Annotated in this window: 104 protein-coding genes, 2 pseudogenes and 1 riboswitch (2 of these 107 cut by a window edge); of the genes and pseudogenes, 60 read left to right on the forward strand and 46 right to left on the reverse strand. The window is 69.7% G+C overall.

From position 1 onward, the window contains the following. The 4 genes from macS to BR07_RS24775 form a co-directional block, all read left to right on the forward strand. Positions 1-131: the final stretch of a MacS family sensor histidine kinase gene (gene macS / locus BR07_RS0115140; RefSeq protein ID WP_027506173.1), read on the forward strand. Its footprint begins 1,027 nt before the window's first position; 131 of the gene's 1,158 nt are visible here — the last part of the coding sequence; the start codon falls outside the window, past its left edge; it ends in the stop codon at positions 129-131. After that, on the forward strand, positions 89-763 hold the full coding sequence (locus BR07_RS0115145) for a response regulator (RefSeq protein ID WP_027506351.1): 675 nt from the start codon (positions 89-91) through the stop codon (positions 761-763). The genes macS and BR07_RS0115145 overlap by 43 nt, the downstream gene beginning before the upstream one ends. A gap of 28 nt (positions 764-791) precedes the next feature. Then, the gene (locus BR07_RS0115150) at positions 792-1,448 is read left to right on the forward strand and encodes a DUF1707 SHOCT-like domain-containing protein (RefSeq protein WP_037186162.1); all 657 of its coding nucleotides are present in this window, start codon (positions 792-794) and stop codon (positions 1,446-1,448) included. A gap of 88 nt (positions 1,449-1,536) precedes the next feature. Next, complete coding sequence (locus tag BR07_RS24775) at positions 1,537-3,366, forward strand: DUF2339 domain-containing protein (RefSeq protein WP_051613438.1); 1,830 nt, start codon at positions 1,537-1,539, stop codon at positions 3,364-3,366. Here the strand turns inward: BR07_RS24775 and BR07_RS0115160 are convergent. From BR07_RS0115160 to trmB, 3 genes are read right to left on the reverse strand one after another with little or no spacing between them, the layout of a single operon-like run. After that, positions 3,326-6,412 (reverse strand): MMPL family transporter, encoded by a 3,087-nt coding sequence (locus BR07_RS0115160; RefSeq protein WP_027506175.1) that lies wholly within the window; start codon positions 6,410-6,412, stop codon positions 3,326-3,328. The genes BR07_RS24775 and BR07_RS0115160 overlap by 41 nt on opposite strands. Further along, complete coding sequence (locus BR07_RS0115165; RefSeq protein ID WP_027506176.1) at positions 6,413-7,105, reverse strand: NYN domain-containing protein; 693 nt, start codon at positions 7,103-7,105, stop codon at positions 6,413-6,415. Continuing rightward, positions 7,102-7,938, reverse strand: a complete 837-nt coding sequence (trmB, locus tag BR07_RS24780; protein ID WP_231476385.1) for a tRNA (guanosine(46)-N7)-methyltransferase TrmB — start codon at positions 7,936-7,938, stop codon at positions 7,102-7,104. Before trmB ends, BR07_RS0115165 begins: the two co-directional genes overlap by 4 nt. A 132-nt stretch (positions 7,939-8,070) precedes the next feature. Here trmB and BR07_RS27020 point away from each other — a divergent pair, with 132 nt between their 5' ends. The 4 genes from BR07_RS27020 (at position 8,071) to BR07_RS0115190 (ending at position 12,461) form a co-directional block, all read left to right on the forward strand. After that, the gene (locus tag BR07_RS27020) at positions 8,071-8,658 is read left to right on the forward strand and encodes a hypothetical protein (RefSeq protein WP_027506177.1); all 588 of its coding nucleotides are present in this window, start codon (positions 8,071-8,073) and stop codon (positions 8,656-8,658) included. Beyond that, complete coding sequence (locus BR07_RS0115180) at positions 8,655-10,034, forward strand: hypothetical protein (protein ID WP_027506178.1); 1,380 nt, start codon at positions 8,655-8,657, stop codon at positions 10,032-10,034. The genes BR07_RS27020 and BR07_RS0115180 overlap by 4 nt, the downstream gene beginning before the upstream one ends. Position 10,035: 1 nt before the next feature. Continuing rightward, on the forward strand, positions 10,036-10,353 hold the full coding sequence (locus tag BR07_RS24785) for a DUF6802 family protein (protein WP_051613439.1): 318 nt from the start codon (positions 10,036-10,038) through the stop codon (positions 10,351-10,353). A gap of 278 nt (positions 10,354-10,631) precedes the next feature. Further along, a complete protein-coding gene (locus BR07_RS0115190; RefSeq protein WP_027506179.1) occupies positions 10,632-12,461 on the forward strand; it encodes a phosphoenolpyruvate carboxykinase (GTP) in 1,830 nt (609 codons plus the stop codon). Positions 12,462-12,503: 42 nt separating this feature from the next. Here BR07_RS0115190 and BR07_RS0115195 read toward each other — a convergent pair whose 3' ends face one another. Genes BR07_RS0115195 through BR07_RS0115205 form a run of 3 tightly spaced genes read right to left on the reverse strand, consistent with a single transcriptional unit; the run spans position 12,504 to position 15,118 of the window. Then, positions 12,504-13,424 (reverse strand): ROK family protein, encoded by a 921-nt coding sequence (locus BR07_RS0115195; protein ID WP_027506180.1) that lies wholly within the window; start codon positions 13,422-13,424, stop codon positions 12,504-12,506. A gap of 10 nt (positions 13,425-13,434) precedes the next feature. Further along, the gene (locus BR07_RS24790; RefSeq protein WP_051613440.1) at positions 13,435-14,244 is read right to left on the reverse strand and encodes a class I SAM-dependent methyltransferase; all 810 of its coding nucleotides are present in this window, start codon (positions 14,242-14,244) and stop codon (positions 13,435-13,437) included. A 55-nt stretch (positions 14,245-14,299) separates the two neighbouring features. Continuing rightward, complete coding sequence (locus BR07_RS0115205) at positions 14,300-15,118, reverse strand: class I SAM-dependent methyltransferase (protein WP_027506181.1); 819 nt, start codon at positions 15,116-15,118, stop codon at positions 14,300-14,302. A gap of 123 nt (positions 15,119-15,241) precedes the next feature. Here BR07_RS0115205 and BR07_RS0115210 point away from each other — a divergent pair, with 123 nt between their 5' ends. Further along, complete coding sequence (locus tag BR07_RS0115210; RefSeq protein ID WP_027506182.1) at positions 15,242-16,453, forward strand: glycosyltransferase family 4 protein; 1,212 nt, start codon at positions 15,242-15,244, stop codon at positions 16,451-16,453. A gap of 37 nt (positions 16,454-16,490) precedes the next feature. Here BR07_RS0115210 and BR07_RS24795 read toward each other — a convergent pair whose 3' ends face one another. After that, positions 16,491-18,212 carry a hypothetical protein gene (locus BR07_RS24795; RefSeq protein ID WP_051613441.1) on the reverse strand — a complete coding sequence of 574 codons (1,722 nt, stop codon included), beginning with the start codon at positions 18,210-18,212 and terminating at the stop codon, positions 16,491-16,493. A 6-nt stretch (positions 18,213-18,218) separates the two neighbouring features. On the opposite strand from BR07_RS24795, the gene BR07_RS24800 reads away from it, so the two are divergent. The 3 genes from BR07_RS24800 to BR07_RS0115230 are packed head-to-tail and all read left to right on the forward strand — an operon-like array spanning position 18,219 to position 21,444. Next, on the forward strand, positions 18,219-19,448 hold the full coding sequence (locus tag BR07_RS24800; RefSeq protein WP_037186087.1) for a polysaccharide biosynthesis protein: 1,230 nt from the start codon (positions 18,219-18,221) through the stop codon (positions 19,446-19,448). Then, entirely contained in the window at positions 19,445-20,407 is a 963-nt protein-coding gene (locus BR07_RS24805; RefSeq protein WP_027506183.1) for a fumarylacetoacetate hydrolase family protein, read from the forward strand. Before BR07_RS24800 ends, BR07_RS24805 begins: the two co-directional genes overlap by 4 nt. A gap of 59 nt (positions 20,408-20,466) precedes the next feature. Next, positions 20,467-21,444: an alcohol dehydrogenase catalytic domain-containing protein gene (locus BR07_RS0115230; RefSeq protein ID WP_027506184.1), complete on the forward strand. Its 978-nt coding sequence runs from the start codon at positions 20,467-20,469 to the stop codon at positions 21,442-21,444. Positions 21,445-21,461: 17 nt separating this feature from the next. Here the strand turns inward: BR07_RS0115230 and BR07_RS0115235 are convergent, their stop codons facing one another. Continuing rightward, entirely contained in the window at positions 21,462-22,589 is a 1,128-nt protein-coding gene (locus BR07_RS0115235) for a DUF3068 domain-containing protein (RefSeq protein WP_027506185.1), read from the reverse strand. 116 nt (positions 22,590-22,705) lie between these two features. Between BR07_RS0115235 and BR07_RS26655 the strand changes: the two are divergent. Continuing rightward, positions 22,706-23,794, forward strand: a pseudogene (locus BR07_RS26655) (acyltransferase family protein); the annotation flags it as partial. A 17-nt stretch (positions 23,795-23,811) separates the two neighbouring features. Here the strand turns inward: BR07_RS26655 and BR07_RS27865 are convergent. The 3 genes from BR07_RS27865 to BR07_RS0115255 form a co-directional block, all read right to left on the reverse strand. Next, positions 23,812-28,125, reverse strand: a complete 4,314-nt coding sequence (locus BR07_RS27865; RefSeq protein WP_027506187.1) for an alpha-(1->3)-arabinofuranosyltransferase — start codon at positions 28,123-28,125, stop codon at positions 23,812-23,814. Further along, positions 28,122-28,283 (reverse strand): DUF2613 domain-containing protein, encoded by a 162-nt coding sequence (locus BR07_RS26660; RefSeq protein WP_231476388.1) that lies wholly within the window; start codon positions 28,281-28,283, stop codon positions 28,122-28,124. Before BR07_RS26660 ends, BR07_RS27865 begins: the two co-directional genes overlap by 4 nt. Before the next feature lie 102 nt (positions 28,284-28,385). Then, positions 28,386-28,853: a universal stress protein gene (locus tag BR07_RS0115255; protein ID WP_027506188.1), complete on the reverse strand. Its 468-nt coding sequence runs from the start codon at positions 28,851-28,853 to the stop codon at positions 28,386-28,388. An 85-nt stretch (positions 28,854-28,938) separates the two neighbouring features. Here BR07_RS0115255 and BR07_RS0115260 point away from each other — a divergent pair, with 85 nt between their 5' ends. Beyond that, entirely contained in the window at positions 28,939-30,120 is a 1,182-nt protein-coding gene (locus BR07_RS0115260; RefSeq protein WP_027506189.1) for a glycoside hydrolase family 3 N-terminal domain-containing protein, read from the forward strand. 64 nt (positions 30,121-30,184) lie between these two features. Beyond that, the gene (locus BR07_RS0115265; protein ID WP_027506190.1) at positions 30,185-30,769 is read left to right on the forward strand and encodes a TetR/AcrR family transcriptional regulator; all 585 of its coding nucleotides are present in this window, start codon (positions 30,185-30,187) and stop codon (positions 30,767-30,769) included. Positions 30,770-30,814: 45 nt separating this feature from the next. Here BR07_RS0115265 and BR07_RS0115270 read toward each other — a convergent pair whose 3' ends face one another. Further along, a complete protein-coding gene (locus BR07_RS0115270; RefSeq protein ID WP_051613473.1) occupies positions 30,815-31,696 on the reverse strand; it encodes a MaoC/PaaZ C-terminal domain-containing protein in 882 nt (293 codons plus the stop codon). Between the two features lie 5 nt (positions 31,697-31,701). Next, positions 31,702-33,051 carry a 3-oxoacyl-ACP reductase gene (locus tag BR07_RS0115275; RefSeq protein WP_027506192.1) on the reverse strand — a complete coding sequence of 450 codons (1,350 nt, stop codon included), beginning with the start codon at positions 33,049-33,051 and terminating at the stop codon, positions 31,702-31,704. Between the two features lie 127 nt (positions 33,052-33,178). Here BR07_RS0115275 and BR07_RS0115280 point away from each other — a divergent pair, with 127 nt between their 5' ends. The 10 genes from BR07_RS0115280 (at position 33,179) to BR07_RS24820 (ending at position 45,858) form a co-directional block, all read left to right on the forward strand. After that, entirely contained in the window at positions 33,179-34,477 is a 1,299-nt protein-coding gene (locus BR07_RS0115280) for an acetyl-CoA C-acetyltransferase (protein WP_027506193.1), read from the forward strand. A gap of 281 nt (positions 34,478-34,758) precedes the next feature. After that, a complete protein-coding gene (locus BR07_RS24810; RefSeq protein WP_081821335.1) occupies positions 34,759-36,021 on the forward strand; it encodes a reverse transcriptase family protein in 1,263 nt (420 codons plus the stop codon). 200 nt (positions 36,022-36,221) lie between these two features. Further along, positions 36,222-37,961, forward strand: coding sequence for a VanW family protein (locus tag BR07_RS24815; RefSeq protein ID WP_051613443.1), 1,740 nt, complete (start codon positions 36,222-36,224; stop codon positions 37,959-37,961). A 108-nt stretch (positions 37,962-38,069) separates the two neighbouring features. Further along, on the forward strand, positions 38,070-38,573 hold the full coding sequence (locus BR07_RS0115295) for a flavin reductase family protein (protein WP_027506194.1): 504 nt from the start codon (positions 38,070-38,072) through the stop codon (positions 38,571-38,573). 171 nt (positions 38,574-38,744) lie between these two features. Then, positions 38,745-40,331 carry a carboxyl transferase domain-containing protein gene (locus BR07_RS0115300; RefSeq protein WP_037186186.1) on the forward strand — a complete coding sequence of 529 codons (1,587 nt, stop codon included), beginning with the start codon at positions 38,745-38,747 and terminating at the stop codon, positions 40,329-40,331. Positions 40,332-40,336: 5 nt separating this feature from the next. Further along, positions 40,337-42,331 carry an acetyl-CoA carboxylase biotin carboxylase subunit gene (locus tag BR07_RS0115305; protein WP_027506196.1) on the forward strand — a complete coding sequence of 665 codons (1,995 nt, stop codon included), beginning with the start codon at positions 40,337-40,339 and terminating at the stop codon, positions 42,329-42,331. Then, complete coding sequence (locus BR07_RS0115310; protein WP_027506197.1) at positions 42,328-43,497, forward strand: acyl-CoA dehydrogenase family protein; 1,170 nt, start codon at positions 42,328-42,330, stop codon at positions 43,495-43,497. The genes BR07_RS0115305 and BR07_RS0115310 overlap by 4 nt, the downstream gene beginning before the upstream one ends. Then, a complete protein-coding gene (locus tag BR07_RS0115315; protein ID WP_027506198.1) occupies positions 43,494-43,973 on the forward strand; it encodes a MaoC family dehydratase in 480 nt (159 codons plus the stop codon). Before BR07_RS0115310 ends, BR07_RS0115315 begins: the two co-directional genes overlap by 4 nt. A 20-nt stretch (positions 43,974-43,993) precedes the next feature. Further along, a complete protein-coding gene (locus tag BR07_RS0115320; RefSeq protein ID WP_037186190.1) occupies positions 43,994-44,770 on the forward strand; it encodes an HpcH/HpaI aldolase/citrate lyase family protein in 777 nt (258 codons plus the stop codon). Positions 44,771-44,982: 212 nt separating this feature from the next. After that, positions 44,983-45,858: a hypothetical protein gene (locus BR07_RS24820; protein WP_037186092.1), complete on the forward strand. Its 876-nt coding sequence runs from the start codon at positions 44,983-44,985 to the stop codon at positions 45,856-45,858. A 144-nt stretch (positions 45,859-46,002) separates the two neighbouring features. Here BR07_RS24820 and BR07_RS0115330 read toward each other — a convergent pair whose 3' ends face one another. The 4 genes from BR07_RS0115330 to BR07_RS0115345 form a co-directional block, all read right to left on the reverse strand. Further along, entirely contained in the window at positions 46,003-47,838 is a 1,836-nt protein-coding gene (locus tag BR07_RS0115330; RefSeq protein WP_027506200.1) for an acyl-CoA dehydrogenase, read from the reverse strand. Between the two features lie 125 nt (positions 47,839-47,963). Further along, entirely contained in the window at positions 47,964-48,566 is a 603-nt protein-coding gene (locus BR07_RS0115335; RefSeq protein WP_027506201.1) for a class I SAM-dependent methyltransferase, read from the reverse strand. After that, entirely contained in the window at positions 48,567-49,655 is a 1,089-nt protein-coding gene (locus BR07_RS0115340) for a CaiB/BaiF CoA transferase family protein (protein WP_027506202.1), read from the reverse strand. It lies immediately after the preceding gene. Positions 49,656-49,717: 62 nt separating this feature from the next. Next, positions 49,718-50,290, reverse strand: coding sequence for a DinB family protein (locus BR07_RS0115345; protein ID WP_027506203.1), 573 nt, complete (start codon positions 50,288-50,290; stop codon positions 49,718-49,720). On the opposite strand from BR07_RS0115345, the gene purT reads away from it, so the two are divergent. Further along, positions 50,289-51,518, forward strand: a complete 1,230-nt coding sequence (gene purT / locus BR07_RS0115350) for a formate-dependent phosphoribosylglycinamide formyltransferase (RefSeq protein WP_027506204.1) — start codon at positions 50,289-50,291, stop codon at positions 51,516-51,518. The two genes, BR07_RS0115345 and purT, sit on opposite strands and share 2 nt — an antisense overlap. Then, positions 51,515-51,997, forward strand: a complete 483-nt coding sequence (locus BR07_RS0115355; protein WP_027506205.1) for a DUF456 domain-containing protein — start codon at positions 51,515-51,517, stop codon at positions 51,995-51,997. The genes purT and BR07_RS0115355 overlap by 4 nt, the downstream gene beginning before the upstream one ends. On the opposite strand, the gene BR07_RS0115360 is transcribed toward BR07_RS0115355, so the two are convergent. Further along, positions 51,994-52,728 (reverse strand): amidohydrolase family protein, encoded by a 735-nt coding sequence (locus BR07_RS0115360; RefSeq protein WP_027506206.1) that lies wholly within the window; start codon positions 52,726-52,728, stop codon positions 51,994-51,996. The two genes, BR07_RS0115355 and BR07_RS0115360, sit on opposite strands and share 4 nt — an antisense overlap. Before the next feature lie 77 nt (positions 52,729-52,805). Between BR07_RS0115360 and BR07_RS0115365 the strand changes: the two genes are divergently transcribed. Beyond that, entirely contained in the window at positions 52,806-53,675 is an 870-nt protein-coding gene (locus BR07_RS0115365) for an SMP-30/gluconolactonase/LRE family protein (RefSeq protein WP_027506207.1), read from the forward strand. A gap of 54 nt (positions 53,676-53,729) precedes the next feature. Here BR07_RS0115365 and BR07_RS0115370 read toward each other — a convergent pair whose 3' ends face one another. Next, positions 53,730-55,109: an FAD-dependent oxidoreductase gene (locus tag BR07_RS0115370; protein ID WP_027506208.1), complete on the reverse strand. Its 1,380-nt coding sequence runs from the start codon at positions 55,107-55,109 to the stop codon at positions 53,730-53,732. A gap of 267 nt (positions 55,110-55,376) precedes the next feature. Between BR07_RS0115370 and BR07_RS0115375 the strand changes: the two genes are divergently transcribed. Together BR07_RS0115375 and BR07_RS26305 are read left to right on the forward strand one after the other, a co-directional pair. Then, complete coding sequence (locus BR07_RS0115375) at positions 55,377-56,456, forward strand: alkene reductase (RefSeq protein WP_268788549.1); 1,080 nt, start codon at positions 55,377-55,379, stop codon at positions 56,454-56,456. A 27-nt stretch (positions 56,457-56,483) separates the two neighbouring features. After that, positions 56,484-56,885, forward strand: a complete 402-nt coding sequence (locus BR07_RS26305; RefSeq protein ID WP_051613444.1) for an Rv0361 family membrane protein — start codon at positions 56,484-56,486, stop codon at positions 56,883-56,885. Positions 56,886-56,891: 6 nt separating this feature from the next. Here the strand turns inward: BR07_RS26305 and BR07_RS24830 are convergent, their stop codons facing one another. Next, positions 56,892-58,607 carry an MDR family MFS transporter gene (locus BR07_RS24830; protein WP_051613445.1) on the reverse strand — a complete coding sequence of 572 codons (1,716 nt, stop codon included), beginning with the start codon at positions 58,605-58,607 and terminating at the stop codon, positions 56,892-56,894. Positions 58,608-58,689: 82 nt separating this feature from the next. On the opposite strand from BR07_RS24830, the gene BR07_RS0115390 reads away from it, so the two are divergent. Further along, positions 58,690-59,100: a rhodanese-like domain-containing protein gene (locus tag BR07_RS0115390; protein WP_027506210.1), complete on the forward strand. Its 411-nt coding sequence runs from the start codon at positions 58,690-58,692 to the stop codon at positions 59,098-59,100. Continuing rightward, positions 59,100-60,305 (forward strand): O-succinylhomoserine sulfhydrylase, encoded by a 1,206-nt coding sequence (locus BR07_RS0115395; RefSeq protein ID WP_027506211.1) that lies wholly within the window; start codon positions 59,100-59,102, stop codon positions 60,303-60,305. Before BR07_RS0115390 ends, BR07_RS0115395 begins: the two co-directional genes overlap by 1 nt. A 72-nt stretch (positions 60,306-60,377) precedes the next feature. Here the strand turns inward: BR07_RS0115395 and BR07_RS0115400 are convergent, their stop codons facing one another. Together BR07_RS0115400 and BR07_RS24835 are read right to left on the reverse strand one after the other, a co-directional pair. Then, complete coding sequence (locus tag BR07_RS0115400) at positions 60,378-61,463, reverse strand: isochorismate synthase (RefSeq protein WP_027506212.1); 1,086 nt, start codon at positions 61,461-61,463, stop codon at positions 60,378-60,380. Continuing rightward, entirely contained in the window at positions 61,460-62,221 is a 762-nt protein-coding gene (locus tag BR07_RS24835) for an HAD-IIA family hydrolase (RefSeq protein ID WP_037186095.1), read from the reverse strand. The genes BR07_RS0115400 and BR07_RS24835 overlap by 4 nt, the downstream gene beginning before the upstream one ends. 163 nt (positions 62,222-62,384) lie before the next feature. Between BR07_RS24835 and BR07_RS0115410 the strand changes: the two genes are divergently transcribed. From BR07_RS0115410 to BR07_RS0115440, 7 genes are all read left to right on the forward strand, one after another. Next, positions 62,385-63,101, forward strand: a complete 717-nt coding sequence (locus tag BR07_RS0115410; RefSeq protein ID WP_231476389.1) for a GNAT family N-acetyltransferase — start codon at positions 62,385-62,387, stop codon at positions 63,099-63,101. Continuing rightward, a complete protein-coding gene (locus BR07_RS0115415) occupies positions 63,101-64,300 on the forward strand; it encodes a GNAT family N-acetyltransferase (protein ID WP_027506214.1) in 1,200 nt (399 codons plus the stop codon). The genes BR07_RS0115410 and BR07_RS0115415 overlap by 1 nt, the downstream gene beginning before the upstream one ends. Before the next feature lie 97 nt (positions 64,301-64,397). Beyond that, complete coding sequence (locus tag BR07_RS0115420; protein WP_027506215.1) at positions 64,398-65,309, forward strand: LLM class flavin-dependent oxidoreductase; 912 nt, start codon at positions 64,398-64,400, stop codon at positions 65,307-65,309. After that, the gene (locus BR07_RS0115425; RefSeq protein WP_027506216.1) at positions 65,306-66,616 is read left to right on the forward strand and encodes an LLM class flavin-dependent oxidoreductase; all 1,311 of its coding nucleotides are present in this window, start codon (positions 65,306-65,308) and stop codon (positions 66,614-66,616) included. The genes BR07_RS0115420 and BR07_RS0115425 overlap by 4 nt, the downstream gene beginning before the upstream one ends. After that, positions 66,613-67,740, forward strand: coding sequence for an LLM class flavin-dependent oxidoreductase (locus BR07_RS24840; RefSeq protein ID WP_037186097.1), 1,128 nt, complete (start codon positions 66,613-66,615; stop codon positions 67,738-67,740). The genes BR07_RS0115425 and BR07_RS24840 overlap by 4 nt, the downstream gene beginning before the upstream one ends. Next, complete coding sequence (locus BR07_RS0115435) at positions 67,737-68,531, forward strand: DUF1684 domain-containing protein (protein ID WP_027506217.1); 795 nt, start codon at positions 67,737-67,739, stop codon at positions 68,529-68,531. The genes BR07_RS24840 and BR07_RS0115435 overlap by 4 nt, the downstream gene beginning before the upstream one ends. Then, the gene (locus BR07_RS0115440) at positions 68,528-69,499 is read left to right on the forward strand and encodes an isopenicillin N synthase family dioxygenase (protein ID WP_027506218.1); all 972 of its coding nucleotides are present in this window, start codon (positions 68,528-68,530) and stop codon (positions 69,497-69,499) included. The genes BR07_RS0115435 and BR07_RS0115440 overlap by 4 nt, the downstream gene beginning before the upstream one ends. On the opposite strand, the gene BR07_RS0115445 is transcribed toward BR07_RS0115440, so the two are convergent. Together BR07_RS0115445 and BR07_RS0115450 are read right to left on the reverse strand one after the other, a co-directional pair. Next, positions 69,489-70,259, reverse strand: coding sequence for a 2-phosphosulfolactate phosphatase (locus BR07_RS0115445; RefSeq protein WP_027506219.1), 771 nt, complete (start codon positions 70,257-70,259; stop codon positions 69,489-69,491). The two genes, BR07_RS0115440 and BR07_RS0115445, sit on opposite strands and share 11 nt — an antisense overlap. Beyond that, positions 70,256-70,915, reverse strand: a complete 660-nt coding sequence (locus BR07_RS0115450) for a DUF998 domain-containing protein (RefSeq protein WP_051613446.1) — start codon at positions 70,913-70,915, stop codon at positions 70,256-70,258. The genes BR07_RS0115445 and BR07_RS0115450 overlap by 4 nt, the downstream gene beginning before the upstream one ends. Before the next feature lie 80 nt (positions 70,916-70,995). Here BR07_RS0115450 and BR07_RS24845 point away from each other — a divergent pair, with 80 nt between their 5' ends. Beyond that, positions 70,996-72,342 carry an HNH endonuclease gene (locus tag BR07_RS24845; protein WP_037186099.1) on the forward strand — a complete coding sequence of 449 codons (1,347 nt, stop codon included), beginning with the start codon at positions 70,996-70,998 and terminating at the stop codon, positions 72,340-72,342. Here the strand turns inward: BR07_RS24845 and BR07_RS0115460 are convergent. Next, positions 72,324-74,144 (reverse strand): FAD/NAD(P)-binding protein, encoded by a 1,821-nt coding sequence (locus BR07_RS0115460; RefSeq protein WP_027506221.1) that lies wholly within the window; start codon positions 74,142-74,144, stop codon positions 72,324-72,326. The genes BR07_RS24845 and BR07_RS0115460 overlap by 19 nt on opposite strands. Positions 74,145-74,399: 255 nt before the next feature. Between BR07_RS0115460 and fgd the strand changes: the two genes are divergently transcribed. Continuing rightward, positions 74,400-75,413 carry a glucose-6-phosphate dehydrogenase (coenzyme-F420) gene (fgd, locus tag BR07_RS0115470; RefSeq protein ID WP_027506222.1) on the forward strand — a complete coding sequence of 338 codons (1,014 nt, stop codon included), beginning with the start codon at positions 74,400-74,402 and terminating at the stop codon, positions 75,411-75,413. Here fgd and BR07_RS24850 read toward each other — a convergent pair. Together BR07_RS24850 and BR07_RS0115480 are read right to left on the reverse strand one after the other, a co-directional pair. Next, entirely contained in the window at positions 75,373-75,843 is a 471-nt protein-coding gene (locus BR07_RS24850) for a MarR family winged helix-turn-helix transcriptional regulator (RefSeq protein WP_081821339.1), read from the reverse strand. The two genes, fgd and BR07_RS24850, sit on opposite strands and share 41 nt — an antisense overlap. Continuing rightward, positions 75,836-77,242, reverse strand: a complete 1,407-nt coding sequence (locus tag BR07_RS0115480; protein ID WP_051613447.1) for a DHA2 family efflux MFS transporter permease subunit — start codon at positions 77,240-77,242, stop codon at positions 75,836-75,838. The genes BR07_RS24850 and BR07_RS0115480 overlap by 8 nt, the downstream gene beginning before the upstream one ends. A 159-nt stretch (positions 77,243-77,401) precedes the next feature. Here BR07_RS0115480 and pta point away from each other — a divergent pair, with 159 nt between their 5' ends. Further along, positions 77,402-79,519: a phosphate acetyltransferase gene (gene pta, locus BR07_RS0115485; protein WP_027506224.1), complete on the forward strand. Its 2,118-nt coding sequence runs from the start codon at positions 77,402-77,404 to the stop codon at positions 79,517-79,519. After that, complete coding sequence (locus BR07_RS0115490; protein WP_027506225.1) at positions 79,516-80,703, forward strand: acetate kinase; 1,188 nt, start codon at positions 79,516-79,518, stop codon at positions 80,701-80,703. The genes pta and BR07_RS0115490 overlap by 4 nt, the downstream gene beginning before the upstream one ends. Here BR07_RS0115490 and BR07_RS0115495 read toward each other — a convergent pair whose 3' ends face one another. From BR07_RS0115495 to BR07_RS0115505, 3 genes are read right to left on the reverse strand one after another with little or no spacing between them, the layout of a single operon-like run. After that, the gene (locus tag BR07_RS0115495; RefSeq protein ID WP_051613448.1) at positions 80,704-83,025 is read right to left on the reverse strand and encodes a serine/threonine-protein kinase; all 2,322 of its coding nucleotides are present in this window, start codon (positions 83,023-83,025) and stop codon (positions 80,704-80,706) included. Positions 83,026-83,027: 2 nt separating this feature from the next. Beyond that, positions 83,028-83,999 (reverse strand): glutamate ABC transporter substrate-binding protein, encoded by a 972-nt coding sequence (locus tag BR07_RS0115500; protein ID WP_027506227.1) that lies wholly within the window; start codon positions 83,997-83,999, stop codon positions 83,028-83,030. Continuing rightward, entirely contained in the window at positions 83,999-85,309 is a 1,311-nt protein-coding gene (locus BR07_RS0115505; protein WP_051613449.1) for a hypothetical protein, read from the reverse strand. Before BR07_RS0115505 ends, BR07_RS0115500 begins: the two co-directional genes overlap by 1 nt. A 118-nt stretch (positions 85,310-85,427) precedes the next feature. Between BR07_RS0115505 and BR07_RS0115510 the strand changes: the two genes are divergently transcribed. Then, complete coding sequence (locus BR07_RS0115510) at positions 85,428-86,120, forward strand: NUDIX hydrolase (protein WP_027506229.1); 693 nt, start codon at positions 85,428-85,430, stop codon at positions 86,118-86,120. Positions 86,121-86,123: 3 nt separating this feature from the next. Here BR07_RS0115510 and thiE read toward each other — a convergent pair whose 3' ends face one another. Beyond that, positions 86,124-86,807 (reverse strand): thiamine phosphate synthase, encoded by a 684-nt coding sequence (thiE, locus tag BR07_RS0115515; protein WP_027506230.1) that lies wholly within the window; start codon positions 86,805-86,807, stop codon positions 86,124-86,126. A 105-nt stretch (positions 86,808-86,912) separates the two neighbouring features. Further along, a riboswitch (TPP riboswitch) is annotated at positions 86,913-87,020 on the forward strand. Here thiE and thiO point away from each other — a divergent pair. The 7 genes from thiO to BR07_RS24855 all read left to right on the forward strand — a co-directional run bounded on the left by thiO (position 87,013) and on the right by BR07_RS24855 (position 93,328). Then, a complete protein-coding gene (thiO, locus tag BR07_RS0115520; protein ID WP_027506231.1) occupies positions 87,013-88,107 on the forward strand; it encodes a glycine oxidase ThiO in 1,095 nt (364 codons plus the stop codon). (Overlaps the previous riboswitch by 8 nt.) Before the next feature lie 9 nt (positions 88,108-88,116). Next, positions 88,117-88,323 (forward strand): sulfur carrier protein ThiS, encoded by a 207-nt coding sequence (gene thiS / locus BR07_RS0115525; protein WP_027506232.1) that lies wholly within the window; start codon positions 88,117-88,119, stop codon positions 88,321-88,323. After that, the gene (locus tag BR07_RS0115530) at positions 88,316-89,074 is read left to right on the forward strand and encodes a thiazole synthase (RefSeq protein WP_027506233.1); all 759 of its coding nucleotides are present in this window, start codon (positions 88,316-88,318) and stop codon (positions 89,072-89,074) included. The genes thiS and BR07_RS0115530 overlap by 8 nt, the downstream gene beginning before the upstream one ends. A 102-nt stretch (positions 89,075-89,176) precedes the next feature. Next, entirely contained in the window at positions 89,177-90,166 is a 990-nt protein-coding gene (locus BR07_RS0115535; RefSeq protein ID WP_037186208.1) for an ABC transporter ATP-binding protein, read from the forward strand. Next, positions 90,163-90,957 carry an ABC transporter permease gene (locus BR07_RS0115540; protein ID WP_027506235.1) on the forward strand — a complete coding sequence of 265 codons (795 nt, stop codon included), beginning with the start codon at positions 90,163-90,165 and terminating at the stop codon, positions 90,955-90,957. Before BR07_RS0115535 ends, BR07_RS0115540 begins: the two co-directional genes overlap by 4 nt. 25 nt (positions 90,958-90,982) lie before the next feature. Further along, positions 90,983-92,467, forward strand: coding sequence for a M28 family peptidase (locus BR07_RS0115545; protein WP_037186210.1), 1,485 nt, complete (start codon positions 90,983-90,985; stop codon positions 92,465-92,467). A 42-nt stretch (positions 92,468-92,509) separates the two neighbouring features. Continuing rightward, positions 92,510-93,328, forward strand: coding sequence for an adenylate/guanylate cyclase domain-containing protein (locus tag BR07_RS24855; protein ID WP_197027813.1), 819 nt, complete (start codon positions 92,510-92,512; stop codon positions 93,326-93,328). On the opposite strand, the gene thiD is transcribed toward BR07_RS24855, so the two are convergent. Further along, on the reverse strand, positions 93,290-94,144 hold the full coding sequence (gene thiD / locus BR07_RS0115555; RefSeq protein ID WP_027506237.1) for a bifunctional hydroxymethylpyrimidine kinase/phosphomethylpyrimidine kinase: 855 nt from the start codon (positions 94,142-94,144) through the stop codon (positions 93,290-93,292). The two genes, BR07_RS24855 and thiD, sit on opposite strands and share 39 nt — an antisense overlap. A 210-nt stretch (positions 94,145-94,354) precedes the next feature. Between thiD and BR07_RS0115560 the strand changes: the two genes are divergently transcribed. Together BR07_RS0115560 and BR07_RS24860 are read left to right on the forward strand one after the other, a co-directional pair. Beyond that, positions 94,355-94,681, forward strand: coding sequence for a GNAT family N-acetyltransferase (locus tag BR07_RS0115560; protein ID WP_027506238.1), 327 nt, complete (start codon positions 94,355-94,357; stop codon positions 94,679-94,681). 87 nt (positions 94,682-94,768) lie between these two features. Beyond that, positions 94,769-95,149 (forward strand): GNAT family N-acetyltransferase, encoded by a 381-nt coding sequence (locus BR07_RS24860; protein WP_051613451.1) that lies wholly within the window; start codon positions 94,769-94,771, stop codon positions 95,147-95,149. Here BR07_RS24860 and BR07_RS24865 read toward each other — a convergent pair. From BR07_RS24865 to BR07_RS0115580, 3 genes are read right to left on the reverse strand one after another with little or no spacing between them, the layout of a single operon-like run. Then, positions 95,056-95,889, reverse strand: coding sequence for an exodeoxyribonuclease III (locus BR07_RS24865; RefSeq protein ID WP_051613452.1), 834 nt, complete (start codon positions 95,887-95,889; stop codon positions 95,056-95,058). The genes BR07_RS24860 and BR07_RS24865 overlap by 94 nt on opposite strands. 11 nt (positions 95,890-95,900) lie before the next feature. Beyond that, positions 95,901-96,830, reverse strand: a complete 930-nt coding sequence (locus tag BR07_RS0115575; RefSeq protein ID WP_027506239.1) for an N-acetylglutamate synthase, CG3035 family — start codon at positions 96,828-96,830, stop codon at positions 95,901-95,903. Next, a complete protein-coding gene (locus BR07_RS0115580; RefSeq protein ID WP_027506240.1) occupies positions 96,827-97,423 on the reverse strand; it encodes a peptide deformylase in 597 nt (198 codons plus the stop codon). Before BR07_RS0115580 ends, BR07_RS0115575 begins: the two co-directional genes overlap by 4 nt. Before the next feature lie 271 nt (positions 97,424-97,694). Between BR07_RS0115580 and BR07_RS0115585 the strand changes: the two genes are divergently transcribed. The 4 genes from BR07_RS0115585 (at position 97,695) to BR07_RS0115600 (ending at position 100,544) form a co-directional block, all read left to right on the forward strand. Next, positions 97,695-98,003: a DUF3263 domain-containing protein gene (locus BR07_RS0115585; protein ID WP_027506241.1), complete on the forward strand. Its 309-nt coding sequence runs from the start codon at positions 97,695-97,697 to the stop codon at positions 98,001-98,003. Positions 98,004-98,131: 128 nt separating this feature from the next. Beyond that, positions 98,132-98,608, forward strand: a complete 477-nt coding sequence (locus BR07_RS0115590; protein WP_051613453.1) for a LytR C-terminal domain-containing protein — start codon at positions 98,132-98,134, stop codon at positions 98,606-98,608. 47 nt (positions 98,609-98,655) lie between these two features. Further along, the gene (gene sodC, locus BR07_RS0115595) at positions 98,656-99,387 is read left to right on the forward strand and encodes a superoxide dismutase[Cu-Zn] (protein ID WP_027506243.1); all 732 of its coding nucleotides are present in this window, start codon (positions 98,656-98,658) and stop codon (positions 99,385-99,387) included. A gap of 41 nt (positions 99,388-99,428) precedes the next feature. Continuing rightward, a complete protein-coding gene (locus tag BR07_RS0115600) occupies positions 99,429-100,544 on the forward strand; it encodes a glutamate--cysteine ligase (RefSeq protein ID WP_037186102.1) in 1,116 nt (371 codons plus the stop codon). A gap of 15 nt (positions 100,545-100,559) precedes the next feature. Here BR07_RS0115600 and mnhG read toward each other — a convergent pair whose 3' ends face one another. From mnhG to BR07_RS0115630, 6 genes and pseudogenes are all read right to left on the reverse strand, one after another. Continuing rightward, entirely contained in the window at positions 100,560-100,907 is a 348-nt protein-coding gene (gene mnhG / locus BR07_RS0115605) for a monovalent cation/H(+) antiporter subunit G (RefSeq protein ID WP_027506245.1), read from the reverse strand. 95 nt (positions 100,908-101,002) lie between these two features. After that, positions 101,003-101,254, reverse strand: a pseudogene (locus tag BR07_RS24870) (monovalent cation/H+ antiporter complex subunit F); the annotation flags it as partial. Next, a complete protein-coding gene (locus tag BR07_RS24875; RefSeq protein WP_231476390.1) occupies positions 101,251-101,916 on the reverse strand; it encodes a Na+/H+ antiporter subunit E in 666 nt (221 codons plus the stop codon). The pseudogene BR07_RS24870 and the gene BR07_RS24875, both read right to left, overlap by 4 nt. After that, on the reverse strand, positions 101,913-103,556 hold the full coding sequence (locus BR07_RS24880; RefSeq protein ID WP_037186104.1) for a Na+/H+ antiporter subunit D: 1,644 nt from the start codon (positions 103,554-103,556) through the stop codon (positions 101,913-101,915). Before BR07_RS24880 ends, BR07_RS24875 begins: the two co-directional genes overlap by 4 nt. Beyond that, positions 103,553-104,122, reverse strand: a complete 570-nt coding sequence (locus tag BR07_RS0115625) for a Na(+)/H(+) antiporter subunit C (RefSeq protein WP_027506246.1) — start codon at positions 104,120-104,122, stop codon at positions 103,553-103,555. Before BR07_RS0115625 ends, BR07_RS24880 begins: the two co-directional genes overlap by 4 nt. Continuing rightward, positions 104,119-106,944, reverse strand: a complete 2,826-nt coding sequence (locus BR07_RS0115630; RefSeq protein ID WP_027506247.1) for a Na+/H+ antiporter subunit A — start codon at positions 106,942-106,944, stop codon at positions 104,119-104,121. Before BR07_RS0115630 ends, BR07_RS0115625 begins: the two co-directional genes overlap by 4 nt. A gap of 135 nt (positions 106,945-107,079) precedes the next feature. Between BR07_RS0115630 and BR07_RS0115635 the strand changes: the two genes are divergently transcribed. Next, a complete protein-coding gene (locus BR07_RS0115635) occupies positions 107,080-107,490 on the forward strand; it encodes an NUDIX hydrolase (protein ID WP_027506248.1) in 411 nt (136 codons plus the stop codon). 11 nt (positions 107,491-107,501) lie between these two features. Here BR07_RS0115635 and BR07_RS24885 read toward each other — a convergent pair whose 3' ends face one another. Both BR07_RS24885 and BR07_RS26310 read right to left on the reverse strand, forming a co-directional pair. Continuing rightward, on the reverse strand, positions 107,502-108,914 hold the full coding sequence (locus tag BR07_RS24885; protein WP_027506249.1) for a hypothetical protein: 1,413 nt from the start codon (positions 108,912-108,914) through the stop codon (positions 107,502-107,504). After that, positions 108,911-110,161, reverse strand: coding sequence for a hypothetical protein (locus BR07_RS26310; protein WP_027506250.1), 1,251 nt, complete (start codon positions 110,159-110,161; stop codon positions 108,911-108,913). Before BR07_RS26310 ends, BR07_RS24885 begins: the two co-directional genes overlap by 4 nt. 67 nt (positions 110,162-110,228) lie before the next feature. Between BR07_RS26310 and BR07_RS0115650 the strand changes: the two genes are divergently transcribed. Continuing rightward, on the forward strand, positions 110,229-110,978 hold the full coding sequence (locus BR07_RS0115650; RefSeq protein WP_027506251.1) for an isocitrate lyase/PEP mutase family protein: 750 nt from the start codon (positions 110,229-110,231) through the stop codon (positions 110,976-110,978). Position 110,979: 1 nt separating this feature from the next. Here the strand turns inward: BR07_RS0115650 and BR07_RS0115655 are convergent, their stop codons facing one another. After that, positions 110,980-113,172: an AAA family ATPase gene (locus BR07_RS0115655; RefSeq protein ID WP_027506252.1), complete on the reverse strand. Its 2,193-nt coding sequence runs from the start codon at positions 113,170-113,172 to the stop codon at positions 110,980-110,982. Between the two features lie 75 nt (positions 113,173-113,247). On the opposite strand from BR07_RS0115655, the gene BR07_RS0115660 reads away from it, so the two are divergent. After that, on the forward strand, positions 113,248-113,958 hold the full coding sequence (locus tag BR07_RS0115660; protein WP_027506253.1) for a type 1 glutamine amidotransferase: 711 nt from the start codon (positions 113,248-113,250) through the stop codon (positions 113,956-113,958). Here the strand turns inward: BR07_RS0115660 and BR07_RS0115665 are convergent. Both BR07_RS0115665 and BR07_RS0115670 read right to left on the reverse strand, forming a co-directional pair. Next, a complete protein-coding gene (locus tag BR07_RS0115665) occupies positions 113,955-114,809 on the reverse strand; it encodes a CDP-alcohol phosphatidyltransferase family protein (protein ID WP_231476405.1) in 855 nt (284 codons plus the stop codon). The genes BR07_RS0115660 and BR07_RS0115665 overlap by 4 nt on opposite strands. 83 nt (positions 114,810-114,892) lie before the next feature. Next, positions 114,893-115,343, reverse strand: the 3' portion of a protein-coding gene (locus tag BR07_RS0115670) for a phosphatidylserine decarboxylase (RefSeq protein ID WP_027506255.1). 263 nt of this gene lie beyond the right edge of the window; the window shows 451 of its 714 coding nt (coding positions 264-714); its start codon lies off the right edge, out of view — the gene reads right to left on this strand; the stop codon is at positions 114,893-114,895.

A 115,343-nucleotide genomic window follows, 5' to 3' on the forward strand; every position in this document is an offset into this window, starting at 1 on the left:
GGCTCGGCGTCTCCGGCTCGATCGTGGGCCGGACGGCAGCCATCGGTGGGCGTGCGAGGGTGGACAGCAGGCCAGGAGAGGGAACGGAATGGGAACTGACGCTGCCACGGACAGCGCCGACGCCTCGGTGACGGTGATGGTAGTCGACGACCACCCGATGTGGCGTGACGGAGTGGCGCGGGACCTCGACGCGCGGGGCTTCCGTGTGGTGGCCACCGCCGACGGAGTCCGCTCGGCCACCGCGCGTGCGCGGGCGACGTCGCCGCAGGTGGTCGTCATGGACATGGACCTCGGAGACGGAACCGGAGCCGAGGGCACCGCGTCGGTGCTGGCGGTCTCGCCCGACAGTCGGGTACTGGTGCTCTCCGCGTCCGCCGAACGGGACGACGTGCTCGGCGCGGTCAAGGCTGGGGCGACCGGCTACCTCGTGAAGAGCGCCTCCATCGACGATCTGGTGTCCGCCGTACAGGCGACGAGTCGCGGCGATGCGGTGTTCACGCCCGGACTGGCCGGGCTGGTGCTCGGGGAGTACCGGCGCATGGCAGCCGCCCCCACGGCTGCGGAACCGCCTCCCGTGCTGACCGAGCGCGAGACGGAGGTGTTGCGCATGGTCGCGAAAGGGTTGAGCGCCAAGCAGATCGGCGTTCGGCTCGGTATCAGTCACCGCACAGTCGAGAACCACGTGCAGGCGACCCTGCGCAAGCTGCACCTCGCGAATCGTGTCGAACTCACCCGGTGGGCGCTCGAGCAGGGGCTGCAGTGACGGCGTCGTGTTCACTACTCTGGTCGCCATGACCGGAGACGGCACCGACCCCAGGAACATGCGCGTGAGCGACGCCGAACGAGAGCACGTGGGCGGCCTGCTCCAACGCGCCGTCGGACAGGGGATGCTGTCGCTCGGCGAGTTCACCGAGCGGATGGACTCGGTACTGGCGGCCAAGACGCGCGGTGAGCTCAACGCGGTGCTGGTCGACCTGCCGGGCATGACACTGCAGGGCGGCCCACCCCAGCAGGCCGGACCGCTCGCCGTGGTCCCGAGCGACGCGCTGACGTCGGCACCCGGACACCCGGCCACCGACGGTGCACCCGTGGACATCCGAGCCACGATGTCGACGGTCACCCGTTCCGGTACCTGGACCGCGCCGTCGGCCATCCGGGTCGCGTCGAAGATGGCCACGGTGACCCTCGACTTCAGTTCCGCGGTTCTGACCTCGCGCGAGGTGCGGATCGACGTGGACGACTACTGCAGCACCATCACCGTCGTGGTGCCCGAGGGTGCGTCGGTGGATCTCGACGGCGTCGACACCATGGGCGGCAGTGCGACCAACAAGGTGCGCAGCCGGCCTGTCGAAGGGGGACTGCACGTCGTCGTGCGCGGACGCATCCGCTTCGGATCCGTCACGGCCAAGCACCCGTTCGGGACGTCCATCAAGCGCATGTTCGGGTAGGAACTGCACCCTCGGCTGAGTAGAACGGCGTCGGACTCGAGTAGTTTCCCGTGTTCCCCCGGTCCGCCCCGGCCAGCACGATCGAGGTATGACCACTCCCTCGATAGATCCGCGACTCGTGCACGTGTTGTCCGGTGAGGTCGCCTCCCTGCAGCAGCATCTCGCCCGCGTCGGCCACGACCTGGGTCTCCTCCGACAGCAGCTCGACGGTCCGCCGATGCAGGCCCCGCTGCAGGCGCCCCCTCAGCAGCACCCCGTCTCGAGGCCACAGGTGCAGAGTCCTCCGGTGTCGACTCCCCCGGTACGGCCGATCCCGCGCCCGATGCCCACGCCTCCCCGTGACACCACCCCGTGGTGGCAACGCGACGGTGTCGTCAGTCGTGTGCTCGCCGCCGCGGGCGCTGCGGTGACCGTCATCGGTGTCGTGATGCTGGTGGTGCTCGCGGCGCAGTCGGGCTGGTTCGGGCCCGGTCCTCGTGTCGCCGCGGGTGCGCTGCTGTCCGGAGCGCTCGTCGCCGCCGCGCACCGTGTGGTCGCCCGACCCGGTGGCCGCGTCGGCGCCGTCGCACTCGCCGCGACGGGATTCGCCGGGCTGTATCTCGACCTCGCCGCCGTCACCGCGCTGTACGGGTGGGTGCATCCCGTCGTCGGGCTCGTGGTGGGACTCGGTGTCGCCGCGCTCGGAGTCGCGGTCGCACTGCGCTGGTCGTCGCAGTCACTCGCGGTGATGGTCGTGGCCGGCATCGCGACACTGGCACCCGTCGTCACGGGCGGCATCACGCCGGCACTCCTCGCATTCCTGGTGGTCGTGCAGATCGCCGCCTCGCCGGTCGACGTCCGCGAACAGTGGGTCTGGTTGCGCGTTGTCCGCACCGTCCCGGTCGTCGGAGCGGTGCTGCTCGCCGGGCTGCTCGCCCACGTGGAGACGGTCCCGACCGCCGATCTGCTGCCGCTGCTCGTCGTCGCGGGACTGTCCTTCGGCACTTCTGTCGTCGCCTGGTGGACCACCCTCGCCCACCGCGCCGTGGACCCGGCGTCGCTCGCCTCGATCGCGGCCACCGCCGCCGCGGTCCTCGTCACCGCGACGCTGTTCTCTCGCCCCGTCGCCGGCGGCGTCGACGCTGCGGTCGCGCTCGCCCTGGTGGCGATCCTGGTCGCTCGACGCGAGCTGGTCACCACGGTTCGTCTGGTGCTCACAGCGACGGCTTCGGTGGCGGTGGCGTCGGCGCTGGTGACGGGCACGGCCGATCAGGCCCGCATTCTCGCCCTGCTGCTGGTCGCCACCACGGCGCTTCTCGTCGGCGCCCGGGCCCGCTCGGGTGTGTCGGCCGCAGCCGGCGCGTTCTTCGCCCTCCTCGGAACCAGCGCACACTCGCAGATCACCTCGGTCGACTCGCTGAGCAGCCCCGTTCGCGCGCTCGACTCCGGCTGGGCCTCGGTGCCCGCGTCGGTCGCCATGATCGCGATGGCTGTGGCGGGAGTGCTCGCGGCACTGCGCACCATCGGGGACGCGACGCTCCGAACCCTCGCCGCCGGCCTGGCGGGAGTCGCCGGCCTCTTCGGTGCGACGGCGGTGTGCGTGATCACCGGCATCGAGATCGGCGGCCGCACCGGGTTCCTCGTCGGCCACGGCGCAGCGACCATCGTGTGGATGACCGTCGCCGTCGCACTGCTGATGCGTGGTCTGTCCGACGCCACCGGTGCCCGCGCGGTCCTCGCCGCAGGTCTCACCGTCGCGGCCTCGGCCATCGCCAAGCTGTTCCTGTTCGATCTCAGCGCACTCGGTGGACTGCCCCGCGCCGCAGCGTTCCTGGTGGTGGGAGTGATGCTGCTCGGTATCGGCACCCGCTACGCGAGGTCGTTCGCGGACCGCGCCGTCACTGCCGACGCTGGCGGGCCAGCAACTCGCTCACACTGATGGCACCGGACTGACCGTGGTGACGACCACCCGACTCGTCGTCCCCGTCCCGAGCCCGCCGGCGACCCGATGTGGTCGTCGGCGGTGTCTCGTCGGGCTCGGGGACCTCGGGCGTGGAGGGGTTGTGGGTCTCGGGCTCGGGTGCCGGCCGATCCTCGCGCTCGGGCATGCGCAGACCGGCGATCCAGGAATCGACCTCGGCGCTGGTGCGCGAGCCGTTCCCGTGGGGCCCTCCGTTCCCGTTGCTGTGACCGTTCCCGGTGCCGTTCCCGTTCCCGTTGCCGTTGGAGTGGCCGTTCCCGTTGCTGTCGCCGTTGCGGGGCCGATCGACATCGATGCCGTCGCCCGAGACCGAGCCGTACCGGAACGACGTGGTCTCGTGCCCGTTCGAGCCGTTCGAGCCGTTCGAGCCGTTCGAACGCTGAGCGACCGACGGCGCGCGGAGTTCGGCGAGCCAGCTCTCGATGGGGCGCGGGGCGGGTGCGCCGTTCCGCGGTGCCGGCTCGGCCGACGTCGGCTCGGGACCGGCCGTCGGACGACTCTGCTGATCGTCGGAGGCCCGGGCGGGTCGGGTCTCTGCCGGGCGGGCGACCCGAATCTCCTCCGCGGGCGCGGGCGCGGGTGCGACGGGAGGTGCCGTGGGTTCGACGGCGCGCGGTGCGACGGGCTCCGGCGCGGCGGGCTGCTGCACCGGGGGTTCCTGCACAGCGGGCTTCTGCACGCGCTCGGGAGCCGGACGCGGGGCGACGGGCCGGGGACGATCGGGTGCGACGCGCTCGGGCATTGCACGAGCGGCCGACGGGCCGCTCTGCATGACCCGCGGAATCGGCTGGGTGAGCGGTTCCCGCGTCCGCGCCGGGAGCGGTGCGGACCCGATCGCGACGAGCTCGGGGACATCGGTGGGCATCATCTCGGCGTCGAGGATCGGCTCGCCGAGCCCCAGCTTCTGCTGGATGCGCTTCATCCACTGCGGCGCCCACCAGCAGTCGTCGCCGAGCAGCTTCATCGTCGCCGGGACCAGGAACATGCGGATCAACGTCGCGTCGATGATGAGCGCGGCGATCATGCCGTAGGCGATGTACTTCATCATCACCAGCTCGGAGAAGGCGAAGGCGCCCGTGACGACGATGAGGATCAGTGCGGCCGCGGTGATGATGCGACCGGTGTGCGAGGTACCGACGCGAATGGCCTCGGTCGTACTGGCTCCGCGGGCTCGTGCCTCCACCATGCGGGAGAGCAGGAACACCTCGTAGTCCGTCGACAACCCGAAGATGATCGCGATGATCAGCACCAGGACCGGGGCCATGATCGGCCCGGGAGTGAAGTTCAGCAGACCCGCGCCGTTGCCGTCGACGAAGATGAACGTGAGGATGCCGAGCGTCGCGCCGAGGCCCAGCGTGGTCATCAGGATGGCCTTGAGGGGGAGCACCAGCGACCCGAACGTGAGGAACATCAGCAGCGTCGTGACCAGCACGACGAGCGTCGCCATGAGGGGTAGTCGGTCCACGAGCGCCGCGATCGAGTCCTGCTCGATGGCGGGCGTGCCGCCGACCGACAGGGTCACCCCGTCGGGAACGTCGATGGAGCGGATGTAGTCGATGGCCGGCGACGACACGTTGCGGTCGACCAGGCCCGCCTTGAGCACGGCGACACCGTTCTCGTTGCGCTCGATGGAGAACCGTTCGACGAGCCCGGGAGCGTTGGACGCCTCGCGCAGGACCGTGCCCAACTGCGGACCCTCCGCGTTCTCGAGCACGATCTTGAGCGGCTCGGTGCGGTAGGACGGGAAGTTCTCGTCGAACACGTTCTGGGCGACACGGGTGGGGTTGTCCGGCGGCAGGTACGTCTCGTTGATGCCGCCGAACTTGATGGCACCGACCGGCAGCGTGAGGATCAGCAGGCCCAGGACGATGGGCACGCACACCTTGAGCGGGTTCCGCATGACCCAGCGCGTGAGCTTGCCCCACGGCCCGGACTCGATCTCCTCGGTCGTCTTGGTCTTGCGCATGCTCTTCAGTCCGAGAGCGTCGATGCGCGGGCCGAGGATCGACAGGATCGCCGGGAGAATGGTGATGGCGGTCAGGGCCGCCAGCGCGACGGTGGCGATCGCACCGAACGCGACGGACTTGAGGAAGCCCTGCGGGAAGAGCAGCAGACCGCCGAGGCTCGCGACGATCATCGTCGCCGAGAAGACGACCGTGCGGCCCGCGGTCATGACGGAGCGTTGCACGGCCTGCTGTGTCGTGCGGCCGTCGGCCAGTTCCTCTCGGAACCGGCTGACGATGAACAGCGCGTAGTCGATGGCCAACCCGAGACCGATGAGCGAGACGACGGGCGCGACGAAGCTGTTGACCTCGACGAAATTGGTGAACAGCCGGACCATGCCGTTGGCCGCGACCACGGTGAGACCACCGATGATCAGTGGCAACGCCGCAGCCACGACGCCGCCGAACACGAAGAACAGGAGCACGCCCACCACGGGGATGGCGAGGATCTCCATGCGCTTGATGTCGCCGGCCATGGTGTCGTTCAGCGCGTTCGCGATGGGCTGGAGGCCGGCGAGCTGCACGTCGACGCCGTCGATGGCGAACGCGTCCTTCACGTCACGGAAGTTGTTGGTCAGTTCCGTGTCGTTCGCGCCGGCGATCGCGAACGTGGCGATCGCCTTCGTCTTGTCGGGCGAGGCCAGCGCGGGGAGCCGCTGCTGGAAGTAGTTGATGTTGATCTTCGAGATCTTGTCCGAGTGCGCCGCCATCATGGCGTCCTGACCAGCGGTGACGGTCTGCTGGAACGCCGGGTCGTCGACCGTCGATCCCTCGGGTGCGGTGTAGAGGGCGACGACGTCGCCGGTGCTGTCGCGACCGAAGGTGCCGTCCGCGGTGACGGCGGCGTGCACCGACTCCGAGTTCGGGTCGTCCCAGCCGCTCTGACTCAGGTGATCGTTGAGGCTGAGTCCGTACGCGGCGAGGCCCAGCAGGAACGCGACCATCACACCGATGACGGTGAACCGTGATCGGTGAACCAGATCTCCCCAGCGAGAAAACACTCAGGACACTCCTTGACGCCCGACGAGCAGGGCGGACAGCGGACGGAACGGCTGCAGCCAGGCGCCCTCGTCCGGAAGGGACTCGAGGCTGACCCGCGGCAGTGGTTCGCGGAACACACCGGGGATGTCCTCGAGATCCAGGAACTCGAGAGTCTCCGACGTGACGGCCCAACTGGCGTGTTCACGGAACCCGAGGATCTGAACGGGCACACCCGTTGCCGCGATGGCTTCGAGTGGGAGCCGGAAGGCCTGGCCGTCCGCGGACGCGACCACCACTCCCGCGAGACCGTGGTCCCGTGAGCGGAGCTCGATGTGATCGAGCATGTCGGAGTCGACGTCGCTGTCCTCGTCGATCTTCGGCTTGGCGAAGACCGCGAAGCCCACGTTACGCAAGGCCTCGACCCAGGGACGAACGACGTCGGCGCTGCCCTGGGCGATGTTCGTGAAGACGGTGGCCTCGGGTTCGAGGCTCGCGGTCTGGTGCGCGGAGAGCTGGGCGGTGCGGCCGAGCAGCCATCGGCCCAGCGCATCGAAGCGCGGGCGGTAGGCGGCGGTGGGTCGTCCGCCCAGGATGGCGCCGAGGCCCATGTCCAGATTGGGCGCATCCCAGACGAGCAGGACCTTCTTGGTATGGCGAGAATCACCGGCGCCGTCGAGCACGGCCGTGTCCGTGTTCTGTTCGTCCACGCTCATCGGAGTGGGTTCTCGCTCTCTCGTCGCGTGATCGTCGCCGCAGCGACGTCGGTCGCTCCGGTGGATGGCCTGCCCCAGACGAACTCGCTCGTCGGCCTGCCGACCTGCTGGGCCTTGCCCTCGAACTTCGTCACCGGACGGTCGACGGACAGGGAGGACCCCTCGACGGTACGTCGTTCGGCATCGAACGGCAGCCGCGTCAGAGCGGGCTCCGCGTCACCGACCTCCTCGATCCACTCCGCGTAGTCGGCGTGGTCGGTGGCGACGTGGAGAATGCCGCCGGGCTCGAGACGATCCGCCACCAGGGCGAATGTGGCGGCCTTCAGCAGTCGGCGCTTGTGGTGCCGGGCCTTGGGCCAGGGGTCGGGGAAGAAGACTCGGACGCCGGCGAGCGAACCGGGAGCGACCATGTTCTCGAGCACGTCGGCAGCGTCGCCCCGCAGAATGCGCAGGTTGGAGAGACCTTCTCGCTCGATCCCCTGGACCGTCTGCGCGATTCCCGGTCGGTAGACCTCGACGGCGACGAGGTTCACGTGCGGTTCGGCGGCCGCCATCGCGAGCGCGGCGGTGCCGGTCCCGGAGCCGATCTCGAGAACCACCGGGGCGGTCCGGCCGAACCACGACGCGGCGTCGAGCGGCTCGTCGGCCACCTCGCGGCCGATGCCGGGCCACATCCGGTCCCACGAGGCCTGCTGCGGTTCGGTGAGCGCGCCGCGTCGGGACCGGAAACTGGTCACCCGGGGATACAGCCGGGAACCGCCGGACCGGCTCTCGTCGGCACCGTCGGACAGGCCGTTCTCGGGCGCTGCGTCCACGGCACGGGGGTCGGTCATCCTGTCATTGTCTCCCATGGACGCATTTCGTGACAGCAGGGTCTCGACTTCAGGTCGAGACTCTGGCCTACCGACACCGGGATCGGCGTGTGAGAATCGCCCCGTCGCATCTGCAGAATCGGGGGATCACGGATGCCGGGGACCGAGTCGAGCGCGCTGCACCGCGCGGTGACCGAGCTGGAACGCAGCGTCGACGACGCCGCTCTGCGGGCGGTGATCGAGCGATGGCGTTCCCCGGTGCGTCTCGCCGTCGCGGGACGCCCCGGTGCGGGCAAGTCCCGCGTCGTCACGGCGCTGGTCCTTCCCGAGGCGGCCGAGGTGCACGGGGTGGACGCCCCCGACCTTCCTCCTCCCGTCCTGGACCACGACGTTCTCGCGCTCGTCGTCGCTCGGACCGTGAGCGCCGCGGACCTCGAGGTGGTGGCGGCACGGCCCGGCGGTGACACCCTCGTGGTCCTCGGGCGCACCGACCTCCCGATCGACGCGGACGCCGTCGCCGCGGTGCTGCCGGCCGGGATGCCCGTGATCGGCGTGGACGACGTCGACACGCTCACCCGTGCCTGGGCGACGGCGGTGTCGCGCGCGGCGAGGTGCCGCGACATCGCCCTGCTCGCCGCGGTCGAGACGGTGGCCGCTCGGAGTGCGCTCGGAAGGTCGTCGATCGAGACGTTTCTGCGCGCCCCCGAGGTGGCTCACGTCCGGAGCGGTGCACGCGCGTGAGTCTCGACCTGCCCGCCGACGCGGCCCGAGTGGTGCGGACGTGGAGTCCCGACTCCCTGAGTCGGCTGGGGCGAGGACCCGCACCGGCGCGCACCGTCGCCGTTCTCGCGGCACCGGGTCTCGACCAGGAGGCGGTCGGTGCGGTGGTGACCTCCGCGGGATGGTCCGTCCGTCCCGTCTGCGCGGCCTCGGCCGTGCTCGTCCTGGTGGATCCCGCCCTGCCGCCGGGCGGTGCCCTCGTCCGGGCGGCGCGGTCGATCCCGGCCGATCTTCCGGTGGTGCTCCGGATCGCCGCCGGACCGGACGACGCGCGGCGCGTCCTCGCCCGATGGGCGGCGTCGGTCCCGCGCGCCGACGCGGTGGTGGTGTGCGGTCCCGACGACGATGCAATCGTGGACGCGCTCGCTCGGGCAGCGGACCGGGTGGACCCGGCAGAGGCGGAGCGGACGGCGGTGGACCGTGCGCTGGCCGAGGCCCGCACGGCACTGACAGCGGCGGCCCGACGCGACACGGGCAGCGCGGACCTCGCCGACGCGCGGGAACGCCGGCGCCGGGCCGCGTCGATCGCGACGGACGACGGACTGCTCCTCCGGCGGTCGACGGCCGAGCTGCGCCTCGATCTCGCCCACCGGGTCGGCGTGCATCGGCGGGAGACGGGCGCGCGGGTCGCCGCCGCCGTCGGGGACGCGAGCTTCGCCGACCTCCGACGCCTTCCGTCCGTGGTCGCCGCGGAGATCGATGCGGCGACGGGTCGGCTCGCGGACGAGGTGACCACCGCGCTGACCGCGGTCGGCGCCGTGGACTCCGCACCCCCGGTCGAACGCGCGTCGACGACCCACCAACCGCCCCCGTCGGCCGGGTGGGGAGTCGACGAGGTGGTGGCGGGTGTCGTCGGTGCCTCGGCGGGTGCCGGGGTGGGGCGGGTGGCGGTGTGGGTGGCCTCCCTCGGCGGCGCGTCGGCCGGGTTCGTGACCGTGCTCTGCGCCGCGATGATGGCCGCCGCGGTGGTGCGGACGAGGCTCCTCTCGACGCGCCGCGCGCGCCTGCGCCGATGGGCTGCGGACGTGGTGGCCGATGCCGCCTCCGGCTGGGAACGGGACACCGCGTCCCGTCTCGTGATCGCCGACTCGTGGCTGACCGCGAGACTGTCGGCGCAGGTCAGAGACGCCTCCGCCCGGCGGAACGCGCTGATCGCGGAGATCGACGGCGAGATCCGAGACATCACGTCCCGAGCTGCCTCGCGGGCGGCCGCCTATCAACGGGATCTCGACGTGCTGGACCGCGTCGCCCCCACTTTCGGGCGGCGGGGAACCGTCTCTTCGCTGGATGCGTCCAAGCACGAGGTGGGAACGACAGCGAGGAACACGGGGGACTGAGATGGCCGAGTGGTCGGGATCGTTCGACCCGGACGGGCCGGGTGTCGCGGACGACGGGTTCGACCCTGCCCTCGATCTCGACGGGGACGGCACCGCCGACACGGCGGTGTTGCACGGAGGTCTGTCCGACGTCCACGCGTCGGCATTCCATCGGAGTGCGACGGAGATGACGGTTCTCAGCGATCTCGACGGTGACGGCGACGTCGACCGTGCGACGGTCTTCGAGGCCGACGGCGACTACACCGTGTGGGTGTCCTCCACCGACCTCGCGGACGGTCCCGACGCCGTCTGGCGTGCGTCCGAGCGCGGCTCGCTGTGACGCGATAGACACCAAATGTCCTGACATAGTGCGCTTTACGGCCAGGTCACTGAATCGGTTTTGTGACGGAACGGACATGCCCCGAGTGCCCTGGCCGTTCTTCACAGCGTTAACCTCTAGGTCCAGGACACTCGGGGCCCTGCGATCTGTCGATCGAAGGTCACGGGACTACCCCGCCCACTGGGAACCCATGGTTCGCTCACGCACTTCGGTTCGGCGCCGATCGACGGACCGAGGCGGTGACGGCCACACGTTCCTGCACCACCCCAGGAGACAAGATGACCGCGACCATTCCGGGTCTCAACGGAACCGACGGCACGCCGCCCACGACGCATGCAGGCCTGCTGGCCTGGGTACGTGACGTGGCCGAGCTGACCCAGCCCGACCGGATCGTCTTCGCTGACGGTTCGGACGAGGAGTGGAACCGCCTCACCGACCAGTTGGTCGACGCGGGGACGTTCACTCGGCTGAACGCCGAGAAGAAGCCCAACTCGTTCCTGGGCAACTCCGACCCGTCCGACGTGGCGCGCGTCGAGTCGCGGACCTACATCTGCTCCACTCGGGAGATCGACGCCGGTCCCACCAACAACTGGATGGACCCGGAGGAGATGCGCGGCACGATGCGCGATCTCTACCGCGGATGCATGCGCGGTCGCACCATGTACGTCATCCCGTTCTGCATGGGCCCGCTCGAGGCCGACGACCCCAAGCTGGGTGTCGAGATCACCGACTCCGAGTACGTCGTCGTCTCCATGCGCGTCATGACGCGCATGGGCGCGAAGGTGCTCGAGAAGCTCGGGGACGACGGCTTCTTCGTCAAGGCTCTGCACTCGCTCGGAGCCCCGCTCGACGAGGGTCAGCAGGACGTCCCGTGGCCGTGCAACGACACCAAGTACATCTCGCACTTCCCCGAGGACCGCGAGATCTGGAGCTACGGCTCCGGCTACGGCGGCAACGCGCTGCTGGGCAAGAAGTGCTACTCGCTGCGTATCGCGTCGGCCATGGCCCACGACGAGGGCTGGCTGGCCGAGCACATGCTGATCCTCAAGCTCATCTCGCCGGAGGACAAGGCGTACTACATCGCCGCGGCGTTCCCGTCCGCCTGTGGCAAGACCAACCTCGCGATGATCCAGCCGACCATTCCGGGCTGGCGCGCCGAGACCATCGGTGACGACATCGCGTGGATGCGCTTCGGCAAGGACGGCCGGCTGTACGCGGTCAACCCGGAGTTCGGCTTCTTCGGTGTCGCGCCCGGTACCAACTGGGACTCGAACCCCAACGCGATGCGCACCATCGATCAGGGCAACGCCGTCTTCACCAACGTCGCGCAGACCGACGACGGCGACGTCTGGTGGGAGGGCCTCGAGGGTGACCCCCAGCACCTGATCGACTGGACCGGCAAGGACTGGACGCCGGACTCGGACAGCAATGCGGCGCACCCCAACTCGCGCTACTGCGTGCCGATGTCCCAGTGCCCGTCCATGGCGCCCGAGTGGGACGACCCGCAGGGTGTGCCGATCTCGGCGATCCTCTTCGGTGGCCGTCGCAAGACCACCGTTCCTCTGGTCACCGAGGCTCGCGACTGGCAGCACGGCGTGTTCATGGGCGCCACCGTCGGTTCCGAGCAGACAGCAGCGGCCGAGGGAACCGTCGGCACCATCCGCCGCGACCCGATGGCGATGCTGCCGTTCCTCGGCTACAACGTCGGCGACTACTTCCAGCACTGGATCGACCTCGGCAAGAACGCCGACGAGTCCAAGCTCCCGAAGGTGTTCTACGTCAACTGGTTCCGCCGCGGCGACGACAAGCGCTTCCTGTGGCCCGGATTCGGTGAGAACTCCCGCGTGCTGAAGTGGATCGTCGAGCGCATCGAGCACAAGGCCGCCGGTGTCGACACGCCCATCGGTGTGGTGCCCACCGCCGACGCGCTCGACATCGACGGACTCGACGTCGCCACGGCCGATGTGGCCGAGGCGCTCGCGGTGAACGTCGACGAGTGGAAGAAGGAGATCCCGCTCATCGAGGAATGGTTCGACTTCGTCGGCGAGAAGCTCCCCACCGGCATCCAGGACGAGTTCGACGCTCTCAAGCAGCGCCTGAACTCCTGATCCGCCACCACTGACGCCCGCTCCCGATCACGCGGGCGGGCGTCAGTGCTGTCTCGGGGTGACCAGTGCGGCCGCTCCTGTGAGAGTCCCGACGGCCCCGAGGGCAGCGGGTACCACCGTGAACGACTCGAGGAAGCCGAGCCGGGCGTGCAACGCGACGGTCTCGCGGATGGGGTTCCACAGCGCCGGGCCGGCCGCGCTGAAGCCACCGCCGAGGACGGCCGTCTCGATGTCGAGCAGCGCCGCGGCGGACGCGATCGCCTGTCCCAGCGCCACGCCGGCCCGTTGGAGGGCGGCGACCGCCACCGGGTCGGCGGCGCGGGCCGACTCGGCGAGGTCGATGCCGGTGGCACCATCCCAGCCGTTCTCGCGGGCCCAACGGACCGCGTTCGGGCCGCTGGCGACCGTCTCGACACAGCCGACCCCGCCGCAGGTGCAGGGTTCGATGGATCCGGGGACGACGATGTGTCCCACGTGCCCGGCGTTGCCGCTGTGGCCGCGAACGATCTCGCCGCCCAGGACCAGGCCGCCGCCGATGCCGGTCGACACCACCATGCCCAGCACGTTCTGCACGTGGCGGGCGGCCCCGAAACGATGCTCGGCCAGGGCCGCGCACGCACCGTCGAGTGCCAGGGTCACGGTGGCGTTCGGAACCACGCCGCGGACGGCCTCCACGAGCCCGAAGCCCTCGTGCCACTCCGCGATGTTGATCGGCGCCACGGTGCCGGCAACGGTGTCCACGGGCCCGGCCGAGGCGATACCGACGGCCTCGATGTCCTGGAACTCGACCCCTGCCGCGGACACCACCGAGAGGAGAAGCTCCTCGCACGCCGCCCAGACGTTCTCGGTGGGGGTCGGAACGACGACGGGGTCCTGCGGTCGTCCGTCGGCACCCACCACCGCGGCGGTGAACTTGGTGCCACCGATGTCGAGTGCGAGCGATGTTCTCTCGGTCGTCGTCATTCACGCCACCCTAACGGGCGAGCGTGGTCCCGAGTCCGCGGTCGGCGGCGGAGTGCGCGCGGAGCACGACCACGAGATTGCTCACCGCCAGCTCGCGAAATCCGGGGACGCGGACACACCACCACGCCCAGCGGGGGTGGTACCGCGGGAAGGCCGCGAGGAGTTCGCCGCCCGAAGTCTCTGCAGCCCAGCGCAATCCGTGCGAGGCGCGGATCGGGAACAGCGACTCTCCGAAACGGTTCTTCGGTTCGGCGCCGTGCACGCGCGCGTAGCGGCGAGCGGCGCGCTCGCCGCCGAACACGTGCCACGGTCCGGTCTCGTGCCCGCCGAACGGGCCCCACCACATCGTGTAGGACAACACCACCAGTCCGCCGGGCCGCGTCACGCGCAGCATCTCCTCGGCCATGATCCACGGGTGGCGGACATGCTCCGCGACGTTGGAGGAGAGGCAGATGTCGACGCTGTCCGAGCGGACGGGCAGCGCGGTACCGGATCCTCGGACGGACCCGCGGGCGTCGAGCCCCGCGGCGTGCATCTCCGAGGCGTCCGGTTCCACGGAGACGTAGTGGGCACCCGCGTCCGCGAAGGCGTCGGCGAAGTAGCCGGGTCCGCCGCCGACGTCGAGCACCGTCAGTCCGTCGAGAGTCGTTCCGGTGGCCCCGGTCCACAGGTCGTCGATCAGCATCGCTGTGTCGCGAGCCAGCGCCCCGTAGAAGCGCGCGGGATCGGACTGCTCGAACCGGAAGTCCGACACGAGCGAGAGTGACCGTCGAAGGGTGGCCCGTCGAGCGAGTCCGGCGGTGACGGGAGACGAGGGCACGAGTGGAGACTGTAGCGCCCGGCCGACCTGGCTCGCCGGGCTCACGGCCCGCGGGTCAGGGGGCGAAGCGCAGCACAGTGACGGAGGTGCGTCGGTTGCGGAAGAGCGGGCTGTCGGCCACCAGCGGCATGGAGTTGAACTTCCACGCGCCCTTGTGTGCAGGGAACAGGACATCGGTCGCCGAGGCGACGCCCGGGATCTCGTCGGCGAGCGAACGCCCACGGCTCGACGTCATACTGAAGGGCATGGCCGGCATCGTGTAGTGCTCGGTCAGCTTGACCCCTGCGACGGTCTTGCGAGACAACCACTCGGGAATGGAGTCGAAGATCATGCCGCCACCGGGGAAGAGCTCGGCGCACCGGGTGATCAGATCCATCGCGGTGGGTTCGTCGAAGTACATCAGCAGTCCCTCTGCGGAGACGAAGACGCCCGGCTCGGGGTCGATGCCGTCGGCCCAGGTCAGATCGAACGCGGAGGCCGCGACGGGAACGATCCGGTCCTCGCGCGGCAGGACGCGGGCACGAAGCTCCATGACCGGTTCGAGGTCCACGGAGTACCACGTGGTGTCCGGCCGCCCGAGTCGCCAGTACGCCGTCTGCAGTCCCTCGCCCAGCGCGACGACGGAGGCGTGGGGCCGCGAGGCGAGGTACGCACTCACCGCGGAGTCGAAGGTGCGGGCGCGCAACGCCGCGGCGGCCACGGGGGTTCCGAACTTGGACCAGTCGTACTCGATGGCGTCGCGGACGCGCAGCGCCATCGGGTCGTCGATGACCTTGTCGGGGCCGTCGGCGAAGGCGGCTCGATTGTGGAGCGTGTACAGAGTGGTGGAAGATACGCCGTCGAGAGTGTTGCCATCGATCAACCCGGACGTCATGACATGAGCCTCACTGCAGTGGGTTTTCCCGACCCTAAAAGGAAACTTACCGGTTTTTCGGGGCCGAAACAGCCATTCTGTGTCGTTCGAACGAATGAAAGACTGCCACGGGGGTGACAGCAGATGACGGAGTTACGTGAGGTGCTGCTGCTCTGTTGGCGTGACAGCGGCCATCCACAGGGCGGTGGTAGCGAGCGCTACCTCGAGCACGTGGGCGCAGGGCTGGCGTCGCGGGGCATCAAGGTCACCCTGCGCACGGCCGGCTACCCCGGCGCACCAGCGTCGGACACGATCGACGGTGTACGCATCAGCCGCGGCGGCGGGCGCCTGACGGTCTACCCGCGAGCGCTCGGAGCGCTCCTCGCCGGGCGGCTCGGATTCGGTCCCTTGGCGGGACTGAAGCCCGACGCGGTGATCGACACGCAGAACGGTATCCCGTTCTTCGCGCGACTCGTGACGGCGGCTCCCGTCACCGTGCTGGTCCACCATTGTCACCGCGAACAATGGCCAGTGGCGGGTGCGGTCATGGCGCGGCTGGGATGGTGGATCGAGTCCAGGCTGTCGCCGCGGGTCCATCGACGCTCGCAGTACCTGACGGTGTCGCTCCCCTCGGCGGACGAGCTGATCGCACTCGGTGTGGACCGCGAGAGGGTGGCCGTCGTCCGCAATGGTGTCGACGACATTCCCGGTTCCGTCACGGTGGGCGATCCGGACACGCGTGCGGACGCCCCGACGCTCGCCGTCCTGTCCCGGCTCGTCCCGCACAAGCAGATCGAGGACGCGATCGACGTCGTCGCTGCGCTGCGCGATGCGACGCCCGCCCTGCGCCTCGACGTCATCGGCGGTGGGTGGTGGGACGACAACCTGCGCGACCACGCCCGCGCGCGTGGCGTGGCCGACGCCGTGACCTTCCACGGTCACGTGTCCGAGACCCGCAAGCACGAGATCCTGTCGCAGTCGTGGATCCACGTGCTCCCGTCCCGGAAGGAGGGGTGGGGACTCGCCGTCGTCGAGGCAGCTCAGCACGGTGTCCCCACCGTCGGCTACCGGCATTCTCGGGGGCTGACCGACTCCGTGGTGGACGGCGTCACCGGCGTCCTGGTGGGCGACGAGTGGCTCAGCCGCGACTCCGACGTCGACGAACTGACCGACGCGGTGCGGACCCTGCTGGACGACGGTGATCTCCGTCGGCAGCTCGGGGAGAAGGCGCGGCTGCGGACCCGGGAGTTCTCGTGGACGTGGTGCGCGCGAGCGGTGGAGTCGGTGCTGCGCGCGCGAGTACACGGCCGAGCGGTGTCCGGGCTGGTCGCGGGTAGGCCGGAGGCCGGTCGGTAGGTGGTCGCGGGAAGGCCGGAGGCCGGTCGGTCCGGAATCAGCGAGTCCGGGTGCGACGCGCTCTCGTGACGGTGACGAACGCCGCGATCAGGACGGCGGCCGCCCACAGCAGATGAGCGACGATCGCCGGCAGGCGATCCGAGCGTGGACGAGGTGCCGGATCAGCGAGTGAGTACAGCGTGAGATCGGCGTCCGCGTACGCGGGTTCCAGGCCCGCGAGGGTGCGTGCGGAGTTCCCGCTCTCGCCCGCCGACCTCTCGACCAGGATCCACCCGACTCCGAGTGCGGCGAGGTCGCTCGCCGGGGCACCGGCCAGGAGCAGGCCTTCGACTCGCCCCGCGACGGTGTTCTCTCCCCGGACGACCGTCCCGCCCACCGGGAGATCTCCGGTGCCGAGCACATCGGCGTCCAGCAGCCTCGGAGCGGGATCGAGGACCGGTGCCTCGCCCGACCAGTCGAACCGGCGGAAGGTACCTGTCGGCAGGACGGCCACGAGAGCGTCGGACGGTCCGACACCGTCGATCACCGAGGACCACCCGGCGGGGTAGTCGACCGGACGCAGCGCGCCCTGCACCCCCCATGCCAGATCAGGCAGGACGACGAGCAGCGCGGCGGCGGCGGACACGGCTGCGAGCCGGGGACGTGTCCCGCCGCGACCGGGTCGATCGACCGCGGCGCCTGCACTCAGGGCGAGTGCCGGCATCCACAGGGCGACCCATTTCTGACCGTCCCGGAACAGCCCGGCACCGGGTACCGACTCGGCGGCCCATCGGCCGACGTCGAGCCCGATCGGGGTGGCGGCGAGGGCGACGAGCACCACGGACACGGCGCCGGTGAGCAGGAGCGCCGCGACCACGGGCGATGCGGTCCGGCGCAGACGAGGGAGTCCGGCGGCGGCCAGGCCGAGCAGCACGGCGGTGCCGACGACGGCGAACAGGCTGGTTCGGCTGCCGGGAACCGCATCGGCGTTCCAGATGCCGCCCAGACCGGCGAGCGCTCCGATCGTCCCGAGTCCGGGCTCGGCCCGCGCCGCGAAGGCCGCGACTCCCGCAGGATCGGCGCCGGTACCGGCCCCGGACACGGCGGTGGCCACCAGCCAGGGCAGCGACACGATCACCGTGGTGAGAGCCACGACGACGAGCCGCCGTACGCGGCGTGCCCCTCCCGGTGCGGCCAGGACCACCACGGCGAGAACAGCGCAGAGCAGCACGCCTGTCGGGGTCAGCCCGGCGATGCCGAGACACAGCACGAGGGGCGCAGCGGACCGCAGGTCACCGCGGTCGCGGAGCGTCATGGTCGCGACGACCGTCCAGGGGAGAGCCGCGTAGCCGACGAGCAGGCTCCAGTGTCCCTGCAGCAGACGTTCGGCCACATAGGGGTTCCACACGGCCACCGTGGCGGCCACCAGACGTGGGCCGGTCGAGGCGCCGCCGAGCACCCGCGCCGTCATCTGCGCGGCGCCCCACCCGGCGGCGATCAGAGCGAGAGCGAGCAGTCCGACGACCAGTACACCGCCGTCGACGACCGTGGTGGCGACCGCGACGACGGCGTCCTGGGGAACCGCCCGAGCTGCCGAGTCGGACAGGCCCAGGGCCGAGTCGGTGAGATACGACCGGGGCGTCGACACCGCGTCACGCAGCAGTAGGTGGCCGCCACCCGGAAGCAACACACGCAGGAGCGGGCCGAGGACGACACCGGTGAGCACGACGGACCAGGCGAGGGACCACGCCCCGGCTGTCCTGCTCGACCCTGCGATCATGAGGGCATGATCCCTGCGCGCACCTCCACCGTGGTGGCCGGGGTGAGCATCGTGACGGCGGGGTCGATGGCGGCGAACATCGCCTCGTATCTGCTGCACCTCCCGGCCGGGCGTGTGCTCGGGCCGCAGGGCTACGGGGTCTTCGCGTCGCTGCTCGCCGCCCAGCTGGTACTCGCGGTGCCGGCGCTGGCGTTGCAGACCGTCGTGGCGCGTGACCGGGTGCGCGGTCGTTCGGTGGCTGTCTCCCGCAGGCTCGGACACCTGTACGCCGTGGTCGTCGCCGGTCTCGCCGTCGTCGCGACTCCCGTCGTGGCGGCTCTGCTCCACACCGACGTCGTGACCACGGCGGCGGCCGTCGTGACGGCGCCGTTCCTCGTGCTGCTGGCCACGGAACAGGGTCTGCTGCAGGGAGACTCGCGCTTCGGTGCCCTCGGCGGTGTGCTCGCGGCGAGCGGCCTGGCGAAGGTGGTGCCCGCCGTGACCGCCCTGGTGCTGGGCGGAGGTGTGGGACCAGCCCTGGTCGCGGGTGCGGTGGGGACCGCGGTCATGGCGCTGGCCGCGCGCATCGTCGTCGACCGCGCCGAGCAGACGGACGAGTTCGACCGGCCCGCCGCGGCCGGGACCTGGCGTGACGTGCTCGCCGCATCGCAGGTCCAACTCGTGATCGTCGCGTTGTCCTCGGTCGACCTCCTGCTCGCCCGACGCGTCCTCGACCCGGAGGCCGCGGGTGTCTACGCGCTCGGCGCCGTCGCCGCGAAGGCCGCCTTCTGGCTCCCGCAGTCGGTCGGCGTGGTGCTGTACCCGAGGATGGCGGATCCGCGTCGGTCGGCGTCGGCGGTCCGCACCGCCCTGCTGGTGCTGCTCGGCGTCGGATCCGTCGTGGTGGTGGGTGCCGCGATCGTCGGGCCGATCGTTCCGCTGGTGATGGGCGCGGACTACGCGCCGGTGCAGTACCTGCTGTGGCTGTTCGCCGCGCAGGGCGCGCTGTTGGCCGTGGTGCAGTGCGGTCTCCTGGCGGCCGTGGCCCGCGGCGACACGCGCTCGGCGCTGGCGGCGTGGACCGTGCTGCTGGTCGAGGCCGTCCTCGTGCTGACGATCGTCGACAGCGCGACGGAGCTCGTCGTCGTGGCCGCGGCATGCGCTGCGGTCGCATCTGTTGTGGTCTCGACCAGCGCGCTCGGGCGTGTCCGTGTGCTTGGATCGGTGGATGACCGAATCCGGGGGGTGGGTCCGTGAGGCTGCGTAGGGGCATGACGGGGATCGACGTGCTGCACGAGACCACGGGAACGTGGGTTGATCTGAGAGCTGCTGGTGGAGAGGAACTTCCGAGCGGAATCGTCGAGTTCCTCGGTGCCGGTGAGCGTGCTCGCGACGTGGCGCGCGATCTCGTGGACCGGGCCGTCGCCGCCGGGACCGCCACTGCGTCGACGTCCTTCGCCTCCCTGCCGTTCGAGCCGCGATCGCTTCGCTGCTTCGCGGGGTGGGACCAGCACTGGCACCAGGCGGCCGAGCAGATGGTGCGGCGCAACCTGCCCGCCGTCGTGCCACTGGCGAAGGCGTTCCAGGCGATCGCGCGGAAGCCGTTCCCGCCTCTGCGGCCGGGCGCCGCGGCAGTCGAGCACCCGATCTACTACACGGGCAATCACCTCTCCGTCGTCGGCGACGGCGACCCCATGTCGTGGCCCGCGTACACCGAGTTGTTGGACTTCGAACTCGAGTTCGGCGCCCTGGTGGTCCGGCCCGTCGTCAGCGCCTCGACGGCCGAAGCGGAAGCGGCGATCGGCGGCTTCGTGGTGTTCAACGACTTCAGCGCGCGCGACGTGCAGTGGGACGAGCAGCGCAACGGTCCCTTCGGACCCGTCGTGAAGACCAAGACGTTCGGTAGTTCCATGAGTGCCGAGGTGGTCACCGCGGACGAGGTCCTGCCGCACCTGACCGATCTGCGCGGCACCGTCACCGTCAACGGCGAGGTGTGGTCGGAGACGTCGACACGAGGCGGCCGGTGGTCGCTGGTGGAGGGACTCGCCTACGCCAGCAGGTCCGAGAGCATCGGCCCCGGCGAGCTGCTGACCTCGGGGACCTTGCCGTCGGGGTGCGGGATGGAACTCGACCGCTGGGTGCGGCCGGGCGACGTGGTGTGCCTCGACGTCGAGCGCATCGGGTCGGTGACCAACACGGTGGCGGAGCCTGCCTAGCCGGGTGGCTGGCCAGCGGGCAGGCCGGAGGCCGGCCGTGCGAAAAGTAGTGTCGGTGCATGCGTGCACTGGTGATCGAGGAGTTCGGCCGACCGGGAACCGTGCGGGAGATCGACCGTCCCGACGCGGCTCCCGACGGTGCGGTGATCCGGGTGGCAGCCACCGGGGTGTGCCGGAGTGACTGGCATGCCTGGCAGGGACACGACGGCGACGTGCGACTGCCGTTCGTTCCGGGCCACGAGTTCGCGGGAACGGTCGTCGCCGTGGGTGCGGACGTCGACCGCGACTGGATCGGTCGTCGCGTCACCACCCCCTTCGTGTGTGCGTGTGGGTCGTGTCCGACGTGCTCTGCCGGCGACCACCAGGTGTGTCCCCGTCAGGAACAGCCCGGGTTCACCCACGACGGGTCGTACGCCGAGTTCGTCGCCGTCCGGTATGCCTCGACCAACCTGATCGCGTTGCCGGACGAGGTGTCGTTCGACGTGGCGGCCACTCTGGGATGCCGGTACGCGACCGCATGGCGGGCGGTTCATCGCCGCGCCCGCGTGGTGGCAGGCGAGCGCGTCGCCGTCTACGGGTGCGGTGGGCTCGGCCTGTCCGCGGTGATCATCGCGTCCGGGGCCGGCGCGGAAGTGACGGCAGTGGATCGCTCCACCTCGGCGCAGGACCTGGCACTCCGACTGGGAGCAGCTCGGGCGGTGCAGACGCCGGTCGACGACATGCACGTCGCGCTGGAGTGCTCCGGGCATGCCGGGTTGGCGGACGAGGCGATCAGGGGTCTGCGACGGCGCGGTCGGCACGTGCAGATCGGGTTGCTTCCGGGCGGCGGGCACGTGTCGATGGACGTGGTGATCGCACGGGAGATCGACGTGCTCGGCAGCCATGGGCTGGCCGCCCACGAGTACCCCGAACTGTTGCGCACTCTCCCGCACGCCGCCGTGGAATCGATGATCGGAGGCCGCAGACGACTCGAGGACGCCCAGCTCGCGCTGGACGCCCTCGGTGAGTCTGCAGGAGTGACGCTGCTACTTCCCTGACGGGAAGGCCGGAGGCGTCAGTCCTTGCGGAGGTTGGTGCGGGGGATCTCCTCGGTACGGTCCGTCGTCCAGTCGTGGTCCGGTGCGGGTGAACCGGCGCCGGAGGTACGAGGTCCGGTCATGGGTCCGTCGGCCACCGGACGTGTTCCGCGGGTGGTGCGGCCGCCGCGCAGGAGCAGCACGATGCCGACTGCCAGGAGGATGACGCCCAGAACGCCGGCGACGATCGGCACGGTGCGGCCGATCAGGGCGATCTGGTCCTTGCCGTCCTGTGCGCGACCGAGCTGGTAGGTGACGGTGTTGTCGTCGAAGCCGATGACGGCCTTGACGACGTCCACCTCGGGAGTTCCGGCGCGGCGTGCGTAGTACTGGTGCACGTCCTCCTGGCCCTTGACGATGACGCCGGTGACGGGCTCGACGTAGATGTCCCGGGTGTTCTCGTAGTACCGCGTCATCGTGATCGGCGTGGCGCCGCCGTCGACGCCCCACGTGCTCGCGGGGAGAGCGAGCTTGTTGGCCGGCGAGGGGACGACGGCGGACAGGTCCACCGCGGGGATGGTCTGCGTGTAGTGGTAGACCGTGACGCCCTCGATCTGCGTCTCCTCGACGAAGGTCATGTCGTAGCTCTCGCGGGCCACGGTGTCGAAGAAGGGGTAGGTCTGCTTCTGCGAGTCGAACGGGAACTTGTACTGCAGTCCGGTGTGCGGCACTTCCTCGGCCGGCTTGTCGGCCTGGCTCTGGATGGATCCGACCGGGTCGACCGGCATGGAGGACACGCGGTCCAGGCTCACGCGGTCGACGGTCGCGGTGAGCAGACCGGTGTCACCCTGTCGATCGGTGCGTCGCAGCGACGAGCCGGCCTGCACGGTGATGACGTCGGAGTTCGACGGCTCCTCCGTGGTGACGAAGCGCTGGGAGATCAGGGGGACGTTCTGATCCACGACGGCGGAACCCGCTGTGAGCGAACGCGAATCGAGCACCGACCCGGTGCCGGTGGACACGCTGGTGATCTCGAGGTCCAGCGGCGTCTTCTCGAGGCGCCCGACCGTGTACAGCGGGATCAGGATCGCGATGATCAGGAAGAAAGCTCCGAGCCCGATGAGGATCGGCGGGATCACACGCGTCGGTGTGGATCTGTTCGCCATACTGGAGGTCCCCTTTGTGCATGTGCACTTGTCAGTGCATACCGGCCGTGATGGGTCGAACACTAACGTATTGGGCCGCTCCGAGTTCGGGTGCGATGCGGCAGACTCTCCTGACGATGACCACTGCAGAGAAGGCCCGCGTCGATCCGCGCATCGGCGGATTCGTGCCCGCGCTCGAGGGGATGCGCGGTCTCGCGGCCGTCGGCGTGCTGCTGACCCACGTCGCGTTCCAGACGGGATCGACGGGCACACCCCTCGTGGGCCCGCTGCTCGGCCGTCTCGATCTCGCGGTGGCCGTGTTCTTCGCGCTCTCGGGGTTCCTGCTGTGGCGACCCCACGCGGCCGCCGCGCGCGGCTCGCGGCCGAGGCCGTCCGTCCGTAGCTATCTGGTGCACCGCGCGGCACGCATCCTGCCCGCGTACTGGCTCGTGGTCGTCGTCGTGCTGGCCCTGCTGCCGGGTGCGGGTGGTGGCGTCCGGGTGTGGATCGCCAACCTGACCCTCGTGCAGGTGTTCGTCCCGTTGACGTTGACGCAGGGCATGACCCAGATGTGGTCGCTGTCCGTCGAGGTGGCGTTCTATCTGCTGCTCCCGTTCATCGGGGTTGCCATGGCCGCGCTCCGCGGACCCCGAGCCCGTCTGCGCACGCCGGTGCTGGTCGGGGTGTCCGCCCTGTCGCTCGGGTGGACCTTTCTCCCGATCTCCACTGCGGACGGCGTGAACATCGAGAACTGGCTGCCCGGCTACCTGGCGTGGTTCGCGGCCGGGATGGTGGTGGCCGAGGCTGCTGCCGAGCTGGCAGTACGCGAGTCCCGACCGGTCTCCGACCTGCCCGCTGTCCCGCTGGTCGTCCGGATCGCGAGCCGACGATGGTTGCTCACCGGCATCGCGGCGGCGGCCTTCGCGGCGTCGTCGACACCGATCGCGGGCGCGCAGGACCTCACGACGCCGGCGGCATGGCAGTTCGCGGTCAAGGTGGCCTTGGGCGCCGTCGTCGCGTTCTGTCTCATCGCGCCCCTGGCCGTCGGAACGGGTGTCCGTACCCGGTGGCTGTCGGGTCCGTTCGCGCTGATGATCGGCCGGTGGTCCTACGGCATCTTCATCTGGCATCTCGCGGTGCTGGCCGTGGTGTTCCCCGTGCTGGGGGTGTCCCCGTTCGGCGGGCAGTTCCTCCTCGTCGCCGGTGCGACGGTCGTGTTGACGCTGCCGGTCGCCGCGGCGAGCTACGCGCTGGTGGAGGAGCCGGTCCGTGTCGCACTGCGTCGGCGGGAAGCGCGCAGGGCCGACCGGATCCGGGCGAACGAGGGAAGCGCCGCGAGCGCCACGGCGCCGACGGATGCCAGCGCTGCGAGCTGAATGACGGCCGAGTGGCCGACGTACCCGTCGGGATCACGCCAGGGGCCGGTGGACAGCATCGCCCCGGCGACACTGAGTCCGAGCCCCGCGATCGCGACGAGCACACGACCGCGGACACGGGCTCCCCAGCGATGGTCGACGGCGGCGACCGCGACGGTGAGAACCGCCAGCCAGCCGAGTGCGGCGAGCCCACCGATGACCCACACGGCAGCGAACAGTCCCGCGTGGCCGACGAGGGCGGGTCGCCAGGTGGGTGTCGGTGCCGTCGCGGGGTCCGACGGGCGGCGCCGCATCGTCATCACGGCCAGAGCCGCGAGAAGCGCCAGGCCCGCGACGATCGCCGTGCGGTACCAGGTGTCGGCGGGGAATGTCATGGTCACCTCGCCCGAGAGGCCGGCGGGGAGAATCCACCCCTGCTGCCACCCGTTCACGATCACCGGGGTGAGCACCTCGCCGTCCGGGCGCGTTGCCACCCATCCCGGGTTGGTGCTCTCGGGCACCACGAGAATGCGCTGAGTCGAGGACCCGGTCACGACGACGCGGCGGGTGTCGGCGGTCCACTCGTCCGCGGTGACCGCCACGGGCGTGGGGCCGGCGCCCGGGAACGCAGCGAGTGGTGCCGTGCGCAGCACGACGCTGTCGACGACGAAGGCGTCGCCCGGGTCCACCGACACGGACTGCGAGCCCGACGGCAGCGGAACAGGATTGGAGACGTTCGCCGCGACGGGGACATCGCCCTCGCAGAGAGACGCACGGATCGGTGCGCCGGTGGCCAACGCCCCGGCTGTCGTCGAGACGGCGGTGCGGACGAGCTGGTCCGCGATGGTCAGGGTGGGGCCGGTCGCGCACGACGTCACGATCGGGCGGTCGGGATCGAACGCCGCCCCCGCGGACGCGGTACCGGATTCGGAGAGCACCGTGATCTCGGCCAGACCGGGAGGCCGTACCTGGTCGAATCCCAGTGCCGTGCGGTCGAGTACGTCGTCCCAGTCCAGCAGCGAGACGATGATCTGGTCGGTCACCGCTGGTTCGAGGGACACTCTGGTGTCGCCGTCCGCGTCGACGTCGCGGACCTGGGGGCCGGTCCCGAGGTTCACGGCGATCCTGGTCGGATGAGACGGCAGTGCGCCGAGGCTCTGGGCGATGTCGAGCCCGTCGACCGAAACGGGTTGCGGCAGTTCGAGAGTGACGGTGGGATACGTTCCGGCCCGGCCCTCGATCGAGTCCTGACTCGCGGTCCAGGACGTGCGGTCGTCGCCGTCCGTGAGGGCGAAGGTCGACCCCCGGACGTCGGTGACCTCGGCCGCACCCCGAGCCTGCGGACGTGTGGCGTCCTGCAGGAGATCCTCCAGCGCGGACGACTGACGCGAGCGCAGCCAGAGTTCGGGGGTCACCGCCGTGCCACTGGGAACCGAGAGCGTGCGCTGGAAACTGTCGAGTTCCTCGGGTTCGACGGCTACGCCACCCGCGCAGCGCACTCGATCGGGCGTGTCGACGCATCCTGTCCGGCCCGGAAGCTCCTGTGCCAGATTCCATCCCGTCACCGTGACGCCGTCAGCCGGAGCCGGCATCTCCGTGAGGTGCCGGACGACCACCGGTGTCGGTGCATCGGGATCCGTATAATCGGTGAGGCGAAGGTCGCTGACGCCGAACTGTGCTCCGACCGAACCGTTCTCGGTCTCGGTAGCTGTCACCCGGATTCGCGTCGTCGTGCCGGCGGGCAGTGAGACGGTCACCGGATCGCCCGGTTCGGTGATGCGTGCGGCTGCGGTCCCGTTGTCCGTCTCGATCTCGACCCATTTCACCGGTGACCCCAGAGCGCCGGGGCTGGTGCGGAAGTCGAGCAGGCCGGACTGCACCGGGCGATCGAGGTCGAGCTGGATCCACTGACCGACCGAGCTCTCGAGGCCGTTGCTCACCCAACTCGTCGCGGCGTCGCCGTCGACGGCCGCCGCCGGACCGTTGCCGGGCGAGGCGCCGCCGAACTGGGTGGCGTCCGATGCCGAGGAGGAGACGGACACCCGGGCACCGGACCACGCGCCCTCGACCAGCGGCGCACCGTCGACCGGATAGTCGGGCACGAGATTGAGTGTGCGGCGGGGATCGTCGGGTGTGCGCAGGGCGCTGCTGTGATCGTCGACGGAGCCGAAGTCCACCTCGCGGTTCATCGGGGTGTCCGTCACCAGGACGTCGTCGACCGTGAGCCCGGCGGCCCGGGCGTCGCCGTCGAGAAGTACCGGTCCCGCCGGAGTCGGGTCCAGGCCGCCGCGCTCGCGGTGCTCGTTCAGGCGAGTGAGGACCTCGGGCCCGCCCTGCACTCGGGGCACGTCGTCGGCCACCACCGTGTACGGGCCGGCAACGGCGGGGGTGCCGGGTGTCGCCTCGAAGATCTCGATCGCGGGGTAGGTGGGCCGCAGGTCGGAGTCGGCGACGATGCCGTCCACCCGTCCGGGCCCGATGTCGTCGCCGAAGGTCGCGACCCGCTCGAGCCCGGGCGAGTTCTCGATGCTCTGATGCGCCAGCGAGGTCCGGGTCGAACGCGACGTCTCGGGGTCGAGATCGTTGCGCATCACCAGGTAGCGGACGTTCATCGATGCCAGCGTGTCGGCGAGTCCGTCGGACGGTCTGCCGTCCGCGAGAAGCCGTTGCACCGAGTCGAGGGCGCGGATCGCGCCGGGCGGCACCAACGGGACCGCGTCACGGACGGCCCACGGCGAGGCCGCCAACGCCTGCAACGGTTCGTCCCGCGTCAGCCCCCACAGCTGAGCGGCCAGGGGCGCACCGGGAACGACGAGCGCGCGGGACTCCTCGGCTCCGGTGCCCGCGTGGTCGGCCAACCAGCCCGCCGCGTCGGACCATTCGGCCGGAACGGTCTCGTACGCGCCCCGCGGCGCGAGCCGCCCGGTCCAGGCCAGCGAGGTCGAGACGGTGAGTGCCACCAGGACGAGTGCGGCGAAAGCGACGAGGGGCTCCCGTTCCGGGTGCGACGCCGCGCGACGCCAGCGAGGCGACGGCACCGAACCCGGCAGCGGCACCTGCGCCAGCAACTGTGCGAGGCCCAGCGCCAACGGCAGTCGGATCACCGGTTCCAGCTTGTGGATGTTGCGCAGCGGCGCACCGGACGTGTCGAGGAACAGTCGCACCTGCTCGGAGACGGGGGAGGCCAGTCCGCCGACGTACCCGGCGGTCATGCCCACGAGCCCGATCAGCAGCACCAGGGTCAGCCGACCGCGTGCCGGCATCGACCGCATGCAGAGCCCGGCCATTCCCGCCGCGGCCACGACGGCAGAGGCGATCACCGCGGCGGGTTGTGTCACCACCACAGCGCCGGCGATGCGTTCCGGCGAGACGAACGGTGTCCAGCTGCTCGTGCCGCGCAGGACCTCCACCAGCGAGGCCCACTGCGTCGTCGTGCCGGCCGACTCGATGTAGTCGAGGAACGGTGGACTGACGCCGCGCAGGATGAAGAGGGGAACCAGCCACCACGTCGTCGCGGCGACGAGACACCCGATCCACCACAGCGAGAACCGGCGCCACCGGGCGTCCGGCCTGTGCGCGAGCCACCACACGACCGCCACGAGGGTGGCTGCCGCCGTCGCCACGGCGTTCACGGCACCCATCGCCGCGACGGCCAGCGCCGAACACGCGGCGGCGCGCGGAATGCTCACGGAGCGGCCGGAGAAGACGCGGACCAGGGGGATCAGTACCCATGGCGCCAGCATCATCGGCAGTGACTCGGAACTGATCGACCCCAGGGTGGTGATCACCCGCGGAGCGAGGACGAACGCGAGCGCACCCACCACCCGCGACCCGCGGCTCCCGACCCCGAGGGCCTCGCACAAGCGCAGGACACCCCAGAACCCGAGAAAGATCAGCACCGCCCACCACAGGCGCTGCGTCACCCACCCGGGCAGCCCCAGCACGTCACCGAGGGCGAAGAACGACCCGTGCGGGAAGAAGTAGCCGTACGCCTGGTTCTGTACCTGGCCGAAGGTGGCGTCGGACGTCCACAGATGGGACGCACGCGAGAGGAACCCCAGCGGGTTCTGCGTCAGGTCGTACTTGGTGTCGGCGACGGTCAGGCCGGGAGCCTGCAGGAACGCCAGGACCAGCGCACCGACCGCGGAGAAGAAACGCCACCGGGCCCCTACGGGCGCGGTGACGGGAGCATCGGACGTCAGCGGCTGCCGTACTCGACCTGGTTGAGGAGGGAGGACTCGGCGTTACCGGAACGATCGACCTCGGGGCGGGTGTCGGACGAGGCGGCGGCAGTGGCGCCGAACACCACGGCCACTCCCAGCACGACGCCGATGACGGCACTGATCGCTGCGGATTTCACGAGCAGAACCTATCACTTCGACCGGCCAACGGCCTGCCCGTTCACCTCGACCGGCCTCCGGCCTGCCCGTTCACCTCGACCGGCCTCCGGCCTGCCCGTCACTCATCTGCCGGGCGGCACGATCAGTACAGGGCGATGGCTGTGCTTGAGCACGAGATCGGCACAGGACGACTGCAGCAGCGACCGCAGACCGGTCCGGCCGCGCGTCCCGGTGACGATGATGTCGGCGTTCACCTCGTCCGCCGTCTCGACGATGGTGGTCCAGATGGCGGAGTGCGACTCCTCGCAGCGCCCGTCGGCGTTGATGCCGGCGCGGACGGCCAGCTCGAGGCCCTCGCTGTTGGTGACCTTCGCGTCGGCGAGTGCGATGTCCTCGGTCTGCTCGTCCGGCAGCCACTCCGGCGCCATCACTCCGGACAGGCCGGACATGCGGGCCGCCTGTCGCACCATCGGTTCCCACGCGGTGAGCACGATGGCGCGTTTCGCCTGAAGGAATCTGCCGGCGTAGTCCACCGCCCTGCGCGCATTGTCCGAACCGTCGTACGCGATCAACATGACGTCACACGACATGAGAGCCTCCAGGCTTGTGGCGGTGGCTGACGATCTTACCGTCGCGGTCGGGTCGCGGGGAGGCTCACGCGATAACGTTTCGGGTATGTACCTGCGCCGAGTTCTGACCCTGGTCGCGACGTGCGCGATCGCCACGACGGCGTGCGGGACGGGGGACGCGGCGGCTCCCGCACCCACCACCACCGGTGCGGCCACGGCATCGCCCTCGGCTCCCTCGGCGGTCGTGTCGACGTCCGAGATGCCTGCGGCCACGCCCGATGCGTGCGCCACCGCTATCGACGCCATGACGCTGCGGCAGCGGCTCGCCCAGCTGTTGACAGTCGGGGTCACCGGGACCGACGACGCCGTGGCGGTGGTGGGCGCCGAGCAGGTGGGTGGTGTGTTCGTGGGTAGCTGGACCGACAAGACGATGCTCACCGGCGGCGGTGTCGATCGCATGCAGTCGGCCGCCACCGTGCCCGTCATGGTGACGATCGACGAGGAGGGCGGCCGGGTGTCGCGGGCAGCCGACCTCCTCGGTTCGGTGCCCTCGGCACGCGAGACCGCCGCCACCATGACCCCCGAGCAGACGTACGAGATGTGGCTCGAGCGCGGACGTGGACTGAAGGATCTCGGCATCACCGTCGACTTCGCTCCCGACGTGGACGTCAGCAGCCAGCCCGACGACTCGGTGATCGGTGACCGGTCCTACTCGGACGATCCCGCCACCGTCGTCGCGTACGCCGGAGCTGCTGCGCGCGGTCTCCGCGACGCCGGGGTGATGCCCGTGATCAAGCACTTCCCGGGGCACGGCTCCGGATCGGGCGACTCGCACACCGGCGCCGTCACGACACCGCCGCTGTCCGAACTGCAGGCCCGCGACCTGGTTCCGTTCCGCGATCTCATGTCCACCGGAGTGGGTGCCATGGTCGGACACCTCGACGTTCCGGGCCTGACGACGGAGGGCGTGCCCGCCAGTATCAGTCCCGCCGCGATGGCACTGCTGCGTGACGGCACCGGCTACGGGGCGGCGCCGTTCACCGGCCCGATCTTCACCGACGACCTGTCCGGCATGGCGGCGATCACGTCGCGACTGGGCATCGAGGACGCGGCGCTGGCCGCCCTCGTCGCCGGGGCCGACGTCGCCCTCTGGATCACCACCGACGCGGTGCCGAGCGTCCTCGACCGTCTCGAGGCGGCCGTGGCGTCCGGGGAGTTGAGCGATGCGCGCGTGGACGACGCGGCCCGGACCGTCCTCACGGCCAAGGGAGCCCTCGGCTGCCCCTGACTCGTCCCGCGGACGGTGACGTAGAGTCGGGAGGTCGTACGGCGGACAGCTCCGGGGAGGACGCATGGCAGGCGGAACCAAGCGGTTGCCGCGCGCCGTCCGCGAGCAGCAGATGCTCGACGCCGCCATCGAGGTGTTCTCCGAGAACGGCTTTCACAGCACGTCGATGGACTCCATCGCCGCACGGGCCGAGATCTCGAAACCCATGCTGTATCTGTACTACGGCAGCAAGGACGAACTCTTCGCCGCGTGCATCCATCGGGAGGGCCTCGAGTTCGTCGCTGCGATGACTCCCGCGGCGGACCCGACGCTCACTCCCCGCGAGCAGTTGCGTAAGGCATTGCTCGGATTCCTCACGTTCGTGGACGAGCACCGCTCGTCGTGGATGGTGCTCTACCGGCAGGCGATCGGCCAGCAGGCCTTCGCCGGTCAGGTGCAGAGCAGCCGCGATCGGTTGATCAGCCTCACCGCGTCGCTGCTCGAGATGAGCACCAAGGACCCGCGGCCGGAACACAACTTCGGACTGATGGCCGTCGCCCTGGTCGGTGCCGGCGAGGCCGTGGCCGACAGGGTCGCCGGCGGCGAGATCGACGTGCACCAGGCGGTCGACCTTCTCGAGAGCCTTGCGTGGCGGGGGCTTCGGGCCTGACGCCGTGAGGGCGGGGACCGCGAGACGCAGCCCCCGCCACGACGATCAGCGCAGGGTGCCCGTCAGGAACGGGTAGCCCTTCTTCGGGTGCTTCAGCGCCACGTCCCACTGCCCCGGACCGACGCCCGTGCCCACCCGCTCGGCGTACACGTTGATCTTGGCGGGCAACACGATCGGCTTGCCGAAGCGCACCGAGTACGTGACACGGTCCTGGATCTTGCCGTCGACGGCGCTGAGTACGGCCGCCGCACTCCACATCCCGTGAGCAATGGTGCGCGGGAAGCCGAAGGCCTTGGCGCCCAGCGACGAGACGTGGATCGGGTTGCGGTCACCACTCACCGCCGCGTAGCGCGAGATGGTCTTCTGGTCCACTCGCAGAGTCGAGGTGGGCGGCGGCGGGACCTCGTCGGCCGGCGGTGCCTCGCGAGGTCCACCGGACAGCGACGTCTTCTGGAGGCTGAGGAAGGTGGACGTCTGACGCCACACCAGCTCTCGGCCCACCGACACGTCGCTGACGACGTCGACGAGCAGTCCCTTCCGGTGCTCGCGGACGTTCTCCGCGTGCACCGCGATGTCGAGCGGCTCCGAGGTCCCGATGGGGCGGAAGCTCTCGATCACGTTCTCCGCGTGCACCGATCCCATGGCCGCAAACGGGAAGTCCTTGGACACCATGAGGGACATCACGGTGGGGAACACCAGGGTGAAGGGGTACGTCAGCGGCAGGGTGTCGCTGAGACGGAGGCCGGTCACCTTGGCGTACGTCGCGAGGTTGTCCCGATCGATCCGGATTCCGCCGAGGGTGTACGTCGCGTCCGGTGCCGTCGGCGTGCGCTTGCCGCCGCCGATGATCGGCAGCGAGTCGAGAGCCGCGCGGGTGTAGATGTCGCGGATCCTCGGCGGACCGTCGAGCGGGATCACCGTGGCCACGTCGCTCACGCTCCGATCAGGGACTGGCCGCACACGCGGACGATCTGACCGGTGACGGCGTTGGAGGCCGGGCTCGCGAAGTACGCGATGGTCTCCGCGACGTCGACGGTCTGGCCGCCCTGCAGCAGCGAGCTCATCCGGCGGCCGGCCTCGCGAGTGGCGAACGGAATGGCCGCGGTCATGGCCGTCTCGATGAAGCCGGGCGCCACCGCGTTGATGGTGATGTCCTTCTTCGCCAGTTCGGGTGCCTCGGCGTGCACCAGGCCGATGACGCCGGCCTTGGACGTGCCGTAGTTGGTCTGGCCGCGGTTGCCGGCGATGCCCGCGATGGAGGACACGTCGATCACGCGGCCGCCGTCGTTCAGCGTGCCGGACTTCACCAGAGCGGTGGTGAGGCGGTGCGGCGCTGCGAGGTTGACGCCGATGACGGAGTTCCACCGGCCGTCGTCCATGTTGGCGAGGAGCTTGTCGCGCGTGATGCCGGCGTTGTGGACGACGATGTCGAGGCCGCCGCTGTGGCGCTCCTTCACGTGCTTCTCGAGCACCTCGGCGGCGTCGGGAGCCGTGACGTCGAGTGCCAGCGACGTGCCGCCTACCTTGTTGGCGGTCTGCGAGAGGGCCTCGCCGGCCGCGGGGATGTCGGCGCAGATGACGTGCGCGCCGTCGCGTGAGAGAACCTCGGCGATGGTGGCGCCGATGCCACGGGCGGCGCCGGTGACCAGAGCGACCTTGCCTTCGAGTGGCCGGTCCCACGAGGCGGGAGCCGTGGACCCGTCCTTGCCGACGGCGATGACCTGGCCGGACACGAACGCGGACTTGGCCGAGAGCAGGAAGCGCAGGGTGGACTCGACACCGGACAGGTCCGGCGCGGCGTCGGGGGAGACGTAGACCAGCTGCGCGGTGCCGCCGCGGCGCAGTTCCTTGCCGACGCTGCGGGTGAAGCCCTCCAGGGCGCGCTGAGCGATGTGCTCCTCGATGTCGCCGGTCTCCTCGGGCGTGGTGCCGAGGACGACGACGCGGCTCGACGGTCCGAGGTTGCGGACCGCGGGCTGGAAGAACTGGTACAGCTGCTCGAGCTGCTCGATGTTCTCGATGCCGGTGGCGTCGAACACGAGGCCGCCCAGCTTGTCGTCGTGCGGGCTCGCGGCGGGGTAGTCCGAGAGCAGCACGCGCAGCGGCTCGACGAGGCGACCGCTGCCGCCGATCAGGACCGGGCCGGCGAGCGGAGGCTCACCCGGCTGGTAGCGACGCAGAGTCTCCGGCTTCGGCAGTCCCGCCTGCTTGGCGAGAAACGCGCCGGGAGCAGAGGAGAGGAACTGCGAGTAGAGGTCAGGGGCTCCCTTGGTGGCTGCCATGTTCCTACCTTCGTGTCGGGTATGTCGAACGGTATCGACAAGTAACTTACTCGTGAGTAAGAATAGAGTCCACGACGAAGCGGCCCCGACTGTGGCCGCGCCATCTGCGCACAGGGAGAATCGTTCGATGACCAGCAAAGAGAAGCGCCCCGTCGCGATCCTCGGTGGAAACAGAATACCGTTCGCGCGCTCGAACAAGGTGTACGCCAACGCCTCGAACCAGGACATGTTGACGGCGGCCGTCGACGGTCTCGTCTCCCGCTTCAACCTGCAGGGTGAGCGGCTCGGCCTCGTGGCCGGTGGTGCGGTGCTCAAGCACAGCCGCGACTTCAACCTCAGCCGCGAGGTCGTCCTGGGCAGCGCGCTGAGCCCGTACACCCCGGCGTTCGACCTGCAGCAGGCCTGCGGCACGAGCATGCAGACGGTCATCGCCGTCGGCGATGCCATCGCGTCGGGCCGGATCGACGTGGGAATCGGCAGCGGTGTCGACACCACGTCCGACGCGCCCATCAGCGTCAACAACGAGCTGCGCGAGTTCCTGCTCACGCTCAACCGGGCGAAGAGCACCGCCGACCGCCTCAAGCTGCTCGCGGGCGTCCGCCCGTCGATGCTGGGGATCGAGATCCCGAAGAACGGCGAGCCCCGCACCGGCATGTCGATGGGCGAGCACGCCGCCGTCACGGCCAAGGAGTTCGGCGTGCGCCGCGAGGACCAGGACGCCCTCGCCGCGGCCAGCCACCAGAACATGGCGAAGGCCTACGACAGTGGCTTCTTCGACGACCTGGTCACCCCGTACCTCGGTCTCACCCGCGACGACAACCTGCGTCCGGACTCCACGGCCGAGAAGCTGGCCAAGCTCAAGCCCGTGTTCGGCACCTCGCTGGGCGACGCCACGATGACGGCCGGCAACTCGACGCCGCTCACCGACGGCGCGTCCTCCGTGCTGCTGTCCACCGACGAGTGGGCCGCGCAGCACAACCTGCCGGTGCTCGCGCACCTGGTCGACTCCGAGTTCGCGGCCGTGGACTACATCCACGGCAACGGCTCCTACAAGGACGGCCTGCTCATGGCGCCGACGTACGCCATCCCGCGTCTGCTCGAGCGCAACGGCCTGACGCTGCAGGACTTCGACTACTACGAGATCCACGAGGCCTTCGCCTCCGTGGTGCTCGCGACGCTGCAGGCCTTCGAGAGCGACGAGTACTGCAAGGAGCGTCTGGGTCTCGACGGTGCGCTGGGATCGATCGATCGCAGCAAGCTGAACGTGAACGGCTCCTCGCTGGCCGCGGGTCACCCGTTCGCGGCGACCGGCGGACGCGTCGTGGCCACGCTCGCGAAGATGTTGGCGCAGAAGGGTTCCGGACGCGGACTCATCTCCATCTGTGCCGCCGGTGGCCAGGGCATCACGGCCATCGTGGAGGCCTGAGCCTCCCGTACCGAACACGAGGACCCGGCTGCGAGGGGTGGCCGGGTCCTCTGCCGTTTCCCGGACCGAGCGGTCTGCGTCTGGCACAGTGGCGGGGTGCAGCGGTGGCGAGGCGAGAGTGGGTCCTGCGCGACCCTCCTCGAGGGCAACCCTCGGGAACATTCACGGAATCGGGCACTGCGTCCGACGCAGCGATGCACGCTTCGCGTGCTGGCCTGCGACGACGACGAGAGTCTCAGGTCGCCTCGCCCCGCCGCACGTCCTCGGTCCACTGCTCGCTGATGTCCGAGTCGTTCTGGCATCACCGCACGGCGCGGATGATCGCACCGCGCCTGGTCGACATCGCGTGGAACAGCACCGAGCTCGGTGAGGTGCTGGCCCGGTTCGAGCACGTCGCGGACGTCGAGACCCTCATCACCAGGCTCCTCGAGCGGCGCAACCATGCACCCGATTCGACGGAGGTCGCCGCCGAACTCCTCGAGGTCATCGGGTATCCCGGTGATCCGTTCGTCCTCCCCGCGCCGCCCGTCCGTCCCACTCCGGCGGTGCGCTTCGGGGTTCCCGCGTTCGCGACGACCGCCGAGCTCGCCGCGTCCCTGGACGTCACCGTCTCCGAACTCGACTGGTTCGCCGACGTCGGCGGCTGGTTGCGTCGGGCGGCTCCGCCGCTGCGCCACTACCGGGCTCGTGAGGTGGCGAAGAGTCGCGGCGGGACGCGCATCCTGGAGATTCCCAAGCCGCGACTGCGCGAGATGCAGCGGCGCGTGCTCCACCGCGTCCTCGATCACGTGGTGCCGCATCCTGCCGCTCACGGTTTCCGGGCCGGTCGGAGTGCCGTGACCTTCGCGCGCCCGCACGAGGGCCGGGACGTCGTCGTCCGGGTCGATCTCGCGGACTTCTTCCCGACGGTGACGAGGCCGCGCGTGCGCGCCGTCTTCGAGGCCTGCGGGTACCCGTACCGGGTGGCGTCGGTCCTCGCCGGCATCTGCACCACCGCGATGCCGGTCGACGAGGTCGCCGGTCTGCCCCGGACTCAGGCGGCACTGCTGCGCGTCCCGCACCTCCCGCAGGGGGCACCGACCTCGCCCGCGCTCGCCAATCTGGTGGCCCGCGGACTCGACCGTCGCGTCGCGGGTCTCGCCCGCGCCCGTGGGCTCGTCTACACCCGCTACGCCGACGACCTGGCGCTGTCGGGCCCGTCGGACACCGATGTGGGCACGCTCCTCTGGGCGCTCGACCGCATCGTGCGCGACGAGGGCTACGTGGTGAACGGTGACAAGACTCACGTCGCGCGTGCTCACCGTCGGCAGACGCTGGCCGGGCTGGTGGTGAACGAGAGTGCCGCGGCGCCCCGCGACCGCTACGACGCACTCCGCGCGCTGCTCCACAACAGTGTTCGTACCGGTGCCGCTGCCCAGAATCGTGCAGGTGTACCGGACTTCCGTGCCTCGGTGTACGGGCAGATCGCCTGGATCGGCGAAAGCAGTCCTTCGCGGCGGTCACGACTTCTGGCCATGGCTGAACGGGTCGATTGGGACTCCTGACAGATCCGGGACGTTCGGTCTGATTCGAGTTGTAACGAGTGCGGTCGTCCGGCGATACTCCTCATGGCTCCGCATCGCTGCCTGACCCCCGACCCGGCAGCGGTGCGGAGCCGTCTTCGTGAGGAGTCGGGCTCCGACCCCAGTGGGTAGGCTCGAGCAGAGGGCGAACGCGCCTGTTCAGCACGACGGAAGGGAGCCGGGTGACCGAGGACGTACCGGCGCAGCACGAGCACCGGACCGCCCCCGAGGGCACGCGCTCCACCCGCCGGCGCACGATCGCGCTGTCCGCGGCCGGCGGCGTCGTCGCCGTGGCCGTGGCCGCGCTCCTGTACGCCGCCGACTGGTTCACCTCCACCGGTGACATCCCCCGCGGCGTGACCGTCGCGGGCGTCGAGGTCGGCGGCCGCAGTGTGGCGGAGGCGGACAACCGGCTCCGCGACGCCCTGGGTCCGCGCACCGACGCCCCGGTGGACGTACGCGCGGACGATGTCGCCGCCACCCTCACCCCGGCCGCCGCCGGTCTCGGAATCGACTGGGCCGCAACCCTCGATCGTGCCGGCGACCAGCCTCTCTCCCCGTTCACCAGGCTCGCGTCGTTCTTCGGCACCCGCGAGATCGGTGTCGTGTCCACTGTCGACGACGCGGCACTCACCGCCGCCGTCGGGTCGTTGTCCCTGCAGGTCGACCGCCCCGCGGTGGAGGGCGACGTGGTCATCGAGGCCGGCGTGCCCCGCGCCGTCGGACCCGTTCCCGGACGCACGCTCGACGTACCGGGTGCGGCGTCCGCGTTCCGCACCGACTGGGCCGAGGGCGGTCCGGTGGAGCTCCCCGTCGTCGTCGAGGACGTCGAGGTCGACGCTGCCGCGATCGACGCGGCGATCCAGGACGTGGCGACGCCCGCGGTGTCGGCGCCGGTGGTCGTGACCGGCGAGGACGGTGCGACGACGACGCTCGCACCCGATCGCGTCGGCGAGGTCCTGAGCTTCGAACCGGACGACGACGGCGGTCTGCGACCGGTGTACGACACGAATACCGCGATCGGCATCCTCGCGCCCGGGCTGGCGGCCACCGAGACCCGGCCCGTCGACGCGCGCTTCGACTTCTCCGGGGGCCGACCCGTGGTGGTTCCGTCCGTCGACGGCACCGAGGTGCGCTGGCCGGAGACACTGGCCACCCTGCCGGACCTGCTGGCGGCGTCCGGTGACGCGCGCACCACCGTCGCGCAGTACGGACCGCGTCCGGCGGCACTGACCACGGACGCGGCGAACGCTCTCGGAATCCGGGAAGTGATCAGCGAGTACACGACCGGCGGGTTCGAGTACGCGTCGGGTGTCAACATCGGTCTCACGGCGGACATCGTGAACGGCGCCGTGGTGAAGCCGGGCGAGACGTTCTCACTCAATGGCTACACCGGTCCCCGCGGGACGGCGCAGGGGTTCGTCGAGTCGGGCATCATCGACAACGGCCGACCCGATCGCGCCGTCGGCGGAGGCATCAGCCAGTTCGCCACCACCCTGTACAACGCCGGCTACTTCGGCGGCATGGACGACGTCGATCACACCGAACACAGCTACTACATCAGCCGCTACCCCGAGGCCCGCGAGGCGACGGTCTTCGAGGGCGCGATCGATCTGCAGTTCCGGAACCCGGCGTCGACGGGTGTGGTCGTCGAGTCGTTCGCCGACGGATCCTCCGTCACCGTGCGGTTGTGGGGCACCAAGACCGTCGAGGTGGAGTCGATCACCGGCTCCCGCAGCCGACCCACCACGCCGGACACCGTCCGGCTGCCGCGCGGAGAGCAATGTGTCGCGTCGAGCGGAGCGCCCGGCTTCACCACCAGCGACACCCGGATCATCCGCGACGCGGCGACGGGTGCGGAGATCTCGCGGAACACGCGCACGGTGCGCTACGACCCGGTGCCGATCGTCCGCTGCGAGTGAGGCCCGCCGTTGGGCTCGGCGTGATCCGAATCCAGGGGCTGTGACCTTGCCCAGTGCCGGGCCCGCGATGGTGGCGGCGGATGGCGCGCGGCCCTACCGTGGGGTTCCATGAGTCAGACCGCAGCCTCCGAGCTCGACCAGGCGACCCTCCGTCAGGCGTACGGCACCTTCCCGAGTGGGGTCGTCGCCATCGCGGCTCGCATCGGCGACGTGCCGGTCGGTCTGGCCGCGAGCAGTTTCGTGTCGGTCTCCCTCGACCCGCCGCTGGTCGCGGTGTGCATCCAGAACACGTCGTCCACGTGGCCCAAGTTCCGCGACGCGACGCACATCGGCATCAGCGTTCTCGGCGAGGCCCACGACGTGGCCGCGCGCAGCCTCGCGGCGAAGACGGGTGACCGGTTCGCTGGTCTGACGCTGGAGACGACGCCCGACGGGGCCATCTTCATCGACGGCGCGTCCTCGTGGCTCGACACCACGATCGAGCAGGAGCTGCCGGCGGGTGATCACGCCATCGTCCTGCTGCGCGTGCACGGTCTCGAGGTGCACTCCGACGTCGCGCCCATCGTGTTCCAGGGCAGCCGCTTCCGAAAGCTGGTCGTCGAGCAGCGCTGAGTCTCGTCCTCCGATGTCGAGCGAGAATCCGCGGATCCGCAGATTTCCGAGCGATCGGGTGGCTCCGGACGCGCGCCTGGCGATCCACGCATCCGCCGTGGACTTTCAGTTAATCATCGTTTACTGTCCTGGTTAGTGAGTGTTAACTGACGGACGGGCTGAGCGATGACGATGCTGGACGGTGCTCGAACCGAGCGCACGAGCAGGCGGGACGATCACCTCGCGCTGGTCGACGAGCTGCACCGAGCCATGGCGGCCGCTGCCCGCGGCGGCAGTGACGCCTCCCGTGAGCGGCACGTCTCCCGCGGCAAGCTGCTTCCGCGCGACCGTGTCGACACGCTGCTCGACGACGGCAGCCCGTTCCTCGAGATCGCCCCGCTGGCCGCGAACGGCATGTACGACGATGCGTGCCCGGGCGCCGGTGTGATCGCCGGAATCGGCCGGGTGTCGGGCCGCGAGGTGATGGTCGTGGCCAACGACGCCACGGTCAAGGGCGGCACGTACTACCCGATGACCGTCAAGAAGCATCTGCGCGCGCAGGAGATCGCCCTGCAGAACCGGCTGCCCTGCGTGTACCTCGTCGACTCGGGTGGCGCGTTCCTGCCGATGCAGGACGACGTGTTCCCCGACCGGGAACACTTCGGCCGGATCTTCTTCAACCAGGCGACGATGAGTGCGAAGGGCATCGCCCAGATCGCGGCGGTGATGGGGTCCTGCACCGCCGGTGGCGCGTACGTGCCCGCGATGAGCGACGAGGCGATCATCGTCCGCAACCAGGGCACCATCTTCCTGGGCGGACCGCCGCTGGTGAAGGCGGCCACCGGCGAGGTGGTCACGGCCGAGGACCTCGGTGGCGGCGACGTCCACTCCAAGATCTCGGGCGTGACGGATCACCTCGCGACCGACGATCGTGACGCGCTCCGCCGGGTCCGCGCGATCGTGGCCACCCTCGGCCCCCGCACGCCGTCGCCGTGGGAGGTGCGCACACCGCTGCCTGTGAGCGATCAGTCGGAGCTGTACGACGTGGTGCCGACAGATCCACGCACCCCGTACGACGTGCACGAGGTGATCACCCGCCTGGTGGACGGTGGGCAGTTCCAGGAGTTCAAGGCCGAGTACGGCACGACGCTGGTCACCGGTTTCGCGCACATCGACGGCCACCCGGTGGGCATCGTCGCGAACAACGGTGTGCTGTTCGGTGAGTCCGCAGTGAAGGGCGCCCACTTCATCGAGCTGTGTGACAAGCGCAGCGTCCCGTTGCTGTTCCTGCAGAACATCACCGGCTTCATGGTCGGGCGGGAGTACGAGGCGGGCGGCATCGCCAAGCACGGCGCGAAGATGGTCACCGCGGTGGCGTGTGCCCGGGTGCCGAAGCTGACGGTCGTGATCGGCGGCTCCTACGGCGCGGGCAACTACTCGATGTGCGGACGCGCGTACTCGCCCCGCTTCCTGTGGATGTGGCCGAACGCGCGCATCTCCGTCATGGGCGGGGAGCAGGCGGCGTCGGTGCTCGCGACCGTGCGCAGCGATCAGCGGTCGGCGTCCGGCGAGCCGTGGACCGAGGACGAGCAGGAGCGGTTCAAGGAACCCATCCGCCGTCAGTACGAGGAGCAGGGCAACCCGTACCACTCGACGGCGCGGCTGTGGGACGACGGCATCATCGATCCGGCCGACACCAGAACTGTTCTCTCACTTGCTCTGTCGGTGTGCGCCAACGCGCCGCTCGAGCCGGTGTCCTACGGCGTCTTCAGGATGTGAGTGTGATGACCACGATCGACACGGTGCTCGTCGCGAATCGCGGTGAGATCGCCGTCCGGGTGTTCCGGACACTGCGCACCATGGGAATTCGCTCCGTCGCGGTGTACAGCGACGCGGACGCCGACGCGCTGCACGTGCGCTCCGCGGACACCGCGGTACGACTGGGTCCGGCGCCCGCACGCGAGAGCTACCTGAACATCGACAAGGTGATCGACGCGGCTCTCGCCAGCGGCGCCGACGCGATCCACCCCGGATACGGGTTCCTCTCGGAGAATGCGGCATTCGCGGCGGCGTGCGAGAAGAACGGCATCACGTTCATCGGCCCGCCGACACGTGCGATCGAGACCATGGGCGACAAGATCACGGCGAAGAAGGCGGTCTCCGCGTTCGACGTGCCGGTGGTGCCCGGCATCGCGGAACCCGGACTCACGGACGACGAACTGATTGCGGCCGCGGCCGACATCGGCTACCCCGTGCTGATCAAGCCGTCGGCCGGTGGCGGCGGCAAGGGCATGCATCTGGTCGAACGAGCCGAGGACCTGACGGCGGCCCTGGTGCGGGCCAGGCGAGAGGCGGCGTCGTCGTTCGGCGACGACACCCTCTTCCTCGAACGATTCGTGTTGCGTCCCCGGCACATCGAGGTGCAGGTGATGGCGGACGCCCACGGCCATGTGATCCATCTCGGTGAGCGCGAGTGCTCGCTGCAGCGCCGTCACCAGAAGGTGATCGAGGAGGCGCCGTCGCCGCTGCTCGACGAGGTGACGCGGGCGCGGATCGGCGAGGCCGCGTGTGCGACCGCTCGGAGTGTCGACTACGTCGGCGCCGGCACCGTCGAGTTCATCGTCTCCGCCGACGCGCCCGACGACTTCTTCTTCATGGAGATGAACACCCGTCTGCAGGTGGAGCATCCGGTGACCGAGGAGGTCACCGGCATCGATCTCGTGGAGCTGCAGATACGGATGGCAGCGGGCGACACGCTGCCGCTGCAGCAGGAGGATGTGACGTTGACCGGTCACGCGATCGAGGCGCGTGTCTACGCGGAGGATCCGGGCCATGGCTTCCTGCCCACCGGCGGCCGCGTGATCGGACTGCATGAACCGGCGGGCACCGGTGTCCGCGTGGACTCGTCGCTCGCACCGGACACGGTGGTGGGCAGCGACTACGACCCGATGCTGGCCAAGGTCATCGCGCACGGTCGGGACCGCGCCGAGGCACTGCGCATCCTGCGGCGGGCGCTCGGCGAGACGGCGGTGCTCGGCGTGGGCACCAACATCGACTTCCTCTCGTACCTGCTGGCCGATCCCGACGTCGCCGCCGGCCGTCTGGACACGGGCCTGCTGGACCGGGTCGCACCCGACTACGCGGCGCCCGTCGCGACGGACGAGGTCATCGCCGCCGCAGCCGTGTTCGACTGGTGCGCAGCCTGGCCCGCGCAGGACGCCGGCGCGTGGACCGTTCCGAACGGGTGGCGTCTCGGTGGTCGGAGCGCACCGACGACAGTCCTCGTCGAGGACGCCGGGCGGCGGCGCACCGTCGCGGTGACCGGGTCGCCGAGCGACGCGGCGGTGACCGTCGACGGCGGAGATGCTCGGTCGCTGACGGTGACTCTCGACGGTGCGACTCTCGTGGTCGCGATCGACGGTCGCCGGACGACGTACACGGCTGCGCGGGACGCGGACGGGCTCTGGCTCGCGGCTTCCGGTGGTGTGTGGCATCTGCGCCCCGCCGCGGAGATCGACCTCGCCGCCGGGGGCGAGGCGGAGCTCGAGGACACGGTGCGCAGCCCCATGCCGGGCACCGTGATCGCCGTCGAGGTGGCGAACGGTGACACCGTCATGGCCGGAACCGTTCTCGTGGTCGTGGAGGCCATGAAGATGGAGCACGCGCTCACTGCTCCCGCGGACGGCATCGTCGAGGTGACGGTGGCGACAGGCGACCAGGTCGCCGTGAACCAGGTACTCGCACGCATGACCACGGACCCGAAAGAGGATGCAGCATGAGCACATCGACCGTCGCGGGACACAGCCTGTTGTCCGACGAGCACCAGCAGCTGATCGCCTCGGTGCGCGACTTCGCTCGCACCGTGGTGGCGCCCGTCGCCGCGCAGCACGATCGCGATCACACGTTTCCCTACGAGGTGGTCCGCGGCATGGCGGACATGGGACTGTTCGGACTGCCGTTCCCCGAGGAGTACGGCGGCATGGGCGGCGACTACTTCGCGCTGTGCCTCGCCCTCGAGGAGCTGGGCAAGGTGGATCAGAGCGTCGCGATCACGCTCGAAGCCGGTGTCTCCCTGGGCGCGATGCCCGTGTACCGCTTCGGTACGGACGCGCAGAAGAAGGAGTGGCTCCCCAAGCTGACGTCGGGCCGGGCGCTCGGCGCGTTCGGCCTCACCGAGCCCGGTGCCGGCAGCGACGCCGGCGGTACGCGCACCACCGCGGTGCGCGACGGTGATCACTGGGTGATCAACGGGTCGAAGCAGTTCATCACGAACTCCGGCACCGACATCACCGAGCTGGTGACGGTGACCGCCGTGACCGGAACCGATGCCTCCGGGCGCAAGCAGATCTCCTCGATCATCGTGCCGACGGACACCCCCGGCTTCGAGGCCGGTCCCGCGTACGACAAGGTCGGCTGGAACGCCTCGGACACTCACCCCCTGTCGTTCACCGATGTTCGTGTGCCGCTGGAGAATCTGCTCGGCGACGAGGGCCGTGGTTACGCCGGGTTCCTGCAGATCCTCGACGAGGGCCGTATCGCCATCGCTGCGCTCGCCGTCGGTGTGGCGCAGGGGTGCGTCGACGAGAGTGTGAAGTACGCGAAGGAGCGCGAGGCGTTCGGTACCGCCATCGGCCGGAACCAGGCCATCGCATTCAAGATCGCCCGCATGGAGGCGCGCGCCTACGCCGCCCGGACCGCCTACTACGACGCTGCAGCGCTCATGTCGGCGGGCAAGCCCTTCAAGAAGGAAGCGGCCATCGCCAAGCTGATCTCGTCGGAGGCCGCGATGGACAACGCGCGCGACGCCACGCAGGTGCACGGCGGCTACGGGTTCATGAACGAGTACACGGTCGCGCGGCACTACCGCGACAGCAAGATCCTCGAGATCGGCGAGGGCACCACGGAGGTGCAGCTGATGCTCATCGCGCGCCAGGTGGGGCTGTGACCGAACCGGAGCGCATCGTCCAGCGCGGCCTGTGGTTCGACGAGATGACGGTGGGCACCGTCTACGAGCACCGGCCCGGGCGCACCGTCACCGAGGCGGACAACGTCCTGTTCACCACCCTCACGATGAACACGCAGGCGCTGCATCTCGACGCCGCGTACAGCGTGGACACCGCGTTCGGGGAGCGGCTCGTGAACTCGATGTGGACGCTCTCCACGCTGGTCGGGCTCTCCGTCGCCCAGCTGACGCAGGGCACCATCGTCGCGAACCTCGGGTTCTCGGAGATCAGCTTCCCGAAGCCGATGCTGCACGGTGACACCCTCTACGGCGAGACGGTGATCGCGGACAAGCGAGAGTCGGCGTCGAGACCCGGAGAAGGCGTCGTGACGTTCGAGCACACGGGCCGCAACCAGCACGGCGACGTCGTCGCGCGCGCCGTGCGGAAGACCCTCGTCCGGATGGCTCCCGCGTCGTGACGGGGCTCGGTCCGGTCTGGATGTTCTGCCCGGCCGACAGGCCCGAGCGCTACCGGAAGGCCGCCGCGGCAGCAGACGTGGTGATCCTGGACCTCGAGGACGCGGTGGCCCCCGGTGACAAGGAAGCGGCGCGGCAGGCCGTCGTCGACACCCCACTCGATCCGGACCGCACCGTGATCCGCGTCAACGCGCGATCGACGCCGTACTTCGAGGCTGATCTGGCAGCCCTGTCCGAGACGGTCTACCACCGCGTGATGGTGCCCAAGTGTGAATCGGCGCAGGACGTCTCGGCACTGGCTCCACGATCGGTGGTCGCCCTCGTCGAGACCCCACTCGGGATCCTGCACGCTGCGGAGATCTGCGCAGCCGACGGGTGCGAGGGCATGATGTGGGGCGCGGAGGACCTGGTGGCCGCGCTCGGCGGAGCGTCCTCGCGTCGCGGCGACGGGTCGTATCGCGACGTGGCCGTGCACGCACGCTCGACCGCTCTGCTGGCGGCCAAGGCGTTCGGGCGCCAGGCTCTGGACTCGGTGTATCTAAACATCGCCGATCTCGACGGACTGCGCGCCGAGTCGGAGGACGCCGTCGCGGTGGGGTTCGACGCCAAGGTTGCGCTGCACCCGACGCAGGCCGCCGTGATCCGCGAGTGTTACACCCCCACAGCCGATCAGGTGGACTGGGCCCGTCGGGTCGTGGCTGCTGCCGCCACCGAGCGCGGAGTGTTCACCGTCGACGGCAGGATGGTCGACGCGCCGGTGATCCGGCACGCCGACCGCATCCTGCGGGGACTCGGCTAGCGAGTCGGTGACGCGGTGGTACGAAGGGGCTGGATCCGGCGTTCCCGCACCCTTCCTCGCGTCCCGCACCCGACCTCGCCGAGCAACACGCGTGCGTCGCGCAAGCATCGGTGCGGGAACGGGTGAACTGGCCTGTGGACGGACCGCGCGCTGTCCACAGGATGCCGGCCGAGCGGGTATCGCCGGGGCGGGGACCCGCTCATGCTCGACCGATGGATCTCGATGCATCACGGCTGGTGCTGCGGCAGAACGCTCTCCATGACGGGTACACCGACAACGAGCTGCGACGGCTCTACACGAGGGGCGACATCACCCGACTGGGTCACGGAGCGTATCTGGACGCGACTCGTCTCGACGGGTTGAACCGCGTCGAGAAGCACCGCGTCCTGCTCGAGGCGGTGATGCCCGCGCTGTCGAGTGGCGCGGTCATGAGCCACCAGACGGCAGCGCTGATGCACGGGTGGCCGCTGTGGGCGGTCGATCTGACCAGGGTGCACGTGACGCGCGATCGGCGGAACGGCGGACGGCGGCGCGCCGACACGATGGTGCACTGCGCGCCGCTGCCGGGCTCCGCCGTGCACGTGGTGAACGGGTTCACGGTGACGTCGCCGGCTCGGACCGTGGTGGACGTGGCGCGGACCGTCCCCTTCGAGCAGGCCGTGGTCATGGGCGACGCTGCGGGAATCGAGGGCGACTCCCTGGTGGACGAACTCGCCGTGGCCAGTCGTCGGCACGGCATCGCGGGCGCGAGGCGGGTCGCGGCATTCCTCGACCCGCTCTCGGGGAGTGTCGGTGAGTCGCGCAGCCGCGTGCTGTTCCATCGCGTCGGGCTCCCGCCACCAGTGCTTCAGGCGGGAATCGGGGTGTGGCGCGTCGATTTCCTGTGGGGCGATGTGATCGGCGAGTTCGACGGTCGCGTGAAGTACGGTCGCTTTCTCCGACCCGGGCAGGACGCAGGGGACGCCGTGTTCCAGGAGAAGCGGCGCGAGGATGCATTGCGCGCGCTCGGCTTCCGCGTCGTGCGCTGGACGTGGGCGGATCTCGCACGGCCCGAGGCGCTCATCGCCCGGTTGCGCGCCCTCCTCTGAGTTCCCGCACCCTTGCTCGTGGCCCGCACGGGACCTCGCCGAGCAACACGCGTGCGGCGTACGAGCATGGGTGCGGGAACAGGCACCACACAGCACTGCGGCCCGGCTGGAGCACCAGCCGGCCCGCAGTGGGAATTCAGCGGATCAGAACGCCGCTTCGTCGAGCTCCATGACGTCGTTGTCCAGGTCGGACAGGATCTGACGGGTGGAGGTCAGGCGGGGCAGGATGTTCTTGGCGAAGAACGACGCTGCGCCGATCTTGCCCTCGTAGAACGCCTTGTCCTTCTCGCCGGCGCCGTTGTCGAGTGCGGCGATGGCGATCTCGGACTGACGCAGCAGCAGCCAGCCGATCATCAGGTCGCCGACGCTCATGAGCAGGCGGACGGATCCGAGGCCGACCTTGTACAGCTCGGTCGGCTGCTCCTGGGCACCCATGAGGTGCTGCGTGAGTGTGGCGACCATGCCCTGCACGTCCTCGAGGGCGGTGTTGAGCAAGGCACGCTCGCTCTTGAGGCGACCGTTGCCCGCCTCGCTGTCGATCCACGTCTTGATCTGGCCGGCGACGTGGGCCAGTGCGACGCCGCGGTCCCGGGCGATCTTGCGGAAGAAGAAGTCCTGCGCCTGGATGGCCGTGGTGCCCTCGTACAGCGAGTCGATCTTGGCATCGCGGATGTACTGCTCGATGGGGTAGTCCTGCAGGAAGCCGGAGCCACCGAGCGTCTGGAGGCTCTGCGCCAGCTGCTCGTACGCGACCTCGGAACCCACACCCTTGACGATGGGGAGCAGCAGGTCGTTGACGCGGAACGCGGTGTCCTTGTCGGCGCCCGAGACGTGCAGTGCGGCAACCTCGTCCTGGTGAGCGGCCGTGTAGAGGAACACCGCGCGCAGGCCCTCCGCGTACGCCTTCTGCGTCATCAGCGAGCGACGGACGTCGGGGTGATGCGTGATGGAGACGCGGGGCGCGGCCTTGTCGGTCATCTGCGTCAGGTCAGCACCCTGAATGCGCTGCTTGGCGTAGTCGAGCGCGGTGAGGTACCCGGTGGACAGCGTCGAGATGGCTTTGGTGCCCACCATCATTCGAGCGTGCTCGATGACGTCGAACATCTGCGCGATGCCGTTGTGGACGTCGCCGACGAGCCAGCCCTTGGCCGGGACGCCGTGTCCGCCGAGGGTCAGCTCACAGGTGGCCGAGACCTTGAGGCCCATCTTGTGCTCGACGTTGGTGACGAACACGCCGTTGCGCTCGCCGAGTTCGCCGGTCTCGCTGTCGAAGTGGAACTTCGGGACGAAGAACAGCGACAGTCCCTTGGTGCCCGGCTTGGCGCCCTCGGGGCGAGCGAGCACGAGGTGGAAGATGTTCTCGAAGAGATCGTCCGAGTCGGCCGAGGTGATGAAGCGCTTGACGCCCTCGATGTGCCAGCTGCCGTCGGCCTGCTCGACGGCCTTGGTGCGGCCGGCGCCCACGTCCGAACCCGCGTCGGGCTCGGTGAGGACCATGGTGGCGCCCCAGTTGCGCTCGGAGGCGAGTACGGCCCACTTCTTCTGCTGCTCGTTGCCGTTGTCGGAGAGGATTTGCGCGAAGCCCGGGCCGGCGGAGTACATGAAGGCGGCGGGGTTCGATCCGAGGATCATCTCGGCGACGGCCCAGAACACCTGGCGCGGTACCGGCATGCCGCCGAGTTCCTCGTCGAGGCCCAGGTGGTCCCAGCCGGCTTCCTGCAGCGCGCGGTACGACTTCTTGAACGACTCCGGGAGGGTGACGGTGTGCGTCTCGGGGTCGAAGGTCGGCGGGTTGCGGTCGGCGTCGGCGAAGGACTCCGCGAGCGGGCCCTCGGCGAGGCGGCGGACCTCGGAGAGCATGTCACGCACGGTGTCGACGTCGAGATCGCCGAACTGTCCGGACTCGAGCGTCTTGTCCAGGGCGAACAGCTCGAACAGGTTGAACTCGAGATCGCGAAGATTGCTCTTGTAATGACCCATGGTGATGCGTTCTCCGTCTCAGTGGTGCGGTCCGGCCTCGGTACCGCCTGTGTGGCCCGGCGCTACCTACTCGCCAGTAACATACGGCTATGTTACGCCGGATCGGGAACACTGCCAATAGGGGTCTACTCGTCGGTAACTCGTCCCACCACAAGGGCGTCGATCGCTGCGGAATCACCTACGTGCCGCACCCTGTCCTCGGCGACGAGAATGCGCATCCTGTCGCCGATGTCCGCGACCAGATCGTCTGGGCTGTACAAGATCTTGGGATCCTGAGGACCGCCGACGCCATTCTCCAGATTGGCAGAATGGTGACCCACGATCACGAGGATTCCCTCATGTTTCAACGCCTGGACGGCAGTCGCGAGGACGTTTTCACGCTCGGTCCGCGATAAATGCAGGTAGGCGATGACAACGAGATCATAATTCCGCTCCGGTGTGAGTGTGGTCACGTCCGCGTGGGCCCACCGCACACGCTCGCGGATCGACGCGGTGGCCGTGGCGGCGATGCGGACCGCCTTGGTCAGCGCCACGCTGCTGAAGTCGACGGCGTCGACACTCCATCCGCGCGTGGCGAGCCAGAGGGCGTTGCGCCCCTCGCCGCACGCGAGATCGAGCGCCCGGCCGCGCGGCAGGGAGGTGCAGAACTCGACGACCATGTCGTTCGGCGGTGCGCCCCAGATGAGTTCGGCGCGTTCGTACTTGGCGTCCCAGGCCGCGGCGTCCACTCAGGTCCAGACCGAGTCGGGGTCGACGGACGAGCGGGCCGGACCCGCCGGCGTGGACGTGGCGGTACGCCCGAAACGCGGCGCCGGGGCGTGCTGGGTGACCGCGTCGATGTCGATGAGGCTGCCGCGTTCGGCCATGTGGCGGTGGCGTGTGGCCTCGTCGAAGGTCAGCACGGGGGTGACGCAGGCGTCCGTGCCGTCGAAGACGGCGGCCCACTCGTCGCGCGTGCGGGAGGCGAACACCTCCGTGAAGGTCGACCGCAGCGTCGGCCACTGCTCACGGTCGAGCTGGTGGGGCAAGGCCGACGGATCGAGCCCGAGTCCCTGCAGCATCGCGGCGTAGAACTGGGGTTCCAGCGCGCCGACGGCGACGTGCTTGCCGTCGGACGTCTCGTACGTGTCGTAGAACGGGGCACCGGTGTCCAGCAGGTTCGTGCCGCGCTCGTCGGACCACATGCCGATCCCGCGCCACCCCCAGATCATGTGCGACAACGCGACGGTGCCGTCGACCATGGCCGCGTCGATCACCTGGCCCTTCCCGGACCGACCGCGCTCGACCAGTGCCGCGAGAATGCCCATGACGAGGAACATCGATCCACCGCCGAAGTCGCCGACCATGTTCATCGGGGGTACCGGGCGCTCACCCTCGCGTCCGATCGCGTGCAGCACTCCGGTGACCGAGATGTAGTTGATGTCGTGTCCCGCGACCTGCGACCACGGACCCTCCTGGCCCCACCCCGTCATGCGTCCGTAGACCAGACCGGGGTTGCGCTCGGCGACGACGTCGGGTCCCAGACCCATGCGCTCGGTGACCCCCGGACGGAAGCCCTCGATGAGGACGTCGGCGCGGGAGATCAGGTCGAGCACCCGTTCCAGCTCGGCCGGATCCTTCAGGTTCGCCTCGACGATGCGGCGGTTGCGGAGCAGGGGGTCGCCCGGTGATCCCTCGGCCGGCAACGCGCCCGCACGCTGGACGCGCACGACGTCGGCGCCGAGGTCGGCCAGCAGCGTCGCGGTGTGCGGTCCGGGGCCGATGCCCGCGAGTTCCACGACCTTGATTCCGGCGAGAGGTCCACCTGCAGTAGTCATGGCGCGACCCTATCCACCGGAACCTGCCCGACGACAGGACCGGACTGTGCGGGTCGGGAGACTCAGAGGAACTCCGACGCGGCGTCGTCCACCCGCGACCGGTAGTCACCCCACCAGTCGGCGTCACCGTCCGCCAGGTTGGAGTTGCCGGGAGCCAGTCCGGCGCTGCCGTCGGCGAGTTCGCGCACGATGTCGGCGTGGCCGGCATGGCGGTGTGTCTCCGCGATCAGGTGCACCATGATGTACTCGACGGTCACGGGGTTCTTCGCCGTCCACCACGGCACCGTCCCCTCCGCTCTCGGTCCGAGGGTGCGCACCGTCTCGTCGGCATGGGCGTTCACCCGGCGGTAGAGGTCGACGAGAGAATCGCGGGACTGGTCGGGTGTGGCCCACATGTCGGCATTGAGTTCGAGTGTCGGGTCGGACCACGGGATCGGTTCGGGGAACGGTCGCCCGAACGTGGACCCGAGGTACCCCGCCTCGGTCATGGCCAGGTGTTTCACGATTCCCAGCAGGTTGGTACCGGTCGACGTGAGGGGCCGACGGATGTCGTACTCCGACGCGCCGTCGAGTTTCCACACCACCGCGTCCCGTCCTCGCTGGAGGTAGGTGAGCAGGTCCTCGGTGTCCGCCATGCCCGATAGCATTCCAAGAGTGACGTCCTCCCGCATCGGTACTCCACTTTCTCCGTCGGCCACCAAGGTGATGCTGCTGGGCTCCGGTGAGCTCGGCAAGGAAGTGATCATCGCGTTCCAGCGCCTGGGCGTCGAGGTGATCGCCGTCGACCGGTACGCGGACGCCCCCGGCCACCAGGTCGCGCACCGCGCCCACACCGTGGACATGAGTGATCCGGACGCCCTGCTCGCCGTCATCGAGTCCGAGGCGCCGCACTTCGTCGTGCCGGAGATCGAGGCCATCGCCACCGAGGCGCTCTCCGTGGTCGAGGACCGCGGGGTCACCACCGTCGTGCCGACGGCGCGCGCGACGCAGCTGACGATGAACCGCGAGGGCATCCGCAGGCTCGCGGCCGAGGAGCTGGGGTTGCCCACGTCGCCGTACGCGTTCGCCGACAGTGTGGACGAGGTTCGCGCGGCGCTCGAGCACACGGGCTTCCCGGCGGTGATCAAGCCGGTGATGTCGTCGTCGGGCAAGGGGCAGTCGGTCGTGACGAGCGACGACGACGTCCAGCGGGCCTGGGACCACGCTCAGGCCGGGGGACGAGTCGCGCTGGGCCGGGTCATCGTCGAGGGCTTCGTCGACTTCGACTACGAGATCACCCAGCTCACCGTCCGCGCGGTCGACGAGAACGGCGCCGACGAGACCTCCTTCTGCGAGCCCATCGGCCACCTCCAGAAGTCCGGCGACTACATCGAGTCGTGGCAGCCCCAGCCCATGTCGGCGGCCGCTCTGCACGCCGCACGCGAGGTCGCCCGCACGGTCACCGCGGCACTCGGCGGCCGCGGCATCTTCGGCGTCGAGCTCTTCGTCAAGGGCGACGACGTGTACTTCTCCGAGGTCAGCCCACGACCGCACGACACGGGCCTGGTCACGCTCGGCACCCAGCGGCTGTCGGAGTTCGAGCTGCACGCGCGCGCCATCCTCGGGCTTCCGGTGGACACCACGCTGCTGACACCCGGCGCGTCCGCGGTGATCTACGGCGGTCTCGACGAGGTGGGCATCGCCTTCGAGGGCGTCGAGCAGGCGCTCCGCGTCCCGGAGACCGACATCCGCCTGTTCGGCAAGCCGGAGAGCTTCGCGAAGCGCCGGATGGGCGTCGCCGTGTCGACCGGTCCGGACGTCGAGACCGCGCGGGAGCGTGCACGCGACGCCGCGAGCCGCGTGCGTCCGGTCTCGGCACGGTGACCGCCGGTGCCGAGGTCCTCGTCGGACTGGTCGTCCTGATCGGCCTGATCGGGATCGTCGTCCCGGTGCTCCCCGGTGTCGTCCTGATCTTCGCCGCGATCGGCGTCTGGGCCTTCGTCGTCGGCACCGCATCGGCGTGGACGGTGTTCGGCATCGCGACGGCGCTGCTGGTGGCATCGGGCGTCGTCAAGTACCTGTGGCCGGGCAGACGACTGAAGACGGCCGGAGTGCCCACCCGTTCCATCGTCGCGGGCGGCGTCGTCGGCATCGTCGGATTCTTCGTCGTCCCGGTCGTCGGACTCTTCCTCGGGTTCCCCCTCGGTGTGTACCTGGCGGAACTTCCTCGTGCCCGCACGTCGGGATCCGCCTGGCAGTCGACGGTCCACGCCACCAAGGCGGTGGGCCTGTCGATCCTCGTCGAGCTGTTCGGTGGTCTGCTCGCGGCCGGCGTGTGGGTCGTTGCCGTCATCGTGCTCTAACGCTCCCGGTACCAGGCCCTCGCGTTCCTGAACAGCACTCTCTGGAGATCGCCGCCCACTGCCTCGGTCACCAGGTCGATGTCGGAGGGGACGAAGCGTCGCGGGGAGCGCGTGCCGGGCAGATCGGTCCCGAACATCAGTGCCTCGGGGTTGACGGCATGGATCCTGCTCATCGCCTCCACCGGGTCGTGGCCGATGCGGCCGAAGCCCGCCGCCTTGACCCGTGCTCCCCTGTCGACGAGATCGAGGAGGTACGGCATGGCGTCCTCGGCCATGCCGAGGTAGTCGATGCTGATGGCCGGCAGTTTGGACAGGACCGGCTCCAGGGACAGCAACAATCCGGCGTCCGCGTAGAACTCGGCGTGCCATCCGGCGATCTCGTGCGCGCGGACGGCCTGCTCGGTGAGGGTCGACACGTCGGTGTCGCCGCGCCGCAGATTGAATCTGAGCGCTCGGACGCCCGCGTCGTCGAGCGCGATGATGTCCTCGTCCTCGGCGTCCCACGGCAGGTGGGTCACGCCCACCCATCCGTCACCGAGTTCGGTCAGCGCCGCGAGCAGAAAGCTCTGGTCGCTGCCCTGGAACGATCCGGCGATGACGGCGCCGCCCACGACCCCCAGCCCGTCGGTCTCCTCGCGATAGTCGTCGGCAGTGAACACGGGGGGTTCGTATCCGCCGTTCGACACGAGAGGGAACCGCGGATCGATGATGTGGACGTGGCTGTCGAACACGTCTGCCAGGATGCCTCATGATGTGATGAGGCGTACGTCACATTCGATCATCCGTCTCGTCGTGCGAGGAGCTACACATGAAGGCAGAGCCGACCGTGGTCCTGGAGGGCTACACCTACTTCGAGTGCCCACGGTGGCGGGAGGGTCGTGTCTGGGTCTCCGACTTCTACACCCACCAGGTGCTGTCGGCGAACGAGGACGGCAGCGACGTCCGGGTGGAGGCCGAGGTGCCGCACCAGCCGTCCGGGCTCGGGTGGCTTCCCGACGGTCGGCTCCTGGTCGTCTCGATGCGAGATCAGACCGTTCTGCGGCGCGAGGAGAACGGCGACCTCGTGGTGCACGCGGACCTGTCCGCGCACGCGACCGGCAACGCCAACGACATGCACGTGGATGCGGACGGGCGCGCCTACGTCGGCAACTTCGGATTCGATCTCATGAACATGGCGCCCATCGAGACGGCCTCCCTGCTGCGTGTCGAGCCGGACGGCAGTGTGCACGAGGACGCCACCGATCTGCACTTCCCGAACGGCATGGCCGTCACCGCAGGCGGCGATCTCCTCGTCGACGAGACGCTCGGCAACCGGATCAGCGCCTTCGCGATCGGCGACGACGGTGTCCTCGGACCGCGCCGCGACTGGGCCGTGCTCGGTCCGATGCCCGAGTCGACGGACATGGCCGAGGGCATCGGCCAGGTGGTGGTGGCGCCCGACGGTTGCGCTCTCGCGCAGGACGGCACGCTGTGGGCGGCCGACGCACTGGGGCAGCGCATCGTGCAGATTCGCGAGGGCGAGGGAGTGGTCGACGAGTTGACCTTCGACACCGGGGTGTTCGCGTGCGGATTCGGCGGCGACGACGGCCGCACCCTGTTCGTCTGCGCCGCACCCGATTTCAACGAGCACGCCCGCAAGGACGAGCGCGAGGGACGGCTGCTGTCCGTCCGGATCTGACACGCACGAAGCCCCGAGGACATCCTCGGGGCTTCGGTGCTTCAGCTGCTGGGGTCAGGCCTTGTCGGGCTCGCTGGCGCGCAGCATGTCCTCGCGCTCGACGACCTTGACGCGCTCGCGGCCCTGCGGCTCGCCGAGGCTGCGCTCGTGCGCGTCGAGGCGGTACCAGCCGTCCCACGTGGTGAACGGGACCTTCTTGTCCTCGAGGAACGCGACGACGGCGTCCTCGGACGGGTCGGTGGCACCCGCGAACGACGGGGCGTCGGCGAGGAGGTTCGCGACGGTCTCGTTGGCGTCACCCTTGGTGTGGCCGATGAGGCCGACGGGTCCGCGCTTGATCCAGCCGGTGACGTACGTGGCGTCGACGGGGGTGCCGTCGTTGTTCTTCACGCGGCCGGCCTCGTTGGGGATGGTGCCCGCGAGGTCGTCGAAGGGGAGGTCGGCGATGTTCTGCGACAGGTAGCCCACCGCGCGGTAGACGGCCTGGACGTCCCAGTCGGTGTAGTTGCCGGTGCCCTTGACGTTGCCGGTGCCGTCGAGTTCGGTGCGCTCGGTGCGCAGTCCGACGACCTTGCCGTCCTGGCCGAGCACCTCGTGCGGCGACTCGAAGAAGTGCAGGAACAGCTTGTGCGGGCGGTCGCCGGCATCGCGAATCGCCCAGTCCTGCAGCGTGTTCGCGACCATGTCGACCTGCTTGGACTCGCGGCGGGCCTTCTCCGAGCCCTCGTCGTAGTCGATGTCCTCGGGAGCGACGATGACCTCGATGTTGGGGGAGTGGTCCAGCTCGCGGAGCTCGAGCGGCGTGAACTTGGCCTGGGCGGGGCCGCGGCGGCCGAACACGTGCACCTCGACGGCCTTGTTGGCCTTCAGGCCCTCGTAGACGTTCGCGGGGATCTCGGTGGGCAGCAGCTCGTCGCCCGTCTTGGCCAGTACGCGGGCCACGTCGAGCGCGACGTTGCCGACGCCGAGGACGGCGACCTTCTCGGCGTCGAGGGGCCAGGTGCGTGGCACGTCGGGGTGACCGTCGTACCAGGAGACGAAGTCGGCGGCGCCGTAGCTGCCGTCGAGGTCGATGCCGGGGATGTTCAGCGCGCGGTCCGCGTTGGCGCCGGTGGAGAAGATGACGGCGTCGTAGAAGCGGCGCATCGTCTCGAGGTCGATGTCGGTGCCGTAGTCGATGTTGCCGAGCAGGCGGACCTGCGGCTTGTCGAGCACCTTGTGCAGCGCGGTGATGATGCCCTTGATGCGCGGGTGATCCGGTGCGACGCCGTAGCGGATCAGACCGAACGGAGCGGGCATGCGCTCGAAGAGGTCGATGCTCACGCCGGGGCCGGAGACGTTGTGGTCCGACTTCATCAACGCGTCGGCGGCGTAGATGCCGGCCGGGCCTGCACCCACGATGGCCACTCGGAGCGGGCGGGTCTGGTCAGTCATCAGCGTGGATCTACCTAACATCGTCGTCGGCCGGCCGCCCATCGAGCTCGGAGCGGGCGTCGTGGCCGCAGGGAGGCGGACACCCCAGCATAAGTGACGAGGCGGCGCCTCCGGTGCGCCAGGTGGCCGTGACGTGTGCACAGAGAACTGGGTGAACATCGGGATTCCCCCGAGTGATGCGGCCCACAGTCGGGCATGGATCGCGGACCCCTCGGGCTTGAGTCAGAGGACAGCTCGACAGTCAGCACCTTCGAAAGGCCGATCGACGTGACCGAACTCAGTCCCGAATCACCCCTGCTCCAGCCGCTCGAACTCGGCGACATCCACGCCCGCAACCGTGTCTTCATGGCGCCGCTCACGCGCAGCCGCAGTGGTGACGACGGTGTGCCCGGTGACCTCGTCGTCGAGTACTACCGCCAACGTGCGGGTGCCGGCCTCATCGTGTCCGAGGGAACGCAGCCTTCCGCCGTCGGCAAGGGCTACACCAACACCCCGGGCCTGCACACCGACGAGCAGCAGGCCGGCTGGGCGAAGATCGCGGACGCGGTGCACGGTGAGGGCGGCAAGATCGTCGTCCAGCTGATGCACGCGGGTCGGGTGTCCCACCCCGACAACTCGGGCCTGGAGGCCATCGCACCGTCCGCCATCGCGCCCGGTATCGAGATGTTCACCAAGGGTGGGTCGAAGGAGATCCCCGCGCCGCGCGAGATCGCCGCGGACGAGATCGCTCGCGTGGTCGACGTGTTCGTCGACGCCTCGACCCGTGCGATCGAGGCCGGTCTCGACGGTGTCGAGCTGCACGCCGCCAACGGCTACCTGCTCCACCAGTTCCTGGCGGACGGCGCGAACCACCGCACCGACTCCTACGGCGGCAGCCCCGAGAACCGTGCGCGCCTCGTCGTGGAGGTCGTGCGCGCCGTCTCCGCCGCCATCGGCGCGGGCCGGGTCGGCATCCGCATCTCGCCCGGAGGCACCGCGAGCGGCATCACCGAGGACGACACGACGGGTGCCTACGAGGCGCTGCTGTCGCAGATCGACGGCCTCGGCCTGGCGTACCTGCACGTGCTCGTCGACGCCGAGGATCCGTTCCTGGGCAAGCTGCGTTCGGCCTGGAGCGGCCCGTTCGTGCTCAACACCGGCTTCGCCGCGATGACCACTCGCGACGAGGCCGAGAAGCTGGTGTCCGACGAGATCGCCGACGCCGTCACGGTGGGTCGGCCGTTCATCGCCAACCCCGACCTGGTGACCCGGTGGACCCACGACACCGAGCTCAACACCCCCGACGAGAGCACCTTCTACGGCGGCGGCGCCGAGGGCTACACCGATTACCCGTCGCTCGAGGGCTGAGCTGCACCGAGCTGACATGATCGGAGCATGAGCTCCGAAGAGGATCCGAGACCCACCACCGCAGCGCCCTTCATCGCGGCCGCTGCGGTGGTGGTCGTCGTGGCGGTGATCATCGCGATCCTGTCGCTGACCGGGTCGCCCGACGAGAACGTCAGCGACAACCAGCGTGTCGGGACCGCCGTCGCCGCCTACGTCGAGGCTGTGAAGTCCGGCGACACCGCCGCTGTCACCGCACTGCAGTGCCCCGGCATCACCGACGCACCGCTGGCGGATGCGGGTACGTCGGTGGATCTCGAGAACATCGAGGAGGTGCGGGTCAAGGGTGACGCCGCCGAGGCCGACGTGCGCGTCAGCCTCGACGGCAGCGAGCAGAGCCTCACGTGGAACGCGGTGCGGTCCGGTGACGACTGGCTGCTCTGCAGTCCCTGACGTGTCCTACTCGGCTGCGTCCTTGCTCGCCGTGCGTTCCGACGCCTGAGCTGCGAGGCCGCCCTGGGTGCGCAGCGGGACCTCCTTGTAGAACAGGTTGATCACGAAGGCGAGCGCCAGGACGAACCCGGCCACGACGAAGACCGAGTCCATCGCGTCGGAGAATCCGATCTGGAACGGCGCCGCCACCGCGTCGGGCAGCTTCTGGATGAAGGACGTGTCGTCCAGGATGCCCCCGGCGGCCGACCCGTTGCCCTGCACGAGCCCCTGCGCGAGGCCGGACACCGCGGGATCGGTGCTGGACGCGGCCTGACCCACCGCCTCGCGGAACACGGGAGTCTCCGCGGCGGAACGCAGAGCCGACGCGATGGCGTCGGTCACGCGCGAGAAGAGCAGGGACAGGAACACCGCGACGCCGATGGTGCCGCCGATCTGCCGGAAGAACGTGGCCGACGAGGTGGAGACGCCCATGTCCTGCGGCGGCAGTGCGTTCTGGATCGCGAGGGTCAGCGGCTGCATCAGATTGCCCAGGCCGAACCCGAAACCGAACATCGCGATCATGATCATCCACAGCGGTGTGTCGTACTCGATGAACGAGAAGGCGAACATGCAGACCGTCATGAGAGTCGTGCCGATGATGGGATACGGACGGTAGTGGCCCGTGCGGGAGATCATCTGGCCGGAGAAGATCGACGCGACCATGATGCCCAGCACCAGCGGGAGCATCTGGAACCCGGCGAGCGTCGGCGACGAGCCCTTGACCACCTGCAGGTACTGGGGGAGCAGCGTGATGCCGCCGAACATCGCCGCACCGGTGATGACCGAGAGCACGAGTCCGACGCTGAACGTCGAGTTGCGGAAGAAGCGCATCGGGATGAGTGCGTTCGTCTTCATCCTGATCTCGATGGCGATGAAGGCCGCGATGCCGAGGACGCCGATGGCGTAGCAGATCATGGCCCGCCCGGAGCCCCATCCCCACGTGCGTCCCTGCTCGGCGATGATCAGCAGCGGCACCAGTCCGACGGCCAGCGCCGCGGCGCCGCCCCAGTCGACGACCGCGCTGCCGTGTCGACGCGGCAGATTCAGCACCTTGGCGACGACGAACAGAGCGACGATGCCGATGGGCACGTTGACGAAGAACACCCAGCGCCAGCCGATGATGTTCAGGATCTCGGACTGGCCCGACAACACGCCGCCGATGACCGGACCGAGCACGCTGGACGTGCCGAACACGGCGAGGAAGTAGCCCTGGTACTTGGCCCGCTCCCGCGGCGGGACGATGTCGCCGACGATGGTCAGTGCGAGCGAGAACAGGCCGCCGGCACCGAGGCCCTGGAACGCGCGGAAGGCCGCGAGTTGGTACATCGACGTGGCGAAGCCGCACAGCGCCGATCCGATGACGAAGATCGTGATCGCGGTCAGGAAGAACTGTTTGCGCCCGTAGATGTCCGAGAGCTTCCCGTACAGCGGCGTGGAGATGGTGGCCGTGATCAGGTACGCCGTGGTGACCCACGCCTGAACGGAGAAGCCCTGCAGGTCGTCCGCGATGGTGCGGATGGACGTCGAGACGATCGTCTGGTCGAGCGCGGCCAGGAACATGCCGAGCATCAGACCGGAGATGATCGTCATGATCTGGCGATGGGTGAACTGCCCCGTGTCGCCGCTCGTGTCCGGCTGTGGTGAGCCGGCGCCCGTCGCAGGGCGCAGTGTGTCGTCCGTCATCGGCTCATCTTGCCCCCTCGAGGCCGTACGCTGCGACTATCGGACATACCGGGCCGAGCCGACCATGTGAGAAACTGGGGTCGTGAGCTACGCAGGAGACATCACGCCCGAGCAGGCCTGGGAACTTCTCAGCACCGATCCGGAGGCCTCGCTCGTCGACGTCCGCACCCACGCCGAGTGGAGCTACGTGGGTGTCCCGGACATCTCGTCGCTGGACAAGCCGACGGCCTTCGTCGAGTGGGTCGCCTACCCGGACGGCGCGAAGAACGAGAACTTCGTCGACGAGGTCCGTGCCGCCGGGGTCGACAAGGGCCCTGTGGTCTTCCTGTGTCGCTCCGGTCAGCGGTCCATCGGTGCCGCCGAGGCCGCGACCGCTGCGGGGCTCGGACCCGCCTACAACGTGCTCGACGGCTTCGAGGGCGCGACCGACGCCGAGGGACACCGCGGCAGTGCCGGGTGGCGCGCCGTCGGACTGCCCTGGCGGCAGAAGTGATCCCCACCGGCGGCGGGTTCTCCAAGCCCCTGCCCGACGGGGTCGGGCAGGGAACTCTCGGTGTCCGCGGCGGTCTGAACCGCTCGGGGTTCGAGGAGAACGCCGAGGCCCTCTATCTCAGTTCGGGTTTCGTGTACGAGAGTGCCGAGGCCGCCGAGCAGGCGTTCACCGGCGACATCGACCACTTCGTCTACTCGCGCTACGGCAACCCGACCGTCACCATGTTCGAGGAGCGGCTGCGGTTGCTCGACGGCGCCGAGGCGGCCTTCGGCACCTCGAGCGGGATGTCCGCGGTCTTCACCGGGCTCGGAGCGCTGCTGAAGGCCGGCGACCGACTCGTCGCGGCGCGGAGCCTGTTCGGCTCGTGCTTCGTCGTGTGCAACGAGATCCTGCCGCGTTGGGGAGTCGAGACCGTCTTCGTCGACGGCGACGACCTCGACCAGTGGGAACAGGCGCTCGCCGTGCCCACCACCGCGGTGTTCTTCGAGACGCCGTCCAACCCGATGCAGTCGCTCGTCGACGTCCGGCGCGTGACCGAGATGGCGCACGCGGCCGGTGCGAAGGTGGTGCTCGACAACGTCTTCGCGACGCCCGTGCTGCAGCGCAGCTTCGACCTCGGTGCCGACGTGGTGGTGTACTCGGGGACCAAGCACATCGACGGACAGGGGCGCGTGCTCGGGGGCGCCATCCTGGGATCGAAGGAGTACATCGACGGTCCGGTGCAGACGCTCATGCGCCACACCGGTCCCGCGCTGAGCCCGTTCAACGCCTGGACTCTGCTGAAGGGTCTCGAGACGATGCCGCTCCGCGTGCGGCACATGAACGCCTCGGCGCTGGCCGTCGCGGAGTTCCTCGAGGCGCAGCCGGGTATCGGATGGGTGAAGTACCCGTACCTGCCGTCGCACCCCCAGCACGATCTCGCGGTCTCGCAGATGAGCGGCGGCGGCACCGTCGTCACGTTCGAGCTCGAGGGCGGCAAGGCGCGCGCCTTCGAGTTCCTGAACAAGCTGCGCATCATCGACATCTCCAACAACCTCGGCGACGCGAAGTCGATGACGACGCACCCCGCCACCACCACCCACCGGGCCATGGGTCCGGAAGGCCGTGCAGCCGTGGGCATCACGGACGGAGTCGTGCGCATCTCCGTGGGCCTGGAGGACCTCGAGGACCTGCTCGGCGATCTGGCGGGAGCGCTCGCCCGGTAGAACCGAGTGCATCAACGGCCGGCTTCGGTGCGCTGAGCCGCGGTATCCGCGGCTCAGCGCACCGGATCGACGTCAGAGGCCGAAGGGCCTGAGCACCGTCGCGAACTTCGCTGTCGTCTCCTCCAGCTCGGCGCTCGCGTCCGAGGCGGCGACGATGCCGCCACCCGCGGTCGCGACCCCGCTGAGGCCGTCGGCGGCGATGTCCAGGCAGCGGATGGCCACCATCCACTCACCGTCGCCCGACGCGTCGCACCACCCCACCATGCCGGCGTAGAAGTCGCGGTTGCGTCCGGACTCCAGCAGATCGATGGTCTGGAGCGCCAGGTCGGTGGGGCTGCCCGCGACCGCGGGTGTCGGGTGCAGTGCGAGCGCGAGATCCAGTGCCGTGGTGGCGGGGTCGGCCAGTGTCGCGGTGATCGGGGTCGCCAGATGCCATACGGCCGGCGTGCTGGTCAGCGTCGGCCCGTCGGGGACGGACACCTCCGAGCACAGTGGCGCCAGGGCCTCGGCGATGGCGTCGACGACGAAGCGGTGCTCGGCCAGGTTCTTGGCGCTGGCGAGCAGGTCGGCGCCCGCCTGCTCGTCCGCCACCGGATCCTGTTGTCGTGCGGCAGTTCCGGCGAACGGTCGGCAGATCAATTGGGTTCCGGTGCGCCGCACGAGGAGTTCCGGGCTCGAGCCCACCAGGTGGCGGCCGAAGTACGGACCACCCGCCGCGGTGAGATCGACGGCGAAACCGTTGTGCATCGGATTCGCCTCGATGAGCGTGTCCGCGAACGCCGTCGGGGACAGCGGGGCATCGAACACCAGCGTGATCGACCGCGCGAGAACCACTTTTCGTAGTGCGGATCCGGGATGGTTCAGCACCGTCAGGGCACGCTGCACCCGCGCGACGTGTTTGTCGGGTGGCGGGTTCTGGGAGGCGATCACAGCTCCGGGCAGGGTGCTCTGCTCCGGTGTCCGCGGCTCGTCGCGACGGTCGAACGTCGACGGTTCGACGAGTGCACACCGCGTGGACGCATCGAACCCGATGGCCCCCACGAGAACCCGCGCCGACCCGTCCTCGAGAGCCTCGCGCGCGTCGTCGATGTGATCGAACGCCTGCCGGGTGCCCGTCGCCTCGACGCTGCGGTCGGGCCGGGAGTAGACGAATCTCATCCGAACGGGTTCGCGGTGTGCCCGATGAGGTCGGCGACCGACTCGATGACACGGGTGGGGCGGAACGGGAACATCTCGACGCTGGCGGGGGTCGAGATACCGGTGAGCACGAGGATGGTCTGGAGACCGGCTTCGAGCCCGGACACGATGTCGGTGTCCATGCGGTCACCGATCATCAGCGTGTTCTCCGAGTGCGCGCCGATGGCCCGCAGAGCGGACCGCATCATCAACGCGTTCGGTTTGCCCACGTAGTACGGCTCACGTCCGGTCGCGCGCGTGATGAGCGCGGCGACGGATCCGGTGGCGGGCAGCGATCCCTCGCGTGACGGGCCGGTGGCGTCGGGATTGGTGGCGATGAAACGGGCTCCGCGTTCGACCAGCCGAATGGCGGTGGTGATGGCCTCGAAGGAGTACGTGCGGGTCTCGCCGAGCACCACGTAGTCGGGATCGATGTCCGTGATGATGTAGCCGATGTCGTGCAGGGCCGTCGTCAGGCCGGACTCTCCGACCACGTAGGCGGTACCGTTCGGCCGCTGGTTCCCCAGGAAGGTGGCGGTGGCGAGTGCCGACGTCCAGATCGACTCCTCGGGGATCTCGAGGCCGGTCCGTCGCAGGCGTGCCTGCAGGTCGCGACGGGTGCGGATCGAGTTGTTCGTCAGGACGATGAACGGGGTGTTCGTGTCCTGGAGTTCCTTCAGGAAGCGGTCCGCTCCGGGGACGAGGTGCTCCTCGTGCACCAGGACACCGTCCATGTCCATCAGGTACGTCCACGGGGGTGTCCCCGTCGTGGACGGAGCATCGTCAGGTCGCACGGCGTCGTCAGGACTCACTCTGTCGGGGCTCACGACACCATTCTGCCCCTCCGGAATCGTCGCGAGTACAACGCGCCGCGGCGTCGGAGCCGACCCTTACAGTGGCCTGGTGCAGTGCGACGACCGAGTTCCGGTGATCCCGACCCTCCCCGACGCGCATCCGCTGGACGATCCCATCCGATCGTCCCTCGTCGGCGCCCACTCCCGGTTCGCTGAATGGCGGGGCCGGATCGCGCGTTACCACCCCGAGGTGGCCGGGTTCTTCGGTCACCCCGAGGACATGACGGCGGAGGACTGGGCGGATCTCGGCGCCCTGCTCCCGGTGGGTGAGCAGGCTGCACTGCGGGGCGACGGCATCACCCCGCCCGCCGGGTGGCGTGTTCTCGACCGCATCGGGCTGCTGCAGTTCGACGGATCCGCGCTGGTGGTGGAGCCGGAACCGGCCGCGCAGGTGCTCACCGCCGACGACGTGCCGGAGATGCTCGATCTCGTGCACCGCACCCGGCCGGGACCGTTCCGCTCGCGGACCGTCGAGATGGGCACGTACCTGGGCGTCCGGGACGGGTCGCGGCTCGTCGCCATGGCCGGGGAGCGCATGCATCCCGACGGCTGGACCGAGATCAGCGCCGTGTGCACCGACCCCGAGTACCGAGGGCAGGGCCTGGCGACCCGCCTCATCCGCGCTGTCGGGTACGGCATCCGGGAGCGGGGCGAGATGCCGTTCCTGCACACGAGTGTGACCAACACCCGCGCCGTCGCGCTCTACGACACCCTCGGATTCGTGCTCCGCCGACAGACCACCCTGACGATCGCCGAGGTCGCCTGATGGTCGACATCCGCATTCTCGAGTTGCGGTCGGATCTGCTGGAATCGCAGCGCGTCTTCCGTGCCGCGATGGTGGGACTGCCCACGCAGCAGGTCACCGAGGACGAGATCGCGAGTCTGCGCGAGCCCGGTCGGACCTACGGCGCCTTCGACGGCGATCGACTCGTCGGGACCACCGATTCGGCCCGCGGAACCCTGACGCTGCCGGGCGGTGCTCGGGTTTCCCACCTGGCCGTCACCCACGTCGGGGTGTTGCCGACCCACACCCGCCGCGGTGTGGTGTCCGCTCTGCTGCGACGCCAGCTGCGGGACGCGCGCGATGCCGGGGACGTCGTCGCCTCGCTCCGTGCGTCTGAGGCTGTCATCTACGGCCGCTACGGCTACGGCGTCGCCACCTCGTCCGTGTCCGCCGAGGTCGTCACCGCGCGTGCGTCGGTGCGGGACGAGGCCGTGTCCAGCGGCACCGTCCGCCTCGTCGACGACGGGGACGTGTTCGACGTGCAGGCCGGGATCGTCGCGTCGCACCCGTCGAGTCGACCGGGCACCATCACCCGACTGCCCGTCTGGTGGAACGCGTCGAGGCTGCGCGGGCGGACCGACACCGATCCGGTGTGGAACGCGGTGCACTCCACCGGCGGGGTCGACGACGGATACGTCCGGTACCGCCCGCGCGACCCGCGGACGTGGTGGTCCGGGAACGACCGTCGGGTGGTCGTCGAGGACCTCCATGCGCCCGACGACGCGGTGTTCGCCGACCTGGTCCGCTTCCTCCTGCGACTCGACCTCGTCGACCGCATCACGTTTCCCGCACTGCCCGTCGACACCGTGCTGCCACTGCTGATGCACGATCGCCGATCCGTACGGCTCGATCGCACCGAGGACGAGACCTGGCTGCGCATCCTCGACGTGTCCGCGGCACTGTCCGCGCGCACGTACGGGCCCGGGGACGCTGTGACCATCGCCGTGCAGGACCCGGACCTGCCGGAGAACGCCGGGACCTACGCCGTCGCACCGGACGGCATGCGGGTGGTCGACGCGGCGCCGGATCTGACGGTGCACGTCCGAGATCTGGCGTCGGTGCTGCTCGGCGGGACGTCGTGGTCCGCTCTGGTGACCGCGGGCCTGGCGCAGGGCGACCCCGCGGCGGCCGATGCTCTGTTCCGGACCGCGTCGGCGCCCTTCGCCGGCGTCGGTTTCTGACGCACATTCCCCTCCGATCTCTGCGATTCCAACCCGTGTGTCGGGTGCGGATCCCTCCTAACCTCGGGTGTCCGGGGGCGATACGAGGGAGCGCACGATGACCAGGACGGTGACACTCGGCTTCGACGTCGGGGTCGGTTCGGCCGACGGACGAGCCGTGGCCGCCACGGTGACCGCGGCCGAGAACGCAGGATTCGGCTACGTCACGTTCGACGACGGCGATCTGGCGACGGGTGGCGTCGACGCCGTCACACGCGCGGCCTTCGTCGCCGCGACCACCAGCACGGTGGGCCTCGTCGCCACCGCCAGCACCACCTACGCGGAGCCGTTCCATCAGTCGTCGCAGCTCGCGTCGTTGGACTACGCGTCCCGCGGCCGGGCGGGATGGGTGGCGGCCCGGTCGCTGACACCCGACGTCGCCGCAGCATGGGGCCGTGAGGTCGTTTCGACCGACGTCGATCTGGGGCGCGAGCAGCGTGATTCGGTGACGGTGGCGCGCGGGCTGTGGGACTCGTGGGAGGACGACGCGGTGATCCGCGACTTTCCGACGGGGCGGTTCCTGGACCAGCAGAAGCTGCACTACGTCGACTTCGTCGGAGAGAAGTACTCGGTGAAGGGCCCCGCGATCGTGCCTCGGCCGCCGCAGGGACAGGTCGTGGTGTTCGGCCGATTCGGCGAGATCGACACAGATCTGCTCGACGTCGTCCTCGTGGAGAACGAGGCGGACGCGCGCGCGGTGTCCGGGGTGCACGTCGTTCTCGACGTCGAGGCCCCCGGTGATCCGGCGGCCGCGGCGGCTCTCGTCGAGCGCATCGCTGCCCTCGACGATGCGATCGGCGGAATCAGGCTGCGGCCCGCGTTGATCGACGACGATCTCCGCGTGGCCGCGCGGTATCTGCTTCCACAGCTGTTCGAGCGGGACCTGGCCCATCGGCCGGTCCCGGCCACGACGCTGCGTTCCACTCTGGGCCTGGCCCGCCCGGTCAACCGATTCGAGGCTGCGCGATGACCGCTCTCTTCCGTCCCGACGCCACCGTCCACCTGGGTGTCTTCTTCCAGGGCGTCAACCACACGACGATCTGGTCGGACCCGGCCAGTGGCTCGCAGATCGACTTCGAGACGTTCCGTCGGCTGATCACGACCGCCGAGCGCGGACTGTTCGACGCCTTCTTCCTCGGTGAGGGGCTCCGACTGCGCGAGCAGGGCGGCAAGATCCTCGACCTGGACATCGCCGGTCGTCCCGACGCCATCACACAGTTGGCGGCGCTCGCCGGCATCACCACGAACATCGGACTGGTGGCCACCCAGAACACCACCTACAACGAACCGGTGGACCTCGCGCGTCGACTGTCGGGACTGGACGTGCTGTCCGGTGGTCGCGCCGGCTGGAACGTCGTCACGACCGACAACGCGTGGACCGGCGAGAACTTCCGCCGCGGCGGCTACCTCGACCACGCGGACCGCTACGTGCGCGCCGGAGAGTTCCTCGACGCCGCCAGAGCCCTGTGGAACGCAGGAGGCACGCCCGACTCCGTGCGCATCCAGTCCTCGCAGTTCGACATCGCCTCTGCTGCACCGATTCCCCGCAGTCCGCAGGACCACCCGGTGATCTTCCAGGCGGGAGATTCCAGCACCGGTCGCGACTTCGCCGCCCAGCACGCCGACGTGATCTTCTCCGCGCACGGCACCCACTTCGACGACGCACTCGACTTCGCGAACGACATCCGCGCGCGACTCGTGGCCCGAGGGAGACCGGACGACGACATCAAGATCCTGCCCGGCACCCAGATCGTCCTCGCGGACCACGAGCGGGACGTGGACGAGAAGGTGCGCTGGGTCAAGGAGGGTCAGTTCACCGGCCCGACGACGCTGTCGATCGCCGGCCAGGTGTGGGGGCGCGATCTGTCCGATCGTGATCCCGACGGACCACTCCCCACCGAGGATCCGATCGTCAGTGGCGTCGTCGGTGCTCGTGGCTCGGCGTTCAACGGCATCGACGTGGATGCACGCGTGCGGGAATGGCGGTCGCTCGCCGAGGCGAAGAACCTGTCGCTGCGGCAGGTCGTCATCGAGACGTCGGCGCGTACCGGATTCGCGGGTACGCCGAGCCAGGTCGCGGACGAGCTCACCCGGTGGGTCCGCGGAGGGGCGAGCGACGGCTTCAACATCACGCCGTACCTCGTGCCGAGCGGGCTCGACGACATCGTCGACAAGCTGGTTCCCGAACTGCAGGAACGTGGTTCGTACCCAGCCGCCTACGAGGGGTCGACCTTGCGGGAGCACCTCGGACTACGTCGACCCCGCATCGGCGAGTGAGATTCCACTGGTTCCTCCCCACCGGGGGTGACGACGAGAGGCTCGGTGCGCACTCGCACGGAGTCTCGATCGGCGGCGCGTCCACGGCGGGATCCGGCGACGGACACCGGGAGGCGACGCTCGAGTACCTGACCGAATTGGCCGTGACCGTCGAGGAACTCGGTTTCGAGGCAGTGCTCACTCCGACGGGCGGACACTGCGAGGACGCGTGGTTGGTCACCGCGGCGCTGATCCCGGCGACCACTCGTCTGAAGTTCCTGGTGGCTTTCCGGCCGGGCCAGGTCTCGCCCGTGACGTCGGCGCAGATGGTCAGTACATTCCATCGACTGTCCGGTGGCCGAGTGCTCCTCAACGTGGTGGTCGGGGGCGACGACGTCGAGCAGCGGTCCTACGGCGACCGTCTGACGAAGGAGGGCCGCTACGCGCGGGCGGGTGAGTTCCTCGGCATCGCACGCGCCGTCTCCGACGGCCGGCCGGTGCGGCCGTCCGGCGACCACTACGCTGTGGACCGACCGAACGGCGGCGGTTTCGGCGGGCATCCTCCGGTGCCGCTTCCCGACGTCTATCTCGGCGGATCATCGGACGCCGCACTGGATGTCGCCGCCGAGCATGCCGACGTCTTTCTCACGTGGGGCGAGTCTCCCGAGGCGGTGGCCGAGAAGATCTCCCACGTGCGGGAGCGTGCGGCTGCCCGCGGCCGCACCCTGCGTGCCGGACTGCGGATGCACGTGATCACCCGCGAGCGCGCGAAAGATGCGTGGGCTCGAGCTGAGGACCTGATCGCCGATGTCGACGACGCGACCGTCCGGACCCGACAGGCGCAACTGGGCGCCGTCGGATCGGAAGGCCAGCGACGCATGTTGGCGGTGCACGGCGGTGATCGTCGGAACCTGGTGGTGGGCCCCAACCTGTGGGCGGGCATCGGTCCCGTCCGCGGCGGCGCCGGCACCGCGCTGCTCGGCAGCCACGACGAGGTGGTGGCCCGCATCGAGGAGTATCGCGAGGCAGGTGTCGACGAGATCATCCTGTCGGGGTACCCCCATCTCGAGGAGGCACGTCACGTCGGCGACGGTGTCCTCGGCAGAATCGCATCGTCACCGTCCGAGAAGGAGTACGCATCATGACAACATCCGTCACCACGTTCGAGCAGGACTGGGCTGCATGGCATTCCGATCGCGAGGAGTACTTCCGCGATCCGTTGGGCTGGGTCGCGCTCACAGGTCTGTACTGGTTGACCGAGACCGACGCGGCTGTGGGGGATCTGCCCGGTGTGTGGCGCGCCGACGACGACGCTCTGCACGTCACCGCGAGCACGGGCGACGGGTTGTCGGTCGACGGGGTGGTCGTGGACGGGACTGTCGCTCTGCACCCTGTCGAGGGGGCTCCCGGCCTCCTCGTGGCCGCCGGTGAGCGGCGCGTCGAGGTGATTCGCCGCACCGGCTCGGTGGCCCTGCGCGTGCACGACCCCGCGGCCCCCACCTTGGCGTCGTTCGGCGGGATCCCCACCTTCGCACCCGACGAGAAGTGGCGCGTGAGTGGCACGTTCACGCCGTACGACTCCGAGCGCACGGTCACCACCGCGGCCGTCGTCGAGGGTCTGGAGCACCACCACGCCGGGCTGGGCGTCATCGACTTCACGCTCGGGAACGCACCGCAACAGTTCGTCGCATTCCGAGGGAAGGCGGGCGGCTTCCACATCCTCTTCACCGACGAGACCAGCGGCGTGAGCACCTACCCCGCGTGCCGGTCCCTCGCGGTCGGCGATGCGGACGCCGACGGCCTGGTGACACTGGACTTCAACCGCGCGTCCAACCTGCCGTGCGCCCTCACCGACTACGCGACGTGCCCGGTGGCGCCTCCCGAGAACCGGCTGACCGTCGCGGTGGAGGCCGGCGAGAAGCTTCCGATCAGGTGACAGCGCTGCCCGTTCTCGACATGTCGACCGCGGATGTCGACGGGTTTCGTTCGGCATTGCGCGAGGCCACCCACGACCACGGCTTCTTCCACCTGACCGGTCATGGTGTCGACCCCGAGCTCGTGTCGACGGTCCTGTCGCTGGCGCGCACTTTCTTCGCGCTGCCGGCGGACGCCAAGGACGAGATCAGTCAACTGAACTCGCCCCAGTTCCGCGGCTACAGTCGGCTCGGCGGCGAGCTGACCAACGGCGCCGTCGATTGGCGAGAGCAGATCGACATCGGTCCGGAGCGCGAGGTGATTCCCGCGGCGCAGGGATACTGGAACCTGCAGGGCCCCAACCAGTGGCCGTCCGCGCTACCCGAACTGCGTCCCGCGTTCGAGGCCTGGGACGCCGCCCTGTCGGACGTCGGGCTGCGGCTGCTCCGACACTGGGCAGTCTCCCTCGGCGCGGCCGAGGACACATTCGATGCCGCCTTCGCCGAGCTCCCCGCGACGTTGATCAAGGTGGTGCGGTATCCCGGCAGCACCGAGAACCCGCAGGGGGTGGGCGCGCACAAGGACTCGGGGGTGCTGACGTTGCTTCTCGTGGAGCCGGAGTCGACCGGCTTGCAGGTGGAGCTGCGCGGCGGCGAGTGGATCGACGTACCGCCCGTGGCCGGCGCGTTCATCGTCAACGTCGGGGAACTGCTCGAGGTCGCGACGGGTGGGTACCTGCGTGCCACTCGGCATCGAGTCCTCGCGCCGACGCCCGGCACGGACCGGGTGTCCGTTCCCTACTTCCTCAGCCCCGCACTGGATGCGCGCGTGCCGATCATCGACCTTCCACCCGAGTTGGCGGCGCGGTCCCGGGGCGTCGACACCGATCCTGACAACCCCCTCTTCCGGACCTACGGCGAGAACGCGTGGAAATCGCGTACCCGTGCACACCCGGACGTGGCCGAGAAGCACCACGGGATCAGGCGCTGAGGCCGCCGCTCCTAGCATCGACGAAGATCCCCTGACGGAGAATCGGAACGCCGGCGCTCTCCCCGACCTCCGCTGCCACCGCGACATCGCCGTCGAATCCGAGGGCGATCAGCTCGCGACCGGAACTGCAGTCACGCAGTGCCGTCGACGGATCATCGGCCACCGCCGTCCAGGCTGCCTGCGCTGCGTCGGCCTCGGGAGACGGGTCGAGAAGACGCCCGACGGCGGCGAGTGCCGCGACGACTGCACCCGCTCCCCAGAAGTCCTCGATCGCGGGGCGTAGCGATCCGTCCGGCCATCTCTCGCCCGCAGCGATGATCGCCACGGAGTCGTCCGGTCCCGCGGTGCGCGCGATCCAGTGCGCGATCGCCGTCGCCGTGCGCAGGGACGCCGCTGCCAGGACGGGTGTCGCCGCCATCGCCTCGGCGATGGTCGATCCGTTGGGTGACGGAAGAACGAGCCGGGCGGGCACGTCGCGCGCGGACCGGATCGATCCGGGGGACAATGTGATGCGGCCCGGAGCCGATTGCGAGCGGCGGAACGCCACGGACGCGTCGTGACGTCGGGCGACCTCCTCGGTGTCGGCGCCCGCGTGCGGGACGACGCCGATCCCTCGGTCGAGAGCGACACTCACCGTGGTGGTGAACGACAGGACGTCCACGATCACGGCGATGTCGGCGTCCGACGCGATCGCCTCGGCTCCGCGCAGGCCCCAGTCCACCCGGGTGCGATGTCGCCGCTGACGGTGCTCGAGGTTCACGGCTGCTCGGCCAGCTCGGTGCCCCGCAGCTCGTAGGACTTCAGTGTCCAGTACGCGCCGAAGGTGATCACTGCGACCGCTTCCACCACCAGTACCGCGAGCGCGCCCTGGCGGAGGACGAGCACCAGGGCGAGCGCCGACGCCGGAGCGACGACGACCACGACCGCCACGACTCGATAGGCCCTGCGGTAACGGCGGATTCGCCGTTCGGAGTCCCGGGACGGATCCAGGGTGTCGTCCGCGCACCGCCAGACCGACACCGCGAAGCTGACGAAGAAGGCCACGGCGGCGACGGCGTGGACCGTCATACGCAGGCCGAAGTCGCTCTGCCCCGGTGGATCCGTGGGCACGAGCGCGACGACGACGAGGAAGGCGCCGGCCGCGTTCAGCAGTCTGTTCTCGAGCGGCCCGTGACCGCGGTAGCAGATCAACGCGATACCGGTCCCGGAGAGCACTCCGACGAACACGTCGCGGGCCGGGCTGTAGTAGTACTCGCTCATCGATCCGAGCACGGGAAGGTCGGGATCGAGCAGCGACCAGGCGACGAGCAGGAGAGGCAACCCGACGGCCATGATCGCCATCGCCGCGCGCAACGCGAAATACGTGCCGACGATGTGCTCGGCGAGCGGGTCGGACCAGGCGCGGAGCGGGCTCATGGGCTCGACTCTACGGCGCGCGGAGGGTGTCGGACCCTCGAGTTACCTTCTGCAGGAATCGAGGATCCGGGGGGAGATCGATGAACGACACGGTAGAGCTGCACCCACCGTCGGTGGACGAGATACGGCTGTTCACAGCGCGTTTGGGGCTGGTGGAGGACGGCGGGTCGGCGCGGGAAGGAATCGATGCCGTGACGGCCATCGAAGCCCTGAAGTGCGTGGGCGCGGCGACGCAGGCGGTAGTGACCGCCGGGGTGGCGGCGAGCGTTCGAGCCGATAGGCGTGATCGCGGGCTGCCGAGGAAGCAGTGGGATCTCGGGATCGCGTCACAGGTGGGTCTGGCACGTCGCGAGTCACACCGGCGTGGTGGCACATACCTCGGACTCGCACGGGCACTGGTGCACGAGATGCCGTACACCCTGCAGTCGATGCGCGAAGGCCGCCTGAGCGAGTACCGCGCGATGCTGCTGGTGCGGGAGACGGCGCACCTCACCGTGGCGGACCGGCGGGAGGTCGATCGCCGGTTGTGTGCCGACGCCTCGACGTTGGAAGGGAAGGGCGACAAGCAGGTGGTCGCGCTCGCGGTGGCCGCGGCGGTCGAGCTCGATGCCGCGGCCGTGGTGCGGAGGAACGCGCGTGCGGCTGCGCAGCGCCGCGTGAGCGTGCGTCCGGCTCCGGATTTCATGGGATACGCGACGGCGCTGCTGCCGATGGACAAGGCGGTGTGCGTGTACGCCACGTTGCGCCGAGACGCGGACGCGCTCGTCGCAGCCGGCCGTGCCGAGGGTCGAACACGTGATCAGGTGATGGCGGACCTGTTGTTCGAGCGCGTGACCGGGGGAGATGCAGCGGCGGGTCCCCCGGTGGCGGTGCAGCTGGTCATGTCCGACGAGTCGTTGCTCGCCGGCGGTGACGAGGCCGCGCACGTTCCCGGCTACGGCATGGTTCCCGCCGAAGTGGCCCGCCGTGCGGTGGCCGACCGCATCGACGGCGGGAGTGTCGGTGCGACCCTGCGGCGGCTCTACGCCGTCCCGTCGACGGGACAGCTCACGGCGATGGACTCGACGGCGCGTGTGTTCCCGGCGGGACTCGGTCACTACATCGACGTCCGCGACCGGGCGTGCCGCACACCGTGGTGCGATGCGCCGATCCGACACCACGACCACATACGCCCCTTCAGGTTCGGTGGCCCGACGACGGCGGAGAACGGCATGGGACTGTGCGCCGCCTGCAATGACGCGAAGGACGCGGAGGGGTGGGAGGCCCAGCGGGTCGTCGAGCACGTCGACGGCGGCCACATCGTCAGATTCCGGACGCCGACGGGCCACACCTACGACTCGGCTCCGCCGGCAGTACCGTTGCCGCTTCCCACCACGATGGTGGAGACGCAGCTGTACGAGCTGCTCGTTCAGCGTCGAGCCGGGTGAGACACAGCACGGTGGCCGGCCACGAGATCCGCGGCGATCGCGTCGTTGTGCCGGAAGAAGCCGGCGTCGATGCCGGGCCGGGCGAAGGCGCCGGACCAGGCGTGGCCCGCCACCCACATTCCCACCGCGTACCGATGGGGGTGCGCCGTGCCCGATGCGTCGATCACGCGGGACGAGCCGTCGACGGCCAGTTTGGCCGGACTCGTCGGAGACGCACTCACCTCGCGGACCTCACCGCGCTCGTGCAGCGATCGCAGCAGGGCGTCGGCGCTGCGCGAGATGGACGCGCTGGGCAGTCGGGCTTCGATGAGCGTCCGCGCTCGCACCACGTCGTGGTGCACGTGCGAGGTCGCCCGGAAGCCGTCACCGTCCGCCTCGAACCGCACCTCGGGGCCGAGGTAGCGAATGACTCCGGCGCGGCCGAGTGCGAGCAGCTGCTCCAGGCGCTCGGGCGGGGGACCGCTCGCGAGGAAGCTGAAGAAGGAATGCAGCTGTCCCTCCACCTGCGACGCGACGTCGTCCGGGCGCAGTCGCTCTGTCCGAACGAGCTCTCCCACAGTCCGATACGCCGACAGCAGGGCCGAGAACACGGCGGCGTCCGCGCTGAAGCGGGGGTCGCGCCGTCGTGCCAGGTCTGCCTCGATGTAGCGGTGCACCTGCTCTGCGGCATCGGCCGCTGAGTCGAATCGGGCGTGCCGCAGCGGTCGGTCGAGCGTGTCGATGTCGAAGTGGTCCTCGGGATCGGGGACCATTCGTTCGACCAGTTCACCGACTGCACGGGCGCCGTCACGGCCCAGGGCGGCCTCGAGTTCGATGAACGGCCCGCGGACACGGTCGGGGTGGGAGCGGAACAGCTCGTGATAGTGCGCCCACGCAAGTTCCGCGACCGCGAGAGGCCAGACCGCCGTACGGAAGTCGAGCGTCTCCGTCCCGGGAAAAGCCTCGGGTACGAAGAACCTCGGGAGAGGCGGTGCCGCATCGGCGATGGAGTACGAGATCTTGGCGTGGTACGGAACCCCGCGTCGAGATCCGGCGTACACCAGGGGTTCCCGGCCGGAGGCCGTGTACACCAGGGTGCCGTCACCGGAGCGCGAGAAGGTGCCGCCGCGTGACTCCGCGAGCAGCACCATCCAGTCGACGAAGGCGAGACCGAGGCCCGAGATCAGGACGGGTTCGGCCTCGGGGACCAGCGCCGGATCGAGGTCGGCTGTGTATCCCGGCCCGATGTACCGGAGACCGTGGGTCTCGGCATGGGCGGTGAATGCCTGGACGTCTGCCGGCGGCAGAGTGTCGGGTTGGCCCTGCGCCAGAACGACATCGGTCACCTCGAGCACGGTGCCGTCGTCGAGGATCAGACGCTGGTGGACACCCCGATCCTCGATGTCGACGACGCAGGCCCGGTGCACGTGCACTCGAACACGATCCGGCCGCGCCTTCACCGCGCTCTCGAAGACGTGAGCGAGATAGTGGGACTGCAGCGACCGGGACGCGAACGACGACGGGGTGAAACGGAGAATCTCCTCCCGCAGAGCCGGATCCGTGACGAGGGTGTCCCGGTTCGCCGTCACCCACTCCGCGAGGGTGGGACCGCCCGACCCGTCGGGCAGCATGGCCACGTCCGCCGCGACGGAGTTCATCCAGAGCAGGGGGTCCTGGTTCCGTCGCCAGATCCGCCCTGCACCCGGCGGGTGGGGGTCGACGACATGGACGTCGATCGGTTCGGTCAGCTCGTCGGCCCGGCCGACGATCCGCTCGAGGATGCCGGTCGCGCGGGGTCCTCCGCCCACGAACGCGATGCTCACGAGTACGGTCCCGCCGTGAAGCCCGCAGCGCGCCGGGAATCGTCCTCGCCCCACAGCAGTGGTTCAGAACGTTCGTTCTGCACCTCGACACCCACCACAGCCTCCTCGCGCTCGTGCAACCTCCCACGGTGCCGGGCTGCCCACCTCGGTGACAGGGTTGCGCGCACTGCGATTCGAAGGCCTCGGGCGGATCGGAGGCCTCGACTGATAGACATGACGGTGACCGGGGTTCGGCGGTAGACGAGGGAGTTCGGCGTGGCACAGGAACTGAAGCTGGGATACAAGGCGTCGGCCGAGCAGTTCGGTCCACGTGAGCTCGTCGAGATCGCGGTGCAGGCGGAGGCGTCGGGCATGGACTCGGCGACCGTGAGCGACCACTTCCAGCCCTGGCGCCACGAGGGTGGCCACGCACCGTTCTCGCTGGCGTGGATGACCGCGGTCGGTGAGCGCACGAAGACTCTGCAGCTGGGCACGTCGGTGATGACCCCGACGTTCCGCTACAACCCGGCCGTCATCGCGCAGGCCTTCGCGACGATGGCGTGCCTGTACCCGAACCGGATCATGCTCGGAGTGGGTACGGGTGAGGCTCTGAACGAGATCGCCACCGGATTCGACGGTGAGTGGCCGGAGTTCAAGGAGCGGTTCGCGCGTCTGCGCGAGGCTGTGTCGCTGATGCGCGAGCTGTGGCTGGGCGATCGCGTCGACTTCGAGGGCGAGTACTACAAGACCAAGGGCGCCTCGATCTACGACGTTCCCGAGGGTGGGGTCCCGGTGTACGTGGCGGCCGGCGGTCCCGTGGTCGCGCGCTACGCCGGACGCAGCGGCGACGGCTTCATCTGTACGTCCGGCAAGGGCATGGAGCTCTACACCGACAAGTTGATCCCCGCGGTGGCCGAGGGTGCGGAGAAGATGAACCGGTCCGTGGGCGACATCGACCACATGATCGAGATCAAGATCTCGTACGACACCGATGCCGATGCGGCGCTGGAGAACACGCGCTTCTGGGCGCCGCTGTCACTGACGCCGGAGCAGAAGCACTCCATCGACGATCCGATCGAGATGGAGAAGGCCGCCGACGAGCTGCCGATCGAGCAGGTGGCGAAGCGGTGGATCGTCGCCTCCGATCCCGACGAGGCCGTCGAGAAGGTCAAGCCGTACGTCGATGCAGGCCTGAACCACCTGGTCTTCCACGCGCCGGGTCACGATCAGCGTCGGTTCCTGGAGCTGTTCAAGACCGATCTGGAGCCCCGTCTGCGCCGTCTGGGCTGACGACGCCGGAGGACACCGCGCCCGACAGGATCCGGTGCAGCACCGCGGCGTCCTCGTCGCCGAGGTCGGCGAGCGAGTCGGGTACCGGGTCGGTGATCGCGTGCACGCGGTCCATCAGGGCGCGGCCGTCGTCGGTGATCGTGACGCGCTTGCTGCGACGATCGCTGTCGTCGACGGTGCGGCGGACGTAGCCGCGAGACTCGAGTTCGTTGACGCACACCGTGGTCGCCGGTGCGTCCATCGCCGCCGCGGTGGCCACCGCGCTCATCGTCAGCGGTCCGTCGACCAGGCGCCGTAGCACCCGCACCCGGCTGAACGGCATGTCGACCTCGGCCGCCACCCGTCGGCGCCAGGTGTCGCGGTTCTCGAAGACCAGCGAGGTCATCGCGGCCCAGGCCTCGTCTATCGGTCGGCTCCGGCGGTCAGGCACGGGCGGGCTCCGGTGTGCGGAACAGTGCGGCCACGTCGTCCGCGGTCCGCGTGGCCCGCCTGCTCGCGCTGACCAGCCCGAGGCCCGCGACGATCAGACCGATGGCGGACAGAGCCCACCAGACCGTGTGTGTGGAGGCGGCAAACCCCGCGTCGATGCCGGCCGCGGCGCCCGCGGTGGTGAGGCTCCCGCACAGCGCGACGCCGATGCTGACACCGATCTGGCGGCTGCTCGACGCGACCGCCGACGCCGCACCCGCGCGATCGCGGGGCATCCCGCCGACGGCCGCGTTGGTGATGGGGGCGTTGACCAGCCCGAAGCCGACCCCGAAGATCGCGAACATGACCAGCAGTGCGCTGACGGGGGTGGTGGCGGAGAGGCGGGTGAGGGTCAGGCCGGCGACGGCGATGACCACACCGGCGATGGTCATCGAGGGGCGGGCACCCCACCGCGCCACCATCCGCCCGGACAGCGGCGAGCAGATCAGCGTGGCGAGTGCGAGCGGTAGGAAGGACGCTCCCGTGCCGATCGCGCTGAAGCCGCGCACCTCCTGCAGGTACAGCGACATGAGGAACAGGAACGCTCCGTATCCGCCGAAGGCGCACACGGCCACGATCGTCGCCGATGAGAACGGGATGCTGCGGAAGAAGCGCAGATCGATGAACGGATCGACGCGCCTGTTCTCGTAGCGGACGAACGCGACGAACGAGGCCACGGACAGGGCGAACACGGCGAGGGTGATGGGCGACGACCATCCGAGCGAGGGACCCTCGATGAGGCCGAACACCAGGGAGGCCAGCATGACGACACCGAGCAGCTGACCGACCGGATCGAACGCGCGCATGACGGGCGACCGCGACTCGGGGACGAACACGGCGGCCAGAACGAACGCTGCGAGACAGACCGGGATGTTGATCCAGAAGACGGACCGCCATCCGGAGATCTCGATCAACAGTCCGCCGAGCATGGGACCGAGGGCCATGGAGATGCCGACCACGGCCCCCCACATACCGATCGCCCGAGCACGCTCGGCCTTCCCGGTGAAGACCTGCGTGATGATCGACATGGCGACGGGGTTGAGCATCGACCCACCGATCGCCTGGATCATGCGCGCGAGGATGAGGACCGGGGCGGTGGGGGCGAGGCTGCAGAGCAGCGAGCCGACGGCGAAGCTGACGAGTCCGATCTGGAAGACACGGCGCCGCCCCACACGGTCCGCGGTGGTGCCGGACAGCAGCAGCAGACTGGCGAGCACCAGTGTGTAGACGTCGATGGTCCACTGGAGCTGGGACACGGATGCGCCGAGTTCGGTGCGGATGGCGGGCAGCGCGACGTTCACGATGGTGGCGTCCATCGAGACGATGAGCAGGCTGAGGCAGCACGTGGCCAGCACGATCATCTTGTGACGCTGGTCGAGACCGCCTGACGCGACAGTTGTGGGCACACAAGTATTATGCTTGCGTAGGCTAAGAAAGTGCGGAGTTGTTTCCGGGATCACAGCCCGACCGAGGGACATCGTCTCGGACGACCGCGGCGGCGCGCCCATTAGGCTGAGACCATGGTCGCCGCGCCCGCAGACACGCCCAGCTCGCCCGTCTCCAGCATCTACATCGCGTCGCCCGAGGGGGACACCGGCAAGTCGACCATCGCGTTGGGGCTGCTGCGCATGCTCGGTGCCTCGACGGCTCGGGTCGGTGTGTTCCGGCCGATCGCTCGGTCGTCGTCCGAGACCGACTACATCCTCGAGCTCATGATCGACCACACCACCGCGGACACCACGTACGAGCAGTCGCTCGGCGTCACCTACGACGAGGTGCACGCGGATCCCGACGCCGCGCTCGCCGAGATCGTGCGCCGCTACCACGACGTCGCGTCCCAGTGCGATGCCGTGGTGATCGTGGGCAGCGACTACACCGACATCGCCAGTCCCAGCGAGCTGGGATTCAACGCGCGCGTCGCCGTGAACCTGGGCGCCCCGGTGCTCCTCGCGCTGCGTGGCTCCGAACGCACGCCCGAGGAGATCGCCCACCTCGCCGACGTGTGTCGATCGGAACTGTCGACGCACCGCGCCCATCTGGCCGGCATCGTCGCCAACCGGTGCGATCCCGACGCGTTGGACGACGTCATCGCGCAGCTCTCGACAGAGGACGTGCCGGCGTGGGCTCTGCCCGAGGTACCGCTGCTGGTCGCACCGACCATGGACGAACTGCTGCACGCGATGAAGGGCGAGCTCTACAGCGGCGACGCCGAACTGCTGCAACGGGAGGCCCTGCGCGTGATGGTCGGCGGCATGACGGCCGAGCACATTCTCGAGCGACTCACCGAGGGAGTCGTCGTCATCGCTCCGGCCGACCGCTCCGACGTCGTGCTCGCGCTCGTCAACGCCCACGAGGCCGAGGGGTTTCCGTCGCTCGCCGGCATCGTCATGAACGGCGGACTGACACCGCATCCCATGATCGCCAAGCTCATCGAGGGTCTGCAGCCCCGACTACCGATCCTCACCACCGAACTCGGAACCTTCGACACCGCGAGTGTGGCCGCGTCCACTCGCGGGCGGGTGGCCGTCGGATCGCAACGCAAGGTCGACACGGCGCTGGCGCTCATGGAGCGCCACGTCGACGCCGCCGAGATCCTGGGCCGCCTCGACGTCGCGATGCCGTCGGTGGTGACGCCGCAGATGTTCGAGTACCAGCTCATCGACCGGGCCCGCGCCGACCGCAAGCACATCGTGTTGCCCGAGGGGTCGGACGACCGGATCCTGCGCGCGGCCGGACGACTGCTGCAACGGCAGGTCGCGGATCTGACCATCCTCGGCGACGAGGCGGCGATCACGCGCAGGGCCGGGGAACTGGGGGTGGACCTGTCCGAGGCCACCGTGCTGGATCCGACGAACTCGGAGTACACGGACGACTTCGTCGCGGAGTACGTCGAGCTGCGCAAGCACAAGGGCATGACCGAGGACAAGGCCCGCGACATCATGTCCGACATCTCGTACTTCGGAACCATGATGGTGCACAAGGGTATTGCCGACGGTATGGTCTCGGGCGCCGCGCACACCACGGCGCACACCATCAAGCCGTCCTTCGAGATCATCAAGACCATGGACGGGGTCTCGACGGTCTCGAGCATCTTCCTGATGTGTCTCGCGGACAAGGTGCTCGCCTACGGCGACTGCGCCGTGGTTCCCGATCCCACGTCGGAGCAGCTCGCCGACATCGCCGTCTCGTCCGCGGCCACCGCGTCGATGTTCGGCATCGAGCCGCGGGTGGCGATGCTGAGCTACTCCACCGGCGATTCCGGATCGGGTGCCGACGTGGACAAGGTCCGGACGGCGACCGACCTCGTCCGCGACCGGGCGCCGGATCTGCTGGTGGAGGGGCCGATCCAGTACGACGCGGCCATCGACCCGTCGGTGGCGAAGTCCAAGCTGCCCGACTCCGAGGTGGCGGGCCGGGCGACCGTGTTCGTCTTCCCCGACCTCAACACCGGCAACAACACGTACAAGGCGGTGCAGCGCAGCGCCAACGCCGTGGCGGTGGGACCGGTCCTGCAGGGACTGCGCAAGCCCGTCAACGATCTCAGTCGAGGAGCCCTGGTGCAGGACATCGTGAACACCGTGGCGATCACCGCCATCCAGGCCCAGTCCGGTACCGACGGTCTCGAGGTCGCGAAGTGAGCACGGTGCTGGTCGTCAACTCGGGATCGTCGTCGGTGAAGTTCCAGGTGGTGGACCCCGACTCGGGACACAGCGTCCTGCAGGGCATCGTCGAGCGCATCGGGGACGCCGACGGGCGCGTGGCCGTCACCCGCGGCGACGACACGACGGAGAAGACGACCGACATCCCCGATCACGTCACGGGCCTCCGGCTGGCGTTCGAGATGATGGCCGACGCGGGACTGCCCCTGGCGGAGGCGGGCATCACGGCAGTGGGACATCGAGTGGTGCACGGCGGCACCGTCTTCAGCGAGCCCACCCTCATCGACGACTCGGTCGTGGCCACCATCGACGAGCTCAGTGCGCTGGCGCCCCTGCACAATCCGGCCAACCTGCGTGGGATCGAGGTGGCGCGCCGGGAGCTGCCCGACGTGCCGCAGGTCGCCGTGTTCGACACGGCGTTCTTCCACACCCTCCCCGCCGCCGCCTCGACGTACGCCATCGATGCGGCCACCGCCGCCGAACACGACATCAAGCGGTACGGGATGCACGGCACGTCCCACGAGTACGTGAGTGGCCGCGTGGCAGAGCATCTGGGACGGTCGCCGTCGGACGTGAACCAGATCGTGCTGCACCTCGGCAACGGCGCCTCGGCATCGGCCGTGCGCGGCGGCGTCGCGGTGGACACGTCCATGGGCCTCACCCCGCTCGAGGGGCTCGTGATGGGAACCCGCAGCGGCGACATCGATCCCGGCATCGTGATGCACCTACGGCGCAGTGCCGACATGGATGTCGATGCCATCGACGAACTGCTCAACCGCCGCTCCGGTATCAAGGGACTGAGTGGTGTCACCGACTTCCGTGAGCTCCGGCGCCTCATCGACGACGGTGACGAGGCCGCGGCCCTGGCCTTCGACGTGTACGTCCATCGCCTGCGGCGCTACCTCGGCGCGTACATGATCGAGCTGGGCCACGTGGACGTCGTCACGTTCACCGCCGGCGTGGGCGAGAATTCGGCCGAGGTGCGCGCAGCGGCCCTGGCGGACCTCGAGATGTACGGGATCGAACTGGACGAGGAGCGCAATGCCGAGCGCGGCAAGGGAATCCGGGTCATCTCGACGGACGATTCCCCGGTGACGGTCCTCGTGGTGCCCACCAACGAGGAGTTGGCCATCGCCCGCGCCGCGGTGGCCCTGATCGGCTGATCAGAAGAGGGACTTGGGCCGCACCGCGTTGGCCAGGTCCACCAGGGCGAAGCGGTGCGACCGGGTCCGCGCGGTCCGGGCGAGGGATCGCAGGGCGGTCTCGGCGCCCGTCCGGAGGCCGTCCCGCGTGAAGGGCACGCCGAGCAGCGGCACCGTGGACTCGGGCGTGTGCCCGGATTCCATCCATTCGAGCGCGGTGCCCAGGACGACCGTCCGCAGTTGCAGCGCACGGGGTTCGCGCGCCGGCAGCGCCTCGACGCGCCGCGCCGCCTCGTAGAGCGCACCCTCGTCCATGTCGGCCGCGGAGCCGGAGAGCAGTGTGAGTACGCCGGTCATCCGTGCCATCGAGTAGTGCCGTGACGTGGCGGGCACCAGATCGAGAGTCATGATGGCGTCGAGCAGCGCACCCCGTTCCGCGAGCCTGCGGGCGAGACCGAACGCGGCGCTGACGATGGTGCGATCGGTCCGCCACACCGTGGTGTACATCGTCTCGGCCAGGGCGCACCACGTGTCGTGGCCGTCGTCGGAGGTCTGCTGCGCCAACAGTTCCGCCGTCGCCGCGAGCGCGAGCTTGGGTGCGACCTCGCCGGGCATCGCGGAGAGCACCGAGTCGAACTTGTCGGCGGCGTCGACGAAGTTACGGCACAGCAGCGCGATGGTGCCGCGGTGCCAGTCGACACGCCAGTTGCCCGTCACGTCGTCCAGCCTGCGCATCACCTCCGCGGCCGAATCTCCCTCGCCCAGATCGAGATACGCGCGGGCCTCGGTCAGCACCGCTTCCACGGACCCGACGGAGTCGTCGCCCACGGTGCGATCGAGGCCGTTCTCGCGGGCAAGGCGCAGCGAGTCGAGCGTCTGGTGCGGTTCGCTGTGCACGGCCGCGGCGATGAGCTGCGCGCTCGGGTCCGACGTGTCGATCAGGGGGACCGGAAGCGCGGCCACCACGTCGCGCGGATCCAGCCTGGCCACGCGGTGCCGTCCGTCGATGTACACGTCGGTGACGGCGACCTGCTCGTCGGTGCCGAAGGTGGTGCGCTGCGGGCTGAACACCGACGAGAGCGACGGGTGGCTGTCACCCGTCTGCTGCGAGAGGATCTCGCGCAGAACACCACTGAGCTGACTCGCCGCCTCGTCGGCGCTGCGGAACCGGGTGAGCGGGTCGGCGGCCGTCGCGCGTCGGAGCAGCCGGGCGAAGAACTGGTACTCCTGCAGGACGGGCGCGTCCTCCGGGATGCCGTCCACGTACCGCCCGTGCTCCGAGGCGATCTCGAGCGTCAGGACCGCGAGAGTGCGCCCCACGGTGAAGATGTCGGACGCCACCGTGGGTCCGGTCCGCACGATCTCCGGTGCCTGGTATCCGGCCGTGCCGTAGAGGTACCCGTAGTCCTCGAGCTGGCTCACCGCGCCCAGGTCGATCAGCTTGATCTGGTCCTGCGTCACCATGACGTTCTCGGGTTTCAGATCGTTGTACGCCAGACCGATGGAGTGCAGGTAGGCCAGCGCGGGCATCACCTCGAGGAGGTAGGCGATGGCTTCCTGCACAGGCAGTTTCGTGCGCGTCGGGTTGTCGGTCATGATCTGGCGCAGCGTGCGACCGCCGACGTACTCCATGACGATGTACCCCGTCGACGACGGCGCCTCCTGCGAGCCGGGCGCGAGGGGGCGGGGGTGCTCCACGAAGTTGTAGATCTTGACGATGCCGGGGTGGGTCACCTCGGCGAGGAACTGGCGTTCCGCCATCGCCACCGCGTGTGCCTCGGCGTTGCCGAAGTGCAGCAGGCCCTTGAGCACGACCCAGCGATCGCTGACGTTGCGATCGATGGCGAGGTAGATCCACCCGAGTCCGCCGTGCGCGATACACCCCTGCACCTCGTACTGCCCGGCCACCATCTCACCGGGTTCGAGCAGCGGGGAGAAGTCGAAATGCGTTCCGCACCTGTCGCAGTCACCCGACGGATGGGCGGGCCGGCCGTCGACGCTCCGCCCGACGGGGGCGTTGCACTTCCAGCAGAACCGCTTGCTCTCCGGGACGCGGGGGTCCGACATGACAGCGGTCGCGGGATCGACCTCGGGAATGCGCGGCAGTTCCACCAGCCCACCACCGAGGCGACGACGCTTTCCGGTTCGTACGCGGCGGCTCGGCCGGGAGGTGCGCCCGGTGGTGTCCTCGCGCAGCGCGGCCCGCGTGGCGTCGTCCTCCTCGGGGCGCACCGAGGCCCTCGTCGCGTCGGAGTCCTGCTCGCGTAGGGCGGCGCGGGTGGCGTCGGGATCCTCGTCGCGCAACGAGGCCCGGGTCGCCTCGAGATCGGGTTCGGTACTCATGATCAGCCGTTGTAGACGGGAAAGGGCGCGCCGGGAGACGGGCCGAGGACGGACAACCACTGGGTGTAGATGCGGTTCCAGGTGCCGTCACCGCGAATGCGTTCGAGCGTCCTGTTGACGACGCGCACGAGGTCGTCGTGACCCAGCGTCACGCCGATCCCGTACGGCTCCGCGGCGATGGAGAACCCGACGATCTCCAGGTACGGATCCTGGGCGGCGAGTCCGGCGAGAATCGCGTCGTCGGTGCTGACGGCGTCGACACCGCCCTGCTGCAGCACCACGAGACAGTCCGCCCAGCTGGGCACGCTGACGATCTGGGCACTGGGCTGCAGACGCTGGATGCGCAGCAACGACGTGGTGCCCGCCGCGGCGCACACGCGCCGACCGCCGAGGTCACCGACACCCGTGATGCCCGAGCCCTTGACGGCCAGAACCCGTTGATCCGCCTGGTAGTACACGGTGGAGAAGGTCACCCGTTCGCGCCGGGCACACGTGATGGTCATGGTCTTGACGACGATGTCGACCTCGCCCTCGGCCAGGGCGTCGATCCGCTCGGCGGACGCGAGGATGCGGTACTCCAGCCGGTCCGGGTCCCCGAACAGATCGCGGGCGACCTCGCGGGCGATGTCGACGTCGAAGCCGACGATCTCACCGCTCACGGGATCGCGGAAGCTGAACAGATTGCTGCCGGTGTCCAGCCCGACGACGAGGCGCCCGCGGGCGCGGATCGCGTCGACGTTCGGAGCGGGTACGGGTGCGCCGTCGGGCGCGGCGTAGTTGGGCCGCAGGCTCGCACGGGGGTCGCCGCAGTCCTCCGCCGGTGGCATCGGTGCGCCCGGGGTGACGCCGGTGGCCCCGTCGGGCAGCGGTTCGGCGACAGTGGCGCGGTCCGGCGCCTCCGGCACCGGCGTGGTGTCCGCGCAGCCGGTCAGGACGAGGATGAGCGCGGCGGCGATCACGGCCGCGCGGCGCATCACAGGTACTCCCGGATACGCGACCACATACCGCCCACGACGGCGAGCACGGCCAGGCCGCACACGATGCCGGTGCCCACGGTGAGGCCGGCCAGCACGCCCGACGCACGCTGGACGTCGTCTCGCAGGGACGCGCGGGACGCCTCGATCTCCTCGACGAGAGCCGAGTCGAGCCGACCGAACACGTCGCTGGAGTCGCCGGCAGCCGTTCCGGTGGCGATGGTGACGGCAGTGTCGAAGTCGCCGACGTCCAGCGACGCGTTCATCCGGTCGTGCGAGCTGGTCCAGAGCGACACCAGCGCACGGGCGTCGTCCATCCGGGGACTGTGCGTGTCGTCGTCGTGCGCGAGTGTGCCCAGGGTGTCGGCGAGGCCGGACACCGCGTCGGAGTACGACTTCTCGTAGTCGGCGAAGCCGCCGCGCCGCGTCATGCCGATGGTCTCGTCGGCGCGTGCCTGCTGGGCGAGGATCCGGCTGGTGGTGAGCAGGTCCAGGGGCTCCGCGCCGCGCACCAGAGCGCGGTCGGTGGCGGTCGAGGAGATGAGCCCGGCGACGAGCATCCAGCCGAGCAGCAGTACGACGCCCACCGTGGCACCTGCGAAACCGACGTTGACGGTGCGCTTGGTCTTCCGGCTCAGGAACATCTGCGCGCCGACGAGCACGAGCACGGTGATGCCCAGCACGACGAACGCCGACCAGGGCGGTGTCGCGAACTGGCGCTGCGCATCCGACACGTCACCGGACTTCTCCGCGTGCAGTTCCTCGGCCCACGGCAGGATCGTGTTCTGCATGAGGGTCGACGCCTCGGCCAGATACGCGGAACCCACCGGATTGCCGACGCGGTTGTTCGTCCGCGCGGTCTCGATGATGCCGGCGTACAGCGGCAGGTTCGTGGAGATCGTCGCCAGCAGTTGCCGCGACGTCGCGTCGTCGCTCGCGAGTCCGGTGGACGCGCGGACCACCTCGCCCGCCGCCGCTCCGAGCGAGTCCGTGTACCGACCACGGACGTCGCCGGGTTCCAGACCGCCCGAGAGGAAGGCCGTCGCCGCCGTCGCGTCCGCGACCGACAGCTGCACGTACAGGTTCTGCGCCGCATCGGACAGCGGCTCGGTGCGCGCGAGCAGCAGTTCGAGGGTGCGCTGGCGATCCGACACCGACAGCGTCGTCACGAGAGCGGTGGTCACGAGCGTCGCGACCACCAGAAGACCCACCGCCAACAGCCGGACGGGAGTGGAACGGAGGAACTCCGACCGTTCGGAGCGGGTGTCGACGGGCGCGCGCAGAGTCAGCGCACTCGTCTGCTGTGACACCTCGACCCCTTCCCGCGCGATCGGTCGCCCTCATGTCCGGATTCGAGCATAGGCCCACCGTGGTCCGAGCACAGGCAACGCGAGGAGCAATAAGGTGGGGTGATGCGGACGGTGAACCATGCGCGGTGACGGGGACGGCTGGGTCTTCAGCAGCGACGGGAGCCGGCACTGGGGACGACACGGCGCGGCCGGTCTGCTGTTGCGGGCTCCGACCGGGTCGGCGGGCTCCGTGGTGTTGCTGCAGCACCGTGCGGCCTGGAGTCATCAGGGCGGGACGTGGGCGCTGCCCGGTGGTGCCAGGGACAGTCACGAGAGCGCCGTCCACGCGGCCGTGCGCGAGGCCGGCGAGGAGGCGGGCATCACCGACGACCTGCTGACCGTGCGGGACGAGCACGTCACCAAGGTCGAGGACTCGGGGTGGTCCTACACCACTGTGATCGCCGATGCGGAGCGCGAACTCGACACGGTTCCCAACGGTGAGAGCACCGAACTGCGCTGGGTCGCCGAGCACGAGGTGGACTCGCTGCCGCTGCACCCCGCCTTCGCCGAGAGTTGGCCGTCGCTGCGCACCGTGCCCGTCCGCGCCGTCCTGGCCGCCGACGCCCCCGACGACCTCCCGGCGCGCACCGTACGACTGGCCGTCGGCAGCTTCGGGTGGATCGTCGACACCGTGCGGGCCGAGAACGTGGACGCGGCGCTCGCCGCCGTCCGGAACGACACCGAACTGCGCGTCGTCGTCGTGACGGCCGACGACGCGGTGCGCTCGGCGGTTCCCGCCGACGTCACCGTCCTGTCGCCGGACGGACTCTGACGGTCAGACCGACGGCAGCAGATCGAGCAGTCGACGGGCCGCCGCCTCGGGGTCGCGAGCCTGCGTGATCGCCCGCACCACCGCGATGCGGGACGCACCCGCCTCGAGCGCCTGCGCGACGTTGTTCTCCTCGACCCCGCCGATGACGAACCACGGCCGGGTGGGATGCGATTCGGCGACCTCACGCACGACGTCCAGGCCCGCGGCCGAACGGTTCGGCTTGGTGGGAGTCGCCCACACCGGTCCCGTGGCGAAGTAGTCGACGCCGTCCTCGATGTCGGCGAGCGTGGCCTGTGCCCGGTTCTGCGTGGAGCGCCCGATGACGACGTCCGGGCCCACGATGCGGCGCGCGTAGTGCACCGGCAGATCGTTCTGGCCGAGGTGCAGCACGTCGGCGCCCGAGGCGAGCGCCAGATCGGCACGATCGTTGACGGCCATCAGCGCGCCGTGACGGCGGCACGCGGCGGAGATGACCGCGAGAGCGGCGAGCTCGTCCTTCGCCTCGATGGCGCCGTACTTCTTCTCACCCGCCGACCCCTTGTCGCGGAGCTGCACGATGTCGACGCCCCCGGACAGCGCCGCGTCCACGAACTTGGCCAGGTCGCCGGTGTCGCGGCGGGCGTCGGTGCAGAGATACAGACGGGCGGGGGCGAGCCGCTCGCGGGCGGTGGTCCTCGAAGTCGTCACGAGTGTGAATGTAGTACCCACATTTTCTGCGGGAAGGCCGGAGGCCGGTCGGGTGATGGCGGGAAGGCCGGAGGCCGGTCGGGTCATCAGCCGGTTAGGGTGAAGGGGAACGAACACGGGAGTCCCGGACGGGGCTGAGAGTGGGCGAGGCCGCCCAGACCGTAACCACCTGACCCGGGTCATGCCGGCGGAGGAAGTGAGTTTCATGCAGCGATCCGTCTCCGTCGTGGGCGGTGGGGTGATCGGCCTCTTCTGCGCCCGCGCCGCCGCGGCTGCGGGATGGTCCGTCACCCTGCACGACCCGACGTTCGGTGCACGCGCTGTCGGCGACGGCGCCGCCAGCTGGGTGGCGGGCGGCATGCTCGCGCCGCTGTCCGAGGGCTGGCCCGGCGAACACGCACTCTTGGCACTCGGTTCCGCGTCGCTGCGGCGGTGGCACGATCCGGTGCTGCGCGCGGACCTGGAGGGTCGGGGCGTCGTCGTGTCGAGTGGATCGTTGACCGTCGCGTTCGACTCGGCCGACGCTGCGGACCTGCGCACTGTCGCCGACTGGGTGGGTGCGCAGGGCCACGATCTCGAGATCCTCTCGCGCAGCGAGGTGCGCACTCTGGAGCCGTCACTCTCGCCGCGCGTTCGTCTGGGCCTGTCAGCGCCGGGGGAGTTGTCGGTGGACAACCGGGCGTTGGTGCTCGCGTTGGAGTCCGCGGTCCGCGACCGGGGAGTGCGGATCGAGCGTGCTCCCGTCACCGACCTCGACGCGCTCGCCACCGATCGTGTGGTGGTCGCCGCGGGGTGGTCGACGTCCCGTCTGCTGCCGGACGTCCCGGTGCGGCCGGTGAAGGGCGAGATCCTGCGCCTGCGTGCGCGACCCGGCTCGGCGAGTGCGCCGACGCGTACCGTCCGCGCGAGCGTCAACGGTCGCGCGGTGTACCTGGTCCCCCGTGGCGACGGTCTGGTGGTCGGTGCGACGCAGTACGAGCACGGTGACGACACCGCCGTGACCGTCGCCGGCGTCCGCGACCTCCTGGCGGACGCCGAGGCCGTGTTCCCGGCCGTCGGTGACTACGAGTTGGCGGAGACGGCGGCGGGCCTGCGGCCGGGGAGCCCCGACAACATCCCCGTGGTCGGGCGGTGGGACGACCGCGTGATCGTCGCCGCCGGCCACGGTCGCAACGGGGTGCTGCTCGCGCCCGTCACGGCGGACGCCGTGGTGGCAGAACTGGAGGGCGAGCCGTTGACGGAAGCGGCATGCGCTCTCCCCGAACGGTTTTCGAGTCTCACGCGGACTCGGGCACGGTAGGAGACGAACATGACCGCAGTGGGTGTCACCGTCAACGGTGCGGATCACGACCTCGAGCCTGGCACGACGGTGCAGGACATGCTGACCCAGCTGGGTCTTCCCGAGAAGGGCATCGCCGTGGCGGTGGACGGAATCGTGCTGCCGCGCTCGCGGTGGGGCGAGGACGTGGGCCGCGGCTGGACCATCGAGGTGCTGACGGCGGTGCAGGGTGGCTGATCAGTTGACCATCGCCGACCGTACCTTCACCTCTCGCCTGATCATGGGGACCGGGGGCGCGGCCAACCTCGCGGTGCTGGAGGAGGCCCTCGTCGCATCGGGGACGGAACTCACCACCGTCGCTCTGCGCCGCGTCGACGCCTCGGGCGGCACCGGGGTGCTCGATCTCCTCACGCGCCTCGGCATCGCCCTGCTGCCCAACACTGCGGGATGTCGCGGCGCCGCCGAGGCCGTGCTCACCGCGCAGTTGGCACGAGAGGCGCTGGAGACCGACTGGATCAAGCTCGAGGTGATCGCGGACGAGCGGACCCTCCTGCCCGACGCCATCGAGCTGGTGCGCGCCGCGGAGCAACTCGTCGACGACGATTTCGTCGTGTTGCCCTACACCACCGACGATCCGGTGCTCGCGCGTCGCCTCGAGGACGTGGGGTGCGCCGCGGTCATGCCGCTCGGATCGCCCATCGGGACGGGGCTGGGCATCGCGAATCCGCACAACATCGAGATGATCACCTCGGCCGCGGGGGTTCCCGTGGTGCTCGACGCCGGCATCGGCACGGCGAGCGACGCGGCACTCGCCATGGAGCTGGGGTGCTCGGCGGTGCTGCTCGCCACCGCGGTCACACGCGCTCGTGATCCGCGAATGATGGCCTCCGCCATGGCCGATGCGGTGCGCGGCGGACGATCGGCGGCGCTGGCGGGCCGGATCCCGAAACGGTTCTGGGCGCAGGCGTCCTCGCCCGACGTCGACTGACCACCCCGGGGGCGGCTCAGGGTCGCGTCATCCCTTCGGATGACCCGGGTCGAGACCCGGGAGCGATGTGGTCGGTGGTCCTGCTCGGGCATCCTGATGCACATGATCGAAGTGACAGGTTTGACCAAACAGTTCGGCGCGAAGAAAGCCGTGGACGATCTCTCCTTCACGGTGCGCCCGGGTATCGTGACGGGCTTCCTCGGCCCCAACGGTGCCGGCAAGTCCACCACGATGCGGATGATCCTCGGGCTCGATCAGCCCACGTCCGGAACGGCACTCATCGAGGGTCGGCCCTACCGTGAGCTGAAGAATCCCATTCGCACCGTCGGCGCTCTGCTCGACGCGAAGTGGGTGCACCCCAACAGATCCGCGCGTGCTCACCTGCAGTGGATGGCGGCCTCCAACGGCATAGCCTCGTCCCGCGTCGACGAGGTGCTCCGCCTCGTCGGTCTGTCCGAGGTGGCCAAGCAGAAGGCCGGCGGGTTCTCCCTCGGCATGTCGCAGCGACTCGGTCTGGCCGGTGCGTTGCTCGGTGACCCGAAGGTCCTGATGTTCGACGAGCCGGTCAACGGACTCGATCCCGAGGGCATCGTCTGGATCCGCAAGTTCATGCAGCGCCTCGCCGCCGAGGGGCGGACCGTGCTGGTGTCCTCGCACCTGCTCTCCGAGATGGCGCTCACCGCAGAACAACTGATCGTCATCGGCCGCGGCCGGCTCATCTCGGACTCGTCCGTGCAGGAGTTCGTCGACCGCGCCTCGGAGGCGTCGGTCCGCGTCCGCAGCCCCCAGCTCGACGCCCTGCGCAGCGCGCTCACGTCGGCAGGTCTGACGGTCAAGGAGCCCAGCAGCCTCGATCAGGTGCATCCGACCCTCGTGGTGGCCGAGTCCACCACGGAGGCGATCGGCGAGATCGCCGCGCGCCACAACATCGTCCTGCACGAGCTGGCGTCCCAGCACGGTTCGCTCGAGGACGCGTTCATGAAACTCACCGGTGACGACGTGCAGTACCACGGCGCCGGTACCGGTACCGACAATGACGTGAGCGGGCAGGCCGGAGGCCGGTCGGATTCAATGGGAGGGGCACTGCGATGAGTGTGCTTGCAGCGGAACGAATCAAACTCACCTCGACGAAGTCGCCGTGGTGGTGCACCGTCATCATCGTGGCGCTCGGGCTGGGCATCGGTGCCGTCATCGGCATCACGGCCAAGTCGACGGTCACCACCGTGCAGAACGACATCGCCGCCGGAAACGACCCCGGCTTCGAGCCGTACCTGCCGACCCTCGCGGACGCCGTCGCCGGCGTCAGCGGGTTCGGCGTTCTCGTGCTCATGATTCTCGCGGCGCTGTCGATCACCAGCGAGTATCGCTTCGGCATCATCCGGACCACGTTCCAGGCCATCCCCAGCCGTGCCTCGGTACTCGGCGTGAAGGCGCTGCTCATCGGCGTCTTCGGTGCGGTGTTGTCCCTGGTGCTCACGCTGGGCGCGTTCTACATCGCGAAGGCCACGGCCGGTCCCGATGCGGGCGCCGCACTCGTGCTCGAGGGTTCGGACGCGTGGCGTGCCATCTACGGTGTCCCGATCTACGCCTTCCTGTGCGTCGTCCTCGCCGTGGGAGTCGGTGCGCTGCTGCGACAGTCGGCCGCCGCGATCGCACTGCTGCTCCTGTGGCCGCTGTTGATCGAGTCGCTGTTCAACCTGTTCGGCAGCATCGGGCGCGACATCATGCCCTTCCTCCCGTTCATGAACGCGAACAACTTCCTCGGTTCGCCCGGTGGAGTGGAGTACCACTGGGGACCGTGGGGCAGCCTGGCCTACTTCGCGGCCTTCGTCGCCGTCGTCTTCGGCGCCGCAGTGGTGGTGGTGAACAAGCGAGACGCGTGACCGCTCTTTCGTTAGGGTGACGTTCATGCGGACGACACGATCGACCCTGTCCATCGCGATCTGTGCGGCGGGAGTGCTCGCGCTGTCGTCCTGCTCCTCCGGCTCGTCCGGTGAGGAAGCCGCCCCGTCCGAGGAACCCGTGGCCGCACCGGTCACGGGTTCCTCGCTGTCCGAGGCCGTCACCCTCGACGCGGTGGTGAGCCACCTGCAGGAGCTCTCCGACATCGCCGACGCGCACGACGGGAATCGCGCCGCCGGCACCGCCGGATACGACGCCAGCGTCGACTACGTGGCCGGCACACTGCGGGACGCGGGCTTCGACGTCGAGACGCCCGAGTTCTCGTTCGACAGCTACACCCTCGACTCGGTGGCGCTGCGCGCTGCCGACCGCGACGTGCCGGTGAGCGCGTTCACGTACTCACCGGCCACGCCCGCCGGTGGGGTCTCCGGTCCGATCGTGGCAGCACCTGCCGACGACTCACCCGGCTGCGAGGCCACCGACTACGACGGCCTCACGCTGACCGGCGCGGTCGCTCTGGTCCCGCGCGGGGTGTGCTCTTTCGCGCAGAAGGGGCAGATCGCCGCCGAGCGCGGCGCCGCCGCGATCATCGTGTCCAACAACGAGGACGGTCCGCTCGACGCCGGCACGCTCGGCGCGAAGGAGGATGCCCGCATCCCGTCGGTGGGTGTCAGCCGTGAGGACGGTGCCGCTCTGGCCGCGGCCCCGACCACCGCGCAGATCACGCTCGCCGCGGAGACCGAGACCACGACCAGCCGCAACATTCTCGCGCAGACCACGACGGGATCCACCGAGAACGTCGTCATGGCGGGAGCGCATCTCGACTCGGTCCCCGAGGGCCCGGGCATCAACGACAACGGCACCGGTACCGCCGCCGTGCTCGAGTCCGCTCTGCAGATGGGTGGCTCGCCGGACGTGACCAACGCCGTGCGGTTCGGGTTCTGGGGCGCGGAGGAACTCGGTCTGGTCGGATCCACGAAGTACGTCGAGGGACTGTCCGACGAGGACAAGGCCGCGATCGCGCTCTACCTGAACTTCGACATGGTCGGGTCGAACAACGCCGGCTACCTCGTCTACGACGGAGACGACTCGGATCAGGTCGGCGAGCCCGCCGGCCCCACCGGCTCGGACGCGATCGAGCGAGTCTTCGAGGAGCAGCTCACGACGCAGGACGCCGACGGCACCGACTTCGACGGTCGCTCGGACTACGGCCCCTTCATCGAGGTCGGCATCCCCTCGGGAGGTGTCTTCAGCGGCGCGGACGACGTGAAGACCGAGGAGCAGGCCGCGCGCTGGGGCGGGACGGCGAACGAGCCCTTCGACCCGAATTACCACACCGCCGAGGACACGCTCGAGAACGTCGACCGGGAGGCTCTCGGCATCAACTCGAAGGCCGTCGCCTACGGCATCGGCACGTACGCCGAGTCGGTGACGGGCCCGAACGGCGTCCCCGTGGGTGCCGATCGAGACGCTGCCCGTCAGGCCGAGTGACGTTTACTGTCACTCGGAGTAACGACAAGATAAGGTCGAGCGGTGAAGATCAGCGCAGGTGACGCCGCCCGTCGGGCCGCCGACGCTGCCCGCACCGTCAACCGGACGCCGCGGGTGGTCGAACTGGTCCGCCGCGTACGCGGAGTGCTGCCCGGTGATCCGTCGTTCGGCGATCCGCTCTCGACGGCCGGACCCGGAGCCGCGCGCATGGTCGCGCGGGTCACCGACCGGCTGCAGGGCGACGCTCCCGGCGCCTCGAAGGAACTCTCGCTGGGTGCGCTGCAGGTGTGGCAGGCGGTGCTCGAACGCGCGGGCCGCGGGCGGGGCGAACGCGAGGTCACCATCGTCTTCACCGATCTGGTCGGCTTCTCCACGTGGTCGCTGTCCGCCGGTGACGCCACCACGCTGGTGCTGCTCAAGCAGGTCGCCCGTGCGGTCGAGCGGCCGATGCTCGATCGCGGCGGTCACATCGTGAAACGCCTGGGGGACGGGCTGATGGCCGTCTTCCCCAGCGCGGACAACGCGGTGCGGGCCGTCTTCGAGGCGCAGACTGCTCTGGCGCGTGTCGACGTGAACGGCTACACCCCGCGGATGCGCGTCGGCATCCACACCGGCTGTCCGCGCGCCGTCGGATCGGACTGGCTCGGCGTCGACGTCACCGTGGCCGCGCGCGTCATGCAGACCGGTGCCGACGGCAACGTCATGATCTCGAACGCCGCGCTGGATCTGGTGTCACCCGAGGTGCTGGACACCGTCGGGCTGGCCACCAAGCCCTACCGGCGCGGGTTGTTCTCGCCGAAGCTGACCGGTGTTCCGGAGGATCTACGCATCAGCCGACTGGTGCAGTCGCCAGAGCGGTGAGACCGGGCCGTGCCCGTGGCCGAGGTCGTACGCGGCCTCGAGCGACTTCGTGACCCACTCCTTCGCGAACTCGAACGCGTCCGGCACCGCGTAGCCGTGGGCGAGGGCGCACGCCAGCGCTGCGGCGAGGGTGTCGCCGCCGCCGTGATCGTTGCCCGTGTCGATACGAGGGTTCGTGAACTCGAGCATCCGCTCACCGTCGAAGAGCAGATCGGTGCTCGACGACGAGGTCCGCAGGTGCCCACCCTTGACGACGGCCCACTGGGCGCCGAGAGCGTGCAGTGCCTCGGCGGCCCGTCGCGCCGTCACCTCGTCCTCGACGTCGATGCCGGTGAGCAGTCGGACCTCGTCGAGGTTGGGCGTGACGATCGTGGCGAGGGGAATGAGTCTGGTGCGCAGCGCATCCAGCGCATCGGCGTGCAGGAGGGAATCGCCGTGCATCGACGCCGAGACCGGGTCCACGACGAGCGGTACCGAGCCACCGCGGCCGATCCCGACCTCGGTGCACACGTCGGTGACGGCCTCGATGATGGCGGTGGACGCCAGCATGCCGGTCTTGGCCGCGCCGATGCCGATGTCCGACACCACCGTTCGCACCTGGTCGGCCACCACGGCGGGTGGGATCTCGTGAAAACCGCTGACTCCCACCGTGTTCTGCACCGTCACGGCGGCGACCGCGACGCAGGCATGCAGTCCGCACAGAGCGATGGTGCGCGAGTCGGCCTGGATTCCGGCGCCGCCGCCGGAGTCGGTGCCGGCGATGGTGAGGACGCGCAGTGGCGTCGTCCCGGAAGGTGCCAGAGGCAGCGTTGTCACACGCCGAACTGTACTCGAGCGCTTTTCCAGTGAGTTCGCCACATATTCACCCGCTCCCCCGGCGAAGACGCGAATCCTGTGCAATAGTGGTCTACGTCACATGCACCCATGTGATGCACACGACCGCGGCGACGAGGCTGCTCGTGTCCCGCCCCGCGCCCGGGTTCGCACAGGAACCGGGTGAGCCCCACGGCCGCCAGGAGAAGAATGATGCTGTCGGATGCGCCCGTCACCGATGTGACAGACAACCCGCACCAGAACCGGTTCGAGCTCCGGCTCAACGGTGACCTCGTCGGGATCGTCGGGTACTTCCCCGTCGACTCCATCGGACGCGGTGCGCGTCGTCAGCCCGTCGTCAGCTTCATGCATGCCGTCATCACCGAGGACTTCGGGCATCGCGGCCTCGCCGCCATCATGGTCCGCAACTCCCTCGACGCTGCTCGCGGCTACGGCTGGAAGGTCAAGCCGGTCTGCACCTACGTGCAGCGCTTCGTCGCCGAGAACCCCGAGTACCGCGACATGGTGACCGCCGACTGATCTCGACACCGTGACGACTTCGTCGCGATTGCGCATCAACAGTCACAGGAACACCATCCGTCACAACATCGATGGTGAACTGTTGTCATGGACACCAGTCTCGTGTCGGACGATCCGAGCAACTCGCGCTTCGTCCTGACCGTCGGCGATGCGCTCGTCGGCATCCTCGCGTACGAGGTCGCACCCGACAGCGACACGGTCGTGCTCCAGCACACCGTCGTCAAGGAGGAGTTCGGCGACCACGGGTGGGCAGCGGTCCTCGTGCGCGGCGCCCTCGACATCCTGCGTATCGGTGACCTGTCGATCTGGCCCCAGTGTTCCTACGTGCGGCGATTCATCGGCGCGAACATCGAGTACCTCGACATGGTGGCCGATCAGGCCCCGGCCGGCTCGGTCACCGCGGCGTCCCCGCCCAGCTCGACGACGACCGGCGCGTGGTCGCTGGCGCCCTTCCCCTTGCGCTCCTGACGATCGATCGAGGCGTCGGTGACCTGCGCCGCGAGTGCGGGTGAGGCCAGCACGAAGTCGATGCGGAGCCCTTCGCGGCGCGGGAAACGCAGCTGCGTGTAGTCCCAGTAGGTGTAGACACCGGGGCCGGGGGTGAACGGTCGCACCACGTCCGCGAATCCTTCGTCGACGATGGCTCGGAACGCGTCGCGCTCCGGTCCCGAGGTGTGCGTGCGGCCCTCGAACAGCGCCGGGTCCCAGACGTCGTCGTCGGTGGGGGCCACGTTCCAGTCACCGACCAACGCGATGCGTGCCTGCGGATCGGCGGCGAGCCACGACCGGGCGTCGTCGCGCAGGGTCGCGAGCCAGTCCAGCTTGTAGCGGTAGTGCGGGTCCTCGAGGGACCGTCCGTTGGGGACGTACAGGCTCCAGACGCGCACGCCCCCGCAGGTCGCGCTGATGGCCCGGGCCTCGTCGGCGGGCGGGACCTCCGGGTCCTTGCTGAACCCCGGCTGGTTCTCGAACCCGATCTGCACGTCGTCGAGCCCGACGCGTGACGCGATGGCGACACCGTTCCACTGACTCGTGCCCACGTGCGCGACCTGGTACCCGATGTCGGTGAAGCGCTGGTACGGGAACTGATCGTCCTTGCACTTCGTCTCTTGAATCGCGAGAACGTCGGTGTCGGAGCGCTCGAGCCAGTCGACGATGCGGTCGACTCGCGAGCGGACGGAGTTCACGTTCCAGGTAGCCAGGCGCACGGTGAGCGACCCTAGCCCGGGGCGGTGACACCCTCCGGGCTCGCGTAGCGGTAGCGATGATGCTCAGTGAAGCCGAGGCGCTCGTACAGCGATCGCGCCTCGTCGTTGTCCACCTCGACCTGGACGTAGGCGTGCGTCGCGCCGTGGTCGGCACCCCACCGCATCGCTTCGGCACACACCGCGGACCCGTGACCGCGCCGACGCTCGTCGGGTCGAGTGGCCACCGCGGTGATGCCGACCCAGCGTCGTCCGGTCGGCGATGCGGTGACGGCAGCGCGGGCGACCGCGGTGTCGCCTCGTCGGAGAAAGGTCACGACACCATCGTGGACCGCGGTGAGGAGGTCCGGACGATGCCGGTAGCGGGGATGGTGCGCCAGCCATCGGTCGTCGGGCGCGGCGATGCGCTCGGTGTCCGTGTCCGTGTCCGTGTCCGGCCCGGTCGACGACGGGATCGGCAGCGTCAGCACCAGTGCCTCGGCCGACAGGCTCCATCCCGCCGGCGCCCGGAGAAGTCGGTCCGGCAACGACAGCGAGGGTTGCAGGTCCCGGTCGCGGTACCAGGCGGCGACGGCCGGCAGGTCGACGGCGGACGCGTCGGGACGCAGGGGGCTCGCCGAATTGCCTCGTCGGGTCACGCCGGCGCCGGCGCGGAGCAGCCATCCACCGATCCACTCCTGCTCGAGGCCCGGCCACGCATCGGCCGCCGCACTCTCGAGACCGCGGATCTCCGAATTGCGGACGGGCCGAGGTGCCAACGCCTTGAGTGCGACGATGCGCTCGGCCGGCACGGTCACCGGGTCACCGGACTCCGGCTGCACGGTCACCGCGGTGCCGGACGCCGCGAGGATGCCGATCACGTCGGTGAACGGCGGGGTCGACCCGTCCGGCAGGCGGTACCGCAGCACCACCCGCGAGCCCGGAACCGGGGCGTCCCGAGTCACTCGTCGTCGTCGTGGCCGAACGGATCCGCGACGGTGCCGGGGATCCAGCTCAGCCCGGGTACGCCCCACCCGTTCTTCTTGATGGCCTTCTTCGCCGCCCGCGCGTTGCGTCCGACCAGCACGTCGACGTAGAGGAAACCGTCGAGGTGGCCCACCTCGTGCTGCAGCATGCGCGCGAAGAAACCGTGCCCCTCGATGTCGACGGGCTCACCCTTCGCATCGGTTCCGGTGACACGCGCCCACTCGGCCCGACCCGTCGGGTGCTGCTCGCCGGGAACCGAGAGGCACCCCTCGTCGTCGTCGTCCGGATCGGGCATCGTCTCGGGAATCTCCGACGTCTCGAGAACCGGGTTGATCACCTCGCCGCGGCGGCGCGTCACCGTGCCGTCCTCGCTGTGGTCGGGGCAGTCGTAGATGAACAGGCGGAGCGGTTCACCCACCTGGTTGGCGGCCAGTCCGACACCCTTGGCGGCCTCGAGCGTGTCGTACATGTCCGCGATCAACGTCTCGAGTTCCGCGGGCGACGCCGTGACCTGCTGGGTGGGGGTGTGCAGCACCGGGTCACCGACGATACGGATGGGGAGAATTGCCATGGTCCAGAAGGATACTGCCCGCCCGGTGGACGATTTCTGGTCCGGTCGGCCGGGCCGAGACGCGCCGCGGTGTCGCCGCATCCCGGAGCCCGGTCCGTGGTTAGATTGGCGGCGAACGACACGGATGTGATTCACCGCCGTGCGCGGACCTCTTCGGGTCCGGGGGACGCGCGAGAACACGGTCACGGCCGGGTTCACACGGCACAGCCCGAGGTCGACGGCAGAGCTCGCGAGACGCGATGCCGAGGGCGGCACAGACGACAGGAGTGAGATGGACAGCGCTGCAGCGCGAAGTCACGGGCGAGCCGACGGGGCCGACGAGCCGAGTGACGGACTCTCCCGCCGGGAACACGACATTCTCTCGTTCGAGCGCCAATGGTGGAAGTACGCCGGCGCGAAGGAAGAAGCGATCAAGGAACTGTTCGACATGTCGGCGACCCGCTACTACCAGGTGCTCAACGCCCTGGTGGACAAGCCGGAGGCGCTGGCCGCGGACCCGATGCTCGTGAAGCGCCTGCGACGTCTGCGCGCGAGCCGGCAGAAGGCACGCGCTGCGCGTCGACTCGGCTTCGAGATCTGACGGGTGTCGTCCCGCGCCGCCCCGGTCACCCGGTTCGGCCGAGTCGCTAGGCTCGCAGCGTGACTGATCAGACCTCCGCGAGCACTCCGACCCCGGACTCGTCCGGCCCACCGTTGCGAGCGCTGGCCATGGTTCTGCTGTCGCTGGCCGTCGTCTTCGCAGGTCTCGGGTTCTTCTCCCTCACGGGCTCGGACGAGGACACGCCCACCTCCACCGCAGCGGCCGTGACCACCACCGCCGCTGCGGCAGCACCCGCCATGCCGCAGTCCGACGCGAGCGCCGGGTCGGCCGCCACGACGACGACCAGTGCGCCGTCCTCCACCACGGCCGCGGCACAGTCGTTGCGCGTGCTCAACAACAGCAATGTCAGCGGACTGGCCGCCGAGGTGGCGCAGACGCTCGAGTCGGCCGGTTTCACGGTCGGCGAGACCGGCAACTACAGCAGCGGCACCATCGCGGCCTCCACGGTCTACTACGACCCGTCGGTGTCCGGTCAGCAGGCCGAGGCCGAACGCATCGCGACCACACTGGGCTTCGGTGTCGAACCACGTTTCGAGGGCATCGAGTCCTCCACGCCCGGCATCATCGTCATCGTCACCGGGTGACTAGAGTTCAGGTCAGCACGTCCCCACACATCTAGGAGACCTTCACCATGGCCAGCTGGAAGCGCAGCCGAGTCGCACCTCGCACCCTCGTCGTGGCGCCTCTCGCCGCAGTAGCCCTGTTCGGCATGGTGGCCTGCAGCAACGGCGAGGAAGCCAGCGACGTCGCCGGCACGACTCCGCCCGTCTTCACCAGCTCCGCCGCACCCGCGGGTTCCGAGCACGGCGAGGAGTCCCACAGCGCGGGCGGCGAGGGTTCCGAGGGCGGGGGCTCGGCGACCGAGGCCGCGATGACCGGCGACCTGCGCAGCCCCGAGGGCGAGACCATGGGCACGGTCTCCTTCGCCGAGGTCGACGGGCACCTCGAGGTCACCGTCGAGGCAGAGGGTCTGACCCCCGGCTTCCACGGCCTGCACATGCATCAGAACCCCGTGTGCGAGCCCGATTCGGTCGCTCCCACAGGCGGCGAGCCCGGCGCATTCCTGTCCGCCGGCGGTCACCTGCAGGTGAACGGCAACACCGGCCATCCGGCCAGCGGCGACCTGACCTCGCTGCAGGTGCGTGAGGACGGCACCGCCGACCTCACGACGACGACCGACTCGGTCACGCTCGACGACCTGCGCGGCGGCGTGGCCGTCATCGTCCATTCGGGCGCCGACAACTTCGCCAACATCCCGACGCGCTACACGCTGCCCGACGGCCAGCCCGTTCCCGACGCGACGACCCTCAGTACGGGCGACGCCGGCAGCCGCGTCGCCTGCGCGGTCGTCGAGTCCGAGTAGACGGGCACGTCCCCCTGAAGAACGAGTCGAGCTCGACCACGGTGCCGTTCGCCGGGTCGGAGCGTCCGACCATCGGCGTCGAGTGGGAGATCGCGCTCGTCGACCGCGTGTCGCGGGATCTGTCGAACACCGCGTCCGAGGTGATGGACGGCGTCGTGGAACTCGCGGGAGCGCACACGCCGCGCGTGACGAAGGAACTCCTGCGCAACACGGTCGAGTTGGTGACCGACATCTGCGACACCGTCGGTGAAGCGATCGACGATCTGAGCGAGTCGCTGGATCTGGTGCGCCGCGCCGCGGATCCGTTGGGAGTCGACCTGTTCTGCGCCGGGACACACCCGTTCGCCGAGTGGTCGTCGCAACAGCTCACCGCGGCCCCGCACTACGACGAGCTGATCGAGCGCACACAGTGGTGGGGTCGGCAGATGCTGATCTGGGGCGTCCACGTCCACGTCGGACTCCGCTCCGCCGACCGGGTCTTCCCGATTCTCAACTCGATCCTGCTGCAGTACCCGCACCTGCTCGCGCTGTCCGCGTCGTCCCCGATGTGGGCCGGGTCGGACACCGGCTACGCCAGCAACCGCGCGCTCATGTTCCAGCAGCTCCCCACCGCGGGACTGCCGTTCCAGTTCGAGACCTGGTCGCAGTTCGAGGGTTTCGTGCACGACCAGATGAAGACCGGCGTCATCTCGCAGCTCGGCGGCATGCACTGGGACATCCGTCCCGTGCCGCGGCTCGGCACCATCGAGATCAGGGTGTGCGACGGGGTGTCCACCAAGCGTGAGCTCGGTGCCCTGGTCGCCCTGATCCACTGTCTCGTGGTGTATCTCGACGAACGGCTCGATGCCGGCGAGCCGTTGCTCACGATCCCGCCGTGGCACGTGCAGGAGAACAAGTGGCGCGCCGCGCGGTACGGGCTGGACGCCGAGATCGTGCTCGACGCCGACAGCAACGAGCGGCTCATGACCGACGACCTGTTCGACCTGCTGGAGAAGCTCACCCCGATCGCCGTGCGGCTGGGGTGCGCGGACGAGCTGGGCCGCGTCGCGGACATCCCGCGCCAGGGTGCGTCGTATCAGCGTCAGCGTGCCGTGGCGGAGAGGTCGGGGGGCGACCTCATCGCCGTCGTCGACTCGCTCATCTCCGAACTTCGCTGACCAGAACGTCGCTGATCAGGCTCGGTCGTTGCGCTCGTCCGCGCGCAGCTCGTCGACCATGAAGAGGTCGTCACGGCTGCTCTGCTCGCGATAGGCGACCTGGCCCACGGTGTGCGCGATGATCGGCGCCGTGAGCACCGTGAAGACGCCGACGAGGAAGATCATCCAGATGTCGACGTTGCCGCGCAGGCTGATGAACGCGCCGATGAGAATCAGGATCAACCCCACCACCTGAGGCTTGGTGGCGGCGTGCATGCGGGACAACGTGTCCGGGAAGCGGACGACTCCGATGGCCGCCGTGAGCGCGAGGATCGATCCCAGGATGATCATCGTGCCGCTGATGATGTCGAGGACGAGTGTCATGACTTCCCCTGCCGTCGGTCGCGGGACTCGTCTCCGCGGGGTGGGTGCGGGGTCCGCGCCGTGGCGGCGGCCGCGGCGCGCCGGGTCTCGGGTGTGTCGGCGACGCGGAACCGCGCCACGCTCACCGACCCGACGAAGCCCACCACCGACAGCGCGACGATGGACGGCACCAGCGTGGTGTCGCGGGAGTACACCGCCCACACCATCACCCCGCAGACCGTGAGCGCGATGAGCGTGTCGACGGCGACGAGGCGGTCGAGCGAGTTGGGGCCGGCGAGAAGGCGATACGCGGTGATGACGGCGGCGGACAGCAGCATCACGCCGGAGACGATCAGGACGACGGTCACGACCGGTCCTCCTTCCGGTCCGACCTGCGGGCGGACGAACTCTCGTCGCCGGACTTGTCGGAGTAGTCGGTGCTGATGTCGTCGACGGTGTCGGCCACGCTGTCCACGTCGGTGTCCGCCATCGATTCGATCTCGGTGGCCGGGTGCCATTCCGGGTCGCGCTCGAACGCGGAGATGAAGGCCGTCTCGTAGGCACGCACGATGGTGCGGAACTGCTCCACCGCATCGGGTTTCGCGACGTCCAGGACGTGGATGTACAGCACCCGATCCTCGCGGTCGATGTCGAGCACCATGGTGCCGGGCACCATGTTCAGCGCGTCCACCATGAACGTCAGCACCAGGTCGGACTTGATCTGCACCGGGTAGCGCAGCACCGCGTTGACGGGTGACGGTCCGGGACGGATCGCGGCCCAGGCGACCTGGACGCTGGACACCGCCGCGTACCAGACGAGCACGCCGATCAGTCGCACCACCGACAGGGGGTGCACCCGGCCCTCGACCGGAACGCGCGGGAGCGCGAGCACGGTCATCACGAACGTGCCGACCGCGAGACCGCCCAGGATGTTGGCCGCGGAGACGTTGCCCCACAACAGCACCCACACGCCGGTGAGCCATGCGAGCAACGCGGCCTTGAGGGCGACGTCGCGACTCATGAGGGTCATCGTCCTCCCTCCGCCGGTGCGTCGCGTCCGTCCGCGTAGGTGACGGGATCGTCGACGGTGCCCAGCACGGCCGAGATGTAGACGTTGCGGTCACGCAGGTCGTCGGCGGCGCGGTCGCTGATCCCGATGAACGGTCCGGCGAACACGGTGAGCGACAGTCCGACGAGCACCAGTCCCACCGTGGGGACGAGCATCCCGACCGGCATCCGGCCCGGATCGACGCGGCTGTCGAAGTCGACGTCGTTGGCGTTGTCGAGCAGCGCGGTGGGGGAGTCGTCCGACATCTCGCCGTCCGGGGCGTCGGCGCGGGCGCGCCAGAACGCCTTCGTCCACACACGGGCGACGACGTAGAGCGTGAGCAGGCTGGTGATCGTGCCGCCCGCGACGAGGACCCAGGCCAGCACGCTCGCCTTGTCCGCACCGGCCTGCAGCAGCGCCACCTTGCCGATGAAGCCGGAGAACGGGGGGATGCCGCCGAGGTTGAGCGCGGGAACGAGGAACAGGATGGCCAGGAGCGGGCTGGCCGCGGCGAGACCACCGAGCCGGCGCAGCGACGACGACCCGGCCTGGCGCTCGATGAGACCGACCACGAGGAACAGCGTGGTCTGCACCAGGATGTGGTGGGCCACGTAGTACACGGACCCGGAGAGACCGGCCTTCGTCGACAGCGCGACACCGAAGATCATGTAGCCGATGTGCGAGACCAGCGTGAACGAGAGCAGACGCTTGATCTCGCTCTGGGCGATGGCACCGAAGATGCCGATGACCATCGTGAGCAGACCGGCGACCAGCAGCACGTTGTCCATGGCGCCGTCCGGGAAGAGCAGCGTGTGGGTCCGGATGATCGCGTACACACCCACTTTGGTGAGCAGGCCCGCGAACACGGCGGTGACCGGCGCGGGCGCCGTCGGGTAGGAGTCGGGGAGCCAGGCCGACAGCGGGAAGACCGCGGCCTTGATGCCGAACGCGACGAGCAGGATCGAGAAGATCGCGAGCCGCGTGCCCTGCGGGATGTCGTCGAAACGCAGCGCGAGCTGGGCGAAGTTCAGAGTGCCCGTGGCCGCGTACGTGGCGGCGATGCCCGCCAGAAAGATCATCGACGAGACGACGGAGACCATGACGTACGAGACGCCGGCACGCACCCGTTCGGCGCTGGCACCGAGCGTCAGCAACACGAACGACGCGACGAGCAGGACCTCGAACCCCACGTACAGGTTGAACAGATCGCCGGCGAGGAACGCGTTGCACACACCCGCCGTGAGCGCCAGGTACGTCGGTAGAAAGATCGACACCGGCTGATTGGCGTCACCGTCGCGGATGCCCTGCCCGACGGCGTAGACGATGACGGCCAGCAGCACGATCGACGAGACCACCAGCATCAGAGCGGACAGGCGGTCGACCACCAGGGTGATGCCCATCGGCGCCTCCCACCCGCCGACCTGCAGCGCGGTGGTGCCGTCCCGGTCCGCCAGGTAGAGCAGGACGCACGAGACGGCGGTCACGGCGACGAGCGCGACGATGGTGACCGCCCGCTGCGCGCGTGGCTTCCGACCGAGCACGAGGCACAGGGCGGCCGCGAGCAGCGGGATGAGGACCGGGAGCGGGGTGAGGGTTCCGATGATGGTCGGCGACAGCGTCATCGGGAGTCACCCGCCGGCGTGGAGACGTCGTCCCGGTCACGGAACTTGCCCTCGTGGAGATCCTCGTAGCACTCGAGGTCCTCGCGGTTGGCGATCTGGTCGAGAGGAATCGGGTTTCCGTCCTTGTCGAAGGCGTCTCCGGCCTCGCCGGGCTCGCCGGTGATCGGATCGTCGGACTTGTCGCGGTCCGGAGCGTCCGCGAGGCTGCGACGCGTGAGCACCTTGGTGTCCTCGGGGTCGTTCTCGACGACGTCCGCGATGTTGATCGTGTACGACCGGTACGCCAGGGCCAGCACGAAGGCGGCGATGCCCATCGTGATGACGATGGCCGTGAGGATCAGGGCCTGCGCCAACGGATCCGCGTCACCGTCGGCGACCTCGGACACGCGTCCGACCACGGGTGGATTGCCCGACCCACCGCCGGAGGTGAGGATCAGCAGGTTCAGCCCGTTGCCCATCAGCAGCACGCCGAGCAGCATCCGGATGATGCTGCGTTCGATCAGCAGGTAGACCCCGGCCGCGATCAGCGCGGCGACGACCACGAGCATTCCGATGTTCGCGGTCACTGGCGGCTCATTTCGATCTGCGCGTCGAGGCGCGCTCCGAGGCTTCGAAGGACGTCGAGAACCAGTCCGACGACGATGAGATAGACACCCAGGTCGAAGAACAGGGCGGTCACCATCTTGATGTCGCCGAGGATCGGGAGCGTCACCTCGAAGGTGGCGGACGACAGCACCGGTGCTCCGAGGAACAACGAGGCGAGGGCCGTACCGCCGGCGAACAGGAGGCCGATGCCGAGAATCTTCCCGGCGTCGAACGGCACCGTCTCGCCGAGCTCGTAGCGGCCACCGGCGAGGTAGCGCAGCACGAGGGCGAGGCCGGCGGTGAGTCCACCCGCGAAGCCGCCGCCGGGCGCGTTGTGGCCGGCGAAGAAGAAGTAGATGGACAGCATCATGACCGTCGGGAACACCAGGCGAGTGGTGATCTCGAGGACCAGGACGCGGTGCTTGGGGTCGATGAGATCGCTGCCGCTGAGCCACGTGATCTCGGACGCGACCTGCTGGCCGTCCATCGCCGACGGGGCGTCGGACACGCGCGGCGCACTGCCGAAGCGACGATTGCGGAACACCAGGCTGGCGACGCCGGTGGCCGCGACGAGCAGCACCGAGATCTCGCCGAGGGTGTCCCAGGCGCGGATGTCGACCAGGATCACGTTGACCACGTTGCTGCCGTCACCGAAGTTGTACGCGGCGTCCGGGAGCAACTCCGCGATGGGGCGGGTGCTACGTGCGTTCATCGCGAACGCTCCCACCAGCGTGACCGTGATGCCGACGAGCACGGCCAGGGCAGCGCGTGCCGGCTTGCGGCCGAACGCGCGCCCCTCGTCGATCTCCGCCGGCAGCTTGCGCAACACGAGAACGAACACGACCAGCGTGAGCGTCTCGACGAGGAACTGGGTCAGCGCGAGGTCAGGCGCACCGTGCACCGCGAACAGCACACCGCAGCCGTAGCCGGTGACACCGACGAGCAGCACCGCTGCCAGACGGTTCCTCATCACCACGGCGCCGATCGCGGCCGCGACCATGATGGCGCCCACGACGAGCTGGATCGGGGAGTCGGCGAGACGACTCTCGACGCCGGTACGGGTGTAGACGATCAGCGACACGAGCGGGAACAGAGCGAGGGTGGCGAGGATGGTCGCCTGCGTGCCGGGAAGCGAACCGCGCTGGGTGGTTCCGGTGAGGCGCAGCGACAGCAGGTCCATCAGGTAGAGGACGCGGTCGTACACCCGGTCGGCGTTCAGCGGCACGGCCGGGACCGTTCGCGCGATCGCCTTGTGCACTCGGTAGAGCAGGACGCCGACGAGGATGACGACGACGGTCAGACCCAGCGGGAGGTTGACGCCGTGCCACAGCGCGAGGTGGTAGTCCTCCGCGCCGTAGGACGGCAGGGTCTTGCTGTACGGCGCGATCAGGGTGTCGACGACCGGCGCGGCGAGGCCGGCCACCAGTCCGAGGACGGCGAGCAGCACGGGCGGGAAAAGGAAGAACCATCCCGGTGTGTGCATCGAGGCGACGGCGGCGCTGGGCTGCCGCAGCTTCTTGCGACCGAAGGCGCCCCACACGAAGCGCAGGCTGTAGGCAACGGTCAGGATCGAGCCGACGACCATCGCGGCCAGCACCAGCACAGACGAGAGCGGACCCATCGCGTCCGAGTCGAGCGTCGACTCGAACGCGGTCTCCTTGCCGATGAAACCGAGGAACGGCGGAAGGCCCGCCATGCTCGCCGCTGCGATCACGGCCGTCGCGGCGAGAACGGGTGACCGGTCCCCGAGATGCGCGAGCTTGCGCACGTCGCGGGTGCCGGTCGAGTGGTCGATGATGCCCACCACCATGAACAGCGCGGCCTTGAAGAAGCCGTGGGCGAGGACCATCGCGAGGCCCGCGAGCATCGCCGTCCGCGAACCGATGCCGACGATGGCGACGAGGAAGCCGAGCTGGCTCACCGTGCCGAATGCGAGCACGAGCTTGAGGTCGTACGCACGCAGTGCGCGGTAGCCGCCGACGAGCATCGACGCCAGACCGAGCGTGAGGATGGTGAAGCGCCAGGGCCCGGCGTCGGCGAAGCCCGGTGCGAGACGCGCCACCAGGTAGATGCCGGCCTTGACCATCGCGGCGGCGTGCAGGTACCCGCTGACGGGTGTCGGCGCGGCCATGGCGCCGGGCAACCAGAAGTGCAGAGGAACGATGGCCGACTTGCTCAGCGCACCGACCAGGACCAGGACCAGGGCGGTGCCCGCCAACCAGCCGCGCGGAGCCGCCTCGATGACGTCGGAGAGGTTGTAGCTGCCCACCGTCTGGCCCAGCACGATGATGCCGACCAGCATGGCGAGACCGCCGGCCGTGGTGACCAGCAGAGCCTGCGTCGCGGCACGTCGACTCGAGGCGCGCTCGGCGTAGTGCCCGACCAACAGGAACGACAGCACCGTCGTCAATTCCCAGAAGATGTAGAGCATCAGCATGTTGTCGCTGGTGACCAGCGCGAACATGACACCGGCGAACGCGACGAGCTCCGCGGCGAAGATGCCCAGACGGGGCTCGTCGTCCTCGAAGTAGCGAGCGCAGTAGAGCAGGATCAGTGCGCCGATTCCGAGCACCAGCGTGGACATGACCGCGGCCAGGGAATCGAAGCGCAGATCGATGTTCATGGAGAGTCCGGGGACCCACTCGATGGACAGTCGCTGCTCGGTGTTCCAGTTCGCGGCCACCCAGACGAGCGAGGCGGCCGGCACCGCGGCGAGCGGAAGAAAAGCCTGTCGTCCCCACAGGCGCACGAGAAGCGGCGCGATCAGCGCGGCCACCGTGTGGGCAACGAGAATGGAAAGCAAGAGGCACTCCGTCGTGGACGTCGGGGCGGCGGGGTGTCGGACGCACGAGACGTCGTCCACTCCATACTACCGGTGCGGGTCCACGCCCTCGCGGTCAGCGATACCCACCCCCGGTACGGGTATGGTCACCGGGCGATGACCGAACCACTGCGCACCGCCGCCCTCGCCCTCGTCCGTGACGGCCGGATGCTGCAGGCCCGGTCGGTCGGCAAGCGTGCGTTCTACATGGTCGGCGGCAAGATCGATCCCGGTGAGACACCACTCCAGGCGCTGCACCGCGAGGTGCGAGAGGAACTGGGCGTCGACGTCGTCGAGTCGTCGGTGCACCTGCTGTGCGTGGTCGAGTGCCCGGCGTTCGGCGACCCCCTCGGCCGTGATCTGCACATGACGTGCTTCTCCGCCGACCTCACCGGCGAACCTCGGGCCACCAGCGAGATCGCTGATCTGCGGTGGTTCACCGTCGCCGAGTACGCCGCCATGCCGGATGTCGCGCCGGGATCGATGCGCGTCTTCCGGCACCTCCAGGCGCAGGGCCTGGTGATCTGAGGAACCCGTGCTCACGCATGGGGTGCAGGGGGCTCGGAGTCCGGCTCGGGGGCATCTGTGCGCCGGGACAGCCACACGATGCGCAGCGTGCAGAGCGCGGCGACCCCGAGCAGGAGGTAGGCGGAGGTGAGGTCGGTGGACGTGTACTCGGCCATGACAGTGTCGAGGTCGCCGATCACCGACAGGCTCCCCGTGTACGCGTCGCCGGTGGGCTGGTCGGACCCGATCGACAGCTGATTCAGCCACTCGGGGTCGAGTGTCTGCGCCGGTACCGGCGCCGCCGCAGCGACGAGGATCGCGAGCCCGGGCAGCGCCGCCGCCAATGGCCGCACCGTCGCGTGCGGATCCGCGGTGACGGCGGTCAGGGCGATCGGAACGAGCGCGGCCACCACCCCGAGTGCTGCCGCCGACACCTCGTCGACGCTCACGAGGGCAGCGCCCATCGGCAGCGCGGTGAGTGCCAGGGCGGTGAGCCACGACGTGATGCGTCCGACCGGGAGCCGCCAGGCCAGGACGGCGCCGAGGACCAGTCCGCCCACGCCCACCACGGTGAGCAGCCGGGAGTCGAGCAGGGTGCGGGCGCCCACGTTCCACATCGCGACGGCAGAGGCGGTGACGAGGATCGCGACCAGCACCGTTCGTGCGTCGGCCGACTCCCACCGTGCGGCGACGCGGTCCACGACGACGAGCGCCACGATCAGCACGACGATCGCCTTCCACAGTGCGTACTCGCCGGTGCCGACGATCTCGACACCCACGCGGCAGACGGCGGCGACGATCACCGCGTAGACGGTGAGCCGCACCAGTTCGCGAGCGGTCGGGTCCTCGTCGGGATCGGCGGCCGGTCGATGCAGAACGGCGGCGACGATGCACGCCGTGAACGCGGAGCCGATCAACCACCAGGCCGGTTCGCCGAACACACTGGTGCTGTCGAGACGCGTCGCCACGAAGGCGGCGGACGCGGCGGTCGTTCCGACGGAGGCGAGCAGCGTTCCGCCGAGCACGCCGGTCGCGAGGGCCACCCATCCGGCGGCGGATCGCCGGGTGGCGTGCAGGACGAGGCCGACCAGGACGCCGGCCACGCACGACTTGAGAATGTGCAGTGCGGTGAAGACGGCCAGGCTCGCCGCATCGGGAATCGCCACCTTGGTGAAGGCGAGCACCACGACCAGCAGGGCCGCACACACCCAGGGGGCGATGCGTGTCGGCATCCGCAGTCCGACGGCCAGCGCGACGGTGACCACCACCAGCACCTGCCCGACCACGGTGGCGGTGGACTGGGTGGACGACCACCCGATCAGATCGTCGACGGTGGCCGCGAACGGCCACGTGTCGCTGCGGGGGCCGGACCACGCGAGAGCGCCGAGAGCTCCGACGAGCGCGGCTGCGAGGAGGGAGGCGGCGAGGGCGATGTGGTGTCTCACCCGCGGCGCCGTCGGATCAGTTCGGCGCCGACGGCGCACAGAGCGAGGCAGGTCACCGTCACCAGTGTCCCTGCCGTGGGCTCGGTGAGGGTGACGGACCCCGACTGCAGGGTGAGGGGCGTGTACGCCGTCCAGCCGAAGTCCGCCGAGATCGGGGACGAGGGCATGGTCGTCAGAGCGAGGGGGACGAGCAGGCCGGCGCCGACAACAGCGGCGGGTGACGGCACGTCGACGGACGCGGCGCCGGCCCCGACGACGGCGCCGGTCGCGAGCGCCGCGGCGATGACGGCCACCCCGGAGGAGGACGTCCCGAGGTGGATCGCCGCCACCACGGCCGCGCAGCACAGGATGGCCAGCGGTGTGCCCACCGTGGGTCGTGCACGGGCGCCTGCCGCGGCGCCCACCGCGCAGGCGAGTGCGACACCGACGACGAGGAGAAGGGGGAGGGCCGTGGTGCCTGCCGTCGTGAGGACGACGACGGAGGCCGGCCGCGTCGACAACCACAGCACGGTGCCCGCGACGACGAGGACGCCGCCGCTCGGCAGTGCCAGAGCGACACCGACGAGCACCAGCGTGACGACGATCGTCGACACCGACCACGCGGCCGTCGTGGTCACCGCGCCCAGCCCGGCTGCTCCGGCGGCGGCCGTCAGGTTCGTGACCAGCACCGGGACGAGTCCGACGAGGGCGACGATCACTGCCGTCAGGGCGGTGCGAGTCGAGGAACTCCGGGACGAGCGCTGCGTCCTCGACTGCAGACCGATCGCGAGCACTGTCACCACCATCGCGGCGACGAGTGCGATGGTGCGGGACGTCGTCGTGTCGGTGTCGACGTAGGAGGCGTAGCGCCGCGGTATCGCGACGACGGTGATGCTCAGGACCAGAGAGACGGTCGACGCGACTCCGAACGCGGCGACCCACAGGCGTCGGACCGAGGCGAGGACCGCGAGCACGCCGAGGACGACGCCACTGCCGAGCGCCCCCAGCAGGGACAGGGCGGCCGAGGATCCGAGAGTGCCCAGAACCAGCGCTGCGCCGCCGACGGCAGCGAGGACCGCGGGTGCGGCTCTGCTCGATCGTCCCGTGAGCAGCGCGGCCACGGCCACGGCTGCCACCACCGCTGCGGGGCCGTTGCCGGTGTCGGCGACGAGATCGGGCGACGTCACGGCATGCACGGCGGTGCCCGCACCGACGACGAGGGCGATCGGCGTCGACACGGCGTCGAGACGTCCACCGGATGCGCTCACGCGGCGAACCTATCGGTCTTCATCCGGTTTCGGGAATCGACAGCGGCCCCCCTCGGTTGCCCCGAGCATGACACTCGCAACGAAGGCCACGACCCTCCTCGAACTGCACGTCCCCGGAAACCCGGTGATCCTTCCGACCGTCTGGGACGCCTGGTCGGCGAACCTCGCGGTGAGCGCGGGTTTCACTGCCCTGACCGTCGGCTCGCACCCGGTGTCCGACTCGATCGGCAAGCCGGACAACGAGGGCATCACCTTCGACGAGTTGCTCACTCGCATCCGCCAGATCACTGCCGCCGTCGACGTGCCGATCTCCGTCGACATCGAGTCGGGCTACGGCGAGGACCCGAAGCGTCTCATCGAGGGACTGATCGACGCGGGTGCGGTGGGCCTGAACATCGAGGACACCGTGCACAGCGAGGGCGGCCGTCTGCGTGAGGCGCAGGAGCACGCCGACTTCGTCGGTGCACTGCGCGCAGCCTCGGATGCCACCGACGTCCACGTGGTGATCAATGCCCGTACCGACCTCTTCGTCAAGCAGATCGGTGACGAGAACGATCGCGTGGATCGCGCCATCGCCCGCCTGAAGCTGGCGGCCGCTGCCGGTGCCGACGTGCTCTACCCGGTCGGCTTCCACAGCGACGACGATCAGAAGCGACTCACCGCGGAGCTCCCGTTGCCGGTCAACGCCATCGGCCACCCGGTGAAGAACTCGAAGTCCGCCCTCGCGCAGCTGGGTGTCGGCCGTGTCAGCTTCGGCCCGATCTTCCAGATGGTGCTCGCCGAGCGCGCGAACGAGGTGCTCGCCGACTGGGCGTGACCTAATCCCTCGTGCTGTAGGCCTCGAGAGCGGCCACCTGCACCGGATCGAGTGACGGCCGGACGGCGTCGCGCGCAGTCGCGACGTCGTCCGCTGTCACGACGGCGGTGTCGACGTCGCGGCGCATCGCGGCGAGAGCCGCCTCGCGCAGCAGTGCCGCACAGTCCGCGGCGGAGTACCCGTCGAGATCCTCGGCCAGAGAGTCGAGATCGACGTCGTCCGCCAGCGGCACCGAGGCTCCGGCCGTCGCGAGGATCGCGCGACGCGCCTCGGCGTCGGGCGGCGGTACGAACACCAACTTCTCCAGTCGTCCGGGCCTCAGCAGTGCCGGGTCGATGAGCTCGGGCCTGTTGGTCGCGCCGAGGATCACGACATCCTGCAGCGGCTCGACACCGTCCATCTCCGTGAGCAACGCGGCCACCACGCGATCGCCGACGCCGGAATCGCTGCTCTGCCCGCGGCGCGGTGCCAGGGCGTCGACCTCGTCGAGAAAGATGAGCGACGGTGCCGAGTCTCGTGCTCGCCGGAACAGTTCGCGGACGGCCTTCTCCGACGAGCCGACCCACTTGTCCATCAACTCCGCGCCTTTGACGGCGTGCACGCTGAGTTGCCCCGAGCTGGCGAGTGCCCGGACGACGAACGTCTTGCCGCACCCCGGCGGGCCGTAGAGCAACACGCCCCGCGGCGGCTCGACACCGAGCCGCGCGAAGGAGTCGGGATGGCGTAGCGGCCACAACACCGCTTCGGTCAGCGCCCGCTTCGTCTCCACCATGTCGCCGACGTCGTCGAGGGTCAGGCTGCCGACCGCGAGTTCCTCGGTGCCCGACCGGGAGAGTGGCCGGATGACCGACAAGGCCCCGACCAGATCGTCCTGTGTGAGAACGGGCTCGGCCGAGTCCCGGTGGGCACGCACCGCGGCCCGGACGGCTGCCTCCCGGCACAGGGCTGCGAGGTCCGCGACGACGAATCCGGGTGTGCGCAGGGCGATCTCGGCAGGGGTGATCTTCCGGGTCGGAACATCACGTAGCAGCGCCTCGAGCAACGCGGCGCGCTCGACCGACCCCGGAAGCGGGAGTGCGAGCTCGCGATCGCACAGATCAGGTCCGCGCAGACGCGGATCAGCGGCGTCCGGCCGTGACGTCGTGCAGATCAGGACGGTTCCCGGTGTCTGCACCACCTGTCGCAGGCGATCGAGGACGAGAGTCGACACCGGATCCGCCGCAGAGCCCCGTCCGTCGGCGGACAGGGGGAGCAGCGCATCCACGTTACCGACGAGAAGCACTGCACCGGTGGGACTGTCGGTCAGTCGATCGGCCGCGGCGACCACTGCGGCCAACCGGTCCTCGGGGGCGAGCGACCCGACCGACGGACCGTCGATCTCCACCAGCCTGCGACCGGCGGCGACGGCGCGGACGAAGGTGGACTTGCCCACGCCGCCCGGCCCGGTGACCAGGACGCCGAGCTGGGCCGACGCGCCGAGAGTGCGGAGCAGCTCGGGGCGATCGAGCGAGAGTTCGAGCCACTCCGTCAGTTTCGCCGCCTGGTCGCGTACACCGACCAGGTCGTCCACCGGAATCACGGGCTGGGGCGGAGCCTCGACGGGGCGGGGTGTCGCGCGGTCGTTCGACTGTCCGCGGGCAGCGGCGCCGCGCGTCACGGCCGTCGTGGGCTGGATGCTGACGATGCCGGCCGGGTCGGTCGACGTGACGGTGAGCAGTTCGGTGGTCCACGCGACACCGACCGTGCGCGAGAGCGTCTGCGAGACCGACGCGGTGGAGGTGCCCGGCCCCAGGTCGCGGGGCAGGAGCGACACGGCGTCGCCCGCGACGACCACCTTTCCCAGCAGTGCTCGGCGCAGCGTCGCGTCGTCGAGCGCGGTGGTCGTCGCGGATCCGTGCACCAGGACGGTGCGTGCCGCCTGCACCGAGACGGGAGCGACGACGACCGACGCGTTCTCCGTCAGTCCCGCGTTCGACATCGTCACGTCGTCGAGCAGCACGGTCCCCGTGGGCGTTCCGGCCGGTGCCTGTGCCACCACGGTGGCGGTACGCCTCGCGCCGATCAACTCGACGGCGTCCCACTCGCGCAGTCCGAGCGCGGTGAGCACCTCCGCGTGCACACGGACCACCCCGCGGCGGGCATCGGCGGCGGAGGTGGTGAGGCGAACGGTCAGGGCGAGATCGGGGGTGCTCACTCCCCGAGCCTATCGAGCCGACCGGCCCGGGCTCTCGCTCCAGCGTGTGCAGCCTGGCCCGTTTATGCTGCGCGCATGACCCGTGCCGCCCTCGTCTTCCACGAACGTGACCACGCCCTCGGCGTCCGGAACGTCGGCTCGATCGGCCCGGCTCTCCGCGATCGCGGATTCGAGACGACGACCTTCTCGTTCGAGGGTGACAGCCGCGACGCGGACCGGCCCACGGCCTCGTCGTTCGACCTGATCGTGCTGATGGGCTCACCCGACGCCGCCTACGACGATGCGCTCCCGTGGCTGGCGGAGGAGATCACCTGGCTCGGTGACGCTGTCGCGCAGCGCGTTCCGGTTCTCGGTGTGTGCTTCGGTGGTCAGCTGCTCGCGCGGGTGCTCGGCGGGACCGTCACGCGTGCGGCCGAGTCGGAGCACGGATTCGTGACCGTGCGGACGGAGTCCGACGAGCTGATCCCCCAGGGTCCGTGGATGCAGTTCCACGACGACACGTTCACGCTCCCGCCGGGCGCCGAGCCGCTCGCGACCACGGCGGCCGCACTGCAGGCCTTCGTCTCGGGACCGCACATCGGTCTGCAGTTCCACCCGGAGATCACGGTCGACGTGTTCGAGTCGTGGATCGAGGGGTGGGACGCACGGGGAGTGCGGGCGGAGGTGGAGGCGAGTGTGGACGTCCCCGCGATCCGCGCGGAGGTCGCGCGCCGGGAGCAGGCCTCCATCGAGGCCTGCTCCCGGTTGATCGACGCGGTCCTCGCTCGTGCGGGAGTGTCCCGCTAGATCTCGTCGCGGGGCGGGACGTCGGCTGCTCGGGCGCTCGGTGACCGGAGTCGGAGCCGAGCCGAACTCGCCGTGGCGCGGGCGGGACGCCGCCGCCGGGCGATACCGGTGCGTGCCGGGCGGTCCTTGCGCATCGCTCGTCGTACGGCCCGTCGCTCGGCGGGCTTGGCCTCCCACGTCTCGGGCCGCGCGGCCACCCATCGCTGCGACCGCACCGCGAACGGGATGTGGAGCAGATACAACACGATCAGGACCATGAGCAGCACGAACGGGAACGTGATCAGTGCCGCGCCCGCCAGGCCGACGAGGATCAGCAGCAACGTCGCCATTCTCGGCGGAACCGAGACGGTCTTGAACGCCATCGTCGGGATACGGCTGACGATGAGCAGGGCCGACAGCACCACCCAGGTGGCGACGACGTAGTACGAGGACCACCAGCCGTTGCCCCACTGCTCCTCCGCAGCGAGCGGGAGGAGTGTGACCAGGGCCCCCGCCGGAGCGGGGACACCCACGAAGTACTCGCCGGCGAACGCGGGCCGGGAGTCGTCGTCGAGAAGTGTGTTGAACCGGGCGAGGCGCAGCACGATGCTCACCGCGTAGATGAGGGCGATGACCCACCCGCCGCTGCTGCCCTCGAGGAGCGTCACGTACAGCACCAGGGCCGGCGCGACGCCGAAGGAGATGGCGTCGGCGAGCGAGTCGAGCTCGGCTCCCATCCGGCTGGTCGCGTCGAGCATGCGTGCGATGCGACCGTCGAGGGCGTCGAAGACGGCGGCTGCGCCGATCATGGCCAGCGACAACCCGAGTCGACCGTCGAGCGCGAACTTCACGGCGGACAGTCCTGCGCACATCGCCAGCACCGTGACGGCACTGGGCAACAGGCGGACCGCGCCCTGGCGGCCGGTGGACTCGTCGGCCTGCTCGCGTGCCGCGCTCACGGAAGCTCGGCCAGAACCGTCTCGGCTCCGATGGCGCGCTGCCCGACGATCACCGCCGTCCGCGACCCCTCCGGGAAGTAGGTGTCGACGCGCGAACCGAAGCGGATCAGTCCGTAGGTGTCGCCGATGGTGAGCGAATCGCCCACGGACGTTGTGTTGACGATGCGTCGCGCGAGCAGTCCGGCGATCTGTACGACCGCCAGGTCGTGACCCGACGGTGTGCGCAGATGCATGCTGGTGCGCTCGTTGACCTCGCTGGCGTCGGCGAGGTCGGCCGACAGGAACTGTCCGGCCTTGTGCACCACGGCCTCGACCGTGCCGGACACCGGGACGCGCTGGACGTGGACGTCGAGCACGGACAGGAAGATGCTGACCCGCGGCAGCGGAGCGGTGCCGAGGTTCAACTCGGCGGGCGGCACCGCGTGGTCGACGAGTGCGACCTCACCG

It is taken from the genome of Rhodococcus sp. UNC23MFCrub1.1 (genome assembly GCF_000686025.1).
Classification (GTDB): Bacteria; Actinomycetota; Actinomycetes; order Mycobacteriales; family Mycobacteriaceae; genus Rhodococcoides.

What these genes read in the sequence shown, in the direction of transcription:
- sodC (WP_027506243.1), top strand. Translation starts at nt 98,656, where the DNA reads ATGGCCAGCTGGAAGCGCAGCCGAGTCGCACCTCGCACCCTCGTCGTG.
- BR07_RS0115585 (WP_027506241.1), top strand. Translation starts at nt 97,695, where the DNA reads ATGGACAGCGCTGCAGCGCGAAGTCACGGGCGAGCCGACGGGGCCGAC.
- BR07_RS0115165 (WP_027506176.1), bottom strand. Translation starts at nt 7,105, where the DNA reads ATGAGCGTGGACGAACAGAACACGGACACGGCCGTGCTCGACGGCGCC.
- BR07_RS0115560 (WP_027506238.1), top strand. Translation starts at nt 94,355, where the DNA reads ATGCTGTCGGATGCGCCCGTCACCGATGTGACAGACAACCCGCACCAG.
- BR07_RS0115210 (WP_027506182.1), top strand. Translation starts at nt 15,242, where the DNA reads ATGACGGAGTTACGTGAGGTGCTGCTGCTCTGTTGGCGTGACAGCGGC.
- BR07_RS27020 (WP_027506177.1), top strand. Translation starts at nt 8,071, where the DNA reads ATGCCGGGGACCGAGTCGAGCGCGCTGCACCGCGCGGTGACCGAGCTG.
- BR07_RS0115300 (WP_037186186.1), top strand. Translation starts at nt 38,745, where the DNA reads ATGCTGGACGGTGCTCGAACCGAGCGCACGAGCAGGCGGGACGATCAC.
- BR07_RS24835 (WP_037186095.1), bottom strand. Translation starts at nt 62,221, where the DNA reads ATGGACATGGACGGTGTCCTGGTGCACGAGGAGCACCTCGTCCCCGGA.
- BR07_RS0115340 (WP_027506202.1), bottom strand. Translation starts at nt 49,655, where the DNA reads ATGACTACTGCAGGTGGACCTCTCGCCGGAATCAAGGTCGTGGAACTC.
- BR07_RS0115660 (WP_027506253.1), top strand. Translation starts at nt 113,248, where the DNA reads ATGACCCGTGCCGCCCTCGTCTTCCACGAACGTGACCACGCCCTCGGC.
- BR07_RS0115510 (WP_027506229.1), top strand. Translation starts at nt 85,428, where the DNA reads ATGCGCGGTGACGGGGACGGCTGGGTCTTCAGCAGCGACGGGAGCCGG.
- thiS (WP_027506232.1), top strand. Translation starts at nt 88,117, where the DNA reads ATGACCGCAGTGGGTGTCACCGTCAACGGTGCGGATCACGACCTCGAG.
- BR07_RS0115150 (WP_037186162.1), top strand. Translation starts at nt 792, where the DNA reads ATGACCGGAGACGGCACCGACCCCAGGAACATGCGCGTGAGCGACGCC.
- BR07_RS0115330 (WP_027506200.1), bottom strand. Translation starts at nt 47,838, where the DNA reads ATGGGTCATTACAAGAGCAATCTTCGCGATCTCGAGTTCAACCTGTTC.
- BR07_RS0115590 (WP_051613453.1), top strand. Translation starts at nt 98,132, where the DNA reads ATGGTTCTGCTGTCGCTGGCCGTCGTCTTCGCAGGTCTCGGGTTCTTC.
- BR07_RS0115635 (WP_027506248.1), top strand. Translation starts at nt 107,080, where the DNA reads ATGACCGAACCACTGCGCACCGCCGCCCTCGCCCTCGTCCGTGACGGC.
- BR07_RS0115320 (WP_037186190.1), top strand. Translation starts at nt 43,994, where the DNA reads ATGTTCTGCCCGGCCGACAGGCCCGAGCGCTACCGGAAGGCCGCCGCG.
- BR07_RS0115260 (WP_027506189.1), top strand. Translation starts at nt 28,939, where the DNA reads ATGTACCTGCGCCGAGTTCTGACCCTGGTCGCGACGTGCGCGATCGCC.
- BR07_RS0115540 (WP_027506235.1), top strand. Translation starts at nt 90,163, where the DNA reads ATGAGTGTGCTTGCAGCGGAACGAATCAAACTCACCTCGACGAAGTCG.
- BR07_RS24860 (WP_051613451.1), top strand. Translation starts at nt 94,769, where the DNA reads ATGGACACCAGTCTCGTGTCGGACGATCCGAGCAACTCGCGCTTCGTC.
- BR07_RS24830 (WP_051613445.1), bottom strand. Translation starts at nt 58,607, where the DNA reads ATGACGGACGACACACTGCGCCCTGCGACGGGCGCCGGCTCACCACAG.
- BR07_RS0115265 (WP_027506190.1), top strand. Translation starts at nt 30,185, where the DNA reads ATGGCAGGCGGAACCAAGCGGTTGCCGCGCGCCGTCCGCGAGCAGCAG.
- BR07_RS0115480 (WP_051613447.1), bottom strand. Translation starts at nt 77,242, where the DNA reads ATGATCGTGCTGGCCACGTGCTGCCTCAGCCTGCTCATCGTCTCGATG.
- BR07_RS0115420 (WP_027506215.1), top strand. Translation starts at nt 64,398, where the DNA reads ATGACCAGGACGGTGACACTCGGCTTCGACGTCGGGGTCGGTTCGGCC.
- BR07_RS0115545 (WP_037186210.1), top strand. Translation starts at nt 90,983, where the DNA reads ATGCGGACGACACGATCGACCCTGTCCATCGCGATCTGTGCGGCGGGA.
- BR07_RS0115665 (WP_231476405.1), bottom strand. Translation starts at nt 114,809, where the DNA reads ATGTGCGCAGGACTGTCCGCCGTGAAGTTCGCGCTCGACGGTCGACTC.
- BR07_RS0115450 (WP_051613446.1), bottom strand. Translation starts at nt 70,915, where the DNA reads ATGAGCCCGCTCCGCGCCTGGTCCGACCCGCTCGCCGAGCACATCGTC.
- BR07_RS0115205 (WP_027506181.1), bottom strand. Translation starts at nt 15,118, where the DNA reads ATGACGTCCGGGTTGATCGATGGCAACACTCTCGACGGCGTATCTTCC.
- mnhG (WP_027506245.1), bottom strand. Translation starts at nt 100,907, where the DNA reads ATGACACTCGTCCTCGACATCATCAGCGGCACGATGATCATCCTGGGA.
- BR07_RS0115275 (WP_027506192.1), bottom strand. Translation starts at nt 33,051, where the DNA reads ATGGCAGCCACCAAGGGAGCCCCTGACCTCTACTCGCAGTTCCTCTCC.
- BR07_RS26305 (WP_051613444.1), top strand. Translation starts at nt 56,484, where the DNA reads ATGAGCTCCGAAGAGGATCCGAGACCCACCACCGCAGCGCCCTTCATC.
- BR07_RS0115345 (WP_027506203.1), bottom strand. Translation starts at nt 50,290, where the DNA reads ATGGCGGACACCGAGGACCTGCTCACCTACCTCCAGCGAGGACGGGAC.
- BR07_RS0115580 (WP_027506240.1), bottom strand. Translation starts at nt 97,423, where the DNA reads ATGGCAATTCTCCCCATCCGTATCGTCGGTGACCCGGTGCTGCACACC.
- BR07_RS0115495 (WP_051613448.1), bottom strand. Translation starts at nt 83,025, where the DNA reads ATGAGTACCGAACCCGATCTCGAGGCGACCCGGGCCTCGTTGCGCGAC.
- BR07_RS24820 (WP_037186092.1), top strand. Translation starts at nt 44,983, where the DNA reads ATGGATCTCGATGCATCACGGCTGGTGCTGCGGCAGAACGCTCTCCAT.
- BR07_RS0115535 (WP_037186208.1), top strand. Translation starts at nt 89,177, where the DNA reads ATGATCGAAGTGACAGGTTTGACCAAACAGTTCGGCGCGAAGAAAGCC.
- BR07_RS0115415 (WP_027506214.1), top strand. Translation starts at nt 63,101, where the DNA reads ATGGTCGACATCCGCATTCTCGAGTTGCGGTCGGATCTGCTGGAATCG.
- thiO (WP_027506231.1), top strand. Translation starts at nt 87,013, where the DNA reads ATGCAGCGATCCGTCTCCGTCGTGGGCGGTGGGGTGATCGGCCTCTTC.
- BR07_RS0115255 (WP_027506188.1), bottom strand. Translation starts at nt 28,853, where the DNA reads ATGTCGTGTGACGTCATGTTGATCGCGTACGACGGTTCGGACAATGCG.
- BR07_RS24800 (WP_037186087.1), top strand. Translation starts at nt 18,219, where the DNA reads ATGATCCCTGCGCGCACCTCCACCGTGGTGGCCGGGGTGAGCATCGTG.
- BR07_RS0115295 (WP_027506194.1), top strand. Translation starts at nt 38,070, where the DNA reads ATGAGTCAGACCGCAGCCTCCGAGCTCGACCAGGCGACCCTCCGTCAG.
- BR07_RS0115425 (WP_027506216.1), top strand. Translation starts at nt 65,306, where the DNA reads ATGACCGCTCTCTTCCGTCCCGACGCCACCGTCCACCTGGGTGTCTTC.
- BR07_RS24795 (WP_051613441.1), bottom strand. Translation starts at nt 18,212, where the DNA reads ATGATCGCAGGGTCGAGCAGGACAGCCGGGGCGTGGTCCCTCGCCTGG.
- BR07_RS24845 (WP_037186099.1), top strand. Translation starts at nt 70,996, where the DNA reads ATGAACGACACGGTAGAGCTGCACCCACCGTCGGTGGACGAGATACGG.
- BR07_RS0115370 (WP_027506208.1), bottom strand. Translation starts at nt 55,109, where the DNA reads ATGACTGACCAGACCCGCCCGCTCCGAGTGGCCATCGTGGGTGCAGGC.
- BR07_RS0115400 (WP_027506212.1), bottom strand. Translation starts at nt 61,463, where the DNA reads ATGAGATTCGTCTACTCCCGGCCCGACCGCAGCGTCGAGGCGACGGGC.
- pta (WP_027506224.1), top strand. Translation starts at nt 77,402, where the DNA reads ATGGTCGCCGCGCCCGCAGACACGCCCAGCTCGCCCGTCTCCAGCATC.
- BR07_RS24810 (WP_081821335.1), top strand. Translation starts at nt 34,759, where the DNA reads ATGTCCGAGTCGTTCTGGCATCACCGCACGGCGCGGATGATCGCACCG.
- BR07_RS0115310 (WP_027506197.1), top strand. Translation starts at nt 42,328, where the DNA reads ATGAGCACATCGACCGTCGCGGGACACAGCCTGTTGTCCGACGAGCAC.
- BR07_RS24775 (WP_051613438.1), top strand. Translation starts at nt 1,537, where the DNA reads ATGACCACTCCCTCGATAGATCCGCGACTCGTGCACGTGTTGTCCGGT.
- trmB (WP_231476385.1), bottom strand. Translation starts at nt 7,938, where the DNA reads ATGACCGACCCCCGTGCCGTGGACGCAGCGCCCGAGAACGGCCTGTCC.
- BR07_RS0115280 (WP_027506193.1), top strand. Translation starts at nt 33,179, where the DNA reads ATGACCAGCAAAGAGAAGCGCCCCGTCGCGATCCTCGGTGGAAACAGA.
- BR07_RS0115230 (WP_027506184.1), top strand. Translation starts at nt 20,467, where the DNA reads ATGCGTGCACTGGTGATCGAGGAGTTCGGCCGACCGGGAACCGTGCGG.
- BR07_RS0115365 (WP_027506207.1), top strand. Translation starts at nt 52,806, where the DNA reads ATGAAGGCAGAGCCGACCGTGGTCCTGGAGGGCTACACCTACTTCGAG.
- BR07_RS24880 (WP_037186104.1), bottom strand. Translation starts at nt 103,556, where the DNA reads ATGACGCTGTCGCCGACCATCATCGGAACCCTCACCCCGCTCCCGGTC.
- BR07_RS0115305 (WP_027506196.1), top strand. Translation starts at nt 40,337, where the DNA reads ATGACCACGATCGACACGGTGCTCGTCGCGAATCGCGGTGAGATCGCC.
- BR07_RS24785 (WP_051613439.1), top strand. Translation starts at nt 10,036, where the DNA reads ATGGCCGAGTGGTCGGGATCGTTCGACCCGGACGGGCCGGGTGTCGCG.
- BR07_RS0115500 (WP_027506227.1), bottom strand. Translation starts at nt 83,999, where the DNA reads ATGCGCCGCGCGGCCGTGATCGCCGCCGCGCTCATCCTCGTCCTGACC.
- BR07_RS0115650 (WP_027506251.1), top strand. Translation starts at nt 110,229, where the DNA reads ATGACACTCGCAACGAAGGCCACGACCCTCCTCGAACTGCACGTCCCC.
- purT (WP_027506204.1), top strand. Translation starts at nt 50,289, where the DNA reads ATGCCCGATAGCATTCCAAGAGTGACGTCCTCCCGCATCGGTACTCCA.
- BR07_RS0115145 (WP_027506351.1), top strand. Translation starts at nt 89, where the DNA reads ATGGGAACTGACGCTGCCACGGACAGCGCCGACGCCTCGGTGACGGTG.
- BR07_RS24875 (WP_231476390.1), bottom strand. Translation starts at nt 101,916, where the DNA reads ATGACCCTCATGAGTCGCGACGTCGCCCTCAAGGCCGCGTTGCTCGCA.
- BR07_RS0115235 (WP_027506185.1), bottom strand. Translation starts at nt 22,589, where the DNA reads ATGGCGAACAGATCCACACCGACGCGTGTGATCCCGCCGATCCTCATC.
- BR07_RS0115195 (WP_027506180.1), bottom strand. Translation starts at nt 13,424, where the DNA reads ATGACGACGACCGAGAGAACATCGCTCGCACTCGACATCGGTGGCACC.
- BR07_RS0115190 (WP_027506179.1), top strand. Translation starts at nt 10,632, where the DNA reads ATGACCGCGACCATTCCGGGTCTCAACGGAACCGACGGCACGCCGCCC.
- BR07_RS0115435 (WP_027506217.1), top strand. Translation starts at nt 67,737, where the DNA reads ATGACAACATCCGTCACCACGTTCGAGCAGGACTGGGCTGCATGGCAT.